The sequence below is a fragment of the Allobosea sp. GW823-FHT01F03 genome, assembly GCF_058798075.1.
In genome coordinates, this window is record NZ_CM179505.1 from 2,489,419 (window position 1) to 2,599,619 (window position 110,201).

Here is a 110,201-nt window from a genome sequence, read left to right on the forward strand (position 1 = left end):
CCGGTGCAGATGCTCAACCTGATCCGCCTGCATGAGCGAGCGCAGTATCCCGACGAGCGGGAGGCGAGCGGTACCGACGCCTTCGCAGCCTATGGCCGGATCAGCGCGCCGGTGCTGGCCGGGCTCGGCGGCCGCATCCTCTGGCGCGGCGATTTCGAACAGGCGCTGATCGGTCCGGACGGCCAGCGCTGGGATGTCTGCTTTATCGCGGAATATCCGAGCGTCGAGGCGTTCGCCGCCTTGTTCCGCGATCCGACCTATCGCAAGGCGATGGCGCATCGGCAGGCGGCCGTGCGTGATTGTCGGCTGCTGCGCTTCGGCGCGGCCGAGGCCGGGGCGGGCTTCGCCGGGTAGGCGACGCACCGGGGCACGACCGAGGCCATCAACGAATTAGTCGGCATTCTCCACGATAACGCCTCGGGCAAGCGCGGAGCCCGAGGGACTGTCATGAAGATCGCGATCGTCGGCACCGGCTTCGTCGCCGACTACTATATGACCACCCTCGCCAATCATCCCGGGCTGGTGCTCGCCGGCGCCTGGGATCGCGATGCCGCGCGGCTCCGGGCGTTCTGCGCCTTCCACGGCGTTTCCGCCTATGCCGATCTGGAGGCGCTGCTCGGCGACCCCGCGGTCGGGATCGTCGTTAATCTGACGACGCCGGAAAGCCATTACGAGATTTCCAGCCGCGCGCTCGCCGCCGGCAAGCATGTCTATGGCGAAAAGCCGTTGGCGATGGATTTCGCCCAGGCGCAGGAACTGGTCGCGCTGGCGCGGCAGCGCCGCCTGACGCTCGCTGCCGCACCGGCCAACGGGCTCAGCGATGCGCATCGGCTGGTGGCGCAGGTCCTGGGCGACGGCAGAATCGGCAGGCCACGCCTGGTCTATGCGGCGATGGAGGACGGGCCGGTCTTTCGCGACAAATGGGCGAGCTGGCGCTCGCGCTCCGGAGCGGTCTGGCCGGGGCTGCACGAATTCGAGGTCGGCTGCGCGCTCGAGCATGCCGGTTACGCCCTGTCCTGGCTGGTCTCGCTGTTCGGTCCGGTCGAGAGCGTCACCGCCTTCGCGGCGCTGACCTTCCCGGACAAGGGGCCCGGTACGGAAGCGCTTGCGCTGGCGCCGGACTTTTCCGTCGGCTGCCTGCAGTTCCGCTCGGGCGTGGTGGCTCGGCTGAGCTCCGGCCTGGCGGCACCGCGCGATCGCTCCTTGCAGGTCTTCGGCGATGGCGGCTCGCTCACCGTGCGCGACCTCTGGGACAATTGCTCGGCCGTGCATCTGGAGGAGGTCGGCGCGCCGCGCCCACTGCTCGGCCGTGTCCTCGGCCAGATCGAGGCCCGGCTCGGCAGCGCGCTGCCCTGGAAGCCGACGCCGGGCCGGCGCCTTGCCTATCCTGCCGCGAGCAAGCGGACGCTGCCGGCTTTCCCCTCGCAGATCGATTTCGCAGGCGGGATCGCGGCCCAGGCCGAAGCGATCGCGGCGGGGCGGGAGCCGGTCTTCTCCGGGGGGCTGGCATTGCACATCACCGAGCTGGCGCTGGCGCTGAACGGAGCGCGCGCGCTGCCGCAGCCCTATCTCATGCGAAGCTCGTTCTAGCGCGCCGCGGTGGCCGGAGGCTGCGCCAGGACCGCTTCGATCATGCCCAGCACGGCGGCGCTTTCGGCGAGCGGCATGGTTTCGCAGCTCGTCGCGCCGGCCCGGATCGCGGCCATCACGGCCTGCGCCTGGAACTGCAAGCCATTGCCGGGGAAGGGGAAGCTTTCACGCCGCACGCCCGGCAGAGGGAGTCGGGCGAGCAGCTTGCGGAGGAGGGCGGGGCCCTCTCGTTCGGGCCATGGCGTAGCAAGGGCGCCGGATGCGAAATGCGTCAGGCGCTGGGCCTTGAGGAAAGGCGCCTCGATCCGCAGCGCGCCGTCGCTGCCTTCGACCAGCAGCAGATTGGCGCCGTCGCGGTCGAAGCCGCAGGAGAGCTCGGCCGTCGCCCCGGGATAGTGCAGGACGAACTCGCTGCGCAGGTCGACGCCGCTCGCCGCGGCGCGCCAGCGCCCTTCGACGCGTTCCGGCCGGCCGAGCAGATGCAGGGCGATAGAGAGCGGGTAGACGCCGAGATCGAGCGCGGCGCCGCCACCCAATGCGGGCTCGAAGAAGCGGCTGCCGGGCTCCTGCGGATGGACATAGGAGAGATCGGCGCGCAGTCGCCGGATCTCGCCGATCCGGCCGGTGGCAAGCCGGCTCCGCAACGCCGTGACGGCCGGCAGGAAGCGGCTCCACAGTGCCTCCATGGCGAAGACGCCGCGTGCCGCGGCCGCTGCCGCGATCGCCTCGGCATCGGCGCAGGTGAGGGCGAGCGGCTTCTCGATCAGCACCGGCTTGCCGGCGGCGATGGCGGCGAGCGCCTGGGGCGCGTGCAGATGGTTCGGCGTCGCGATGTAGACCGCCTCGAGCGCGGGATCGGCGAGGAAGGCTTCGAGGTCGTCATGGGCCGCGCCGCCGCCGAAGCGGCTGGCGAAGCTCCTGGCCTTGTCGAGCCGGCGCGAATGGACCGCGCCGATGCGGGCGCCGGGGACCAAGGCGAGATCGGCGGCGAAGAGCGCGGCGATCGCGCCCGTGCCGATGATGCCCCAGGTGAAGGGGGAGGCCGGCGACACTGCCCGGTCCATGCTGCCTCGTGCTCCCATGGGGCAGGCCAGGGGCGTCGCTGCCGACCGGCGACGCCGCGGGCCCCGGGGGAGCGGCGATCGGCCGGTTTTCGGCTACAGGCTCTTAAGGTTGCGTGTCCATAGTCGGGGCGGCCGCGCAGGGCGGCCGGACGAGCCCGGTCGGCGGGTTCGCATGGCGGGAGCGGCATGACGGTCGGCGTGAGCGAGACAGGGAGCGGCCTTGCCGCCGGGGCGCATGGCGTCCCGGTCGACGGTCAGCGCCTCGCCGCGGCGCTGCTCAGCGGCTTCGGCCTTTTCGTGATGATCCTGACCTTCCAGCCCTTCGCCGGGGTGCCGGACGCGATCGAACCGGGAGGATCGACCGGCAACATCGTCAACCAGATCGGCTATGTCAGCCTCGCCATCGTCTATCTCGTGGCGATGCTGAAGCTCTGCGAACGCGGGGTCCTGGCGCAGATGGCGACGAGCAGCTGGCTCGTCGTGCTAATGGTCGCGGCCTTCTCGGCCGGGCGGGCGCTGGAACCTGATGCCGCGCTGCGCGCGCTGCTCCTGACCGGTTTCGCCATGGTGCCGGTGCTCGGCGTCCTCGTCTTGCCGCGGCATGAGCGCGATTTCGCCAGCGCGGTGGCAAATGCCGCTCTCGCCGTGCTGGTCCTGGTCTATGTGGCGCTCCTTCTGGCGCCGCAGCTCGCCATCCACGGCTCCGAGGGCGTCGAGGGCGGCCATGCCGGCGACTGGCGCGGCCATCTCACGCATAAGAATTTCGCGGCGCCGGTGTTCTCGATCCTCATCATGTTCGGCATCTATTGCTGGCGCATGGGTCTGAGGCTGCGCGGCTTCGCGATCATCGCCCTCGGCGCGATTTTTGTGCTGAACAGCGGCTCGAAGACGACGATGGGCTTCCTGCCGATCGCGATCGCTCTCGTCCTGTTCGGCCGCGCCCTCGGCCGGCCGCGGCTGATCCTGCTGGGCCATGGCGCGTTGGTGCTGCTGATCGCGGCGCTGACGGTCGGCACGGTGTTCTCGCCCGCCCTGCTGCAGCTTGCGAGCGCGCTGACCTCCGATCCGACCTTCACCGGGCGCGACGAGATCTGGCGCTTCGCCAGCGCGCATATCGGCGAGAAGCCCTGGCTCGGCCATGGCTATTTCAGCTTCTGGCAGACACCGCTGGTCACGGCGCTGGAGGAGAATTTCGAGGCACGCTGGGATATCCGCGGCATCGGCTCGGCCCATAACAGCTATCTCGACGCGATGCTGATGTTCGGGCTTCCGGGGGCGATGCTGGTGATCTTCTGCCTGATGATTCTGCCGCTGCGGAACTATCTGCGGGCGCAGCGCGACCCGGCACGGCAGAAACTCGCCGATCTCTTCGTGATGATCGTGATCTTCATGACCTATGTCGGCATGCTGGAATCGTTCTTCCTCAACCGCGCCGACCCGCTCTGGCTGCTGTTCGCGCTTGCCGTGCTCGGGCTCGAGCTCGCCAGCCGGCTACGGACCAAGAGAGTCTGAGCCGCCGGGGCGAGGGCCGGGTGGAACTCAGCGCGTCGCCGGCACGATGCTTGCTGCGTCCCTGCCACTGGCGGCTTCGGGCGGTCGGTCGCCGAGGACATAGCGCTTCACCTTGAGGAACGGCTTCTCGACACAGAGCCAGGAGAACAGCGCGAAGGCGGTCACGATCGGGGCGGACACCAGGAACAGGATCAGCCCGTCGCCATGGACGAAGTCGAACTTCGCCACCAGCGCCTGCTGAATCGGAAAGCCGTAGAGATAGATGCCGTAGGAGACGTCGAGCTTGCGCAGCAATTCGGGCAGGCGCAGCGGCAGCAGGCCGATATAGATGACGCAATAGGTCAGGAAGGGCGTGACGAGGAAGGCGAGCTCGCGCGGGGCCGACATCAGCGCGAGCGAAATCGCCAGCGCCGCGAGAAAGAGCAGCCAGTGGATCTTCAGGCGGTCGCGCCACTGGAAGTAGATGCAGCCGACGAAGAAATAGAAGACCACCACGGTCCAGTGATAGTTCGCCTCGCTGACGCCGAAGCCATAGGCGTAGGCCGCTACCGTGGCCGCCGCCGACAGGACGACGACGAAGGAGGTGAAGAGCCTGCGACTCCTGACGATGCCGAAGCCGATCATCAGCGCCATCAGGATGTAGCAGTAGAATTCTGGCTTCAGCGTCCAGAGGTTCTGGTTGACCGTGTTCGGCAGCGGGTTGGTCTCGAAGACACCGGGCAGCTCGAAGCGGATACGGCCGACGATGTTGCCGAAATATTCGAGGAAGCGGATGTCGCGGAAATAGTCCGCCAGCAGGAAGGTCGTGAAGATCGGCCCGAGCACCAGGGCCGACAGCGTCACCTCGACGAACAGCGCCGGGATGATCCGGATGAAGCGCAGCGTGATGAAGGGCTTGACCGCGCCGGTGCGCAGGGCGCTGCCGGTGACGAGAAAGCCGCTGAGCGCGAAGAAGGCCGGCACCAGGCTGAGCCGGAACAGGCCCTGCAGCCCTTCCCAGTCCTGGCTCGTATCGGCCCCTGCGACCCAGCCCGAATGCACGGCGAGGATCAGGATGGAGAGGGCGAGCCGCAAGGCATTGAAGCCGGGGCCCTCGCCATTGTTCGCCCTGAGGATGTCCCCGGCGCTGGGCGCGGATCGATAGAAGCTTGGCATGCGCGTCCTGAGCATTTCTGACGGCAGCCCGGGCGGCCAGGCCAGTGTCAGGGTGATGCTCTTGCGCTGATCGCCTTTCAATCGACGAGCGAATTTAACCTTACTGCGGCCGCTCCGAATCGCCCGGCCCGCTGAGTGCGAACCCGTGGCGCGCGAGCAAGGGCCGTTGCGCCGTCGCTTGCGAGAGCATTGCGGCCGGGGCCGCCGCCGGCAAACCGGGTGCGGGTGTGCTCCACCCGCCGCCGGGCTTCAGCCCATGGTCGCCTTCACCGTCTCGACCAGCTGCTTCATCGTGAAGGGCTTGGGCAGGAAGTGGAATTCCTCGCCCTCGGGCAGGTTCTTGCGGAAGGCTTCCTCGGCGTAGCCGGAGACGAAGACGACCTTCGTATCGGGATTGCGCTGGCGCAGTTCGCCGAGCAGGGTCGGGCCGTCCATTTCCGGCATGACGACGTCGGAGATGACGAGGTCGATCTTGCCTTCGTGGCGCAGGAAGATGTCGAGCGCCTCGACGCCGGAGGCCGCCTCGTGGACGGTGTAGCCGCGCGAGACGAGCATGCGGGCGTTGAGCGCACGCACGGCGTCCTCGTCCTCGACCAGGAGGATGACGCCGGCGCCGGTGTGGTCGGCGGCGACGCGCTTGGGCGCTTCCTTCGCCGCCGCCTCGATGGCGAGGTCCTCTTCGCTGGGAATGTAGCGCGGCAGGAAGATCTTGAAGTTCGTGCCGCGGCCGAGGACGGAATCGCAGAAGACGAAGCCGCCGGTCTGCTTGACGATGCCGTAGACCATCGACAGGCCGAGGCCGGTGCCCTTGCCGACCTCCTTGGTGGTGAAGAAGGGCTCGAAGATCTTCTCCAGATGCTCCTGCGCGATGCCGGAGCCGCTATCCTCGACCTCGAGCAGCACATAATCGGCGGCCGGAAGGGCGGCGTGGCCGAGGCCGACGATCTCTTCGGCCGCGACATTGCGGGTCCGTACCTGCAGCTTGCCGCCATCCTGCATGGCGTCGCGCGCATTGACCGCGAGGTTGACCACGACCTGTTCGAGCTGGCCGAGATCGGCCTTCACCGGCCAGAGATCGCGGCCCTGGCGGACATCGAGCGTGATCTTGTCGGCGACGACGCGCTTCAGCATCAGCGAGAGGTCGGAGAGCACGTCGCCGAGCGCCAGCACCTGCGGGCGCAGTGTCTGTCGGCGCGAGAAGGCGAGCAGCTGCCGGACCAGCGCGGCGGCCCGGTAGGCATTCTGCTTGATCTGCATGATGTCCGGGAAGGACGGATCGGTCGGCTTGTGGCTGGCGAGCAGGAACTCCGAGGCGTTGATGATGACCTGCAGCACGTTGTTGAAATCGTGCGCGATGCCGCCGGCGAGCTGGCCGACCGCCTGCATCTTGCCGGCCTGGTCCATATTGTCCTTGAGCTTGCGCTCGGCGGTCGTCTCCAGCGCATAGACGATGGCGCGCTCGCCATCGCTGTCCTCGGTCGCCGGCACGGGCGAGAGATAGAGCCTGGCCGAGCGGCCCTCTTCGCCGGCGAGCGTGAGGTCGAGCGGGGCGATCTCGCCCTTGCCGGCGAGCGCCGCCTCGAAGGCTTCGCCGAGCGCGCCGTTGCCGTTGACGAGTTCCTGGATCGTCGTCGGCTGGCCGCCGCCGGGCGTCAGGCGCGTGAAGGCGGCGTTCGAGCGCAGGATCGCGCCCGTCCGGTCGACCGTGGCGATCGCCATCGGGGTCGCGTGGAAGAAGCGGGCGAAACGTGCCTCCGCATCGCTGCTTGCATCGGCGCCGGCCTCGCCCGCGGCGCGGTTCAGGACCAGAGTGCGCGAGGCGCCGGCACGACCGTCCTGGCCGAAGGCGACCTGGTGATGCAGCCTGACCGGCAGTGACTGGCCGTTGCGGCGGCGCAGATCGACGTCGAGCACCTCGATCCGGACATCGCCGGGCTGGCCGCGAATCGCCTGGATCAGGGCGACGGCGCTGGGCGAGGCGATATCCTCCAGATGCAAGCCCCCGGAGCCGAAACGGGCGAGGTCGTAGTCGAGCCAGCCCGAGAGCGTGGCGTTGAGATAGGGCACCTCGCCATCGGCGTTCATCGAGAGGAAGCCGGCCGGCGCGTGGTCGAGATAGTCGATGGCGTGCTGCAGCTCCTGGAAGGCATTCTCCTGGCGCTCGCGCTCCGGCGTCACGTCGGACACCGTCCACAGCGAGGCGGGCCGGCCGGCGCGGCTGATCGGCGTGACGCGGACGCGATACCAGCCGACCGCGCCGCGCTCGTTCAGGGCGGGCTCGAGCCGGATCTCCTCGGAGAGGCGACGCCCGGCGCGCGCCGCGGTGGCGAGCCGGTAGATCGCCTCCGAAACCTCGGCGCGGCCCTTGAACAGCCGCTCGACGGGCGCGATCTCGCTGGCGTTGCGGGCGCCGGCCAGCGTCAGATAGGTTTCGTTGGCATAGACGATGCGGTCGTCGCTCTCGGTGACGACGACGCCGTCCTCGGCCCCGTCGACGATGATCTTGGTCAAGTCGTTGCGGGCGGCCCGGCCGGAGAATTGCAGCAGCCCGATCGCGAAGGCGAAGAGGCAGAACACGCCGACCACGGAAAGCAAGGCGAGCAGGCCGAGGATCAGCGGCTGGGCCCATTCATTGGCGATGAAGCCGAGCGCGATCGCGGCGCCGACGAGCAGTCCGGCAACCAAGAGGACGATGCCGACATGGCCCGGCCTGTCGGATCGATCGATCGCGGTCGTTGCCGTGCTTGCGGTCATTGCGGCAGATCCGTTTCCTTGTGGTCCGCCCGCTCCCGGCGGGCAGCGGGCGCGGCGATCCTGCGATCGCGCGCCAGCCCGCGAGTTAGGCGCGGCGGCGCTTCAGGCGCAAGACGTAACCGACGACTTCGGCCACCGCCTGGTAGTGTTCGACAGGAATTTCTTCGTCGATCTCGACAGTGGCATAGAGCGCCCGGGCCAGAGGCGGGTTTTCGACGATCGGAATTTCGTGCGCGCCGGCGACCTCGCGGATCTTCAGCGCAATGGCGTCGACGCCCTTGGCGAGGCAGACCGGGGCGCCCTGGCCGTTCTCATATTGCAGCGCGACCGCGAAATGGGTCGGGTTGGTGATGATCACAGTCGCCTTGGGCACCTGCGCCATCATGCGCGAGCGGGCGCGCTGGGCCCGGAGCTGGCGCAGCTTGGCCTTCACCTCGGGATTGCCTTCGGTGTTCTTGTATTCGTCCTTGAGCTCCTGCTTGGTCATGCGCTGGCGCTGGTACCAGGAGAAGCGCTGATAGCCGAAATCGCCGATGGCGATGATGGCGAAGATGGCGAGCACCCCGGCCATCAGCTTGATGGTCAGGACCAGCACGGCCGGCAGCAGCGCGCGCACATCCATCTGCGCGAAGGCCTGGAGGTGGTCGCGCTCGCCCCAGAGCACCATCCAGACCCCGACGCCGACCAGCATGATCTTGGCGAGGCCCTTGGCGAAGTTGACCCAGGCCTCCTTGCCGAAGATCCGTTTCAGGCCGGCCATGGGCGAGATCCGGTTGAATTTCGGCATCAGCGGCTCGGTGGTCCAGAGCGGCTTGTGCTGGATCAGGGCGCCGGCCAGCGCCGCGACGAGGATGAAACCCAGCGGCAGGGCGAGCGCGGTGAAGCCGGTCATCACGCCCTTGGCGGTGACCTGGAAGATGGCGTCGCCGCCGGAGGGCACCTGATGTGCGTTCATCAGGAAGGCGCGCAATTGCAGCGTCGCCTCGCGCGCAGCCGAGCCGGCCGCGATGAGCAAGGCGAGGGTGAAGCCGCAGAGCACGAAGAAGGTGCCGATCTCCTGCGAGCGCGGGACATCGCCCTTCTCGACCGCCTGATCGAGCTTTCGCTGCGTCGGCTCCTCTGTGCGGTCGTCCTTGTCTGGTTCGTCGGCCATGCCCCCTCCGCTCAGAGGCCGGTGAGCTGGCGCAGGAAGGCGCCGAGATCTTCGAGGAAGACGCCCATCATCACCCCGATCGCCGCCAGCAGCACCAGCATGCCGCCGAGGATCGAGGCCGGGATCGCCAGGAAGAAGACCTGCATCTGCGGCATCAGCCGCGCGAGGACGCCGAGACCGAGATTGAACAGCAGTCCGAAGGCGATGAACGGCGCCGAGATCTGCACCGCCAGCGCGAAGCCCCTCGCCATCGCCTTGACCGCCAGGCCGAGCAGGTCGCCGACATCGGGAAAGCCGCCGGGCGGCAGCAACTGGTAGCTCTCATGGATCGCGACCAGCGCGACATGGTGCAGGTCCGAGGCGAGGATCAGCGTGATGCCGAGCATCGAAAGCAGATTGCCGATCGAAGGGTTCTGCATGCCGCCGCTCGGATCGACGGTCATGGCGAAGCCGAGGCCCATGGTCTGGGCGACGATCAGGCCGGCGGTCTGCAGTGCTCCCATGAGCAGGCGGACGCAGGAGCCGAGCGCGAGTCCGATCAGGATCTCGCTGATCAGGAGCCCGCCGAGCCCGGCCGGATCGCTCGGCACGGTGATCGTGCCGCGTGCCATCGGCAACATCACGAGGGCGACGAAAAAGGCGAGGGAGAGCCGGGCCCGCGAGAGGATGAAGCGCTCGCCGATGCCGGGCATCAACATGACCAGAGTGCCGACGCGCGCAAAGACCAACACGAACAGGGCGCTGATCTCGGGCAGGATGGCGATCTGCATCGGCAGCCCAGGGTTTCCGCGCCAGCGACTGCGCCCATCGGTCTTCCGCCCCGGAATGGGGCGGCCGGGCGCGAGAATCACTCGCCCGTGGCGATTCGGACGGCGACCCTGCCCATATAGCCCGCCAGCGCGTCGCCCATGAACGGCAAAAACAGCAGCAGCGCGCCGAAGACTGCGAGGATCTTCGGGACGTAGACCAGGGTCTGTTCCTGGATCTGGGTCAGGGCCTGGAACAGCGAGACCACGAGGCCGACGCCCAGTGCGATCAGCATCAGCGGCGCGCCGGCCTTGAGGAAGACGACGATGCCGTCGCGGGCGACGTCGAGGATGGCTCCGGAGGTCATGGTGCGGTTTCCGACAAGAGCTGTTTCATTTTTGACCGGGGCGCCCGCAATGACAGGCGCGGTTCCAGGAGAATCCGGCCGGTCAGACCGGCATCCGCATGATTTCCTCATAGGCGGCGATGACCCGGTCGCGCACCGCGACCAGTGTCTCGATCGCCGCCTCGCTCTCGGCGACGGCGGTGACGACATCGACGATGTCGGAGCGGCCGGCGGCGACGCTGGCGGTCTGGACATCGGCGGCGCGTGCGCTCTGGGCGGTCGTCTCGAGCGCCTTGCCGAGCAGCGAGGAGAAGTCCGGCATGCCGGCGGCGCCGGCCGTGCCGACGCTGGCGGGCTTCTTCAGCAATCCGCCCGCGCCGATGCCCTGCATCGAGGCGTAGGCGCCGGCGGCGAAACTGGAGGTGGTCATGGCTGGCGTTCCGCTTCGGCTTTGAGGGGCTAGGCGCGCAGGATGTCGATGGTGCGCTGGAGCATCCGGCGCGTCGACGAGATCACGTTGAGGTTGGCCTCGTAGCTGCGCTGGGCCTCGCGCATGTCCATGCTCTCGATCAGCGAGTTGACGTTCGGCAGCTTGACCTGCCCGGTGGCGTCGGCGGCCGGGTGGCCGGGGTCGAGCTTGGTGCGGAAGGCGCCGCGGTCGCGCGCGACCCGGCCGAGTTCGACCACCTGGGCGTCGAGCTCGCGGTCGAGCCGGCCCTGGAAGGTGACGATCTTGCGGCGATAGGGGTCGACCCCGGCGCGATCCGGTGTCGAATCGGCGTTGGCGAGGTTCTCGGCGATGACGCGCATGCGCCCGGCCTGGCCACGCAGGCCGGAAGCTGCCACCGCGATGCTCTTGAGCAGATCCATAGTGCTTCTCCTCAGCGGCCCAATTCTTCGCGGCCCAATTGCTAGCGCCCCTTGCCGATGGCGATCTTCATCAGCCCGAGCCCCTTGCTGTAGAGCGAGGCGGCGAGCTGATAATCGGACTGGTTCTGGGCGACCTTCAGCATCTCGTCCTCGAGATTGACGCTGTTGCCGCTCGGCGTGGTCTCGAAGCGCTTGGGGTCGCGCGGGCCGAAGCCGTTGCTGTTTCCGGCCGGGCCGAGATGGAGCGGCGAGGTCTGCGCCAGCACGACGCTGCCGCCGGCGGGCGAGGGGGCCTTGAGGTCGTGCGGCTTGAAGCGCGGCGTGTCGGCATTGGAGACGTTCTCGGCGAGCAGCTTCTGGCGGCTCTGGTGCCAGTGCATGCGCGTCTTGAGGGCGCCCATCAGGTTCAGGCCGTTGTTCGACATGGCTCCGATCTCCGGCCCCGGGACGCGCCGCATCAGCGCGGAACTGGGAAATTATTGCCGGGTGCATGGTTAACGTCCCGTTAAGATCGGCAATTGGTGACAATCCGGTTAACCATCCGGTAACCATGTCTCCCGAATTCGCGGGCCTTGTGGTATAGGCTGCGGGTTCATCCGCGAGCAGCCTTTAAAAGCAAGGCTGCGCGTGGCTGTCGCGTCGCTTCATGAGGCAAACCTTGCAGACTTTGTTTGGCTTCGAACTCTCGACCGGCCTGCGCTGGATTATCGCCTTCGCGATCGTGCTCGTGCTGGTGGCCCTTTTCGCCTTCATCCTGCGGCGGATCAGCGGTGGACGGCTCAGGTTCAAGGGCCAGGCCAGCGGCAGGACCCGCCAGCCGCGGCTCGGCGTGGTCGACATCCACGACCTCGACAGGCAGCGCCAGCTCGTGCTGGTGCGGCGCGACAATGTCGAGCATCTCGTGATGATCGGCGGGGCCTCCGACGTCGTCATCGAAACCAATATCATGCGCAGCGGGGCGCGGGTCGCGCCGCCGCTGCCGAGCGAGGGGATGTCCGAGCGTCCGCTGGCGCTCGAGCCGCTGGTGCCGCCCGAATTGCCCTTGCGCCCCGAGACTGCCGAAGAGCCGCGCCGTGCGCCGCCATTGGCCGAGCCGGCGCCGATGCCCATCCCCATGATGCCCGAGCCTCCCGCACCAGCGCCTGCGATGCCGGCGCCGCCTCCGCGCCAGCAGCCTTTGCCGCCGCCGCCGCGCCCGACCGCTCAGCCGCTGCCTCCGATCCCGCCGGTGCGCCCTGCGCCGCAACCCGTGGTGCCGCCGGTTGCAGCCGCCGCGGTGGTGGCCTCGGCCGCGGTCGCCCAGAGTGCGCGCGAAGCCGCCGCGGCTGGTCAGGCCGAGCTCGGCGATATGGCCCGCCAGCTCGAGGAGGCACTGAAGCGCCCGTTCTCCGCCGTCCGCCCGTCCGCGGCCGGAGCGCGTTCCGAGGTCGAGCCCTCCCAGCCGGCCGTCCCTCCGGTCGTGCCGGTTCCGCCGGCCGCCAAGATCGCTCCGCCTGCGCCGGTCAGCGAGCCGAAGCCGCCGCTGCCGACTCCGGGCATCCCGGCCTCGTCGCGCCCGGTCCTCGACATGGAGGCCGAGCTGGAAATGGCGCTGGGGCTGAAGCCCGGTCCGGCGCGCCCGGCAGAGGCGCCGATGGTCGTTCCGCCCGTCGTCGCCGCGCCGGAGCGTAAACCGCAGCCCGCCGCCAGCGCCGGGCCTGCGGAGACCGAGCCGGCCAGGGCGGAGACGCCCCGTTCCTCGGCCGAGCCCCCGCCCGCGGCCAAGCCGGAAACGCAGGCCCAATCGCCCGAGGCGGCGCCGCCGGTCTTGCCGGCTGCGCCTGCCGCGGAGTCGAAGCCGGCCGAGGCGAAGCCTTCGGAGGCCAAGGCCGTCGAAGCCAAGGTCGCCGAGGTCAAGCCCGCTGACGTCAAACCCGCCGAGCCCAAACCCGCCGAGCCCAAACCTGCTGAGGCCAAGCTTGCTGAGGCCAAGCCCGTCGAGGCCAAGCCTGTCGAGCCGAAGCCTTCTAAGGCCGTGCCTGCGGAGACCGTGACCGAGGTCGCCAAGGTCGAGCAGCCGGCGCCCGAAGCAGCCAAGCCGGCCGAGCCGAAGCCGGAGGAGACCGATCCGTTCTCCGTCGATGCGATCGAGGCGGAATTCGCGCGCCTGCTCGGGCGCGATCCGAAGCCGAAGGGCTGAGCGGCCCGGCCGGCCCGGCGCCGGCCAGACGGCAGGGGATGAAGGGGCGAAAGCGCTTCGCAGCCCCCCGGCGCATGCACTAGCGTTTTTCCGGCCCGCGCCTTGATTCGGGCAGGGAAGGCGCATGGGCGAGACATATTCCAAGAGATCGGGGATGAGGCAGCGGGCGGGCATGGCCGCGCTCGTCTCGCTGCCGCTCTGCCTGGCGCTGTTCGGCTTGTGGCTGCCCGCCCCGGCACTGGCGCAGACGCTCTCGCTGGATCTCGGTCAGGGGGGTGGCGTCACCGAGCGGGCGCTTCAGTTGATCGCGGTGATCACGGTGCTCTCGCTGGCGCCGTCGATCCTGATCATGGTGACCTCGTTCACGCGCATCGCGGTGGTGCTGTCGCTGCTGCGCTCGGCGATCGGCACGCAGACGGCGCCGCCCAATGCGGTGATCATCGGGCTCGCACTGTTCCTGACCGGCTTCGTGATGACGCCGACGCTGAAGGAGGCCTATCGCGTTGCCGGGGCGCCGCTGATCGCCGGGCAGATCCAGCCGCAGGAAGCCTTCAACCGCGGCATCGTGCCGTTTCGCGACTTCATGCTGAAACATGTCCGCGAGAAGGATCTGACCCTGTTCCTGGAGATGTCGCGCGAGCCGCGGCCGGAGCGGGCCGAGGACATCCAGATCCAGGTGCTGGTGCCGGCTTTCATGATCTCGGAGCTCAGGCGCGCCTTCGAGATCGGCTTCCTGCTGTTCGTGCCCTTCCTGATCATCGACCTCGTGGTCGCCTCGGTGCTGATGTCGGTCGGCATGATGATGCTGCCGCCGGTGACGGTGGCGCTGCCCTTCAAGCTGATCTTCTTCGTGCTGGTCGATGGCTGGGGACTGGTCGCCGGCTCGCTGGTGAAGAGCTATGGGAGTTGATCGGTTCGGCCGCGCGCTTTTTCGGTTTGCGCCCGAACCACGCCGTCGTTCCAGGGCGAGCCGGAATGACGGTGCGGTGGTGTTTCAGTGGCGTGCGCGTTCAGCCCTGGCCGGGGCGGGGCGGCGGCGGCGCGTCTGCGTTGTCGGCCTGGGGCTTGTCGCGGACCGCGCTGGAAAATGCCGGATAGCGTTTGCGATAGGCCTTCAGGAAATCCTGCATCGTGTCGGAGCCGGCGGCAGAGCGCGCGACCTCGCGGATGTCGGCCGCGCTGGCGCGGCTCGCCCCGGTGACGAAGGCGAACAGCCGGGCGTCGGGGCTTTGGGCCATCTTGCCGGCGAATTTGGTGCGCAGGCGGTCGAGCGATAGCGCCTCGTCGGACATGGCATAGGCGATGGCGGCGCGCATCGCGTCGCCGCGTTCGCCGTCGCCGAGTGGGGCCTCGCCGCGCCAGCTTTCGCCGAGGATGCGTTCCAGCGCCTCGCCGGCCTCGCGCCAGCGGCGGCCGTTCCACAGGATGTCGGCGTGCAGCCGGTCGACCTCCGGCCCGCTCTCGCCTTCCAGCAGGTCGAGCGCCTGGTCGGTGCGCGAGAGATCGGAGAGCGCCTTGGCCTCGAGCAGCAGGCGGGCGCGCTTGACGTCGCCGGGCAGCTCGGCGAGGCGGGTCGAAACCAGGGCCTGCAGCGCCTCCGCCGGCCTGCGGTTCATCAGCCGGATCATGGCGAGGCGGGCAGCGACGGTGGATCGCGCGGCGCCGTTCAGGCGCTTCTCCATCTGGTAGTGCAGGATGTCGCCGGCCTGATCGAGCAGGTCGAGTTCGACCAGCCTGTCGGCGAGCAGCCGGGTGATCTCGTCGCCGCGCCGGCCGACCGGCAGGAATTCCTTGAAGTCGTAGAACAGCGCCAGCGCCTCGAGGCGTGGCAGCTTCTCGATGTCGGGATCGCTGAACAGCGCCTCGAAGCGCTGGGCGGTCTCGTCGTGCAGCAGGCGGGTCGCGGGATGGTCGGGGAAGTTCTCGTTCGCCCTCCGGGCGACCTGGAAGGCGTCGCGCCAGCGCTGCTGCTGGGCATAGATGCGCCCGAGTTCGGCCAGGGCCTCGATCTCGATCTCGCCGCCGCGCCAGATCGCCGAGACGGTCTCCAGCCGGGCCGCCGCCTCGTCGACCGAGAGCTCCGGCCGCTTCTCGGCGCGGGCGAGCCTGACGGCGCGCAATTGCGCCTCGGCGGCGACCGGCCGGCTGACGGCCTCGAAAAGCGCACGATAGCCGTTGAGCGCCGCTTCCGGTCGCCCGCTGGCGTCGTCGAGCATGGCCTGCAGCAGTGCGAGGTCCTCGGCCGGGACCAGGCTCGCCGACAGCTCGGCGAGATGGGCGATCTGGCGCTCGGCCACCAGCGTGTCCTGCATGGCGAGTGCGGCGCGGGCCATGGCCGGGCGGAACTGCGCCTGCAGATCGGGCGGATAACCGTCGAGTATCGTCTCGGCCCGCCGGAAGCCGGCGAGGGCCGGAGCGTTGCGGCCGAGCCGCTGCTCGACCAGCGCCCGCCAGAGGCCGATTTCGGCCTCTTCCTTGATCGGGCCGGCGTCGAAGGCCTTCAGCGCCTCGGCATGGCGGTGCATCTGCGTGGCGATCACGCCCTTGAGGAAAAGCGCCTCGCGGTTGCCGCGCATCGCAGGGTCGTCGGCGAGAAGGGCGTTGAGCGGGCCGGCCGCCTCGGGCAGCATCTCGTTGGCGACGAGGAAACGGGCCAGGGCCAACCGGGCTTCCGACTTGCGGCCGCGCGAGGCATCGGCGACATCGCGCAGCAGCTCCTGGGTCCGCGCGCGCACATCGTCGGTGCGCAGGCTCGACCAGCGTTGCGCGTCGAGCAGCGGCGCGGCGGCGCTGTCGGTCGCCTTCTTTTCCGGCTCGTTCGGCTTGTCGGCATCGAGGCTGACGACGAGGCCGCCATTGCGAGCGATCTCCACGGCGTCCGTGCCGGCCCTGACCATGACGTCGTCCGCCAGCGCGCTGACGGCGATGCCATGGGCGGTCTGGGGCAGGCCGAACTCGACGAAACGATATGGCTTGGAGACGGCACGGGTCGGGCCGAGCGCGGTCGCGACCGCCATTGGCGCGCCGCCGTCACGATTCTCGAGCCAGTGCACGCCGGTCATGCCGGGAACCGGGACGGCAACCACGATCTGGCCGCGCTCATCGGTTTCGCGCCGCGGCGCCAGAGCCGAGGCCGGCTTGCCGAGCTTTTCGCCGAAGGAGAGCGACCAGCTCGCGCCGTCATCGGAAAGGCGTGTGATCTGCTGGCTGCGGGTACGCAGGCGCAGCACGGTGACCTTGGCCTCCCGAGTCACGGTGACGTCGCGGATCAAGGCGGGCAGCAGGCCTTTCAGCCGGTCGGGATCGAGCGTGTCGCGAGTGTCGAAGACGAGCGTCACCAGTCCGGGCTCGGCGAAGGCAGCGGCGCCGGTGGGGCGGGAAAAGCGGAAATCGAGGCGGCCACCATCGCCATTGGCGACGGCGCTGACGATAATGTCCCTCGGGGCCGGGTCGACCGCAGCCGGAGCCGCGACTGGCGCAGGGACTGCAGGGGCAGCGGGTGCCGCCAGCGGGGTCGCGGGAGTGGCGGCCGCACTCGCGGGCGCTGCCTTCGGTTGCACGGCCGCTGCCTGCGGCGGCGCGGCCGGCTGCGAACCGCGGGCGGCAGTGCCGGCCTCCAGGGCCGACAGCGTCAGTGCCGTCGCCGCTGCCGGGTGGGCGAGATCGACGGTCCAGCCATGGTCCTCGCGAAAGCTGCGCAGCTCGCGTTCCTTGGGAACGCTGAAGACGAGCTCGGTGCCGCCGCCTTCGTTCCCGGAGCTTTCCAGGGTGAAGCCCGCCGGCAGCAGCGAACGGATCTTCCCTGCCTCGAGCTGCAGCGGCTGGTCGAAGGCGAGCGTCAGCTGGCCATTGTCGAGCCGGGGGGTCAGTTGCGCCTCGGCAGGCGCGTTGAACATCAGCCGGTCGAGCGTCGGCAGGCGCACGCTGCGGAAGCCGAGCGGCTTCGGCTCCGGCGCCGGGGCGCGGGCGGTATCGCGTGCCCGCGACTCGGCGAGGCGGAGGCGCTTGGTCAGCTCGGCGAGGACTTCGGGCGGCAGGCCCGGCAATTGCCCGACCCAGTTCTCGGGCAGGAGGTCGATGAAGGCGCGGTCGCCCGCTTCGAGCAGGTTTGCGCGATAGGTCTTGGCGAGTGCGAAGCGCAGGCCCCGGCCATCCGGATCGACCCGCGCCAGCGAGACATAGGCCGGGAGTTCCCTGGAAATACGGCTGGGGTCGACCTTCACCGGTTGGCTGAAGCCGACGACCAGCACGCCGTTGGAGACGCGCGCCCGGGTCGTGATCGGCTCGTCGAAGGTGAAGGCGAGGCGACCGAAGCCGGCCTGCATCGCCTCGCCACGCAGTTCGGCATTGGCGGCCAGGGCCGACTGGCTCTGGCCGAGCGCAAGGCTCATCGCCGCCAGACCGATGCCGAAGCTCAGGGACCGCAGGATACGCAAGACTGCCACTCAACCCCAACGCGACCAGACGGGCATGGAAACAACGCTCCACCCCGGGGGCGACGCTAGCCCGTCAAGGATAACGGGCGGTTAAGGGGCGCCGGCAAGGGATGCGCGGGGAGGGCGGTGGATCCTTACAATGCGCAGGCATCGTCGCCCGACCCGGTTTCCCGAACCGTCGGCTGGCTGATCAGGTCTTGGCGAGCGGTGCTCCGGCAATCAGATCCAGAGCTTCGCCATATTCCCGGCGAAGGCGGGCTTGTGCCGTCTGCGGCAGTTTCGAGAGGCGGACCTCGTCGCTCTGGTCCCTGACATCCGCTTCCATCACGAGGCGCGCAAGCGGATTGGCCGTCGCGCGTTCGACATAGGCGAGATACTCCTCCTCTTCGGCGCGCATGAGCGAGGCGATCGCCTCGACCGTCTTCACCGAATAGCCCTCATCGGCCAGTCGTCCGAGTGTCCAATCGGTGCTCCTGACGACGTCGTGCAGAGCGGCGATCACGGCCAGTTGCTCGTGTCCTGCGAAGAGAAAGCCCGCCATGACCCGCATTGGGTGGGCGATGGAAGGCATGCCCGTCCTGTCCTGCTGACCAGAGTGCGCCTCGGCCGCGATCTCGATAGCTCGATTGACTGCTCTCATCCCTCTTCTCCTGCGCATGTTGCCAAGGCAACGGCGGAGAACGCGACGCGAATTGTGCCGGTATCTTCGGCTAAGCTAAGCGTCCTCATGGGTCGGCGAGGTCTGGGCAGTGTGTCGGAAAAATCCGAGAAGCGCAAATCAAGCGGCTCGGCTCGGCTCATCGGCCGTTACGCCACGGCCTCTTGCAGGGCACGGGGCTGCGACCGCCGCCGGCGCCCCAGCCGCCGGTCGTCGTCAGGGCGTGCTCTCGTATTTCCGCGAGGTGTAGTCGCGCGCGCTGCGGGCCAGATGCCTTGCCAGCGCCCGTACCGCCGGTGGCAGGTTCCGGCCTTTCCGCACGCAGATCTTGACGCAGGCCCGCTGTAGATTGCGCCCCTGGATCGGGATGCCGATCAGGCGCCCCTCGGCGACGTCGCGCTGGATCGAGAAACTGGTCACGACGCTGGCGCCCATGCCGGCCCGGGCGAAGCAACGCAACGACTCGATCGAGTTCGTGACCAGCGCCGGCTTCAGCTCGATGCCGGTCGCCGCGGCGACGTCGTCGACGAGGCGCCTGATGCCGAAGGTCCGGTCGGGCAAGGCCAGACGCAGCGCGCCGATCTCGGCGATGGTCGCCGAGCAGCGCGTTGCGAAGGCATCACCGGGGCGGACGGCCACGACCAGCGGGTCGGCGATTTCCGCCAGCGAGGCGACACTGCGATGCAGCGTCGGGTTGAACGCCACCACCAGGTCGGCCTCGTCATGCAGGAGGCGCTGCACGAGCTGGTCCGAGCTTGCGATCATCACCTCGAAGCCCACCGAAGGATGCGCTTCGGAAAAACGCGCCAAAGCGGGATAGAAGAAATCGTCGATCGCGCCCTCGACGGTCCAGGCCCGGACATGGCCACGCTTGATGCCCTGCAGCTCCTCGATGGTCGAACGGGCCCGCTGGACGCAGTTCAGGACGGTGCGCGCCGTTTCCAGCACCGCGGCGCCGGCCGTGGTCAGGCGCATGCCGCGCGCCCGGCGTTCGAAAAGGGCTGCGCTGTATTCCTCCTCGAGGCCGGCGATCTGGCGGCTGACCGCCGACGGGGCGACACGCAGCGCGTCAGCCGCTTCACGGACCGAGCCATGATCGGCGACGGCGGCGAAGTATCTGTATCGGGTGAGGGACATTGGAGGGAGCCTTGCGGCCCGACCACCAGCCGCTCCGAAGGCTAGAGCAGCGTTGCCGGGTCGGCAACGCTCGTTCTGCGATTCCGATCTGGCTGAGCGCTCGGCCGGTCTCTTAAAAAAATGCCAGAGCGTGACGAGGAGCCGATCCGATGTATTCGACCCAATCCAGTCAAGACGGCAGCTACCGGTTCATTCCGGCGGTGTTCCAGTATTCCGGCGGCGTCGTGGCCGAGCCGGGCTTCCGGATCGAGAGGGCGCGCCTGTCCGCGCCGCTTCCGCTGGAGCAGGGCCTGGCGGCGATCGAAGCCCATCTGAAGCGGATCGGCCGGCCGCTGACGGCGTTCTGCTCCTGCGAGCTGCGCTCGCCCGAGCCGTTCTCCGAGGCGGGCTTTGCGGCGCTGAACAAGGTGTATGCCTCGCGGCTCGAGCAGTGGGGCCTGCTTCAGGGCAAGGTCAACCCGGTCGCGCGGACCAATATCTGCCCGGAGCTGGGCAAGCCCGAGACGGTCTCGCTGCACGCCTTCAGCTATACCGTTCCCGACGCCGCGGCGCGCCCGAGCTTCATCGTGGCCGGTAGCGGCGAGGCCCCGGAGGGCGCCGCCAGCTATGCCGAGGGCACGATCCGGCTCGGCGATGTCTCGCCCGAGGGCGTCAGGGCCAAGGCGGAATGGGTGATGGGCGAGATGGAGCGGCGCCTCGCCGGACTCGGCCGGACATGGCGGGACGCCATGACGGTCAACGTCTACACGGCGCAGGACATCCATCCGTTGCTGGCGGACGTGCTGGCCCCGGTCACGGGGAACGGCGCCGATCTGGTCTGGCATTTCTCGCGGCCGCCGGTGGCGGTGCTCGATTACGAGATGGATGTGCGCGGCCTGTCGCGAGAGATCGTGATCGATACGCAGCTCTGAAGGCCTGTCCGGGTCTCACGCGTTGCCGGAACGGGAACGCATGAGACGCGGATGCATCCTCGCAGATGGGTGGCGTCGGCGCCGCCGCGGGATCGACATGGCCAGACCGGCCTCGGCGAGGCCGCGAGGCGCTTTTTTTGTGAGTTTCTGCCCGGAGGAAATCGATGCTGCTTGATCGACGTGCGCTTCTTCTCGCAGGGCTGGCCCTGCCGAGTCTCGCCAGGGCGCAAAGCGCCTGGAAACCGACCCGGCCGGTGCGGCTCATCCTGCCGTTCACTGCCGGCACGGCGATGGACCCGGTCGCTCGTCTGGTCCAGGAGAGCCTCAAGAACGCGTTGGGTCAGAGCGTGGTGATCGAGAACATCGCCGGCGCTGCGACCGTCATCGCCGGCGCTGAGACGCTGAAATCCGCGGCCGACGGCCACACCATGCTGATGATCGCCAACAGCTTCGCGGCGAACATCACGCTGCGGACACGCACGGCGGACTGGCAGCGTGCCTTCGCCCCGCTGGTCCAGGCGACGGTGGTGCCGCATGTGCTGACGGTCGCTCCCTCGCTGAAGGTCGACTGGCAGGGCTTCCTGGCGCGCCTGCGCGATGCCGGCGCCGGAGCGAGCTATGGCTCGCCGGGAATCGGCACCTCGCCCCATCTCGGCGCCGAGCATTTCCTGCGCCTCGCCGGGGGCAAGGCCGTCCACGTCCCCTATAACGGCACGGCGCAGCTTTTCGTCGACCTCTATGCCGGCCGGATCGACTTCGCGCTCAGCAACCTGCCGGACGTCGTCCAGCCGATCGCGGAGGGCAAGCTCACAGCGCTCGCCGTCACCGCCGACAAGCGCGTGCCCGAGTTGCCGGATGTCCCGACCTTCGCGGAGCTCGGCTTGCCGGATCTTCTCTCGGATAGCTGGTTCGGCGTCGTGGTGCGCCGCGACACGCCGGCGCCGGCGCGCGAGGCACTTGAGCGCGCCTGGCTCGCCGCGCTCGCGCGGCCGGAGGTCAAGGAGCGGCTGCAGGCCCTGAGCTTCACCGTGCTGGCACGGCCCGGTGCCGAGTTCGAGGCCGTGATCGACCGCTATGTCACGACCTATGCGACGATCATCAAGGAGAACGGCATCACGGTTCAGCAATAGGCGGCGCGGCCGCCCGGGACGCGGGCGCTCAGCGGCGCCGGGCGGGCTCGATCGCCGGCAATTCGTTCCCGGCCGGTCCCGCGGGCGCCGCCGCAGCGGTCCGCTCGGCGCCGGCGGCGCGGCCGCGCAGGGAGAGCGCGACGGTCAGGCGCTCCGCCGCTTCCGGCGACATCGCGGCGAGCACATCGGACATCTTGCGCGGGTTCATCTGCTGGACGACCGGGACCATCACGTCGAGCGACAGCCGGTCGAAGACGCGGGCGGCGTCCTTGGGCTTCATCGTCTCGTACATGATCACCAGGTTCTTGATCGCCTGGCTCTCCTCGCCGTCCTTCTTCTTCGGCCCCTCGACCTTCTCCTCGAGCGTCTTCAGGTCCTCGACCCGGCCGCCCAGCTTCTTCTCGGCGTTGTCGAGCAGCTTCTCGCGCATGTCGAGCTCGCGCATGCGCGCCTCGATCTCCTCGCGGCGCTTGCTGAGGCGTTCGAGCAGGGCCCGCTCGGAGGCCGAGACGGGCTGTGCCGTCCCGTTCATCAGCCCGGCCTTGTTGCTGGGGTTGGCAGTGGCGGCGGCGTCGCGCCTCGCCTGCTCCTCGGGCGACAGCTTGGGCTCGGGCGGGTCGATGGTGCCGGTGACCATGGGGTCGAGGAAAGTGTCGGGCGCATGGGCGCGGGCGATGATCTTGGCCAGGCCCCAGACTTCCTTCTCGGCCGCGGGCTTGTCCGCCACGGCCTGCTGGCTCGCGGATGTCGGGCCGGGCGAGGGCTCCGCCGTCCAGGCGAGCAGCTTCAGCGCCAGGAGGCCCATGGCGCCGAGGATGACCGCTGGAATCAGGCGGGGCGACTGGATCACGCAGCCTGGCCCTCGAGTCGGCGCGCGGCGCGGGCGCGGATCGCGGCAGCGGCATCGGCGGCGCTCGCCATGCGCGAGACGGTCGGCGTCTCGGCGGGCTGCGGCTCGGCCTTGGGCGCGACCAGGGTGGCGGCGCCGACGATCTGGCCGATGCGGTCCATCACGCTCTGCCCGGCTTCGATCTGGGCGGCGAGGTCGGCGGCATAGCGCTCGGCCGTGCGCAGGCGCTCGGCCAGAGTGCGGTCGCAGTCGCCGAGAGTCAGCTTCAGCCCGGCAATGGCGCGCTCGGCGGTGTCGGTGGCGGCGATCAGCGCGCCGATGGTCTGTCGCATCGAGCTTTCATCGGCCTTCAGGCGTTCGATTCGCTTGGCGAGGACATAGCAGGTGATGATGGTGGCGACGAGCAGGCAGGCGACCAGCGCATCGGCGATCAAGGTGAGGGTCATGTCGGCTGGCTCCCGGCTCAGGCTGTCGGGGTGAGATGGCTGGTGTCGAAGGCTGCCATGGTGGTCTTGGAGCGCCGCAAGGGGCTGACGACCTGGACGGCGATCTTGTCGTCGACGCGGCCGATCCGGCCCTCGCTGACGATGAACTCGCCGCAGCGCAGCGAGGCGACCGCTTCGGGGCGGGCGTCGAACATCAGCGTGTCGCCGATCTCGAGCTTCATCACCCGCTTCAGCGGCATCGTGCATTCGTGCAGCACGCATTTGACCGCGACATCCGCCTGCCAGACTTCGGTGGCGAGATGGTTCTCCCAGATCGCGTCACGCCCGAGCTTCTCGCCCATGAAGCTTTCGAGCAGCAATTCGCGGATCGGCTCGATGGTGGCATAGGGCAGCAGCACATGCAGCGAACCGCCACGCCCCTCCATGTCGAAGCGCAGCTCGACGCGGATCGCGGCGTTGGCCGGGCGCGAGATCGAGACGAAGCGCGGATTCGACTCGATGCGGTCGACCTTGAAGGTCACCGGCGAGAGCGGGCGGAAAGCGGCTTCGGCATCGCCGAGCACCACGCCGATCACCCGCCGCAGCAGGTTCATCTCGATCGAGGTGAAGGGCCTGCCGTCGACGCGGGCCGCGGGCTGGCCGCGCTTGCCGCCCAGCATGGTGTCGAGAACCGAATAGGTGAGGGCGGATTCGATGGTGACGAGGCCGAAATTATCCCATTCCTCGGCCTTGAAGACGGCGAGCATCGCCGGCAGCGAGATCGAGTTGATGTAGTCGCCGAAGCGGACCGAGCGGATGCCTTCCAGCGTCACCTCGACATTGTCGCTGAACAGGTTGCGCAGGCTGGTCGAGAGCAGCCGGACCAGACGCTCGAAGATGATCTCGAGCATCGGCAGGCGTTCATAGGTGACCGAGCCGGAATCGACGATCGCCTGAATGCCGTTGCGGCCGCCCTTGCCGTCTTCTCCGATGGAGAAGCCGAGCATGGTGTCGATCTCGTCCTGAGTCATCAGGCGGTCGATATGGGCTTCCGCCTCGCTCTCGTCGGGAGCGATGTCGGGCATGGCCGCCCATTCCGCCGCCATGCCTTCCGGCGTCAGCGGAGCGTTTTCTTTGGCGGAGGCTTCGAGGTCGAGATCGTCGGTGGCCATGGACGGTGGTCGCCTTGCGGGATTCTTGCGCGGGATCGGGCTATTGGATCAGCAGTTCCTTGAAGAGCACTGCGTCGATCTTGGCCGGGTGGACCGTGACATTGACGCGTCGCAGCAGCTCTTCCTTGAGCCGGTACATGCCGGCCGAGCCTTCGAGGTCCGCGGGCCTGAGCTCGCGCATGAAGACCTGGAAGGCATCCTCGACCCGCGGCAGCAGCGGCTTGATCTGCTCCGACATCTTGGCGTCGGCGATCTCGAGCACGACCTTGATCTTGATGATCGGCTGACGGTCCTGCTGGCCGCCGGCCGAGATGCCGATCATCATGTCCTTCATCTCGACGAAGGTGACGGGCTTCTTGGCGGTAGCGGCGGCCTCGGCCGCCGCGAGCTGCTCGGCGGACGGCTTCTTCAGGAAGAAGAACCAGCCACCGCCTCCGAGCGCGAGCAGGGCGACCGCGGCGACGATCATGACGAGCTTCTTCTTGCCGGGCTTCGGCGCGGCATTCGTGCCGGCTTCGCCCTCCTCATCGCCCTTTTTCGGCTTCTTCGACATTGCGGCCCGCCTGCTTGGAAGGTGGCGCGCGCAGCCGCCGATCCCTTCAGGTGAACCTGACGAATTACGGTTAATACCTCGTTAAGACAGGCAAAATCTGCCGGGTCGTTTCTGCCGCACGGGCCGGTTCATGCCGCCGTCGGGGTCGTCGTCGATTTTCAATTATTCGTTTTATATCAGTATCTTGATTGAGATTAACCATGTTGGCACGGCGGTTGCTGACCTCTTGGCTGCGATTGCCGCGCTGGGGAGCGTCGAGGCGATCGCGGGAAAGATCGGGAGCAGGGGCCGTGGAAAACGCGCTTCTCGTCGGCCTGTCGCGCCAGATGGCTCTGGCGCGGGAGCTCGATGTCATCGCCAACAACGTGGCGAATGTCGGAACGAACGGCTTCAAGGCCCGTTCGGCGCGCTTTGCCGAGTTCATCTCGCCCGGCGCCCGCGCGGACACTTTCCCGTCTGCGGATCGCCGCCTCTCCTATGTGATCGACCGTGGCTCGCCGATCGATCTTTCCACCGGCGCGCTTGAGCGTACCGGAAACCCGCTCGACATCGCGCTCCAGGCCGACAACTACCTCGTCGTGCAGACGCCGCAGGGCGAGCGCTACACCCGCGCCGGCTCGCTCGACATCAATGCCCGCGGCCAGCTCGTCACCCAGTCCGGCCAGCCGGTGCTCGGCGATGGCGGCCCGATCGTGTTCGGCGAAAGCGAGAGCAATCCGCGCATCGCCGCCGACGGCACCGTCTCCTCCGACCAGGGCCAGCGCGGCAAGATCCGCCAGGTCCGCTTCGACAATCCCCGCGCCCTGCAGAGCGAAGGCGACAACCTGTTCTCGTCGACCGCCGCGGCCCAGGCGGCCGGTCCGCAGGCCCGGCTCGAGACCGGCGCCTTCGAGCGTTCCAACGTCAAGGCGGTGGCCGAGATGACCCGCCTCGTCGAGGTCCAGCGCGCCTATCAGAACATGTCGGCCCTGCTCGCCAAGACCGACGAGCTGCGCGGCAAGGCGATCTCGCGCCTCGCCGACCAGCAAGCCTGACGCGGAACGGAGACAAGCCCATGCGCGCCCTTCACACCGCCGCCACCGGCATGATGGCCCAGGAACTCAACGTCCAGGTCATCTCCAACAACATCGCGAACGTGCGCACCACCGGCTACAAGCGCCAGCGCGTGCACTTCCAGGACCTGCTCTACGAGCACCAGCGGCGTGCCGGCTCGGCGACCTCCGAGCAGAACACCATGGTTCCCGCAGGGATCTCGATCGGCTCGGGCGTCAAGACGGTCTCGACCGGCCGGGTGATGACCCAGGGCAACATGACACCGACCGATAAGCAGTTCGACGTCGCGCTCCGTGGCGAGGGCTTCTTCCGCATCCGCCTGCCGGACGGGCGTACCGCCTATTCGCGCGACGGCTCCTTTGATCTCGACGCCCAGGGCCAGCTCGTCACGCGCGACGGCTACCAGGTCGAGCCCGGCATCACCGTCCCGAACAATGCGACCAGCGTCAGCATCAACGCACAGGGCACCGTCGAGGCGACGATGCCCGGCCAGACGGCGCCTCAGCAGCTCGGCCAGATCCAGCTCGCCCGCTTCATCAACAAGGTCGGTCTGGAATCGCTCGGCGACAACCTGTTCATCGAGACGGCGGGCTCCGGCCCGGCGATCGACGGCGTCGGCGGCGGCGAGGGCTTCGGCACCTTGCAGCAGAACTATCTCGAGGAAGGCAATGTCCAGGCGGTCACCGAGCTGTCCTCGCTGATCGCGGCGCAGCGCGCCTATGAAATGAACTCCAAGGTGATCTCGGCGGCGGACCAGATGATGCAGTCCACCACCCAGATCATCCGCTAGAGCCAGGGAGAGACGCCATGATGCGCTCCATTCTGCTTCTCGCCGCGTTTGGCCTCGCAGCGGATGCGGCCCGGGCCGAGCCCGCCGCGCCGGTCGCAGCCCAGGTTCCTGCTACCGCTCCCGCCGGCGCCCCGCAGGCGGCCACCGGCAAGCCGCGTCTGCGGCCCGATCTGACCCTGAGCCGCGACATCGTCAGCTTCGGCGACCTGATTGCCGGGCTGTCGCCGCAGGATGGTGCCCTGCCGGCCTTCCGCGCCCCGGCGCTGGGCGAAACCGGTACGATCCAGGTCGGCCGGATCGTCGAGGCGGCGCTGAAGAACGGCATCCTGCGCGAGGCGCTCGACCTCGACAGCCAGGGCCTCGCCCAGGTCGTGGTGACGCGGGCGGCGCGCCGGATCACCGGGCAGGACATCGAGTCGGCGGTGAAGACGGCCCTGCTCGAGCGCTTCGGCTTCGATGCGCGCGCCTTCGCCCTGGTCTTCGACGGCGGTGCCCCTTCGGTCGCGGTCGAGCCGGAACTGCCCGGCGAGATGGTGGCGCTCGACCTGACCTATGACGCCCGTTCGCGGCGTGTGATCGGTCGTCTCGCCGTGCCCGGCAGCGCCGCGACCCGGCTGAAGCCGGTGCGGGTCTCCGGGCTCCTGGTCGAGACTGTGGACGTCGTGGTGCCGCTGCGCCCGATCGCGCGCGGCGAGACGCTGACCGCCGGCGACGTCATGGTCGAGCGGCGTCCGCGCGATCCCGGCACGAACGACCAGCTCAGCGAGATGCGGGCGGCGATCGGCAAGGTCGCGAGGCGCTCGCTGCTCGCCGGCGTCGCGCTGCGCGGCGGCGACGTCCAGCGCGAGGAGATCGTCGGCCGCGGCGAGATGGTGACGCTGGTCTACGAGGCGCGCGGCGTGCTGATCAGCATGCGCGCCCGGGCCAACGAGGCCGGCGCGATGGGCGATGTCATCGCCGTCACCAACCTCAATTCCAAGCGGGTGCTGCAGGGGACCGTCAGCGGGCCCGGCCGCATCAATGTCAGCCCTCCCGGCGGCGGCCATGTCGCTGCGGCGCGCTGAACCCAGGTTTTCAAAGTGCGGATCGAGATCATGACCCGAAGCAACCCGATCGCCGTCCCCGCCGTTCTCGGCCTCGCCTTGCTGCTCGGCGCCTGCGGCGCCGCCGACCGACTCGCCAATGTCGGCCAGGCCCCGGCGCTCTCGCCGATCGAGGACCCGACGGCGACCAAGGGCTACAAGCCCGTGCAGATGCCGATGCCGGCGATGGAGCATGCCTCCTACGCGCCGAACTCGCTCTGGCGCACCGGCTCGCGCGCCTTCTTCAAGGACCAGCGCGCGCGGCTCGTCGGCGACCTCGTCACGGTCAAGGTCAAGGTTACGGACCGGGCTCAGCTCGACAACACCACCAAGCGCAGCCGCAAGAACGGCGAGGATTTCGGCGCGGCCCGGATCATGGGCTTCGAGAACAAGCTCGATCGCTTCCTGCCCAATGGCTCGAGCGCCGGCGAGCTTCTCAAGCTCGATTCCGAGGGCTCGAGCGAAGGCTCGGGCTCGGTGCGCCGGGCCGAGCAGCTCGCCACCAATGTCGCCGCCGTCGTCACCCAGACCCTGCCGAACGGCAATCTGGTGATCGAGGGCAAGCAGGAGATCCGGGTCAATTTCGAGGTGCGCGAGCTGATCGTCGCCGGCGTGATCCGGCCCGAGGACATCGAATCCGACAACACCATCGAGTCGGCCAAGATCGCCCAGGCCCGCATCGCCTATGGCGGCCGCGGCCAGATCACCGATGTGCAGCAGCCGCGTTACGGCCAGCAGGTGATGGACATCCTGCTGCCCTTCTGAGGACGGCCCCCGAACCACCGAGCCGGCCATCCGAGAAAGGGACGCCGAAGCCACGATCATCGCAGACACCCGGTGCGACCAGGCGACGCTCCCCACGTCCACGCCCCGCCCCGGGCCGGCGGTCTCTCCCGAGGCCGCCGAACCTCCCGGCCGCCAGCCACGCTCCCCAAGCCAACCGGCTGGCGGTCAGAAGCCCCGCGCCCTCCCGCGCGGGGCTTTTCTCCCGCTCGATCACGTCTCCCGCTCGATCACGCTGTCCTTCGGCGGAACGCGTGCCGGAGCGGAGAATAGGGTCCCTCCAACGGTTTACGGAGCGTTTTGGCACGCCGTGTCGTCGCCGCATTCTCGCAGCAGGCTCTCGGGCAGACGATGATTTGAGGCCGAGGCCCGCCCCCGGTGTGGACACCGCCGCTTCCCTCAAGCCCGAGGCGGCAAGCAAAAGGCCCCGCAGTCGCCCGCGAGGCCTTCTGAGATCGTCATGTCCCTGCCGCGGCTCAATCGTCGCGGAAGACGCGTTCGTTGCGCTCGTGGCGTTCCTGGGCTTCGAGCGAGAGCGTCGCGATCGGGCGTGCTTCGAGCCGCTTCAAGGAGATCGGTTCGCCGGTATCTTCGCAAAAGCCATAGGTGCCTTCGTCGATGCGGGCGATGGCGGATTCAATCTTGGAGATCAGCTTGCGCTGACGGTCGCGGGCGCGCAGCTCGATGGCGCGATCGGTTTCCGAGGAGGCGCGGTCGGCGATGTCCGGATGGTTCTCGCTCTCGCTCTGCAAGGTGACCAAGGTCTCCTTGGCTTCCTTGAGGATCTCATCCTTCCAGGCCTGCAGTTTGCCGCGGAAATATTCGCGCTGCCGCTCGTTCATGAACGGCTCGGTCTCGGAAGGTTTGTAGTCGGGATCGAGGGTGGTCTGCTTCGACATGGGCAGGCTTTCTCAATTCACGCTGCTCGACGCCCCCCTCCGGCATTGCCGTCGGGCCGCCGATTTGGCGCCCTTATAACGATTGGTCTCCTTCGTAACAATCGGCTTTCGCAGAGCCGTGATTTACCCTGCAAGTAACCGTAAATTCAGCGAAATCGGTTGATCGCGGCGACAATGTCGGCCTCGACCAGCCGCGCTATCCCCAGCCTGTAGTGGCTGTGGTCGAAATAGTTGTCCGGCTCGCGATTCTCCGGCCGGTCGATCCGCCAGTCGATCAGGGCGGTGCGCGGGCGGCTCGCCGCAAGCCCGGCGAAAGCGTCGCGGCAGGCTGAATCGGCGGCTGCATCGGCACTGCCCGGCACCGGCAGGGCGCTGACGAAATTCGGCGGGCGCAGCAGCACGACCGGCGCGTCGGGCGCCTGGCGGGCGAGCAGGGCGCGCAGCGCGTCGGCGGCGGGGAAGGGGCCGGTCGCATTGCCGCCGCCGGACTGGATCGGCTCCAGCAGCCGGGCGCGGCGGGCCGGATCATTGTGGAAGCCCTGGACCTCGTAGCCTTCCTCATAGTTCCAGAAGCCGTCCGGGCGGGCACGCTGCGGTGCCTTGGCTGTCTGGTAGCGCAGCCTGCGCGGGATTTCCTCGATCACGTCGAAGCGCATCAGCCCGGCGAGATAGGCGGCGGGCGAGCGCTCGAACAGCCAGAAGGGGAAGGGTTTCTCGACCGGTAGGCTGGCATCGGGCGTGCACCATCGGACATCGATGCCGATCACCAGCGCCCTGGCCGGCTCCTTGCGATGGCGCAGGAACCAGTCGAGCAGCACGAGGGATTCGCGCGGGCCGGTGGCAGGGGCGATCAGCGAGACGAAGGCGATGCCGGTCTGCTGCTTCAGCGCTTCCGGCGAGACGAGCTGGATATGGGAGTTGCCGAAGATCGCGCCCGAGAATTGCGGATCGCGGCCGCGGCTGGCGGCGGCGGTGCGTGGGCCCTGCGGGCTGACGCCGGGTTTCAGCTTGAGGGGCGAGCGGCCGCTGTCATAGGGATCGACCAGGAAGGCGAACGCCAGCAGCGCCAGAGCGAGCCCGGCCGCGGCCAGCGCGAAGGTCGCGGCAAAGCCGCGCCAGCGCGTCTCAGAACTGGAAGTAGATGAACTCATAATTGGCGTCGTCGCCGATCTTGAACAGCACCAGCACGAAGAGGACCGCGGCCGCGACGGCGAGCCAGCGGGCCGGGGGCAACTTCCAGGACAGCGCCCAGGCGGTCGGCCCGATGATCGCCACCGCGGCGGCCGGCAGCAGGGCCCGCCATTTGAAGCCGCCGCCCCACGGGCCGAAGCCGAACAGTCCCTTGTAGATGGCGAGGGCCGCGTCGAAGGAGGTGGCGCGGAACAGCACCCAGCAGAGCGCGACGAAGAGGAAGGTCAGCACCCAGCCGAGGAGATCGGGCATCGACAGCCCGGCGCGGCGCCAGAGCACGCCGACGGCCAGCGCGACGCCATGGGCGGCGCCCCAGGCAACGAAATTCAGTCCGGCACCGTGCCAGAGCCCGCCGAGCGCCATGGTGGCGAACAGGGCCCAGAGCTGCAGCGGCAGGCCATGGCGCGAACCGCCGAGCGGAATGTAGAGATAGTCGCGTAGGAAACGCGACAGCGTCATGTGCCAGCGGCGCCAGAAATCCTGCAGGCTGACGGCGCGATAGGGCGTGTCGAAATTCTGCGGCAGCACGATGCCGAAGAGCAGCGCCAGGCCGAGCGCCATGTCGGTATAGCCGGAGAAGTCGAAATAGATCTGGAAGGTGAAGGCGAGGGTCGCCTGCCAGGCTTCACCGAGGGCGATCGCCTTGCCCTGCGCCGCGGCGGCGAAGACCGGATTGGCGTATTCCGCCAGCGGGTCGCCGAGCAGGACCTTCTTGGCGAGGCCGATGGTGAGCAGGATCAGGCCGCGGGCGATGCGCTCGGCCGCGTCGGAGCGCAGATAGGGGCGCTCGTCGAACTGGTGCATGATCTCGCGCCAGCGCACCAGCGGCCCGGCCAGCACCTGCGGGAAGAAGGCGATGTAGAGGGCATAGCGCACCAGATCATAGCGCGGCGCCTCGCCGCGGCGCAGATCGGTCAGATACATCACATGGTGGAAGGTGAAGAAGGAGATGCCGAGCGGCAGGGCCAGATCGAGCTTCGGCGCCGGCAATCCCGGAATCATGCCAGCCAGATCGGCGAAGAAGTTGAAGTATTTGAACACCGCCAGCACGGCGAGGTTCGCGACGATGGCGAGCGTGATCAGCGCGCCGGCCTTGGTCTTCTGGAAGGCTTCGGCGATCAGCCAGTTGAGCAGGATCGAGAAGCCGAGCAGCGGCACGAAGCGCCAGTCCCAATAGCCGTAGAAGGCGAAGGACAGCCCGGCCAGCAAGGGCAGCCGCCAGGCCGGCGCGAAACGCTCGACCAGCCAGTGCAGGGCGAGGGCCAGCGGCAGGAAGCCGAGCAGGAAGATGAAGGAGTTGAACAGCATCGGGCGGGCGAGGGCGGCAGGAGAGGGCCGCCTTAGACGATTATCGCCGCGCTGTCATGGTCGGGGGCGAAGGCAGGTTGCCGCTGTTCGGACCTTGCTTGCGTTCCTACCTGCGCTAGCTGGGTGTCGATCGACCGGGAATCCCTCATCCCTCATCCTGAGGAGTGCTCCGCAGGAGCACGTCTCGAAGGATGCTCCAGTTGGCTCCGGAGCTCCCTGAAGCGTCCTTCGAGACGCCGCTACGCGGCTCCTCAGGACGAGGGCTGAGAAACGTCCAGACGCCGCTCAGATATTGTCGCCGCGCAGGGCCTCGCAGACCGCGTCCGTCACCTCTCTCGTCGTCGCCTTGCCACCGAGATCGGGCGTGTGCAGGGCCGGGTCGGCGGTGACGCGCTCGACGGCGCGCATCAGCCGGGCCGCCGCGGCCTTTTCGCCGAGATGTTCGAGCATCATCGCGCCGGTCCAGAAGGTCGCGACCGGGTTGGCGATGCCCTTGCCGGTGATGTCGAAGGCGGAACCGTGGATCGGCTCGAACATGGAGGGCGTCCTGCGCTCCGGATTGAGATTCGCGGTCGGCGCGATGCCGAGCGAGCCGGCCAGCGCCGCGGCGAGGTCGGAGAGGATATCGGCATGGAGATTGGTCGCGACGATGGTGTCGAGCGTCTCCGGCTTCAGCGTCATGCGCATGGTCATCGCGTCGACCAGCATCTTGTCCCAGATCACATCCGGAAACTCGCGCGCGACTTCGGCGGCGATCTCGTCCCACATCACCATGCCGTGGCGCTGGGCGTTCGACTTGGTGACGACGGTCAGGAGCTTGCGCGGCCGCGCGCGGGCGATCCCGAAGGCGTAGCGGATGATGCGCGTGACGCCGGCGCGGGTGAACATCGAGACATCGGTCGCGACTTCCTCGGGCAGGCCCTTGTGCACGCGGCCACCGACACCGGAATACTCACCTTCCGAGTTCTCGCGCACGATCACCCAGTCGAGCTCCGGGCCGGAGACATGGCGCAGCGGGCTGACGATGCCGGGCAGGATCCGGGTCGGGCGGACATTCGCGTATTGGTCGAGCGGCTGGCAGATGGCGAGCCTGAGGCCCCAGAGCGTCAGATGATCGGGAATGTCGGGGGCGCCGACCGCGCCGAAATAGATCGCGTCGAAGGCACGCAGCTGGTCGGCGCCATCGGCCGGCATCATCACGCCATGCTTGCGATAGTAATCGGAGCCCCAGTCGAAGGAGCGGACATCGAGGCTGAAGCCGCCATCGCGTTCGGCACAGACCTCCAGGGCCTGGAGCCCGGCGGCGATGACCTCGGGGCCGATGCCGTCCCCTCCAATGGCGGCGATCCTGTGCGTGCGCATGCTCTTCGTCCGATGCTCTGGTGCTGCTGTGGTGAGGAGGCGGCGCCGGATGCGGGCGCCGCCCTGGTGGTTACTGTGCCGTCACGCCGGCATTGCGAATGACCGGCACCCATTTCTCGATTTCGCTGCGGACGAGCTCGCCGAGTGCGGCCGGGGTCTGGCCGGCCTCGTCCGGCAGTTCGGCGCCGAGATCGAGGAAGCGCTTGCGCGTGGTCGGGTCGTTGAGGGCGGCGCGGGCAGCGGCGTTCAACCGGTCGACGATCTCCTTCGGCGTGCCCTTGGGGGCGAACATCGCGTTCCAGCCGGTGGCCTGGAATTGCGGCAGGCCCTGTTCGGCGGCGGTCGGCACGTCGGGGATGACGGCGAGCCGGTCCTTGACCGCGACGACGAGGCCCTTGCCCTCCTTCGCCTGCACGGTGGGAACGATGGCGACCGTCTGGTCGCAGACATAATCGACCTGGCCGCCGAGCAGCGCGTTCAGCGCCGGGCCCGAGCCGCGGAAGGGGACATGCGAGGGCTTGGTGCCGAGCAGCGAGTCGAGGAAGAGGCAGGTCAGATGCGAGGTCGAGCCGACGCCGCCGGAGCCGTAATTCAGCTTCGCGGCGTTCTCCTTGAGATAGGCGACGAACTCGCGGAAATCCTTGACCGGCAGGTCCTTCTTGGCAACCACCAGCATCGGCGTCGAGGCCGAGTTCATGATCGGCTCGAAATCGGTGCGCGGATCATAAGCGAGCCTGGGATAGAGCCCGACGCTCGCAGCCTGCGTGCCGAGATTGCCCATCAGCAGCGTGTAGCCGTCGGGCGTCGCCTTGGCGACGCGGGTCGCGCCGGTGGTGCCGCCGGCGCCGGCGACGTTCTCGACGACGATCGACTGACCGAGCGTGCGGCTCATATGGTCCGCCATCATCCGGGCGACGATGTCGGTGGTGCCGCCGGCCGCGAAGGGCACGACCATGGTGATCGAGCGCGTGGGATAGCCGGGCTGGGCCAGCGCCGGCATCGTCGCCGCGAGCCCGAGTGTCAGTGCGAGCAGCATTCGCTTCATTGCTTTTCCTCCCTGTGCCGGCGCCGTTCGCCGGCGCCTCGACTGCCCTTCCATTTGTGTTCCATGGAAGTTTGCATGCGTTCAGCGTTTCCGGTCAGGGTCGCCTTGTCAAGCTTCCATTCTTGCTTCCATGCAAGCGATCGGCCATGCTCGGACGGTGTTGGAGGTGGCCATGGCCGAGCTTGCGCGGGCGGAAATTGCGGGGGGCGGGGCCAGACGCGGCTCGCTGGTCGACGAGGCCTATGCCGCGCTGAAGCAGGCGATCCGCGACACCGTCTTCGCCCCGGGCTATCAGGGCTCGGAGCAGGAGATCGCGGTGCGGCTCGGGATGAGCCGGACCCCGGTGCACGAGGCGATCATCCGCCTGCAGGAGGACGGGCTGGTGCGGGTGCTGCCGAAGCGCGGCGTGCTGATCTGCCCGCTGGCCCCGCAGGACATCCGCGAGATCTACGAGGTCGTCATCGCGGTCGAGTCGATGGCGGCGGAGCTGCTGACGGCGCTGCCGGACCAGGATCGCGCGGCGGTGGCCGACGAGCTCGAGGCCGCGACGGCGGCGATGGAGCAGGCACTGGCGGCGGAGGATCTCGCCGGCTGGGCCGAGGCCGACGAACTGTTCCACCGCCTGCTGGTCGAGCGCTGCGGCAATGGCCGCCTGCGCCGCATCGCCCAGACGGTGACGGACCAGGCCCATCGCGCCCGCATGCTGACCCTGAGGCTGCGGGCCCGGCCGGTCGGCTCGGCACAGGCGCATCGGCTGATCGGCGAGGCGGTGAGGGCCGGCGACGCCGAGGCGGCGCATCGGCTCGCCCGTGCTCACCGCGTTGCGGCGCGCGACGAGCTCGTCCCCCTGATCGAGCATATCGGTCTGCGCCAGCTCTGAGCCGCGCCCGGTGCGGCTGCAGGAGCGTCATGCGCCTGCGGGCTGCTTAAGCAGCCGCAGATCGAGATGGAGACGCTGGAGGAGCGCGCACGGCCGGCGGGGCAGGGCGCCGCGGCTGGGCAGTGGCTCCTCGGGCTTGAGGGCCGAGGAGCCTTGTCGTCAGCGCAAGACGTTCGGGGGCAGCGGCGGTTCCGCGCCGAGCAGTGTGATCGTCACCCGTCGGTTCGGCGCGATGTAGGGATTGTCGGGGAAGACCGGCTCGGTGTCGGCGCGCCCCGTCACGGAAGCGAAGCGGTCGTTCGGGATTCCGGCACCCGACAGGATCCTGCGCACGGCGAGTGCGCGCCCGGCGGTGAGGCTCCAGGAATCGACGGCCCGCGCCGAGCCCGGGCGCGCGACGGCGGTGTGGCCCGTGACGGACAATTGGTTGGGCAGCCGGCGCAGGGTGGGTGCGAGCACCTCGAGCACGCGACGGGTGCGGTCATAGGGCTCGACCGAGCCCTCGGGGAACATGGAGCGACCCTCCTCGTCCACGAGGGAGACGTTCAAGCCCTCCTTGGTCGGCTCGATCACGATGTTGCGCGACAGCTCGGCCATTTCGGGCATGCTCTGGAGCGTTTGCCGGAGGCTGGCCGCGGCGCTGTGCTGCGCCTGCGCGCCGGCGGCCGGGCGGGTGACCTGACGGTCGCTGGCGCGGCCTGAGCTCGCCCGGCGCGCTCCGTCTTCCTGCCCGGTGACGCCGCTCGCCGTTTCGCGGGGCGCCGACGACTTGTTGCCTGACTTGTCCAGGGCGGTGCCCATCAGGATGCCGCCAGCGCCACTGGTGCTGGCGCTCACAGCCCCCGGCGCGAAGTATTCCGCCAGGCCGATCTTCTGCTCCTGCGTCGTCATGCTGATCAGCCACATCAGCAGAAAGAACGCCATCATCGCTGTCACGAAATCCGCATAGGCGATCTTCCAGGCCCCGCCATGGTGCGCATGGGCGGCCTTCTTGACCTTCTTGATGATGATCGTCTGGGCGGGCTTGGCCATCGAGTCCCTGCTGGAGATTGGGTCAGGCGTTGGCGGGCAGATCGGCGGTTGCCGCTTCCACTTCGCTGAAGGTCGGGCGGACGTCGCTCATCAGAGCCTTGCGGGCAAATTCTACCGCCATCACCGGCGGCTGGCCGCTGATATGGGCGAGGAGGCCCGCCTTGAGCGAAAGGTAGTACTTGGATTCCGCCTCGAAGATGCTCTTGAGCGATTGCGCCATGGGCCCGAAGAAGCCGTAGGCGACGAAGACGCCGAAGAAGGTGCCTACGAGCGCGCCGCCGATCAGATGCCCCAGCACCTCCGGCGGCTCGCTGATCGACCCCATCGTCTTGATCACGCCGAGCACGGCGGCGACGATGCCGAGCGCTGGTGTTCCGTCGGCGATCGACTGCATGGCCGCAACAAGACGCTCCTGCTCCTGATGGTGCGTCTCCAGTTCCTCGTCCATGAGAGCGTCTATCTCGTGGACGTTGTCGGCGCCCATCGTCAACATGCGCATGTAGTCGCAGACAAACTCGACCGCATGATGGTTCTCTGCAAAGGTCGGAAAGGCATTGAAAAGCGCCGACTCGCTCGGATCTTCAATGTGCTGCTCGACCGCGAGCATGCCCTTCTGCTTTACAAGCCTGTACAGGGAATACTGCATCGCCAGCAGTTCGACATACGCCTCCCGATTGTACTTGGGGCCCTTCACGAGCGTACCAAGCATGGTGGGGACGGACTTGAGCACCGGCCCGGTGTTGCCGATGATGAAGGCACCCATCGCTGCACCGAGGATGATAACAAACTCGAACGGCTGCCAAAGGACGAGGAGCTTGCCGCCCATCGCCGCATACCCGCCGAAGACGCAGGCAAAGACGATGATTGTGCCGATGATCAGCCGCATGAATCTGCTACCCTGCGCCGCAGCAGGTGCAGCCCGCGCTAGTTCACTACTTGTCTGACGAAGTGACCGATCAAGGTTAAGGGCGAGTTTACAGGCATTGGCCGAGGGCTTTCTAAGCGTCGTCCTCCGGCCGTGGTTTGGGGTGGCAGGGCAGGCCTGGGGGCGAAGACCGGGGGCGATGAGCCTTCGCCAGTCCCGGTGATCGGCGCCGGCGCGTTTGGGCTCGGAGACAAACTGGACGCGCCGCGGTGACGGAAGGCGCGCGTCGATGACAAGCTCTCTGCATCTTGAGAGCGAGTGCCGGTTGGCGCTCATCTACGCCCCCTTTCAATCAATCGATTGATTGAAAGGGGGCGTGGTCCTATGCTCTCGCCATGGCACGCGTTTCCATCATCGAGGATGTCGAGGGCACGCGGCAGGCGCTGATCCGCGCGGGGCTCGACCTGTTCGGCCGCAACGGCTTCGACGCGACCTCGACGCGCGAGATCGCGCAGGCGGCCGGCGTCAACAGCGCCGGTATCGCCTATCATTTCGGCGGCAAGGACGGGCTGAGGCAGGCCTGTGCCGAGGCGATCATCGCCCGGATGCAGGGCGTGCTGACGGGCGGCTCGCCTGCCGTCTCGATGGCGCCCGACGTGACCGATCGCGACGCCGCGACCGAGCAGCTGCTCGCCCTGATCGGCCGGGTCGTCAGCTTCCTGACGACGGTGCCGGAGAGCGAAGTCGTCGCCCGCTTCGTCATGCGCGAGATGCTGACGCCGAGCCCTGCTTTCGAGGCTCTCTATGGCGGGTTGTTCGAGCCGGTGCATCGCCGGGTCTGCCAGGTCTGGGCGGCGGCGACCGGCATGGAGCCGGAGGCGCCGGAGACGAAGCTCGCGGTCTTCGCGGCGATCGGCCAGGTCTTCTATTTCCGCATCGCGCGGCCGGCGGTGACGCGGCGGCTCGACTGGGACGGGATCGGTGCCGAGGAGGCGCGCCTGATCGGCGAGGCGATCCGGCGCTCGGTGCGCGCCAGCATTCTCGCCTGCAGGGGAGAGGCCTCATGATCCTCGGCTTCATCTGCTCCTTCGCCCTGGCCGCTTCGCTCGGCATCTGCGCCCCGCCGACCACGCGGGTCGCGGGCTATGTCGAGGGCGAATATGTCCGCCTCGGGCCGATCGATGTCGCGCGGATCGAGAGCGTCGCGGTCCGCCGCGGCGAGCGGGTGACTCCGGGCGCCGTCGTCGCGGAACTGCAGAAGGACGATGCGCAGAACGTCGTCGCCGAAAGCGAGGCGCGGCTGGTGCAGGTGCGCGCCCAGCTCGCCAATCTGCTCAGCGGCAAGCGCCCGGAGGAGATCGCGGTGATCGAGGCCAATGCGGCCTCGGCCCAGGCCCAGCATCGCGAGGCCGAGCGGGCGCTGGAACGCCGGCAGGATTTGTTCCGGCGCGGGGTCTCGACCCAGGCCGATCTCGACCAGGCGCAGACGGCGCGCGACGTCGCGGCGGCCAGCGTCCGGCAGAGCGCCGCCAATCTCGCCGTGGCCCGGCTGGCGGCGCGCGAGGAGGAGATCAGGGCGGCGCAGAACCAGGTCGCGCAGGCGCAGGCCGCGCTCGACCAGGCGAAATGGCGGCTGTCGCAGCGCCGGCTCACCGCGCCTGCCCCCGGCATCGTCACCGATATCGTGCGTCATCCCGGCGAGCTCGCCGGGCCGACCGCGCCGGTGCTGACCATGCTGCCGGACGGGGCGGTGAAGCTGATGCTCTATGTGCCGGAGGCGCTGCTCTCCGGCACGGTGGTCGGCACAAGGCTCGAAGTGCACTGCAATGGCTGCCCGCCGGGTCTCGCCGCCACCGTCTCCTATGTCTCGCAGGAGCCGGAATTCACCCCGCCGGTGATCTACTCCGCCGATACCCGGCAAAAGCTGGTCTATCTCGTCGAGGCGCGGCCGGAAGGCGGGCCGGCGGCGAAGCTGCAGCCCGGCCAGATCGTCGACGTCGTCATGCAGGCCCGGCGATGAACATCGAGAACGCCATCGCGGTCCGCGGGCTGACCAAGTGCTTCGGCACGCGGACCGTGGTCGACAATGTCGACCTCACCGTGCGCCAGGGCGAGATCGTCGGCTTCCTCGGTCCGAACGGCTCCGGCAAGACCACGACGATCCGGCTGATCTGCGGGCTGCTGACGCCGGATGCCGGCGAGGGCACGGTGCTCGGCTTCGACGTCCGCAGCCAGAGTGCGCAGATCAAGCTCAATGTCGGCTACATGACCCAGAGGTTCTCGTTCTACGAGGACCTGACGATCGAGGAGAATCTCGCCTTCGTCGCCCGGCTCTACGGGCTCAAGCCCGTCGGGGCGGCCGTGGCGAGGACGCTCGACGGTCTCGGCCTGACCTCGCGCAAGGACCAGCTCGCCGGCACGCTCTCGGGGGGCTGGAAGCAGCGTCTCGCGCTCGCCGCCTGCATCATGCACGAGCCGAAGCTGCTCTTGCTCGACGAGCCGACCGCGGGCGTCGATCCAAAGGCGCGGCGCGAGTTCTGGGACGAGATCCACCGCCTCGCCGGCGAGGGGCTGACCGTGCTGGTCTCGACCCATTACATGGACGAGGCCGAGCGCTGCCACCGCATCGGCTACATCGCCTATGGCCGCATGCTGGCGACGGGCACGGTCGAGGAGGTGGTGCAGGGCTCCGGCCTCTCGACCTATGTCGTCCATGGCGTGCTGAAGCCGGCCGAGATCGCGGCACTCGCTCAGGCGGACGGCGTCGAGCAGGTCGCGCCCTTCGGCGCGACGCTGCATGTCGTCGGTACCGACAGGGGCAGGCTGGAGGCGGCGCTGGCGCCCTTGAGGCAGCGTCCGGGCCTTCGCATCGAGCCCGGCGAGACCAGCCTGGAGGATGTCTTCATCCAGTTCATGGCGAGGGCCCAGGCCGGAGGGCAGGCGGCATGAGCGCCTTCGCGCTGTCCGCGGGGCGGCTCGGCGCCATCCTCGCCAAGGAATTCGTGCAGATGCGGCGCGACCGCATCACCTTCGCGATGATGCTGGTGGTGCCGATCATCCAGCTCCTGCTCTTCGGCTACGCGATCAACAACGATCCCAAGGGCTTGCCGGCGGCGGTCCTGGCGCTGGGCCAGGATCGCTATACCCGCTCGGTGGTCGCGGCGCTGGAGGTCTCCGGCTATTACCGTTTCGCCAAGCGGCCCGAGAGCGCGGCCGAGGCGGAGAGCCTGATGGCGCGCGGCGCGATCTCCTTCCTCGTCACCATTCCCAGCGATTTCGGCATGCGGGTCGAGCGCGGTGACGAGCCGCGCATCCTGGTCGAGGCCGATGCGACCGACCCCGCCGCATCGAGCAATGCGGTCGGGGCGCTGCAGACCATTGCCGGACGGGCGCTGACCCGCGAGCTCGGCACCGAGGACCAGGCCCGGCAGCAGAGCGAGAGCGCACTCTCCTTCGTCGTGCACCGGCGCTACAATCCCGAGGGCATCACCCAGTACAACATCGTGCCCGGCCTGCTCGGCGTCATCCTGCAGATGACCATGGTGATGATGACGGCGATGGCGCTGACCCGCGAGATCGAGCGCGGCACCATGGAGAACCTGCTCGCCATGCCGGCGACGCCTGGCGAGATCATGCTCGGCAAGGTCTTGCCCTATCTCGCCGTCGGCAGCGTCCAGGTCGCGGTCGTGCTCTCGGCGGCGAAGCTGCTTTTCGGCGTGCCCTTCCTCGGCAGCCTCACCTTGCTGCTCGCCTGCGTCACGATCTTCGTGCTGGCGCTGGTCCTGCTCGGCTACACGATCTCGACCCTGGCGCGCACGCAGCTCCAGGCGATGCAATTGACCTTCTTCTTCTTCCTGCCCTCGCTGCTGCTTTCCGGCTTCATGTTTCCATTCGCCGGCATGCCGCTCTGGGCGCAGTGGCTCGGCGAGATCTTCCCGCTGACGCATTTCCTGCGGGTCGTGCGCGCGATCATGCTGAAAGGTGCCGATCTCGGCGACATCGGCACCGAGGTGTTCTGGCTGACCGCCTTCGTGCCGCTCTATGCGGGGATCGCCCTGATGCGGTTCCGGAGCACGCTGGACTGACGGAGGGCGGCTCTCCCGGGAAATCGTAACTTGCAAAAAGATAGTAACTGAGATAGCGGGCTTGGTCATGCAGCCTGGGCTCGCTCCGCTCACCGAATGCCCCTGTGCCCGCGCCGTCGCGACCGTCGGCGAGTGGTGGAGCATACTGATCCTGTGCGATGCACTGCAGGGGCTGACCCGCTTCGACGAGTTCGAGCGCAGCCGCGGTATCGCGCCGAACATGCTGGCGCGCCGGCTGAAGCATCTCGTCGAGAGCGGATTGTTCGAACGGCGGCTCTATAATGAGCGGCCGAAGCGCTACGAATACATCCTGACCGAGAAGGGGCGGGACTTCTTCCCGGTCGTCGCCGCGCTGATCGGCTATGCCAACCGGCATCTTGCGCCCGAGGGCGCCTCACTGCAGCTGGCCGAGCGCGGAAGCGAAGAGCCGATCATCCCGGTCACCGTCGCTGCCGCGACCTTGCAACCCATCACCGTCGACAGCGTCACGGTCATCGCCGGTCCGCAGGCCAGCACTGGCATGCGCGAGCGCCTTGCCTTCGTCGCAGCGCGCGAAGCAGCCACCCGAACCAAACCGAGCTAGGAGCTTTCTATGCGTCGCATCGTCGTCACCGGACTGGGCGTCGTCTCGCCCCTGGGCTGCGGCACCGAACTCGCCTGGCGGCGCCTGCTCGCGGGCCGCTCCGGCCTGCGCCGCCTGCCGGATGCGGTGGCCGAGACCCTTCCGGCCAAGGTTGCGGGTCTCGTGCCCGGCAAGGCCGAGGACAATGAGGGCGGTTTCGATGCCGATGTCGCGATCGCGCCCAAGGACCAGCGCAAGATGGACCGTTTCATCCAGTTCGCGCTGGTCGCCGCCAAGGAGGCGCTGGCGCAGGCCGGCTGGCAGCCGCAGAGCGAGCCCGAGCGCGAGCGCACCGCGACCGTGATCGCTTCCGGCGTCGGCGGCTTTCCGGCGATCGCCGAGGCGGTGCGGACCACCGACCAGCGCGGCGTGCGCCGGCTCTCGCCCTTCACCGTGCCGTCCTTCCTGGTCAATCTCGCCGCCGGACATGTTTCGATCGATCACGGCTTCAAGGGGCCGATCGGTGCACCGGTCACGGCCTGCGCCGCGGGTGTGCAGGCGATCGGTGATGCGGCGCGGATGATCCGGGCCGGCGAGGCCGATATCGCGCTCTGCGGCGGCAGCGAGGCCTGCGTCGATCTCGTCGCGCTCGGCGGCTTTGCCGCGGCGCGGGCGCTCTCCACCGGTTTCAACGACGAGCCGGAGAAGGCGTCACGTCCTTTCGACCGCGACCGCGACGGCTTCGTCATGGGCGAGGGGGCCGGGATCCTGGTGATCGAGGCTCTGGAGCATGCGCAGGCGCGCGGTGCGACGATCCTCGCCGAGCTGACCGGCTATGGCACCAGCGCCGACGCCTATCACATCACCTCCGGCCCCGAGGACGGCTCGGGAGCGCGCCGGGCGATGGAAACGGCATTGAAGCAGGCAGGCTTGAAGCCCGGCGATGTCGGCCATCTCAACGCCCATTCGACCTCGACGCCGGTCGGCGATCGCGGCGAGCTCGCCGCGATCAAGTCGGTGTTCGGCGACGGGGGCGGCATCGCGATCAGCGCGACCAAGTCTGCCACCGGCCATCTGCTCGGCGCGGCCGGCGGGCTCGAAGCGATCTTCACCGTCCTTGCATTGCGCGACCAGATCGTGCCGCCGACGCTCAATCTGGACAATCCGGACGAGGAGGCGGCCGGGCTCGACCTCGTTGCAAAGCTCGCCCGGCCGCATGCGATGGAGCACGCCATCTCGAACGGCTTCGGCTTCGGCGGCGTCAACGCCAGCGTGGCGTTCCGGCGCTGGAGCTGACGGCTTTCCGCGCCCTCAGGCGAATTCGCGCAGCAGCAGCTTGTAATTGCGCAGCCGCAGCTCGGGATCGTCGAGGAAATCCTGGATCATGAACTCGTCGGCGCCGGTCAGCGCCGCCATGTGACGCAGCCTCCCGGCAACGCGCTCCGGCGTGCCGACGATGAAGGTCGGCCAGTCGGCATCATCGGCCGGAACCATCCCGTCCATGATCGCCATCGCTTCGTCGAGCTCCGGCAGGCGCTCGAGCATGATCCGCTCGGGCTTGCGCCGCTGGCGGAAGACGGCGCGAACCGGCATGGCGAGGCGCTCGGCCTCCTCCTGCGTTTCGCCGATGATGGCGCGCACGGCGATGAAGGCCTGCGGCGCGGCGATGCCGGCGGCGTGGCGCGAAGGCCGGAAGGCCGACTGATAGGCCGCGAAGGAGTGCGGCGCCTGCTCCGGCTGGTGGAAGGCGCTGCAGGCGAGGCCGAGGCCGAGCTCGGCGGCGCGGCGCGCACTGCCTTCGCTGACCGCGAGGATCCAGGGCAGGGGGCCGGCAGGCTCGTCGCGCATGATGCCGATTGCATGGAAGGGCGAGGTTTCCGGTAGGTCGTTGCCGAGCCAGCCGATCAGCTCCTCGACATTCGCCGCATGGTCGTCCGGGATCTCGGCGTCACGCAGCCGCTTCAGCGCGCGGTCGGCGAGGGGGCCGGCGGTGGCGCGGCCGATGCCGACATCGATGCGGCCGGGGAAGAGCGCGCCGAGCGTCCGCAGTGCCTCGGCGACCTTGTAGGGGCTGTAATGGTTGAGCAGCACGCCGCCGACGCCGATGCGGATCCGCGAGGTCGCGCCGGCGAGCGCGGCGGCGAAGACCTCCGGGGCCGGGTTGGCCTCGAAGGCGACGTCGTGATGCTCGACGATCCAGTAGCGGGCGAAACCGAGGCGCTCGACCTCCTTCGCCATGGCGATCGCGGTGCGCAGGGCGCCGCCGGAGGTCTGGCCCTTGGGCACGACGAGAGGATCGAGGAGCGAGAGCTTCATGGTGGCGATATCCGCTGGCCGGAGCGCCGCCGAAAAGGCGGCGCTCCCTTGCCTTGTCAGTTGAGCTTGAAGGCGGAGGGGGCGACGAGGCTCGCCTTGATGTCGATCGCCTTGGCCTTGGGCAGCATGCCGGCCTCGATCATGAAGGCCTGATCCGCCGTGAGATTGGCGATGTCGGCCTCGGTCATCGCCGGGGTGAAGTCGTAGAGCGGCAGCTGGGCGCGGGCGTCCTCGATCGTGATCTTCTGCTCCTTGGCGGCGATCGCCAGCGCCTCCTCCGGGTTCTTCGCCATGAAATCGAGCGCCTTGTGATGGGCGGCGAAATAGGCGGCGACCAGATCGGGGTGCTTCTCCAGGAAGGCGGCATTGGCGCCGATCACCGTGGTCGGCTTGATCAGGCCCTCGCCGCTGGTCAGAGCGCGGCCGCCGGCCTTCTCGACCTGGGTGACATTGGCGCCGGCGAGCGTCGCGACGTCGACCTGGCCGGCAAGCAGCGCGGCGCGCGCGGCCGGCAGATCCATGTTGATGTACTCGACATCGCTGAGCTTCAGATTCTGCGAGGCGAGCGCAGCGACGAGGAGCTGGTTCAGCACCGTGCCCTTGGGGCCGGCGATCTTCTTGCCCTTGAGGTCGGCGAGCTTCGCCGGGCCGTCGGCGCGGGTCATCAGGAAATAGGCCTTTGGCGAGCGCGCATAGGCGGCGACGACCTTGAGCGGCACGCCGTTCGCGGCAGCGAGGATGGCGGAGGTGCCGCCGAGCACGCTGGCGATGTCGATCTCGCCAGCGGCGATGGCCTGGGTCTGCTGCGCGCCGGAGGTGATGACGGGGTTCTCGACCTTGATGCCCTTCGCCGCGAAGGCCTCGTCGAGGAAGCCCTTCTCGCGCATCACGATGGAGGGAACGTTGAAGGGCGCGGTGACATAGGTGATGCGCACCGTTTTGGGCTTCTCGGCCGTTTGCGCCTGGGCATGAGCGGCGGGCAGCAGCAGCGCGAGCGCGAGGCCGAGACAGGCGAGGGGCTTCTTCATGGTGGTCTCCTTGGACAGAAAATTCAGGCCGCGGCAGGCGTCGGCGTCGTCATCAGCCGGGAAAGGATCGCCCGGCGATGGAGGTTGACGTCGGGGTCGGTCGGGTCGCGCGGATAGGGCAGGGCGATCGCCTCGCGGCCGACGATGCGGCCGGCCTGCATCTCCAGCGCACGCTCGCCGAGCAGCACGGCTTCCTCGACGTCGTGGGTGACGAAGACGATGGTCGGGCGCCGTCGCTGCCAGATCGAGACGAGCTCGTTCTGCATGGTCCGGCGGGTGAAGGCGTCGAGCGCCGCGAAGGGCTCGTCGAGTAGCAAAAGGTCGGGCTCCTGGACGAGGGCGCGCGCGATCGCGACGCGCTGGGCCATGCCGCCGGAAAGCTGCGCCGGCATCGCGCCGGCAAAGGCCGAGAGGCCGACGAGTTCGATCGCGGCGGCGCAACGCTCGGCGGCGACGGGGCGCAGCACCCGGCCGCGCAGGCCGAAGCCGACATTGGCGGAAACATCGAGCCAGGGCATCAGCCTGGCCTCCTGAAAGACGATGGCGGTGCGCAGCCTGCCGCCGTCGCCGCGTCGGATCTCGCCCTCGCTCGGCTTTTCGAGGCCGGCGAGGATGCGCAGCAATGTGGTCTTGCCGCAGCCGCTGCGGCCGACCAGCGTCGTGAACGAGCCGGCGGGGAAGGAAAGGTCGATATCGGCGAGGGCCGTGACCTCCTCCGCGCCGACGCGGTAGCGCCGGCCGATGCCGAAAAGCTCAAGCACGGGCCATCTCCAGGTCGCCGGAGAGCCAGGGCGCGCTGCGGCGGATGGCGAGGCGCAGCAGATGGTCTGCGGTGAGGCCGAGCACGCCGATGACGAGGATGCCGGCGAGCACGATGTCGGTGCGGGCGAGGTTCTCGGCGTCGACGATCATGTAGCCGAGCCCGGCCGAGGAGGCGATCAGCTCGGCGCCGACCAGCGCGCGCCAGCTATAGCCGAGGCCGATCCGGAGGCCGACGACGATCGCCGGCAGGGCCGAGGGCAGGACGATGCGCAGCATGATCTCCGGCCGCGAGAAGCCGCAAACCGTGCCGACATCGATCAGCTTGCGGTCGACGGAATCGAAGCCGCCGCGCACGCCGAGGAAGATCGGGAAGAAGCAGGAGAGGATGATGATCCCGACCTTCTGCGTCTCGCCGATACCGAGCCAGAGCATCAGCAGCGGCATCAGCGCCAGCGGCGGAATCTGGCGCAGGAATTCGAGCAGCGGCTCGAAGAGCGCCCGCAGCCTGAGGCTCAGCACGAAGAGCAAGGCGAGCGGCACGGCGAAGGCGATGGCGAGGAGATAGCCGAGCGCGACGCGCCTCAGGCTGACGAGCGTGTGGCGCAGGAGTTCGCCCGAGGCGATCAACTCGGCAATCGTCTCCGCGACCGTGCCGGGCCCGGGCAGCAGGAAGGCGCTGACCCAGCCGAGACGGCTGGCGAGCCACCACAAAGCGAGCGTGGCGGCGAAGACGATGATGGTCGTGAAACGGGGCAATGTTTGCTGGCGTCAAATTTCGGATGCGCCACGCTCAATAAGCCTATGGATGAAATGCGCAAGTCTGCTGCAGTGCCGCAGCAAGCTTGCGCTCTACATCAGAAATATTCTAATTTAATACTTGGGTCGTGTCTTCCGGTGAGCAGTGGTCGCGCAGGGGTTATCCTGCGCGAGCCGGATCACAGCGGAATATTGTCGTGTTTGCGCCAGGGGCGTTCGAGGCTCTTGGTGCGGAGCATGGCCAGCGCCCGGGCGATGCGGCGGCGGGTCGAGTGCGGCATGATCACCTCGTCGACATAGCCGCGCTCGGCCGCGACGAACGGGCTCATGAAGCGGTCCTCATATTCCTTTGTCTGGCGCGCGATCGTCTCGGCGTCGCCGCCCCGGAAGATGATCTCGACCGCGCCCTTGGCGCCCATCACCGCGATCTGGGCGCTCGGCCAGGCATAGTTGACGTCGGCGCCGATATGCTTCGAGGCCATCACGTCATAGGCGCCGCCAAAGGCTTTCCGCGTGATCACCGTGACCAGCGGCACGGTGCATTCCGAATAGGCGAAAAGCAGCTTGGCGCCGTGCTTGATCAGCCCGCCATATTCCTGCGCCGTGCCCGGCAGGAAGCCGGGCACGTCGACGAAGGTGACGATCGGGATCTCGAAGGCGTCGCAATAGCGCACGAAGCGCGCCGCCTTGCGCGAGGCATCGGCATCGAGCACCCCGGCCAGCACCATCGGCTGGTTGGCGACGACCCCGACGGTCCGGCCCTCGATCCGCCCGAAGCCGGTGACGATGTTCTTCGCATAGGCCTCCTGGATCTCGAAGAAATCGCCCTCGTCGAGCGTCTTCAGGATCAGTTCCTTGATGTCGTAGGGCTTGTTCGGATTGTCCGGCACCAGCGTGTCGAGGCTGGTGTCGACCCGGTCCGGCACGTCGAAGGACGGCCATTCCGGCACGCCCGCCGTATTGTTGGCCGGCAGGAAGTCGATCAGCCGGCGCACCTGCAGCAGCGCCTCGACATCGTTCTCGAAGGAGCCGTCGGCCACCGAGGATTTGGAGGTGTGGACCCTGGCGCCGCCGAGCTCTTCGGCGGTCACCGTCTCGTTGGTGACGGTCTTCACCACCTCCGGCCCGGTGACGAACATGTAGGAGGTGTCGCGGACCATGAAGATGAAATCGGTCATCGCCGGCGAATAGACGTCGCCGCCGGCGCAGGGCCCCATGATCACCGAGATCTGCGGGATCACGCCGGACGCCTGGACGTTGCGCTTGAAGACCTCGCCATAGCCGCCGAGCGCCGCGACGCCCTCCTGGATGCGGGCGCCGCCGGCGTCGAAGATGCCGACGATGGGCGCGCGCATCTTCAGCGCCATGTCCTGGATCTTGATGATCTTCTGGGCATGGGTCTCGGAGAGCGAGCCGCCGAAGACGGTGAAATCCTTGGAGAAGACGAAGACGGTGCGGCCATTGACCGTGCCCCAGCCGGTGACGACGCCGTCGCCGGGGATCTTCTCGGCCTTGTCCATGCCGAAATCGACCGCCCGGTGCTGCACGAACATGTCGAACTCCTCGAAGGAGTCCTTGTCGAGCAGCAGCTCGATCCGCTCGCGCGCCGTCAGCTTGCCGCGCCCATGCTGCGCCGCAATCCGCCGCTCGCCACCACCGAGCCGAGCACCCGCGCGACGCGATTCGAGCTGTTCGAGAATGTCCTTCATGGCGAAGCCCCGCAGCCGACTGACGATCTCTCACCGGCTTAAGCGGCGCGGGACGGGCTGTCCATCGGATGCCGGCGGCGCAAACGTTCTTCGATCACGCCGAAACGTCATTGCGAAGGCGCGCTTCGCTGCGGTCGGATGACGGTGCAGATTGGTCGAAAAGGCTACGCGTCACGCGGCCGGCTGCATCGCCTCCGGAGCGTTTTCGAGCGAATCGGCCGCGGTTCGCGTGAAGAAGGCACGATAAATCAAAGAGATGGCGCATTCCGGCGTTTCAGGGAAACGCGGAAATGCGCTAGCCCTGCATCAGCAGCAGCACGGCCGCGTCGTACTCCTTGCGCCGTAGTACCCGGCGTTCGGCCGCTTCCTCGTCCTGGCCCCAGATCCCGATCTGATAGTCCTCGTCGAGATGGGCGGCGGCCCAGGCCGCCTCGGCGTCGATCAGCCCCTCGGCAAGGACGAGCGTCAGGATGGTCGACCCCGTCAGGGTCATGACGTTGTGGGCGCCGGCGAGGGCGATCGGGGCGGGGATCGCCGCGACGCGTTTTTCCACCGCGTCGAGCACGGTCTGCGGCTGCTCGGCGAAGACCACGCCCTGCGCCATGACGAAGCGGCCGCCGATCCGCGCCTCCAATGCGGCGATCAGCGGGTTCCAGATCTGGTCCTGGCGCTCCACCAGTTCGCGCGGCTCGCCGGCGCGATAGCAGAGCGCGTCGCTGCCGGCATAGCGGACGATCTCGGCGCGGACCGCCTCGTGCTGGTCGGCGACGCCGTCGAGCGCCGAGTTGACCAGCCGGGTCATCGGCATCCGGGCGGGGTCGATCTCCCCCTCCTGCGCCTGCCATTCGGCGGCCAGCGCCTGCGCGACGGCGTGCGAGGCGACCGCCAGCGGCTTGCGGGCCGGGGTGCGGGCGGTGCGGCCGTCGAGCGCGACTTGGAAGAGGCCGTCGCGCTCCAGCGCTTCGGCCTTCTCGTAGAAGCGCTTAGGCAGCGGGTTGCGCATCGCCTGCTGGGCGGCGGCGACGGGGTCGGGTTGGCGCTGGCCGGGGGAGCCGAAGCGCGCGAGGAAATCATCGGTCGACATGGCTGCGTCCATAGCGCATCCGAGACCCCGCGCGAAACGGCTTCGTGCCGGTGCGCGCTGTCTCCGAGCGTTGACCCTTGCCGGGCAGGGGGCTAAACGCCTTCTCCCCGGACGCCATTCGCGTCCGCGAGGCGCGCGAGAGGGCATCATGTTGGAGAGTGCGGGAACCCGGTGAGGTTTCGCTGAGGCGAGACCTGATCCAGCGCCGGGTGAGAGATCCAGACCACAGGGTCGGCTTTCGCCGCGGCGCTTGTCATGGTTCCATGCACAGGCTTTTCCATCATGAACGTTTCGCGGGACGAGCAGCGCGTGCTGCACGTGCTGGCCCGTGGCGGGCAGATCCGCCATTTTCGCGGCGAGAACCGCCGTATCCATCATGTCGAATGCTTCACCCATGAAGGTCATCTTCTGAGTGATTGCACGCTCGCCATCTTCGCTGGCCTCAAGCGCAAGCGGCTGATCGAGTCGCGGCAGGGCGCGCCCTACCGCATCTCCCGGCTCGGACGGCTCGCCGTCCGCAGCCAGGCCGACAACAGGTGACGACAGGCGGGAGGGCGCAGGCCCTCCCGCCATGCCGGCCGCGCTCGTCAGCGTTTCAGGCGGCCTGGCGGATGCGCTGGAGGAAGGTGCGGACCTGGCTGTCGAGCTGCGCCGCCTGCTCTGCGAGCTTCTCGGCGGCGTCGGAGACGCAACCGGCCGCCGACCCGGCTTCATTGGCGACGCCGATGACGCGGTGGATGGTGTCCGAGGCCATCTCGGCATCCTGCGCCGTGCTGCCGATATTCTCGGCGATGCCGGCGGTGGCCTGGTCCTGCTGGGCGATGGCGGCGGCGACCGAGGCCGAGACGTCGTTCAGCGAATTGATCGAGCCGCCCATCACCTCGATCGCCTGCACGGCTTCGGAGCCGGATTCGTGGATGGCGGCGATCCGTTTCTGGATGTCGGCCGTCGCCTGCGAGGTCTGGCTGGCAAGCGCCTTGACCTCCTGCGCCACGACGGCGAAGCCCTGCCCCTGGACGCCGAAGCGGGCCGCCTCGATCGAGGCGTTGAGGGCCAGGAGGTTGGTGCGCTCGGCAATGGTCGAGATCAGCTGGACGATCTGGCCGATATCCTCCGCCTTCCGCGAGAGATGCTGGACCGTGCTCAGCACGTTGTGGGCGCTGCTGGTGGTGAATTCGACGACCCGGCTCGTGGCGCCGACCTGCTCGCGCAGCTCGCCGATCGCGCTGGCGAGCCCGTTCGTGGCGATGGTGGCGGCGGTGACGGCCGTGGCGGCCTGGTCGGAGGAGGTGGCTGCGGCCAGCGCGCCTTCCTGGACCCGGCGCGCGCCTTCGGACATCTGCGAGGCGGCCCTGCGCAGCGGCTCGACCGAGGCGAAGACCTCGCCTGCTATGCCGGCCACCTCCACTTCGAGATCGTCGGCGATTTCCAGCACCAGCGCCTGCCGCTCCAGCGCCGCCTGCAGCGTGGTCCTGGCGAGATCGCGCTCGGCCTGCTCGGCGACGAGGCGCGCGGCATTTGCACGCTCGCTTTGCGCTTCGGCGTTGATGAAGGCGGCCCGCAGGGTGATCACGACCCAGCTCAGAGCGCTGTTCTGCACGACCACGATGACGGCATGGAGCAGCACGCGGCGGCCGTCGCTGCCGCCGGGAAAGACACCTTCCGGATAGACCAGGTTCAGGCCGGCATGATGCGCCGCGATCGCGACCGCGGTGGTGACGAAGATGCGCCAGTCAAGCCAGCCCGCGGTGATGGCGAGCGCGGCGAAGAAGCTCATATGGATGTCGGGCTGATAGGGATGCCCCGCCGTGACGTAGACCAGCAGCATGACCTGGCCGACCAGTGCGAGGGAGCTGACCTGGCGGGTCAGCCAATCCGGCCCGCGCAGCTGCCAGAGAATGGTCGGAACCGCTGCGAGGGCGAGGGCGGCGAGCGTGAGACTCGCGCCCGGCAGTTCGAAGCCCTGGACGCAGGCCGCCACCAGAACGAATTGGAGCCAGAGCAGGGTGGTGAGCAGAAGGCCGAAGCGCCGGCGAAACTGATCAACCAGATTCATGGCCTGCTCCCTGAGACCGCGCCGACGTCCATGCAGAGTTTCGCCAGGCTGGCGTCGAGCACGAGCCAGGCGCCGGCGGCGTAGAGCTTGCCGGCATAATCCGCGGTCTCGGCTGTGCTGACGGCGACCGGCCGGCTGGAACTGAGCGCCAGGATCGCGCCGCCGGAAGCGGCGATGGCGGCGATCATCCGGGATTCGCCGGAGCCGGGCGGGAACAGGGCCACCACCGGCCGTCCTTCGACCGGCTGACCGGCCAGGAGCAGGAGCGCCAGCGCCATCAGCGGACCGACAGTGAGGCCGAAGAGCAACTCGCGCATCGTGCTCCCCCAGACCGGTGAGCCGGCGTCGGCAGACGCCGCTGGCCGAGAAGCGCGTTTGGTCGCCGCAAGGCTATGCCGGACTCTAGACTGTAATGGTTGAGTAATCCTTGCCACCACGCCGGCCCCTCGCGCATCGCCCGGGCCGCGAGCGGCTACCGGCAGGCATAGGCCAGCGGCAGGCCTGGGCCGCCGGCAAGAATTTTCGCCGCAAGGCGGGGGAGGCGGGAACTTCGGGCTCGCCGGTGCGTCCTTGGGACATTACAATCTCTTCATGATCGCGCCATCGTGGCGTGAGGGGCGCTCGGCCAGGCTGCGGCCATCGTCTGCCGGCTTCGAGACCCGAGACAGCGAACCGTCGTCAGTCAACGAAAACGGAGAGCTTTTCATGAAACGCCTAGCCCTCATCGCCGCATCCGGCGCCGCTATTCTGGCGACCGGCCTGGCGGTCGCGCAGCCGCAGCCGATCCCCCTGGCGCAAGCAGGGCAGAGCGCGCAGCATGGCGGCAGCGGCGGCGAGAAGGCCGATCGCAGCGACCGCCGCGAGGAGATGCGCGAGCGGCGCGCCGAACGGATGACGGCGCAGCTGAACGAGCGTCTCGCCAAGCTTCGCACCGATCTGAAGCTGAAGCCCGAGCAGGTCGCCGCCTTCGAGAAGATCGAGGCGCTGATCAAGCGCAATGCCGAGCAGCGCCGCGAACGCATGTCCCAGATGCGTGATCAGCGCGAGAACTTCCGTCATGCCGACATCATGGAACGGCTCGACATGATGGCGACGCGGCAGGCAGAGCGCGCCATCCGCTCGAAGGAAATGGCCGATGCGGTGCGCCCGCTCTGGACGACGCTGTCGGACGAGCAGAAGACCGTCACCCGCCGCGCCATGCGCGAAATCATGGCCGAGGGCCGCGGCCGGATGATGGAGATGCACCGGCGCATGCGCGGCAATGACGACGACCGTCGTGACGACCGCGGCTCGCGCCGCTGGCGCGACCGCGACCATGATCACGACCGGGATCGCGACGACGACATGTGAGCAGACGGCAAAGCCGGCTGCGAAAGATCATCGGCACGGCCGGGCGTGAGCCCGGCCGTTGTCATTGTTGCGTATCATGCGGCAGGCTATAGCCGGCGGGCTTGGCAGGGGCAGGCCGGTGCGCTTCATCCAGACCTTCGAACTCTATTCCTTTCTCGATTCCGTCGTCAGTCTCGGCGTCGCCTTCGTACTCGGGGTGCTGATCGGCGCCGAGCGGCAGTATCGCCAGCGCACGGCGGGCTTGCGCACGACGGTGCTGGTCGCGGTCGGCTCGGCCGCCTTTGTCGATCTCGCCATGGCGATGGGCGGCACCTCGGACGCGATCCGGGTCATCGCCAACGTGATCACCGGCATCGGTTTCCTCGGTGCCGGCGTGATCATGAAGGAGGGCCTGAACGTCCGCGGCCTCAACACCGCCGCGACGCTCTGGTGCGCCTCGGCCGTCGGCGCCTGCGCGGGCGCCGACATGGTCGCCGAGGCGGTGCTGGTCACCGTCCTGGTGCTCGCCGGCAACACGCTGCTGCGCCCGCTCGTCAATGCGATCAACCGGATTCCGCTGGACGAGAAGGCCCTCGAGGCGACCTATGAGGTGGTGTTGACCTCGAGCGGTGCGGCACTGCCGACGGTGCGCGATGCCCTGGTCGAGCATCTCGACAACGCGAAGTATCCGGCGAGCGATGTCCGGACGGTCGAGCGGGGCGACGACATGGTCGAGATCACCGCCGTCCTGATCAGCACCGCTGTCGACCGGCGGGAGCTGGACCAAGTCGTCGATCGGCTCGGGCGCATTCCCGGCGTGAAGCACGCGACCTGGGAAAGCAGCACCGCGGACTGACCGGCGGTGTCCGGCTGGCGTCGGGGCTCGCATCGGATAGAACCTGTTACGCTGGCCCTGCCGCTCGCGAATCACGGGCAGCCATCCCGCCGGCTCCCGTCGGCTGGGTCCCGGAAGAAGAGGAGAGCGCGGTGTATCGCTATCTGAGATTGAAGTCCCTCGTGCTTCTGGGGGCGCTGCTGGCCGGTTTCGTCGCGCCGCTGCCGCTGGTCGCGACCGCGCAGGCCCAGGTGTCCGGCACCTCGCGCCAGAGCGCCAATCGTGGGCATGTGAACCGGCCGCAACACCGTCCTCATACGCGCCCGCATCACCGGCCGGTCGCTCGTCCGCATCCCCATCATCGGCCGCGCCATGGTGTCCGGCATCATCCGCGGCACAATGTCGTCGTGGTGCATCCGCATCGGCGCTGGAACCGTGGCGGCGCGATCGCGGCCGGCGCCGCGATCGGCTTCATCGCCGGCGCCGCAGCCACCTCCTGGGCCGGTTCGCCGCCGCGCTCTGGCTATTGCTGGTACTATACCAACCGGGCACGCACGCACGGCTTCTGGGATTGGTGCCCGCGCTGAGCAGGATTGGCGAGGCGCCGGGCGGTGAAAGACCGCCTGGCGCCCTGCATGAACGGGCTGAGGCCTTGCACCTGCGGCGATTGACTTGCCCGGGGCCGGCCCTACCTTGCCGCGGGTCGGTGGCGTCGAGGATATCATGCGTTTGCGAGCGGTTGCGTTGGTGCTCGTCGGGGCGCTTTCTCCCGGCCTGGCGCAGGCGCAGCAGGATCCGTATTTCGCGCGGGCGCAGGCGGTCTTCCTTGGGCTGAAGCCCGATACGCGTCTCTGGTTCCAGCTGGTTTTGACCAGTGCCGGGCACTGGCCCGCCGTTCCCAATATCGGCTATTCGCGCCGCCTCTTCGAAGCGACCAGGCAGTTCCAGCTCTCGCGGGGCGAGGCGCCGACCGGCGTCCTGACGCGCGCCCAGGTCGAGCGCATCCTGCAGGCGGGCACTGCGGTCCTGAATGGCTGGCGGCTGCGCTGGGTGCCGCACCCGACCCGCGGCCGGCAGCTCTGGGTGCCGATGGGGCTCGAGCTCGAGGCCAAGCGAACCGATGCCGGCGTCGAGTTGCGCGAGCCCGGCAACCGCTTCCGCCTGAAGTTCAACTATTACGGCTCGCTGGATGTCGAAAACGCCTATGCGGTGACGCTGCGGGAGATGCTCGGCAGTGGCGACAAGATCAACTTCAAGACCCTGAAGCGCGATTTCTTTGTCATCACCGGTAATCAGGGGCGCTATAGCCGCTATGTCCGCTACCATGCCGACGGCCGCGGCATCCTCGGCTTCGACATGTCATGGTCGGAGGATGATGCGCCGGTCTATGGCAGCCGGCTGGTGACGGTGATTTCCGGCTCGCTCTGGGCGACGATGACCGGCGCGCCCTTTCCCGAGACCAGTCGGGTCCGCTTTCCCTGGGAACCCGGTGCACCCGAGAGCGCCGGCGCTTCCAGGCAGCCGCCGCCGACCACGACACCTTCGACCACCATACCCCCGGCGCCGCGGGCTGCGGCCGCGCCGGAGGAGCCGCCGAAGCCCAAATCCTCCTCCGGCTCGGGCTTCTTCGTCTCGAAGGCCGGACATGTCGTCACCAACGCCCATGTCGTGCAGGATTGCAGCGCGATCAGCGTGCGGCCGGACGGGGCCGTCGGCGTGCCTGCCCAGGTGCTGGCGCGCGACGTGATCAACGATCTGGCGGTCCTCAAGATCGCCGGCCCGGCGGAGCGCACGCTGCCGGTCCGGCCGAGCGTGCGGCTGGGCGAGGGCATCGCCGCCTTCGGCTTCCCGCACAGCGATCTCCTCGCCACGGCTGGCAATTTCACGCTCGGCAATGTCACGGCACTGGCGGGGCTGAAGGATGACAGCCGCTACCTCCAGATCTCGGCTCCGGTCCAGCCCGGCAATTCCGGCGGGCCGCTGCTCGACGGTGCTGGCAATGTCGTCGGCGTGGTCTCGGCCAAGCTCGACGCGATCAAGATGGCCTCCGAGCGCGGCGACCTGCCGCAGAACATCAATTTCGCGGTTAAGGCGTCGCTCGCCGCGAGCTTCCTCGATGCCAACCAGATCGCCTACGAGACCGGCGCGCCCGGCGAAAAGCTCGACCCGGCCGATCTCGCGGAGCGGGCGAAGAAGGCGAGCGCCTTCATCTCCTGCCGGTGAGGGGGAGGGCTGGTCCGCCAACGAAAAGGCGGCTCCAAGACGTCGCCCTTCTTGGGTCTATCCAGAAGCTTGCGATCTGCGGCTGACAGGTGGCGCGAGCGGCAGCGGGGGCGATCAATGCCGCGCGGCTTGCGCGCCCTGCATCTCCACCCTGAACCCCACCAGCTGCCGGAACAGCGGCACGATCCTGAAATCCTCGTCGAAACCCCAGCCGGCCCGTGGCGCCTGCTTCCGGCTTTCCAGAAGCCCCAGCCATGTCAGAGGGCGCAGGACCCGCGACACCATGGCGAACTCCGGAAGGTCCTGCGTCGGAACCTCGAGCAAGGTCTCCATCACCGTGCAGGACTCCGTCAGTGTCCCGGCGCTCGACCATTCATGCGCGGTCACCGACAGGCTCCAGAGAATCACGCCCATATGGTGCTGCGGCCAGAACTCGATCGGGTTCCGGTCGAAGTCCTGCAGGTTCATCTTCCAGAAGACCGCCTCGAACAGCGCTGCGAGCAAGGCAGGAGCCGCTTCAGGGGCGAGCATGGCCTTGCCCGCCCTGCTCGCCCTCAGGATCCCCGAACGCTTCCGCAGCAGGCCCGCAGCCTGCAAGGCGATCCGGGTGAAAAGGACGCCATAGGCGTCGTGCTCGTTGATGACCTTGCTCGTCGCGAGGATGTCGGCCTTGTCGTATCCCGGCCATTCCGTCTGGTCGAAGACAGGCCGGACATCGACGCGCTTCAGGGCTCCGGCGGGCGTCAGGACGAGGCCGCCTTTCTCCACGGCAAGCCCCAGCAAAAGGCGTGCGGCCTGGACCATGGGGGCAAGAAGAGCCGCCTCGGCCGGGACGTCGTGGGGCGTGAGGCGGAGCGCTCGCGGGACCCTGCCGGGCGGCTCCAGGAGCGCCTTGAGGGAGGTTGGCTCGAGATGAGCCCAGGCGGGAGGAATAGCAGTCACGCAGGGAGCCTAGGCGGGCCGGAGCAAAGGCTCAACAGCCCGGCCAAGAAAGCTCCGAAAAGCGTGCGCGAGAGTGCCGCAAGGCCATCGCGGCCGGACCGCCCGGGTCGCGGCCGTGCCCGCAAACGAAAAGGGCGGCTCCGAAGAACCGCCCTTTCCTGATTCCGGTTTTCGATTCTCGCCAGAGGCTTGCGCCCGCCGGCTGAGAGATCGGATCAGCGCGAGTAGAACTCGATGACCAGGTTCGGCTCCATCTGCACCGCATAGGGCACGTCCGACAGGGTCGGGGTGCGGGTGAAGGAGGCGGAGAACTTGTTGTGGTCGGCGTCGATGTAGTCAGGCACGTCGCGCTCGGCGAGGGCGGCCGACTCGATGACGATGGCGAGCTGGCGCGAGCTCTCCTTGACCGCGATCACGTCGCCCGGCTTGACCTGGTAGGACGCGATGTTGACGCGCTTGCCGTTCACGGTGATGTGGCCGTGATTGATGAACTGGCGAGCGGCGAAGACGGTCGGGACGAACTTGGCGCGGTAGATCACCGCGTCGAGACGGCGCTCGAGCAGGCCGATCAGGTTCTCGCCCGAATCGCCCTTCAGGCGGGTCGCCTCGGCGTAGTAGCGGCGGAACTGCTTCTCGGAGATCGAGCCGTAATAGCCCTTCAGCTTCTGCTTGGCGCGCAGCTGCGTGCCGAAGTCGGAAGGCTTGCCCTTGCGGCGCTGGCCGTGCTGGCCGGGGCCGTATTCGCGGCGGTTGACCGGGGACTTCGGGCGGCCCCAGATGTTCTGACCGAGGCGGCGGTCAATCTTGTACTTCGCCTCATGGCGCTTCGACATGTCGCGTGTCCTCTTGGTTCGCGATTTTGAGGACCGCGCCCTCCTTCTCCCCGTTTCCGGGGCGACAGATCCGGCTTCCAAAGGGAGCGGATCACGGGTGCGGAAAAAGCCACGCGGCCCCGTGAGGAGCCGCGCGACGCCGGTGCCTATGCGGGAATTGCCGGCGAAAGTCAATGCGCCGGCGCGATATCGGCATGGCCGTGGCCAGGCATGGGCGCCTGCGCGCTCCAGCTCAGGCCGGCATCGCCTCGATCTCGACCCGCGCCAGGCCGAAGCCGGCCAGCGCGATCCGGGCCGGCCCGCTCAGCCGGGTGCCGGCGGTGAAGACGGCGCAGGCCTCGCCGGCGTCGCGCCAGTCGCCGGCCGGGCCGAGCAGTTGCGTGACGCGCCGCGCGACGGCGGGGGCGGGGTCGATCCACTCCACCGGCCAGGGTGCGAGGCGGCGATAGCGGGCCAGCAGCAGCGGGTAATGCGTGCAGGCGAGCGCCACCACATCGGTGCGCCTGCCGTCGCGCGCGACGAAGCAGGGGGCGATCTCGGCCAGCACGTCGCTGTCGCCGATCGTCTCGCCCTTCAGGGCCGCCTCGGCGAGGCCGGCAAGCCGGGTCGCGCCGACCAGCGTCACCTCGCAGCCGCCGGCATAATGCTCGATCAGCCCGCGTGTGTAGTCGCGCGCCACGGTTCCCGGCGTCGCCAGAACCGAGACGAGGCCGCTGCGGCTGCGCGCGGCGGCCGGCTTCACCGCCGGAACGGTGCCGACGAAGGGGATGGAGAAACGGGCCCGCAGCGCCGGGAGCACCAGCGTAGAGGCCGTGTTGCAGGCGATGACGACGAGGTCGGGATGGAAGCGCGCGACCAGCCGCTCCATCACCGCGAGCACGCGGGCGATCAGCGCCGCCTCGCTCAGCCTTCCATAGGGAAAGGCGGCGTCGTCGGCGGCGTAGACGATGTCGGCATCGGGGCGGCTGGCGACGACTTCGCTCAGCACGGTCAGGCCGCCGAGACCGGAATCGAACAGGAGGATGGTCGGGCGGCGTTGCGGCATCACCGCGCTGCGATGGCAGTTTCCGGCGAGGAGATCGACTTGCATGGGGTTGGTACCGACCGGGGTCCGCAAAGCCCGATTGGGGCCCTGGTCCGTTAAGGGAGGATGAATGTGGCGTGAGCGCGCTGGGGATAATTTAGTTGACTTTGTCCATTAAAACTCATTTCTCGGAAGCAGGAGGCCATCATGCCAGCCATCGCTCCTCATGCCGTCGATGCGATCCGCCGCTTCAATCGTTTTCACACCCGCTGGGTCGGGGCATTGGGCGGTGATCTCCATGGCTCCGGCTTCGGCCTGACGGAGGCGCGGGTGCTCTACGAGCTGGCGCAGCGCGACGGCTGGCGCGCCGGCGAGCTGGCCCGCGAGCTCGGCCTCGATCCCGCCTATCTCTCGCGGCTGCTGAAGCGTTTCGTGACGCTGGGCTGGCTCGCGCGTGAAAAGGCGGAAGGCGACGCGCGGGCGCTGAAATTGCAGCTGACGGAGGCCGGGCAGGCCGCATTCCGGCCGCTGGACAAGGCTTCATGCGAGCAGGCGAGTGCGATCCTGTCTCGGCTCGATCCGGCCGGGCAGGCGGCGCTCGTGGGCGCACTCGACCTGGCGCAGGGGCTGCTCTCCGGGGACAGCGCGGCACGGCGCATGGTGACGATCCGCGAGCACCGGCCCGGCGATATCGGCTGGGTGATCTCGGCCCATGGCCGGCTCTATGCGCAGGATTATGGCTGGGACATCAGCTTCGAGGCGCTGGTCGCCGAGATCGCCGCGAAATTCCTGCGCGAATTCCAGCCTGGACGGGAGCGCTGCTTCATCGCCGAGCTGGACGGCGCGCCGGTCGGCTCGGCCTTCGCGGTGCGCGAAAGCGAGGAGGTCGCGAAGCTGCGGCTGGTGCTGGTCGAGAAGCGCGCGCAGGGCCTCGGCCTCGGCAAGAAGCTGGTGCGCGAGGCGGTCGGTTTCGCCCGCGCCGCCGGCTATCGCCGGATGATGCTGTGGACCAACGACATCCTGCATGCGGCGCGGGCGATCTATCTCGCCGAGGGTTTTCGGTTGGTGGCCGAGGAGAAGCATCATTCCTTCGGGCAGAATCTGGTTGGGCAGAACTGGGAGCTCGACCTCTAGCTCTTTGTTTTATCGCATTTTCTTCACGCGAGCCGGCGTCCAATTCGCTCGAAAATGCTCCAGTTCCCTCGGCTAGGTTCAGGCCTTGAGCCGCGCCACCGCTGCCGCCGCCATGCGTCCCGCCAGCGTCGCGCCGCCGGCCGTCATGGCGCCGCCCCCCGTAGTCGCCTCGCCGGCGAGCCAGAGGCGCCCGGCGATCGGCTCCGCCAGGATGTCGCGGGCGCCGGCATGGCCGGGCAGGCAGACCGAATAGGAGCCGCGCGCGAAAGGATCGGTCCACCAGGCCGGGAAGGAGACCGGCCCGGCAGCCTTGCGGAACTCCGGCCCGATCATGTTGGCGAGCAGGTCGACGACATGGGCGCGGGCGGCCTCCGGCCCGGAATGCGAGAGCTCGCGGGCATAGTCGCCGCCGCAGAAGCCGACAACCAGGTCCTGATCGCCGGGGAACAGGTCGAAGTTCATCAGCCGGCCATTGGCACCGGCCTCGAAATAGCTGGTGCCGGGCGCGATGCCGAAGCGGTTGCCGTCGACCTTGAGCGCGATCTTGGTCAGAGCGCCCATGCCGATGCCGGAAAGCGCGCCCTGTGTGCGGGCTGGCAGTGCCGGGGTGAAGCGGATCGCGCCGGCCTTGAGCACGCCGACCGGCACGGTGACGATGCAGGCGCGGGCGTTGAGCGTGCCTGAAGCCGTGGTGATCGCGACGCCGGGACCGTCCCAGCGGATCGCGGTGACGGTCTGGTTCAGGCGGATGTCGAGCCCGGCGCCATAGCGCGCCACCAGATTGCCGTAGCCGCTCGGCACGACATAGTCCTCGCCGGCCCAGAGGCGCTGATAGTCGCGGGCCGAGATCCGGGATGCTTCCTCGCCGATCGAGAGCAGCAGGCCGGAGGAGGCGATCGGCGCGAGGTCGGGACCGAGATCGCCCAGCAATTCGGCGATCGACTGGTCGCGCGTCTTGAGGTCCGCGGTTTCGAGCCGGCGGTCGATCTGTCCGAAGGCGCCGCGGCGGCGCTGGCGATCGCCCTGCGACATCGGCTGACCGTTCTGGAAGAGCTGGAAGCCGCCGCCCCAGCTTTCATTCGGCGTGGCGATGCCGAGTTCCTGGGCGATGGTGGTCCAGGGGTTGCGCTCGGCCCAGTGGATGAACATCGCGCCGGCGTCATAGGAAGGTCCGAGCGAGGAATCGGTGAAGGTGCGCCCGCCCAGGCGATCGCGGCCCTCGAGCACGATCACGGCGCGCCCCGCCGCCTGCAATTGCCGGGCGGCGGCGATGCCGGCCGCGCCGGCGCCGATGACCACGACGTCATGGTCACGAGCCTGTGCCCGACCGGAACCGGCCGAGGCCGCGGCCATGGCCGCAGAGCCCAGCAGCAGTTTCCGGCGGTCGAGCATGGCGTGAGCTTCCCTCCGCATCTTGCACTGCATCATGCCACCCGAAGCCGAGGCTGCAAGGCGCAAAGCGCGATGCCCGGTGCCGGTGCGTTCACGAGATGGGGAGGCGGTGCGCCAGGCTCAAGGCGTGGGCCCGAACGCAGGTTCGGCGCCGGTGCGAGATGCGCGCAAGGCGACCCTCCCCGGGGGGGCTGTCCGAGCACTGGCTCCGCGGTGGGCGTCTCCGCCTGCCTTCCGGAAACAGGGATATCGATCTGGCTGCAGATTAGAATTATAATAAATACGTAGTTCTTCCCAGTAAAGAGAATCATTTGACAGTCAAAAGTGATTTTCCTATTCGCTGATGCTGAAATTAAGGCAGGGTCCTTAGTTTAAAACGATTGCAAACTATCAAATGACTTCACTTCGGAAGTCTTCGGCTAGGACGGGATTGGGGCTATGGGCGATTACTCCGGTGGGCTGCGACATGGCGTGGCGCTTGGGGCTTTGGTGCTGGCGATGGCGGCGCCGGCGGCAGCGCAGCAACAGCGGCAGGCGGAACGCAGCGTCGGCGAGCCGGCCGTGACGCTCGACGCGATCGTCGTGCAGGGCGAGGCGGCGACGGCGGCCCCGTTGGTCGCTGGCCCGACGACGACGACGACGACACGTGCGGAGCTCGACCGGGCGCAGGTCCAGAGCATCCAGGAGTTGTCGCAGCGGCTGGAGGCCGGCATCACCTTCAACCGCAACAATGGTTCGGTGAACATTCGCGGCCTCGACGGCGCCCGCGTGCTGACGACGGTCGATGGCATCCGTCAGCCCTTCATCCAGGACAACCGCATCGACCGCAGTATCGGTACGGCCTTCGACTTCGATTCGCTGTCGACGCTTGATCTGTTGCGCGGCGGAAGCGGTGCCAGCACGCTCGGCTCGGGCGCCCTCGGCGGCGCGCTCGCGGTGCGCACGCTCGATCCTGAGGACCTCATCCGGCCCGGCAAGACCTTCGGGGGGCTCGCCAAGACGGGCTTTGACACGACCGACAAGGCCTGGTTCGGTAGCGGCGCCGTCGCTGGCCGGTTCAAGGATACCTGGCTGATGATCCAGGGCGGGCTGCGCCGCGGGCACGAAACAGAAAACCGCGGGAACAATCCGAGCATCGGCGCGACCCGCACCGAGCCGAACCCGGTCGACTTCAACCAGTACAGCTTCCTCGCCAAGCTGCATCAGTATGTGAACGAGGTGCACCGTTTCGGGCTGACCGGCGAGATCTTCAAGCGCTCCGACGAGATCCAGACGCGCACCAGTGCCGTCTCGCTCACCGGCAATTATCGCCCGGGTCGACACGCGACCCAGGAGGATGTCGAGCGCAAGCGCGTCTCGCTGACCTATGACTACAAGCTGCCGGGCGGCCTCATCGACGAGGCCCATGCCAATCTCTACTGGCAGGGCGTGACGCGGAACTCGATCCTCAATGCCTACCGCTTCACCAGCGTGATCGGGCCCTATGCCCGCAACAACGAGGTCGAGGAAAAGGCCTTCGGCTTCAACGGGCACCTGATCAAGAGCTTCATCACCGGCCCGGTGTCGCATCGGCTCCTGCTCGGTACGGAGCTGAGGTCATCGACGCTCGATCAGTATTCGGCCGGCCTGGACAGCTGCCGCAGGCCCTATACGGGCGCCTTCACCGCCTGCAACAACCTGCACAGCAACCAGTCCGACACGCCTCGCGTCGAGGGCAAGCTGGTTGCCTTCTATGCGCATCACCAGTTCGGTTTCCTCAACGACACGCTGCGCCTGACGCCCGGCGTCCGCTTCGACTGGTATGAGGAGGCTCCGAAGGCGACGGCGAGCTATATCGGCAGCGCAGCCTATAGCGGCAGAATGCCGGCCAGTTCGAGCGACGACGCCTGGTCGCCGCGCATCCGCCTCGAATACGATATCCTCAAGAATGCGCCCTATGTGAAGGATGTGACGCTGTTCGCGCAGTGGTCGAAGGGCTTCCGCGCTCCGACTGCCAGCGAGCTCTACGCGACCTTCGGCGCCGTCGGTACCTATCTTCGCACCGGCAATCCCGACCTGCGGCCGGAGACCAGCAACGGCATCGATGTCGGCGTCCGCTTCGGCGACAAGGCCCTCGGCGGCACGCTGACCTATTTCCACACCGATTATCGCAATTTCATCGAGCAGACGCAGATCGCCGCGCCCGGCGGGCTCTACCCGCAGGGCGGCATCACCGCCTATCAGAACGTCGCGCGGGCCCAGATCTCCGGCTTCGAGGCCAATATGCAATATGCCTTCGCGCCGAACTGGCTGGTGCGCGGCTCGTTCTCCTATGTCCAGGGCAAGAACAAGGACAACAATACGCATCTCAACTCGATCCCGCCGGTGCAGGGCATCGTCGCGGTCGCCTATGGCACGGATAACTGGGGGGCGGAGGTGTCGGCCAAATTGGCCGGGGCGCGCAAGGATGTCGCGGCTACGACCGGTACCTCGCAGGGCTTCCAGGCGCCGGGCTACGCGATCTTCAACGCCTCGGCCTGGTGGCGGCCGATGCCGCAGATCGCCGATCTCGAATTGCAGGTCGGCGTCTACAACATCTTCGACCGCAAGTACTGGGACGCGGTCAATGTGCCGACCGGCGTGCTCGCCCAGGCGCGCGACTATTACAGCGAGCCCGGCCGTACCGTGAAGGCGACGCTGAAATACCAGTTCTGAGCGCCGGCGCGCCTTGAACAGAAAGAGGCCGGCGTCCTTGACGCCGGCCTCTTTCTGTTTGTGAACCTGCCCTATCGCATCGGACCGAAAAGTGGACTCCGCTTTTCGGAAAACTCCGATGCGATAACACTGAGATAGATCACCGTGATCGCGTCCGAACGGACGCGCGGTGATCTAGCCGCGCAGCGGCTTCAGCGCGCCAGCCCATTTGCCGAGCTCGGTGAGCAGGTCGGCGGCGCTCTTGCGGTGCAGGTCGTTGGCGGCGAAGACCCCGTCCTTGATCGACTGGCCGACCATCGGAACCGTGACGGCTTCCATGATCGGCATCATCTTCAGGGTGGTGACGATCTGCTTGGTCAGCTGGACGGCGCGCAGCCCGCCGGAAACGCCGCCATAGCTGACGAAGGCGCAGGGCTTGTAGGTCCACTCGCCATAGACATAGTTCAGCGCATTCACGAGGGCTGGCGTCGGGCCGAAATTATATTCCGGCGTGACGAAGACATAGGCGTCCGCGGCCTCGACGCTGGCGCTCCAGCGCCTGGTGTGCTCGTGGATGTAGTCGCGCATGACGGGGTGCTTCGGCTCGTCATAGACCGGCAGCGCGAAGTCGGCGAGGTCGACGAGATGGGCATCGAAGCCGGGATGGGCCTGCGCGACCCCGTGAAACCAGTTGGCGACCGCCGGGCCGACGCGGCCGGGGCGGGTGCTGGCGATGATGGTGTGCAGCCGAAGCGTCATGCGGTTCTCCTGGAGCTGGGGCAGCAAAAGCCGCCATGCCGGGAGCGAGCTTAGCCTGTGCGGCATGCTCTCGGAACCGGGCCGTCACCCCGGGCTTGCCCCGGCATTCATCGTGGAGCTCGGCGCCCTAGGACGGATCCCGAAGCGGCGCCGCTTCGCGGCTTGTTCGGGATGACGAGCGCGTTTGCGGAGAATAGGCAGGCTCGCGCCGCTACGCCGCAGGCTCCTCGGGGCGTCGCCGGCGCGGGCCTTCCGTCAGGGACTTGAAGACGCCGCGCAGCGTGCGGGCTTCCTGCTCGGTCATTGCGAGGCGGTGCAGAATGTCGCGCAGATTGGCGCTCATGATCGCCTTCTTGCCCGGCGGGAAGAAGCCGCACTGGTCGAGCTCGGCCTCGACATAGTCGAACATCGAGAGCACCGTCGCCCGTGTCGCCGGCGGGGAGGGGTTGTTCTCGCGGAAGCTCGGCTCGCCGCCCGATGTCTTGAGCCATTCATAGCCGCAGAGCAGCACCGCCTGGGCGAGGTTGAGCGAGGCGAAGGCCGGGTTGACCGGGAAGGTCAGGATCGCGTCGGCGAAGCTGATCTCCTCATTGGTCAGGCCGATGCGCTCGCGCCCGAACAGGATGCCGACGCGCTCGCCGCCGCCGATCCGCTCGCCAAGGCCGGGCATCGCCTCGGCCGGGGTGTAAACCCGCTTCATCTGGCCGCGCTCGCGCGCCGTCGTCGCCAGCACATGGTTGAGATCGGCGATGGCCGAGGCGGTGTCCGGATAGAGCCTGGCATTGTCGAGGATATGGGTCGCGCCCGAGGCGGCCGAGGTCGCGCCCTTTTTCAGCCCGCCGCCGGTCGGCCAGCCGTCGCGCGGCGCGACGAGCCGCATCTCGGAGAGGCCGAAATTCGCCATGGCGCGGGCGCACATGCCGATATTCTCGGCGAGCTGGGGCTCGACCAGGATGACGATGGGAGCCTGCCCCGTGACGGGAGGGCGGGTGCGGTCGGTACCGGAGCCGGTCATGCGCGGAGTTTCCTGAAGCGGGCGCAGCTTTGCGCCTGCGGCCCGCGCGCCGTCAACCGGTCAGAGGGCATCGGGGAGCCGGAAATCACCGGCGTTTCCCCTGTTTTCTGCGCGCCCGTCGCTGTCCGGCGACTCAGCCGGCGGCCTGCTCCACCGCCCGCATCACCCGCAGCGTGTTGCCGGAGGCGAGCTTGGCGAGGTTCGCTTCCGACCAGCCGCGGCGCAGCAGTTCGGCGATCACGTTCGGGAAGGTCGAGACGTCTTCGAGCCCCTCGGGCACGGCGCCGCCGAAGAAGTCCGAGCCGATGCCGACATGGTCATGGCCGATGCGCTGCGCGAGATAGTCGAGATGGTCGCAATATTCGGCGAGCGTCGCCTTGGGGCGCGGACCGGACTTCCTGACGATCTCGGCCTCCGCCGCCTTGTAGTCGAGCCCGTCCGGCGTCTTGCCGTACTGGTCCTTGGCCGGCCGGTGCCAGTCGCGCGAGGCCTGGCTGATGAAGTCCGGCACGAAGGTCGCCATCACCACGCCGCCATTGCCGGCGACGCGGTCGAGCACGTCGTCGGGCACGTTGCGCGGGTGGTCGCAGAGCGAGAAGGCGTTGGAGTGCGACCAGACCACCGGCGCTGTGGTGACGTCGAGCACGTCATGCATCGCCTTCGGCGCGACATGGGCGAGGTCGATGACCATGCCGAGCCGGTTCATCCGGCCGATCACCGCCTTGCCGAAGGCCGAAAGCCCGTTATGGCGCGGCGCGTCGGTGGCTGAGTCGCACCAGTCATGCGTGCCGTTGTGGCAGAGCGTCATCAGGCGGACGCCGAGCCCGTGATAGGCGTCGAGCGCGTCGAGCTCGCCGTCGAGCGCCGAGCCGTTCTCGATCGTCATGAATAGGGCGATCCTGCCCTCGGCCTTGGCGGCGGCGACGTCGTCGGCGGCGAGGCCGGGCCGGAAGACGTCGGCATGGCGGGCGGTGACCGCGCGCATCAGCGCGATCTGCGCCAGGGCGAAGCCGGCCGGGTTCTTCTGGTTCGGCGGGACATAGGCCGCGAAGAACTGGCCGGCGAGCCGGCCGGCGCGCATCCGGGGAATGTCGGTATCTGTTTCGGGGTGGACCCGGCCGAGATCATAGGCGGCGACATCGCCCTTGGCCGCGGCGTCAAGCCGCAGGACATAGGGCATGTCGTTATGCCCGTCGATCAGGGCGACATGCTCCAGGAGCGTGAGCGCCCGCGCCTGCGCGGCGTCGGTGATGGGGGGCGAGGCGAGGGCCATGGCTTACCTTCGAAGGCAGGAATCGCGAGGCCCGATGGTGGCAGGAGCCGACCTGCTGCGCGAGTGCGAAAACCGTCTGGCCGCCATCGGTTTCGCGAGGTTTTCGCGCGCTATGCGGTTTCGAGCGTTTCGTATGCCCCAACCATGGTCGTATTTTTCCGTGAAGGGTGCGCAATTATCTTGCGAAAGAAGCTTGCAGGGCGGCAATTTCGTCCGGCAATTGCATATGCAAAGAGGCGCAGATTGCTTTTGACAGAAATGTGGCGCGGGTGGATTGTCGGCGGCGCAGACCGTTGCTAGCTCTGCGTCGCAATCGCATCCCGCATGCGTCGACGTCATGTCGACTCACAAGAACGGGCTGATTCGAGGGGACAGGCGTCGTCAATGGAAGTCTTCGTCCAGCAGCTCATCAATGGGCTGACCCTGGGGTCGATCTACGGCCTCATCGCCATCGGCTACACGATGGTCTTCGGCATCATCGGCATGGTGAATTTCGCCCATGGCGACGTCTTCATGCTCTCGGCTTTCATCGCGCTGATCTTCTTCATGCTGATCTCGGCCTGGCTCGGAGCCGGGCTGATCGTGCTGTCGCTGTTCTTCGTGCTGATCCTGGCGATGTTCTTCACCTCGCTGTGGAACTGGACGATCGAGCGGGTCGCCTACCGGCCGCTGCGCGGCTCGTTCCGCCTCGCGCCGCTGATCTCGGCGATCGGCATGTCGATCTTCCTGATGAACTTCGTCCAGGTCGTGCAGGGGCCGCGCAACAAGCCGACGCCGCCGATGCTGAACAAGTCGATCCTGCTGATCGACAGCGCGACCTACCCGGTCTCGATCTCCTACAAGCAGATCATCATCATCGTCTCGACGGTCGTGCTGCTGGCCGCCTTCTGGTTCATCGTGCAGAAGACCTCGCTCGGCCGGGCCCAGCGGGCCTGCGAGCAGGACCGCAAGATGGCGTCCCTGCTCGGCATCGACGTCGACCGCACGATCTCGATCACCTTCGTGATGGGCGCCGCGCTCGCAGCCGTCGCCGGCGTGATGTACCTCGTGCTCTACGGCGTGGTCTCCTTCCATGACGGCTTCGTGCCCGGCGTGAAGGCCTTCACTGCGGCGGTGCTCGGCGGCATCGGCTCGCTGCCCGGCGCCGTGCTTGGCGGGCTGCTGATCGGGCTGATCGAGGTGATGTGGTCGGCCTATTTCACCATCGACTACAAGGACGTCGCGGCCTTCTGCATCCTGGCGGTGGTGCTCGTGTTCATGCCTTCCGGCATCCTCGGCCGGCCCGAAGTCGAGAAGGTCTGACCCGATGGCCATCGACGCAACGACGCCGGCCAAGCGCCAGGCCGACATGATGGCGGCCCTGAAGGAAGCAGCCTTCGCCGGCCTGATCACCCTCGGCCTGTGCATCCCGATCATTTCCTGGGGCACGCGCCAGAACATCGAGAACCAGCTCGTCCTCGATCCGCGCTGGGACACGGTCGCCTGGGCGGTGGCGATCGTCTTTGTCGGGCGCTTCCTGATGGCGCTGCGCAAGCAGACGCGCGATCCGAACAAGCCGGCTGTCCGGCTCCTGCCGCATGGCACGATCGGCTTCTTCCAGCGCCATTCCGGCCTGTTCTCGCTGTTCGGCCTCGGCTTCCTGATCGTCTTCCCGATCATCGCGATCACGCTCGCGGGCTGGGGCGGAGCGCTGAAATGGATCGACAATTTCGGCGTCCAGATCCTGATCTACGTGATGCTCGGCTGGGGGCTGAACATCGTCGTCGGCCTCGCCGGCCTGCTCGATCTCGGCTATGTCGCCTTCTACGCGGTCGGCGCCTATTCCTACGCGCTGCTGGCCAAGAATTTCGGCTTGTCCTTCTGGATCCTGCTGCCGCTCTCGGGGATCCTGGCCGCCTTCTGGGGCATGCTGCTCGGCTTCCCCGTCCTGCGCCTGCGCGGCGACTATCTCGCCATCGTCACGCTCGCCTTCGGCGAGATCATCCGCCTCGTCCTGGTCAACTGGACGGATTTCTCGAACGGCTATGCCGGCATCTCCGGCATTCCGCGGCCGACCTTCTTCGGCATCCCGTTCACCGCGGCGGATAACGGCTTCGCCGCTGTGTTCGGGCTGGAGTTCACACCGCTCTACCGGACGATCTTCCTCTATTACGTCATCCTCTGCCTGGCGCTGCTCACCGCCTTCGTCAGCCTGAGGCTCCGGCGCCTGCCGGTCGGGCGCGCCTGGGAGGCGCTGCGCGAGGACGAGATCGCCTGCCGCTCGCTCGGCATCAACACCACCAACACCAAGCTGACGGCGTTCTCGCTCGGAGCGATGTTCGGCGGCTTCGCCGGCTCGTTCTTCGCGGCGCGGCAGGGCTTCATCTCACCTGAATCCTTCGTCTTCATGGAATCGGCGATCATCCTCGCCATCGTCGTGCTCGGCGGCATGGGCTCGCTCTGGGGCTGCGCCATCGCGGCGATCGCGATGATCGGCGGCACCGAGCTTTTGCGCGAACTCGACTTCCTGAAGCAGGTCTTCGGCAATGATTTCGACCCGACCAAGTACCGGATGCTGATCTTCGGCTTCGCCATGGTGGTGATCATGATCTGGAAGCCGCGCGGGCTGATCTCGACCCGCGAGCCTTCGGCCTTCCTCAAGGAGAAGAAGGCGATCTCGGCCGACATGGTCCAGGAAGGGCACGGCTGATGAGCGATGCGATCACCCTGCTCAAGGTCGAGCATCTGACGATGCGCTTCGGCGGTCTGACCGCCGTGAACGATCTCTCCTTCGAGGCACGCACCGGCGAGATCACCGCGCTGATCGGGCCCAACGGCGCCGGCAAGACCACGGTGTTCAACTGCATCACCGGCTTCTACAAGCCGACCGAGGGGCGGATGGCGCTGATCCATCCGCTGCCGGACACCGACCAGCTGATCGCCGACACGACCCAGCGCGGCGTCTCCTCGATCAACCGGGCCTCCGTCCATCTGCTCGAGCGGATGCCGGATTTCCGCATCGCCTGGGAAGCGAAGATCGGCCGGACCTTCCAGAACATCCGCCTGTTCAGCGGCATGACGGTGCTCGAGAATCTCCTGGTCGCGCAGCACAACCCGCTGATGATCGCCTCGGGGTTCACCTTTCTCGGGGTGCTCGGCGCCCGCAGCTACAAGGTGCGGGAAAAGCAGGCGATCGAGAAGGCCAAGTTCTGGCTGGAGAAGATCAACCTGATCCATCGGGCCGACGACCCGGCCGGTGATCTGCCCTATGGCGATCAGCGCCGGCTCGAGATCGCCCGCGCGATGTGCACCGACCCGGTGCTGCTTTGCCTCGACGAGCCGGCCGCCGGCCTCAACCCGCGCGAGAGCCTCGAACTCAACACCCTGCTCCTGTCGATCCGCAAGGATCTCGGCACGGCGCTGCTGCTGATCGAACACGACATGTCGGTGGTGATGGAAATTTCGGACCATGTCGTGGTGCTCGACTACGGCACCAAGATCGCCGACGGGACGCCGAAGGAGATTCAGGCGGACCCGAAGGTCATCGCCGCCTATCTCGGCGTCGACGACGAAGAGGTCGCGGCCGTGGAAGCGGAGGTCGGCCTATGAGCGAGGCACAGCCGCTGCTGCGCGTTCGCGGCGTCAAGACCTTCTACGGCAAGATCATCGCGCTGAAAGGGGTCGATATCGACGTCAACCAGGGCGAGATCGTCACGATGATCGGTGCCAACGGTGCCGGCAAGTCGACGCTGATGATGACGATCTTCGGCAATCCGCAGGCCCGTGAAGGCACCGTCACCTATGACGGACGCGACATCACGCGGATGCCGAGCCACGAGATCGCCCGCATCGGCATCGCCCAGTCGCCGGAAGGGCGCCGGATCTTCCCGCGCATGACCGTGCTGGAGAACCTGCAGATGGGCGCGGCCGTCGCGGGGCTGCAGTATTTCGACGAAGACCTCGAGAAGATGTGCACGCTCTTTCCGCGGGTGAAGGAGCGGCTGCAGCAGCGCGGGGGCACCCTGTCCGGCGGCGAGCAGCAGATGGTGGCGATCGCGCGCGCGCTGATGGCGCGGCCGAAGCTGCTCCTGCTCGATGAGCCTTCGCTCGGTCTCGCGCCGCTGATCGTCAAGCAGATCTTCGAGGCGATCGCCGAGCTCAACCGCAGCCAGGGGCTGACCGTCTTCCTGGTCGAGCAGAACGCCTTCCATGCGCTGAAGCTCGCCCATCGCGGCTATGTCATGGTCAACGGCCTGATCACCATGAGCGGTTCGGGCAAGGAGCTCCTCGCCAATCCGCAGGTGCGTGCCGCCTATCTCGAAGGCGGGCGGCATTGAAGGCGTCGGTTCGGAGCGGCGCAGGCCGGATGGGAGCACGGTGATGCAGGGCATCCTCTACGAAGAGCCGACGATCTGGCTGTTCCTTCTCGTCACGGTGGTGATCGGCGGCTGGGCCGCCTGGATGACGGGCCGGGCGGTGGCGATCACCTGGCGGCCCTTCCTGCAGCTCGTCGCCTATACGCTGGTGCTTGGCCTGGTCATCCGCTTCATCCATTTCGCCCTGTTCGAGGCGACCTTGCTGACCCTCCACTACTACCTGGTCGACACGCTGGTGCTGTTCGCCTTCGGCCTGGCGGGCTGGCGTTACAACCGCACGCGGCAGATGACGACCCAGTATCGCTGGCTCTACGAGCGCACCGGCCCTTTCACCTGGAAGGCCCGGGAAAGCGCCTGAAAGGGGCGAAAAGCACCACGAAAGTTCACGTCCTTGCCGCGTGACAGCATCCTGAAAAAGCGCAAGACTGCGCTCCACGGTGGCACCACGCGCCGAGACGGGCCGGCTCCTGGCCGACCCGTTCAATGAAAGACAGGGGAGTCACGAGACATGAAGAAACTGCTCTTGGGCGGAATCGCCCTTGGCGCGGTCCTCGCCTTTTCCGGCGTGGCGAATGCACAGATCAAGCTCGGCGTCGGCGGCCCGCTGACCGGCCCGAACGCGGCCTTCGGGGCGCAGCTCAAGAACGGCGCCGAGCAGGCGGTGGAGGACATCAACGCGGCCGGCGGCGTGCTCGGCCAGAAGATCACGATCACGCTCGGCGACGACGTCTCGGATCCGAAGCAGGGCGTCTCGGTCGCCAACAAGTTCGTCGGCGACGGCGTGAAATGGGTGCTCGGCCACTTCAATTCCGGCGTCACCATGCCGGCATCGGAAGTCTATGCCGAGAACGGCATCCTGATGATCAGCCCGTCGGCGACCAACCCGAAGATCACCGAGCGCGGTCTGTGGAACGTCTTCCGCACCTGCGGACGTGACGACCAGCAGGGCGGCGTCGCGGCCGAGTACATCGCCAAGACCCTGAAGGGCAAGAAGATCGCGATCGTCCACGACAAGACGACCTATGGCCAGGGCCTCGCCGACGAGACCCGCAAGGGCCTGACCAAGGCGGGCGTCAAGGACGTGCTCTATGAAGGCGTCAACGCCGGCGAGAAGGACTTCTCGGCGCTGATCTCGAAGCTGAAGTCGACGGGCGCGGACTATCTCTACTGGGGCGGCCTGCACACCGAGGGCGGCCTGATCGTGCGCCAGATGCGCGACCAGGGCCTCAAGACCGTGCTGATCTCGGGCGACGGCATCACCACCGACGAGTTCGCCACGATCGGCGGGCCGGGCGTCGAGGGCACGCTGATGACCTTCCCGCCGGATCCGCAGAAGCGTCCGGAGGCGGCCGCCGTCCTGAAGAAGTTCGAGGCCCGCAAGTTCAAGCCGGAAGCCTACACCCTGTACAGCTATGCCGCGGTGCAGATCATGGCCGAAGGCGCCAAGCGCGCGAACTCGATCGATCCGAAGAAGATCGCTGCGGCCCTGCAGGGCGGCGCGCCGGTCGACACGGTGATCGGCAAGCTCGGCTTCGACAAGAAGGGCGACATCACCCGCCCGGACTACACGATCTACACCTGGAAGAAGGGCGCCGACGGCAAGATCACCTATGTCGAGAACTGATCTCGGCGGCTGATCTTTCTCAGGCCTGAAACGAGCCCGCTCCGGAGCGATCCGGGGCGGGTTTTCGTTGACGGGTATCGGCCCATCTTCGCAACAGGTGACCCATCGCGCCGGCTTCGTACCGCCCGTCAGGACACGGTGCGAGCCTGCCGAGCCGGGGGGGATTCCGCACCGAGGCCAAGGCCATGCTAAACTGGCAGTGGGTCGGTCGCCTTGCCCGTCTCCGAATTTGGACAGGCCAACCGATGCGACGCGTCCCGGAACGCGGAACAGGACGGGAGGGTCGAGCGATGCGTGTCGGATGGACTGAACTTGCCGCCGCCGCTGGTCTGCTGGTGCTGACGGCGAGCGCCGGCCAGGCCCAGACTGCCGAGATGAGCTTCTTCGTGACGAGCGCCGGCTCCGGCAAGGGAGCCGATCTCGGTGGGCTCGCCGGCGCCGATGCGATCTGCCAGCGTCTCGCCCAGGCGGTCGGCGCCGGCGGCAAGACCTGGCGGGCCTATCTCTCGACGCAGGCGGCGGACGGGGCGGCGGCGGTGAATGCGCGCGACCGGATCGGCGCCGGACCCTGGCGCAACGCCAAGGGGGCGGTGATCGCGAGCAGCCTCGCCGAGCTGCATGGCGCCGCGGCGAACCTCACCAAGCAGACCGCGCTCACTGAGAAGGGCGAGATCGTCAATGGCCGCGGCGACACGCCCAACCAGCACGACATCCTGACGGGCTCGCAAGCCGACGGCACGGCCTTCGGCCCGGGCGAGGACCGGACCTGTGGCAACTATACCAGGAGCGGAACCGAGGGCGTCGTGATGCTCGGCCACCATGACCGCTCGGGACTGGACGATTCGGCGGCCGCGAAATCCTGGAACATGTCGCATCTGTCGCGCGGCTGCAGCCAGGATGCTCTGAGGAGCACTGGTGGAGCCGGACTGCTCTACTGCTTCGCCGCGAACTGACGTGATCCGCGGCACACGGCCGAAGTGCGATGCGAGGGGCCGTATGCAGGGCACGAGCCCGACCCGAAATGGATCGGGGCGGGATCGTGCTGGCGTCCGTCAGTGCCGCAGGACGCTGAGGCTGCGCATGAAGCCGGCGAAGCGCAGCAGCCCGTCCGGCCAGGGGCCGTGGCCGGATTCCGCGTTGAGATGCCCGCTCTCGCCGGCATCGACGAATTCGGAGCCCCAGGCTTCGGCCAGCGCCTTCGCTTCCTCGGGCGTGCAGTAGCTGTCATTGGTGCTGGCGATCAGCACCGAGCGGAAGGGCAGGGGCTCGCGCCGGTGCTCGATGAAGTCGGCGCCCATGCCCGGGATGGAGCGCTTGGCCCGCTCGGCGGCCGGAGCGACCAGGAAAGCTCCGGCGACCTCTCCCGGCTTCAGGTGCTCGGCCGCATGCGCGACGGCGCTGACCCCGCAGGAATGGGCGACGAGGACGACCGGCTTGGTCGCGGCGCGCACCGCCGCGACGATGCGGTTCGCCCAGGCGTCGCGGGCCGGCTTGTACCAGTCCTCCTGCTCGACGAGGCGGGCGCTGGAGAGCTTGGCGACCCAGCGGCTCTGCCAATGGTCCGGCCCGGAGCCGGACCAGCCGGGGATGATGAGGATGTCGGCGTCGGAGGTCTTCATGGCCGCTAGATAGCCATGAAGACGCCGATGTCCATAGACGCAGCCCTCAAGCCTCGCCGAACACGCGGCGGAAGATCGTGTCGACGTGCTTGAAGTGGTAGCCCTCGTCGAACATCGCCTCGAGTTCGGCAACCGAGAGCCGCGAGGTCACGTCCTTGTCGGCCTTGAGATTGGTGAGGAAGTCCTCGCCATGCTCCCAGGTGCGCATCGCATTGCGCTGGACCAGGCTGTAGCTCTCCTCGCGGCTGGCGCCGGCCTGGGTCAGAGCGAGCAGGACGCGCTGCGAATTGTGCAGGCCGCCGAGCCGGTCGAGGTTCTTCCTCATGTTCTGCGGATAGATCAGCAGCTTGTCGACGACGCCGGTCAGGCGGGCGAGCGCGAAATCGAGCGTCACCGTGGCGTCGGGGCCGATCATGCGCTCGACCGAGGAGTGCGAGATGTCGCGCTCATGCCAGAGAGCGACGTTCTCCAGCGCCGGGGTGACCATGCCGCGCACCAGCCGGGCGAGGCCGGTCAGGTTCTCGGTCAGCACCGGGTTGCGCTTGTGCGGCATCGCCGAGGAGCCCTTCTGGCCCGGCGAGAAATACTCCTCGGCCTCGTAGACCTCGGTGCGCTGGAGATGGCGGATCTCGGTCGCGAGGCGCTCGACGCAGGAGGCGACGACGCCGAGCGTGGCGAAGAACATGGCGTGGCGGTCGCGCGGGATCACCTGGGTCGAGACCGGCTCGACGGTCAGCCCCATCTTGGCCGCGACATGCTCCTCGACCCGCGGGTCGATATTGGCGAAGGTGCCGACGGCGCCGGAGATGGCGCCGGTCGCGATCTCGGCCTTCGCGGCGACGAGGCGGGCGCGGCAACGGTCGAACTCGGCATAGGCCTGGGCGAGCTTCAGGCCGAAGGTCACCGGCTCGGCATGGATGCCGTGCGAGCGGCCGATGGTCGGGGTCAGCTTGTGCTCGAAGGCGCGGCGCTTGATGGCGGCGAGCAGCGCGTCGACATCGGCGATCAGGATGTCGGCGGCGCGGGCGAGCTGCACGGCGAGCGTGGTGTCGAGCACGTCCGAGGAGGTCATGCCCTGGTGGACGAAGCGGGCTTCGGGGCCGACGATCTCGGCGAGATGCGTCAGGAAGGCGATGACGTCATGCTTGGTGACGCGCTCGATCTCGTCGATGCGGGCGACATCGAAGACGGCGTCCCTGGCCTTGGCCCAGATCGTCGCCGCGGCCTCCTTGGGAACGACGCCGAGCTCGGCGAGTTTATCGGTGGCGTGGGCCTCGATCTCGAACCAGATGCGGAAGCGCGCCTGCGGCTCCCAGATCGCGACCATTTCGGGGCGGGAATAGCGGGGGATCATCGGCGGGCTCGCAACTGGACAGAGGGTTCCTTTCGCGCTCGCTAGCACGTGCGGGCCGTGGACGGAAATGCCGGGGCCGCTGCTGACAGCTTCGGACCATCGCCTTGCCTAGCGTCCGCGCCGGCTGGGGGGCGGTGCTCTTCCTCCCGAGAGCGCCGGCAGACCCAAAGGAGGAGAATGCAGATGTCCTATGTCGATGGTTTCGTCGCGGCCGTGCCGGCCGCCAATCGCGAGGCCTATGCCGAGCATGCCCGCAAGGCTGCGCCGCTGTTCAGGGAATATGGCGCGACGAAGGTCGCCGAGTACTGGGGCGACGATGTCCCGCGCGGCAAGCAGACCGATTTCTTCCGCGCCGTCGAGGCCAAGGAGGACGAGGTCGTCGTCTTCTCCTGGGTGGAATGGCCGAGCAAGGCGGCGCGCGATGCCGGCTGGGAGAAGATCATGGCCGATCCGCGCATGCAGCCCGGCGCCAATCCGATGCCTTTCGACGGCAAGCGCCTGATCTATGGCGGCTTCGCGCAGATCGAACTTTGAACGTTCGATGTTTGGGAGGCTGACGGGAGCAGCGCGGCCTCATCCTGAGGAGGCCGCGTCAGCGGCCGTCTCGAAGGGGGGGCAGTTGGTTCTGGAGCCTCCTGAAGCATCCTTTGAGACGCCATTCCTCTGGGGAATGGCTCCTCAGGATGTGAGGGTGCCGAAGAAACCTAGACCCAGTCGCCGCGCGCCGCTTCGGCCGCCTTGCGGATCGCGGCGATGTTGCCGGCATAGGCCGAGGGGCCGCCCTTGAACACGGCCGAGCCGGCGACCAGCACATTGGCGCCGGCCTTCGCCGCGAGCGGTGCCGTCTCTGGCGTCGCGCCGCCGTCGATCTCGAGCGCGATCGGCCGTTCGCCGATCAGGGCGCGGACCCGCGCGATCTTGTCGACCACCGAATGGATGAAGCTCTGGCCGCCGAAGCCGGGATTCACCGTCATCAAGAGGATGAGATCGAGGTCGTCGAGCAGGGGCTCGATGGCGCTCGCCGGGGTGCCGGGATTGAGCACGATGCCGGCCTGCTTGCCCTGCGCCTTGATCGCCTGGATCGTGCGATGCGGATGCGGCCCCGCTTCGACATGGAAGGAGATCAGGTCGGCACCGGCCTTGGCGAAGGCCTCGATGTAAGGATCGACCGGGGCGATCATCAAATGGACGTCGAAGAACTTCTTCGTATGCGGCCGGATCGCCTTCAGCACATCGGGGCCAAAGGTGATGTTGGGCACGAAATGCCCGTCCATCACGTCGCAATGAATCCAGTCGGCGCCGGCTTCGTCGATGGCGCGGACTTCCTCGCCGAGCTTGGCGAAGTCGGCGGAGAGGATGGAGGGGGCGATGCGGATCGGGTTTTTCATGCGCGGCGTTTAGCCTGTTTCGCGCTTGTGCGGAACCTCCACTTCGTCATCCCGGGGCAGGCCGCGAGCCTGAGCCCGGAACCCATGAACATGACGCATAGGATGGAAGCGCGGCAATCGCAGCGCCCTTCATTGGAAAGCCTGTGTTCATGGATTCCGGGCTCTTCGCTGCGCGAAGCCCCGGAAAGACGGGGAGAACCCTCACGCGCGCTTCAGCGGAAACGACAGGCGCCGGTCGGCTTCGGCGATCTCGACCGTGGCCTGCGCGAAAGCCGGCCGCAGCTTCAGCCGCTCGAACCAGCGCGACAGGCCGTCGAAGGGGGCGAGCGAGGGGCCGCCCAGGCGAAGCGAGAACAGCACGCCCATGAACAGGGCGATGTCGGCGACAGAAACGGCGTCGCCGAAGAATTCACGGCCGGCGAGCCGGTCCTCGAGTACGGCATAGTGCTTTTCCAGCGCCTGTTCGGCGATCAGCGCGTCGGCCTCCTGGGCAAGTCGCCGGATCTGGTCGGTGTTCGGTGGGCTGGTGCGGTGCATCAGCGGCTTCAACGCCTGCAGCATGATCTCGTCGGCATAGAGCTCGTCGAGCCGGCAGCGGGCCCGGGCGCCGGGACAAAGCGGAAAGAGTGGCGGCTCGGGGTAAGCGTCTTCGAGGTATTCGAGGATCACCGTCGAATCGTAGAGCACGATCCCGTCGTCGTTCAGCACCGGGACCTGCTGCTTGGGGTTGATGGCGACGACTTCGGGATGCTTGGGGTCGTAGCCGGTGGTCTGGTTGAACGGCACCATGATCCGCTCGAACGGCAAGGCCTTCTCGCGCAATGCGATCTCGATCTTGCGCGAAAACAGGCTCAGCGGCCCCGAATAGAGGGTGATCATGGTCGTCGCTCCAGGTTTTCTTGGAGCGACTTTCTCATTACTTCCGGTCAGGCGGAGTCAGCAGGGGTCTCGCGCCGCCTGATCCGCGCCGCGATGCCGCGCAGCAGCCAGGGCAGCAGATAGATCGGGAACTGGGCGACGGCGAAGAAGAGATAGGTCGTCGGCGGCACGCCGGCGCCGAGCGCGGCGACCAGCAGCCCCATATTGCGCTGTCCGGTACCGTAGCCGATCATGAAGCGTTCCGAGACGGGAAAGCGCCAGAGCAGCAGACAGGCGCTGGCGAGGCCGACCGCCGAAACCAGGAAGGCGACTGCGGCGAAGAGAGCGACCTGGCCCGGCCGGGCAAGGGCGGCGTCGGTCACGCCATCCATCGCGGCGATGGCGAAGATGAAATACATCAGCACGCCGAAGCCATCGAGATTGGGCTTCAGCTCGCGGATGCGCGCGGCGCCGAGCCAGCGCCTGATCGCTGCGGCGACCACGATGCCGCCGCCGATGAACAGGACGAGCCGGAAGGTCAATGCCAGCCGGTCGAGCGGCACGGCGGCACCGGCCAGCCAGTCGACCAGGAACGGCGCGACCAGCGGGCTGACGATGGTCGTGACGATGACGCCGGCGATGATCAGCGAGGGCTCGAAGCCATAGAGGATGGCGACCGCGGGCGAGGACATGATCGGCGGCGCGGAGCCGAGCAGGGCGATGCCGAGCAGCAGGCCGGGGTCGAGCGCCTCACGCCCGATCAGAAGCAGGGCGGCGCCGATCAGCAAGGCGGGCGCTGCCATCAGCCAGAGACAGGTTGCGACAAGCTTCGCCGGCCGGCGCACCAGCCCGGCGATCACGGCGAAATCGGCCCGCATGAAGACGACCGTGGTGAAGCAGAAGATCGTGATCGGCAGCAGCGGACGCGCCGCGGCGGAAAATTGCGGCAGGGCCAGGCCGAGCAGGATCGAGAGGGCAAAGCCCTGTGTGCCGTAGCGGCCGAGAAGGGCGAGGGCGGAAGCAAAAACGGAGAGCATCGATAGCCGGGACAGCAGGAAGGTGGGGCACACTGGCCGATCCGCGCGCCTGCGTCATCTCGTGGGCGCGCATCGCTGCCTTGCGCGAGGCAGAAAATTGCAGGCTTTGTCGGTAGTTCTCGGAAAAAATAAGCTCTTTCTCCGGGATGGCGCAAAATTTGCGAAAGTTCGCGGCAATCTGCGCAAAATTGCGCACGCCGGCTGACAGCGCCGGTTCGGGCGCTATTGTGGGCGGCTGGGAAGGGCTGGCGGAGTTGGCGCGATGCGCACGGATACTATCGTTCTCGGGGCAGGAATCGTCGGGATTGCGGTCGCGCTGCATCTGCAGAAGGCAGGCCGTTCGGTGCTGCTGGTCGATCGCGGCCAGCCCGGCGGCGAGACCAGCTACGGCAATGCCGGCCTGATCCAGCGCGAGGGCGTCTACCCTTATGGCTTCCCGCATGATTTCGGGGCGCTGATCCGCTATGCGATGAACAACACCATCGACGCGCATTACCACTGGAACGCGATGCCCAAGCTCGCGCCCTTCCTGTGGTCCTACTGGATGCATTCGCGGGCGTCGCAGCACGAGGCCATCGCCCACAAATACGCGACCCTGATCGAGCATTGCGTCAGCGAGCACGATGCGCTGGCGCAGGAAGCCGGCGCGACCGATCTCCTGCGCCGCAAGGGCTGGATGAAGGTCTTCCGCACGGTGCGCGAGCAGGAGACGCGGCTGGCCGAGGCGGCGCGCTGGAAGCGCGATTACGGTCTGAACCATCGCGCTCTCGATGCGGCCGCGCTGCGCGCCGAGGAGCCGCATCTCGACCAGAGCCTGATCGGCGGCCTGCAATGGACCGACCCGGTGACGGTGATCGATCCGCTCGGTCTCTCCAAGGCCTATGTCGCGCTGTTCGAGACGCTCGGTGGCCGGGTCGCGCAGGGCGATGCCGGCACGCTCAGCCAGAATGGCGAGCTCTGGAGCGTGACGCTGGCCGATGGCGGCAAGGCCGAGGCGCGCGACGCGGTGGTGGCGCTCGGGCCCTGGGCCGACGTGCTGACCAACCGGCTGGGCTATCGCCTGCCGCTCGCGGTGAAGCGCGGCTATCACATGCATTACAAGCCGCTCGGCAACGCCGTGCTCAACCATCCGGTGCTCGATACCGAGCGCGGCTATTTCCTGGCGCCGATGCGCCAGGGAGTCCGGCTGACCACCGGCGCCGAATTCGCCAACCGCGATGCGCCGAAGACGCCGGTGCAGCTCGCCCGGGCCGAACCGATCGCCAAGACGCTGTTCCCGCTCGGCGAGCGGCTCGATCCCGAGCCCTGGATGGGCTGCCGACCCTGCACACCGGACATGATGCCGATCATCGGGCCGGCGCCGAAGCACCGGAATCTCTGGTTCTCCTTCGGCCACGCCCATCACGGGCTGACGCTTGCCGCCGTCACCGGCCGGATGATCGCCGAGATGGTGACGGGTCAGAAGGTCTTCGTCGACCCGACGCCCTTCGCGCCGGCACGGTTCGGGTAGCAGGTCGGTCTTTCAAGGACCTCATCCTGAGGAGCGGCCGAAGGCTGCGTCTCGAAGGATGATCCAGATGCCTCCTGAAGCCTCCTTCGAGGCGCCATTCCCTCGGGAATGGCTCCTCAGGATGAGGGCAATGGGGACGCCGTTCAGCCTCAGCCGACCGCTACCGCGCGCTGCCTGCGCAGCAGGAACAGCACGAAGAGCGTCGCTGTGACATACATGACCAGGCTGTAGATGCCCGGCACGACGGCGGCTGCGGGGTTCTTCAGCACGTTGAGCGCGATATAGATCGCCAGGGCCGCATTATGGATGCCGATCTCCATCGAGATCGCCACGGCCTGGCTGCGCGGCAGGCGCAAGGCGAGCGGCGCCAGATAGCCCGAGAACATGCTGAGCAGGTTGAAGGCGAGGCAGGCGCTGCCGACCGCGACGAGGCTCGGCAGCAGAGCCTTGCGCTCCATGTAGATCGCGATGGCGATCAGTGCCGCCAGCACCAGGATCGCGAACAGCTTGATCGGCTTCTCGGCCCGCAGGGCGAAACGCTCGGCCCGGGCGCGCACCAGCATGCCGAGCGCCACCGGGATCAGGATGATGGCGCCGACCTCGATGACCTTGCGATGCGGCGGCGGGACATATTGTTCCGTTCCCAGGAAAAAGCCGAGCGAGAGGTCGAGCACGATCGGCAGTGTCACCAGGCAAAGCAGGCTGTTGACCGCGGTCAGGGTGATGTTGAGGGCGACATCGCCGCGCGCGAGATGGCTGTAGATGTTGGCGGTGGCGCCGCCCGGTGCCGCAGCGAGCAGCATCAGTCCGACCGCATGATCGGGCGAGAGCCTGAGCGCAATGGCGATCGCGAGCGCGCCGAGCGGAAGCAGGACGACCTGCAGCGCCAGGCCCGAGCCGACGGCCAGCGGATAGCGCGCGACACGACGGAAATCGTCGAGGGTCAGGCTCAGTCCAAGGCCGAACATGATGATGCCGATAGAAAGCGGCAAAAGCAGATCCGTCAGGATCGAAGCCTGCATAATACGTTCCCCCCTTTCGGCGTTTGGCGCCTTGAGGTCACGCTACAATGTAAAATCGAAATTACGCCATAGATCAATTGTTCCGTTTCGCTCAAACTACACGGCAAGGTGGCGCCAGGCGGAGGCCCGAAGCGTTACGAAATCCTTAATTCTTGTCCGCGAGCTGGAAACCATGGGCGAGCGGGTCGCGATCGTCGATGAAGATGGTGTTGTAGCCGGTCATCCTCGCCCAGCCTTCGATCGAGGGAATGATCGCATCATGCGGGCCGACCTTGGCGGCCGCCTCGACCCGGCCGCGGAACAGCGTGCCGATGATGCTCTCATGCACGAAGTCGTCGCCGACCTTGAGCCGTCCCTTCGCCGCCCATTGCGCCATGCGCGAGGAGGTGCCGGTGCCGCAGGGCGAGCGGTCGAGCGCCTTGTCGCCGTAGAACACGGCATTGCGGGCATGGGCATCCGGCTTGGTCGGCGCACCCGTCCAGAGGATGTGGCTGAGGCCGTTGATCGCCGGGTTCTCCGGATGGACGAACTGGTATTTGGCGTTGAGCGCGGCGCGCAGCTTCGGGCTCCAGCGCAAGAGGTCGGACGGATTGACCTCGGCGATGTCGCGGATCGCCGCCTGCGGGTCGACGATCGCGTAGAAATTGCCGCCATAGGCGACGTCGACCGTGACCTCGCCGAGACCGTCGACCTCGGCGCTCAGCCCGGTCGCGTGCAGATAGGAGGCGATATTGGTGATGCGGACGCTGTCGACATAGGGGCCGTTCTGGACATAGGTCGCGGTGACCAGCCCGGCGGGCGTGTCGATCTTCAGGACGCCTGGCGTCTTCGGCGTCACCAGCCCGCGCTCGAGCGCCATGGTGACGGTGCCGATCGTGCCATGGCCGCACATCGGCAGGCAGCCGGAGGTCTCGATGAACAGGAAGGCGATGTCGGCGTCGGGGCGCGTCGGCGGATAGAGGATTGCGCCGGACATCATGTCGTGGCCGCGCGGCTCGAACATCAGCCCGGTGCGGATCCAGTCGAACTCGGCGAGGAAATGCGCCCGCTTCTCGACCATGTTGGCACCTTCGAGCCGCGGGCCGCCGCCGGCGACGAGCCGCACCGGATTGCCGCAGGTGTGGCCGTCGACGCAGAAGAAGGTGTGGGTCGCCATGGCTGATCCTCAGAACGAAACACAGGCCGGGCGCAGGATGGTGCCGACCGATTGCTGCTGGAAGCGGGTCTTGTAGGCCTGGGCGACGGCGGCGAGCCGGGCGCGGCCTTCCGGTTCGTCCTTCAGCGCGATGAGCAGGAGCTTGCTCGGCTCGCGGATCAGGGCGCCGCTGGCGGTGTCGCGGTACTGTCCGCTGGCGTCGAGGATGGTCAGCCCGTCCGGAAAGCGCGGCGTCACCTCCTCATCGATAAAGCGGCGGAAGGCGGTTTCGCTGACGCCGAGACGGTCGCCGACCTTGCGGCCGAAGAGCAGCTCGGCGGTGAGCATCGCCTCCTGGCCGGGGCTGCAGGTCTGGGGAGGCAGGCTGGTGCAGCCGGCCAGGATGATCGCGGCGAGGTTGGGAAAGGCGAGTCGGCTCATGGTCTTGCGACCTGCGGTTCGCGTATCGATTCAGTCGCTTGATCCGTTGATTCAACCGGTGCGCGCCGGAACCGAAACCCGGCCGGCTTGCGCGCCATGCAGAGCTTGCCGCGGCCCGGCCAGCCATTGATGAGGATGATCGGACCGCCGCTTGCCATTATCGTTCAGAAGCGCTGCGGGCTGAAATGGCCAAGATCGATCGCCGGCTCCCGGTCGGCGATGAGATCGGCGATCAGGCCTGCCGTCGCGGTCGACTGGGTCATGCCGTAATGGCCGTGGCCGAAGGCGTAGAGCACGTTGCGGTTGCGGCTCGCCCTTCCGATGACCGGCAGCGAATCCGGCAGCGAGGGCCGAAAGCCCATCCAGAGCTGGCCGCTGTCGAAGGCGGGCAGCCCGTCGACCAGCGTTGCGGCCTTGTCGTAGAGCGCCCTGGTGCGGGCATGGTTCGGGGCGGCTTGCAGGCCGCCGAACTCGACGGCGCCACCGATGCGCAGGCCGCTTTCGAGTGGGGTCATGACGAAGCCGTCATCCTTGAAGCCGATCGGCCGGCTGGTCAGCCCGGTGACGCCGGGAAAGCTGACATTATAGCCGCGCTCGGTCTCGAGCGGGATGTTGTCGCCCATCGCGGCGGCCAGCGGCTTCGACCAGGCACCGGCGGCGACGACGACGCGATCGACCACGCGCTGCCAGCCTTCGGGTCCGATCAAAGCAGGGCGCTCACCCTGGGAGATGTTGCTGATCTCGGCCTTCTCGAAGGTTGCGCCGCGGGCGAGCGCGGCCTCGTAGAGCGCCAGGGTCAGGCTTAGCGGGTCGCTGATATGGGCGGCGTCGGGGTGGAAGGAGGCGCCGGCGAAGCGGTCCTTCAGGGCCGGCTCCATCTGGCGCAGCTCCTGCGGCGCCAGCATGTCGACCGCGATGCCGGCGGCGCGCTGGCGCCGGGCGAGGGCTTCGAGATCGGCGGTGTCGCGCGCATCGCGATAGGCGTAGAGCGCGCCGCGGCGGTGGATGTGCCCGCCGAGCCCGGCCTTCTCGGCGCGCGCCAGCCAGGCCGGCAGCGCCAGCTGCTGCAGGGCGACGAGGCCGGTGATCGAGCGCTCATAGGCGGCCGGGCGCGCCGCGAGCAGGAAACGCGCCAGCCAGGGCAGCAATTGCGGGAGATAGCCGAGGCGGATCGCCAGTGGCCCGAGCGGATCGAGCAGGAAGCCCGGCACCTTGCGCAGCATGCCCGGGCTGGCGATCGGCAGGATGTCGGTATGGGCGATGATGCCGGCATTGCCGCACGAGGGGCCGAAGGCCGGCCCCTCCCTGTCGAGGATCAGGACCTCGTGGCCTTCGTCCAGCAAGGCATGGGCGGTAGCCACGCCGACAATGCCCGCTCCGACGATCGCGACCTTCATGCGGCAGCGAGCTGCTTGAGGGCTGACGGCTGTTTGACCTCGATCTCGATGAAGGCGATCGGGTGGGGCGAGCCGTTCATGACGTCGTGCTGGATGCCGGCCTGGCGCATATAGGACTGGCCCTGGACCAGCGGCACGTCGGTCGCGTTCTGCCCGTCATGGATGCGCAGCGTGCCGTCGACCAGCATGATCACGAAATAGGGCCAGCCATGGCTGTGCCAGCCGGTGACGGCACCGGGCTCGAAGTCCCAGCGCGTGATCCGGATCGCTTCGTCATCCTGTTGCACCGTGGCGACGGCAGGGATGGTGCAGGTGAAAGCCATGTCTCCTCCAATTCGACTGGCAGGCCTTGTCGCCCTCGCGCGCCGGCCGGCGCATGCGGTTCGACCGCCTGAAGTTGGCCCAGCGGCACGAAGGCGTCGAGATCGCGGGGCGGGGGCCGGCAATGCGCCGGGCGCCGTCGGTCTTGCTCGGCGATCTTCCTTGCGCGCGGGCGGCTTTCGGCGGCAGATAGCCGCCGATCACCCTTTCGACAGGATTTCGAGGCTTGATATATCAATGAGGCGAGCAGCGTCAAACCTCGGTTTCCGGCGGGCTGGAGCGTCGATGTGAACCGGTCCGGCGTCGTTGCGGCGGATGGCGGGGAGGCGGCGGAGCGCTCGGCTCCGGAAAGCCTCGCCGACCTCGCCTATCGCCGTCTCGAAGAGGCGATCGTGACGCTGTCGCTGCGCCCCGGCGCGATCCTGAACGAGGCGCAGATGATCGCTCTCGTCGATCTCGGGCGCACGCCGGTCCGCGAGGCGCTGATCCGCTTGGCGCACCAGGGGCTGGTCGAGATCCTGCCGCGCAAGGGCATCGCGATCACCGATATCGACGCCATCGACGTGATGGCGGCTCTCGATGCGCGCGAGGTGCTCGAGCGCCTGATCGTGTCAGAGGCGGCGCGCCGTGCCGGGCCGGGCGAGCGCATCGCTATCCTGAGCAAGGCCAAGGCGATGCGGCGGGCGGCGGAAGGCGGCGACGTCGACGCCTATATGCGGCTCGACAAGGAGTTCGATGCGCTGATCGCCGCGGCGGCGCGCAGCCCCTATGCGGCGCGGGCGGCCGAGCCGCTGCAGGCGCTGCTCCGCCGGGCCTGGTATTTTTTCGAGAGGCAGGACGATCTGGTGCCGGCGGCGGGGCACCATGTCGCTCTGGCGCAGGCGCTGGCATCCGGGCGGCCCGAGGCGGCGCTGGAGGCCTGCGACGCGCTGATGCGCCATCTGCGTGCCGGCCTGCTGGCGACCCTGGGGAGGGATTGAGGTCGCGCCGGCAGGGTTGCGGACTCTGATATATTTATATCCGGGGGGCGCTTCTCCGGTGCTCGCCAGCGTCGAACTGGTAATGGCCCGGCAAAGTCCGTAAATGTGCGACATGAACGCTTCTTCGCCAGATACGGGCCGATGATCAAAACTCTTGAGGCGGCGCTTGCCGCCGCCGTGCCCGAAGCGGCGGCCTTTCGCGATGCGATGGCCGAGGTCGCGAGTGCTGCCCATCTCGTCACCACCACCGGCCCGTCCGGACGGGCCGGGATGACGGCGACCGCGATTGCCTCGGTATCCGATGCGCCGCCGACCCTGCTCGCCTGCATCGAGGCCGGCAGCCGCACGCTCGCGGCGATCGAGGCGAGCGGCTTCTTCTGCGTCAACACGTTGTCGGCGCTCGATTACGAGCTTGCCGGGGTCTTCTCCGGTCGCGCCGGCATTTCGGGCGAGGCCCGTTTTGATCGGGGCGAATGGACGGTGCTGGCGACCGGCGCCCCGGTGCTGAAGAGCGCGCTCGTTTCCTTCGACTGCCGGCTGGTCGCGGTCCACCCGGTCGCGACGCACAAGATCCTGATTGGCGAGGTCGTGGCGCTCGGAGGCGGCGGCGCCGGCGAGGGGCTGGTCTATCGCAAGCGCCGCTTCGGCGGCTTCTGAAGGTCTGCCGCTGATTCCTTGAGTCCTCATCCTTCGAGACCGCCCTGCGGGCCTCCTCGGGATGAGGACTCGGTTTTCGTGTCGGGCGTCCTCGGTTTCAGCCCTTCGCCTTCTCCACCTCGATCTCGGCGATGACGCTCGCCGCCTCCTTGAAGGCGTGGTTGGCGGCGGGGACGCCGGCATAGACGGCGGCCTGGATCAGCAGCTCCTTGATGTCCTCCTGCGTCAGCCCGTTGTTGAAGGCGGCGCGGACATGCAGGCGGAACTCGCCCCAGGCGCCGAGCGCGACCGTGATCGAAAGCACGATCAGCGAGCGCTCGCGGCGGGAGAGGCCGGGGCGGTTCCAGATGTCGTTCCAGGCGGTGCGGGTGATGAACGCCTGGAAATCCCGGTTGAAATCGGTGATTCCGGCGGTGGCCCGGTCGACATGGGCGTCGCCGAGCACGGCGCGGCGGGTCTTCAGGCCGTTCTCGTAGCGGGTCTTGTCGTCCATGGTTCAGCCTTTCAGGAAGTCGGTCACCGCCCGGCCGAAGGCTTCGGGCTGCTCGAGATTGGAGAGATGGGCGGCGGCGAGCTCGATGCGCTGCGCACCGGGGATAGCATCGGCGATTTCGTCGCCGGCCGCGGGCGGCGTCGCCGGGTCGCGCTGACCGATGACCACCAGCACGGGATTGCGGACGGCGCGGATCGTCTCGCGCTGGTCCATGTCGCGGATCGCGCCGCAGCAATTGGCGTAGCCGAGCGGCGGGGTGGTCGCGAGCATTTCGCTGACCTTGGCGACGGTCTCCTTGGCGGTTTCGCGGAACTCCGGCGTGAACCAGCGCTCCAGCGTCGGCTGCACCAGCACGCTCATGCCCTGCGTGCGGACGGTGCGGATGCGGCTGTCCCAGAGTTCGGGCGGGCCCATATGGGCGGCGGTGTTGGCGAGCACGACGCGCCCGAGCCGGTCGCCATGATGCGTCGCCAGCCACTGGCCGACCATGCCGCCCTTGGAGAGGCCGCACCAATGCGCCTTGTCGATGCCGAGCGCATCGAGGATGGCGAGAGCGTCATCGGCGAGCATGGCGATGGAATAGGGCTTGTCCGGCGCCGTAGAGAGGCCGTGCCCGCGGCTGTCATAGCGCACGACGCGGAAATGCTGCGACCATTCCGGGGTCTGCGGATCCCACATCGAAAGATTGGTGCCGAGCGAATTGGAGAGCAGCAGTACGGGCGCGCTCTCGTCGCCATCGATCCTGATATGGAAGTCCTCGCCCCTGACCTTCAGCATCGGCATCGGCGTTCCTCTCCTAGGGAGTTGCGGTGCTAATCGCACCATCTTTGGCAATCGAAAGCCGCTTGCCGGCGAGACCGGCCTGGAGCGCGGCGGGAAGCTTCAGGGCAGGGGGTGTCGGCCAGCCCATCTCGCGGGCGACGACGAGGCCGAGCAGCAGGATCGCATCCGGCTCGGCGATCAGGATCGCGGCCGGCGCCTTGCCGGCATGGACGAGCTCGAGCAGTACGGCCGAGGCGGAGGAGGAGCCGATCGTACCGGGCAGGGCCAGCACCATGCCGGCGACGCTCTGGCCGCGCTGCGGGTGGCGGGCGTCGATGATCTCGCCGCTGCGCGGATCGACGCCGCCCCAGAAGCTGATCGGGGCGGTCAGGGCGAGGCAGGGGGCGTCGACCGCCTCGCCCGGCAGGAGGATCTCTGCGCTCACGCCCATGTTCGTCAGGCCCATGTTCTCGGCTCCCTGACGAGCCGGCCAGCGACGGCGCTCTCGACGCATTCGGCGAGCGAGCCATAGGTCACGGCATAGCCGGTATTGCCGGGCGCATAATGGGCGAACTTGCCGGAATTGGTCATCAGCACCCCGCCCTTCAGCGCGGGCAGGATCGGCGTCACCACCACGCAGGTGTCGACGACGAAGACGACCCCCGCCTGTTCGAGGGCGTGGCGGCGGCCCTGTTCCTCCAGCGGCTTCAGGACATGACGGCCGGTATTGGCATAGAGCGGCCGTGCCAGCTTCCGCCCGGCGAGGCGCCGTTCGAGCGCGTCGATCTCGGCGAGCGAGAGATGCGGCGAACCGATCGCGACCGCGTCGACCTGGTCGCTCGTGCCGGATGTCGAAAGCCGCGCCAGCTCGGCCGCGATGCGCTCCGGGGTGACGGTCACGACGCGCTCCGGTGCCTGGCCGCCGAGTGCGGTCGAGAGGTCAGGCGCTTCCGGCGTCATGCCGGCGACATGGAAGAGGCCGACGCCCCCGGCCGAGGCCGCCGCGGCGCCGAGGGCCTTCAGTCTGTCCTCGTCGGGAAGTCCCTGCAGCCCATCGATCACCGCGATCTCGCTGCCGGCCTCGCGGCCGAGCAGGGCGCCGAGCACGGGGTAGAACACTTCGGCGCTGCGCAGGGCCTGCGACAGGCTGGAGAGGTCGAGGACCAGCGTCGCGCGCCGGTTCTCCGGCCGGTGCAGGCCGTAATCGGGCGCGCGGCCGGCAACGGCGCAGGCGATGTCGAGGAAATCGCCATAGCGGTTGGTGCGGGCGCCGAGCACCGAATTGCAGAAGACCACGGCATTGGATTCGCCCCAGGCGACGTCCGTGCCCTGACTCGGCCGATGCCCGGCCTGATAGGGCGCGCAGGTCCAGCTCGGCTCGCAGCCCATCGCCTCATAGGCACGCATCATCCGAGCCGCCATCGCATGCTGGGCCGGCGGCAGGCGGGTCGCGACGCAGCCATGCGGGGTCAGCGCGCCGACATTGAGGGTGGCGCGCACCGCGACGCTTGCGCCGCCCGCGACCAGCTTTTCGGCGAAGAGCGTGCCGGAATCGCCATGGTAGAGCGCGCCGTCGATATGGGCGGAAGCGACGGGGATCAGCCTGGGCGCGCCCATCAGCCGGGCCGCCTCGGCGACGATGCGCACCGCCATCGCGGCGCCGTCGCCTTTGGCGCCGGCGGCGATCTCGCGCTCCTGCGGCGAGAGCTCAGCCATTGCCGCTCATATATTCCCGCTCCTCCTCATAGAGCACCAGGACACGGTCGATGATGGCGTCGGTGGCGCCGCGATAGGTCGTGGGATCGAAGAGGTCGTCCAGCGCCTCGGGCGAAAGCCTGCCGGCGAGCGCCGGGTGATCGGCGAGGACGTCCTTGAGATGGCGGCCGCTGGCGATGCAGTCGCGGCTGGCCTCCTCGAGAAGATGATAGGCTTCGCCGCGGCCGATGGTCTGCGCGAGCGCGAGCGAGACGCGTTCGGCCATGACGAGCCCGTTGGTGAGATCGAGATTGTACTGCATCTGCTCGGGGAAGACCTGGAGCCCCTCGATCAGCGTGACGGCCTGGTTCAGGGCCGCGCCGGCAATCAGGAAGAGTTCGCGCAATGTCAGCCATTCCGCATGCCAGCCGCCCATGGCGCGCTCATGCTCCTGCGGCATCGCGGCGAGCATGGTCGAGACCAGGCCGGGCGCGCGCTTGGCGGCTGAAAGGATCAGCGTGCACAGCACCGGGTTGCGCTTGTGCGGCATCGCCGAGGAGCCGCCCTTGCCGGGTGCTTCCGGCTCGGCGAGCTCGCCGATCTCGGTCTGCGCCATCAGGGCGATATCCCCGGCCATCTTGCCGAGATGGCCGAGAAGCAGGCCGAGTTCGGTCGCGATCCGGGCGGGACGCCGGCGCTCGCTGTGCCAGGGCACGCGGACGGCGCCGATCGAGGGCATGATGCGGGCGAAGGCTTCCGAGACCGCGTCGGCCTTGTCGCCGAGCGCGGCGAGGCTGCCGGCGGCGCCGCCGAGCTGATGCGCCGACTGGCCCCAGATCATGAAGTCGTCGTGGAAGGCGACGACCGGACCCAGCCAGTTGGCGGCCTTGAGCCCGAAGGCGATCGGCACCGCATGCTGCAGGAAGGTGCGGCCGATCATCGGCGTGCGGCGATGCTCGCGGACGAGCCCGGCGAGTGCGTGGGCGAGACGGGCCGAGCGCTCCAGCAGCAGTTCCCAGGCCGCGCGATATTGCTGGGCCTGGCCGGAATCGATCACGTCCTGGCTGGTGGCGCCGAAATGCACCCATTTCGCGGCTTCCGGATCGGTCGCGGCGACGCGCGCGGTCAGTGCCTTGACCAGCGGGATCGCCGGATTGCCGGCGAGCGTCGCGGCCCTGCCGATGGCGGGGATGTCGTAGAGCCCGGCCTCGCAGACTCTGGCTATCGCCTCGGCCGCGGCGGCGGGAATGACGCCGGTCTCGGCCTGCGCCTTGGCGAGCGCCGCCTCGAAGTCGAGCATGCCCTGCAGGCTCGCCTGGTCTTCGAACAGGGCAGCGAATTCGTGATCGGCGAAAAGCTCGCCATGAAGTCCGGCGAGCTCAGCCATGCCCGGATGGGCCTTCGTGCGGAGCAGTCGGTGCAACCCACATCCCAGCTTCGTCCTCTTGTGCGCGCCGGTGCTTTCCGGCCATGGATGAGAGCGTGCCGATTTTACGCGGAACCATCACCGTCATCCTGGGCGCCCAAAGGGCGTCCCGGGATCCATCATAGGGTTCGGTGCCTCATGATGGATTCCGGATCTGCGCGGCTTTGCCGCTTGTCCGGGGCGACAGTCTGATTTCGCGTGAAATCCGCATGCTACAGGGGAACTTGGATAGACCCGAGGCGAGGGCGGCCGCAACCTGTCGGGCGTCGGTCGGGCCGTGAGGGATGGGAGTGACGCCATGGCGATGACCATGAACGGAGAAGCGCTGCTGCCGGCCGCCAAGGCGGTGGTCTGGGCCAAGCTCAACGACCCGGAAGTGCTGAAGGCCGCCATTCCCGGCTGCGAGCAGCTCACCAAGGACGACGACACGCATTTCTCGGCGGTGGTCAAGGTCAAGCTCGGCCCGGTCAAGGCGACCTTCAAGGGCAAGGTCGAATTGCAGGATCTCGACCCGCCGAACGGCTACCGCATCGCCGGCGAAGGCGAGGGCGGCATCGCCGGCTTCGCCAAGGGCGGCGCCAGGGTCACGCTGGAGGATGCCGAGGGCGGCCAGACGCTGCTGCGTTACGAGGTCGAGGCGCAGGTCGGCGGCAAGCTGATGCAGCTCGGCTCGCGCCTGATCGATTCGGTCTCGAAGAAGCTGGCCGACGAGTTCTTCGCCAATTTCGCCAAGGCGGTGAGCGAAGGCTGAGGGGACGTGCTCCCGACATTCCCCGTCATTCCGCTTCGCTCCAGCGGGAATGACGCGGGACGCGGTTCGAGTCGAATGGCGAGGACGCCTCAGGAAGCCTTGCGCAGGGCCGCCAGCGCCTCGCTGACCGTGGCCTCGGCGGCGCCGACCTGCTGGGCGATGTCGGCGGCGGCGGCATTGGCCCGGCCGAGTGCCTTCTCGGTGGTCTCCAGGCTGTCATTGACGCGATTGGCGCTGCCGATCGCCTCGTCGGAGCTGCTGGCGACCTCGGCGGCATCGCGCGAGATGCCGGTGGTGACGTAGCTCTGCTGGGCGACCGCCTCCGAGATCGCCTCGGAATCGGCCTTGATCTCGCCGATCGTCATGCCGATCGAGGCGGCCCGCTCGCTGCAGGCCGCGGCACTGGCGGTGAGCTCTGCGATCTGGCTGGAGATGTCCTGCGTCGCGCTCGCGGTCTGGGTCGCTAGGGTCTTGACCTCGGCGGCGACCACCGCGAATCCGCGCCCGGATTCGCCGGCGCGCGCGGCCTCGATCGTGGCGTTGAGCGCCAGCAGGTTGGTCTGCGCGGCGATGTCGGCGATCATGCCGACGACGGTGCCGATATTGCCGGTGACCTCGCGCAGCCTGGCGATCGCCTCGTTCATCGCGCCGGCATCGGCGACGGCGCGATTGGCGATGTCGAGGCTCTGGCGGGCGCGCTGGCCGATCTCGGCGATGTTGAGCGCCATCTCCTCGGAAGCCGCGGCGGTCTGCATCGCCTTCTCGCGGACCAGCATCGAGGTCCTGGCGACCGAGCCGACCTGGTCCTTGATGAAGCTGCTCGCCCCGGCGGTCTCGCTGGCGGTCGCCATGAATTGTTCGACGGCGCCGCTGATCCTGGTGTCGAGCTGGCCGATGCGGGAGGTCAGCGTGGCGGCGACCTCGTCGAGCGTCACGCCGCGACGCCGCGCCTCCGCGGCCTCGAATTCGCGGTCCAGCGACATGGCCGTGTTGACGTCATAGGTCAGCACCCGCTCGATGATGAAGAGATCGCGCGGGATGTCGTGCCGCGAGAAGACGAGCCGCGTCCGGCTCTCCTCCAGGAAGATCCGGAACAGGGTGAAGGCGATCGAGGTGCGGGCGCGGGCCCCGACGCCGGCACGGCGCTCGAGCACGGTGAGCTGCTCGAGCGAATCGCAATAGCGCTGGTCGAAATCGGCGTCGAAGAGCAGGCGGAAATGGTCGGCTTCGGCGGCGTAGAGTTCCGCCGCCATGGGCGCGACACCGTCTTGCAGGCGCGGATGGATCGCAAAGGCCCGCGCGAAGTCGTCCTCGACGACTTTGGCGATGACCCGCTCGACGATGGCGCGATAGCGGCGCAGCCGCAGCCGCTGCGCCTCGTCATAGCCGATCGCGCCCAGCCGACGCTGGACATGGTCGAGAAGCGTGGCCAATCGCACAACCCATGATGGCGACGATCTCAAGTCGTCGTTCAACGGGCGATACTGCACGGCGGAGGTTAAGAAAGCGCAAAAGGCGCGGCTTGTGCCGGATTGGCCCGGCGAAAGCTGCCCCTGTTCGCAAACGGCGTCAAAACGCCGCGAAAACGGCGTTCTCGATCGGTGGCCTCCCGCTTGACCGCGGAAAATCCCGAGTCCACATTCAATTTGAAGTTGTTCCAAGAAAAATCCGTTTCCGGGGCAAGCGCGCCGGGGACGTGCATGGTCCGGCGGTCGAGCTGTCTTCCGCCGGGCTGCTAAAACAGGCTTTCGGAGGGAGTGCCCCATGGCCAATGTGACCATGACGGTGAACGGCAAGACCGTCACCGCGAATGTCGATCCGCGCACCCTCCTGGTGCAGTTCCTACGCGAAAATCTCCGGCTCACCGGTACGCATGTCGGCTGCGACACCAGCCAGTGCGGCGCCTGCGTCGTGCATCTCGACGGCAAGGCCGTGAAGTCCTGCACCACGCTTGCGCTCGCCTGCGAGGGGGCCTCGGTCACGACCATCGAAGGGCTGGCCAATGGCGGCGCGCTGCATCCGATGCAGGAGGCCTTCCGCGAGCATCACGGCCTGCAATGCGGCTTCTGCACGCCCGGCATGATCATGTCGGCGGTCGACATGGTGAACCGCCGTGGCAACGCGCTCGACGAGAAGACGATCCGCGAGGATCTCGACGGCAATATCTGCCGCTGCACCGGCTATCACAACATCGTCAAGGCGGTCGCCGCCGGCGCCGAGGCGATGGGCAAGGGCGCGGCCCCGGCCCGCCAGGCCGCCGAATAGCGCTTTCCGGAAGGCCGCCTCCGGCAGGACCGGCGCGGCCTTCTTCCGATGCGATCCCGAAACATGCTGAGCGCGCCCGCCAAGAGGCGCCATGCCAGGAGGAATCCATGTCCGCCACCGGAATCGGCGCTCCCGTCCGCCGCAAGGAAGACCATCGCTTCATCACCGGCCAGGGCCGCTATACCGACGACATCAACCGGCCGGGCCAGGCGCATGCCTATTTCCTGCGCTCGCCGCACGCGCATGCGACGCTGAAGAAGATCGACACCAAGGCTGCGGCGGCGATGCCTGGCGTGCTCGGCATCTTCACTGGCGACGACCTCGCCGCCGACAAGATCGGCGGGCTGATCTGCGGCTGGATGATCCACAACAAGGACGGCTCGCCGATGAAGGCCGGGCCGCATCCGGCCCTGGCGCAGGGCAAGGTCCGCTATGTCGGCGACCATGTCGCGGTCGTCGTCGCCGAGACGCTGGCGCAGGCGCGCGATGCGGCTGAGGCGATCGACGTCGATTACGGCGTGCTGCCGGCGGTGGTCGACACCGCGACGGCCGCGCAGACGAAAACACAAGTTCATGCCGAGGCGCCGGGCAATACGGTGTTCAACTGGCATCTCGGCAACAAGGATGAGACCGAGAAGGCCTTCAAGGCCGCCAAGCATGTGACGAAGCTCGATCTCGTCAACAACCGGCTGGTGCCGAACGCGATGGAGCCGCGCGCCGCGGTCGGCGATTACGACCAGGGCGAGGGAGCGTTCACGCTCTATACGACGAGCCAGAACCCGCATGTGGCGAGGCTCGTGCTCTCGGCCTTCATCGGCATCGCGCCGGAGAACAAGCTCAGGGTGATCGCGCCGGATGTCGGCGGCGGCTTCGGCTCGAAGATCTTCATCTATGCCGAGGAGACGGTTTGCGTCTGGGCGGCGAAGAAGGTCGGCCGCCCCGTGAAATGGACCTCGGACCGCACCGAGGCCTTCCTTTCCGACGCGCATGGCCGCGATCACGTCACCCATGCCGAGCTCGCCACCGACGCCGAGGGCAAGATCCTGGCGATGAGGGTGCACACCACCGCCAATCTCGGCGCCTATCTTTCGACCTTCTCCTCCTCGGTGCCGACCTATCTCTACGCACCGCTGCTCTCGGGCCAGTACGACATCCCGGCGATCTATTGCGAGGTCGACGCCGTCTATACCAACACCGCCCCGGTCGACGCCTATCGCGGCGCCGGGCGGCCGGAGGCGACCTTCGTGGTCGAGCGCCTGATCGAGGTCACGGCGCGCCAGCTCGGCAAGGACCCGGCCAAGTTCCGGATGCAGAACTACATCAAGAAGTTCCCGCATCAGACGCCGGTGATCATGATGTACGACACCGGCAATTACGGCGCCTCGATGAAGAAGGCGCTGGAGCTGATCGACTATAAGGGCTTCGCCAAGCGCAAGCGCGATTCCGGCCGCAACGGCAAGCTGCGCGGCCTCGGCTTCTCCTCCTATATCGAGGCCTGCGGCATCGCGCCTTCGGCGGCGGTCGGCTCGCTCGGCGCCGGCGTCGGCCTTTGGGAATCGGCAGAGGTCCGGGTCAACCCGATCGGTACCGTCGAGGTGCTGACCGGCTCGCACAGCCATGGCCAGGGCCATGAGACGACCTTCGCCCAGCTCGTCTCCGACCGGCTCGGCGTGCCGCTCGAAAACGTTTCGATCGTCCATGGCGACACCGACAAGGTGCAGATGGGCATGGGCACCTATGGCTCGCGTTCGGGCGCCGTCGGCATGTCGGCGATCGCCAAGGCGCTCGACAAGGTCATCGCCAAGGGCAAGAAGGTCGCCGCCTATGTGCTGGAGGCCGACGAGGCCGATATCGACTTCAAGGACGGCAATTTCCTGGTCAAGGGCACCGACCGGAAGCTCGATTTCGGCTCCTGCGCCCTGCAGGCCTATGTCGCCCACAAGTTCAACGGCCAGGATCTCGAGCCGGGGCTGAAGGAAGGGGCGTTCTACGACCCGACCAATTTCACCTTCCCGGCCGGCGTCCATATTTGTGAGCTCGAGATCGATCCCGATACCGGCGTGACCCGGATCGAGCGCTGGGCCGCGGTCGACGATTTCGGCAACGTCATCAACCCGATGATCGTCGAAGGCCAGGTCCATGGCGGCATCGCCCAAGGCGTCGGTCAGGCGCTGCTCGAAGGCGCCCGCTACAATGCCGACGGCCAGCTCGTGACCGCGAGCTTCATGGACTACTGCATGCCGCGGGCCGACGATTTGCCGTCCTTCCAGGTCGGCATGACGGTGACGCCATGCCCGTCGAACCCGCTCGGCATCAAGGGCTGCGGCGAAGCGGGCGCGATCGCCTCGCCGCCCGCCGTGATCAACGCCATCACCGACGCGCTCGGCCATGAGGACATCGCCATGCCGGCGTCGCCGCAGGCGGTCTGGCGCGCGGCGCAGAAGACGATTGCGAGGATGGCGGCGGAGTAAGCCGCGTCATCCCGGACAAGCCGCGAAGCGGCGCAGCTCCGGGATCCATCGTAGAGCGCTGCGCCTTACGATGGATCCCGGCGTTCCGCTTCGCTCCAGCCGGGATGACGGAGAGAATTCGGAAAGGGAACAGTCGATGTACGCTTTCACCTATCACCGCCCGACCAGCGCAAGGCAGGCCGCCGGCCTGCTCGCCAAGAAGGAAGATGCCAAGCTGCTCGCCGGCGGGCACACTTTGCTGCCGACGATGAAGCAGCGTCTGGCCTCGCCGGCTGCGCTGGTCGATCTCTCCTCCTGCGCCGATCTCAAGGGCATCGCCCGCAAGGGCCGCAATCTCGTGATCGGCGCGATGACCACCCATGCCGAGGTCGCGGCCTCGCCGGAGGTGCAGGAAGCGATCCCGGCGCTGGCCTTCCTCGCCAGCCATATCGGCGATCCGCATGTGCGCCATCGCGGCACGATCGGCGGCTCGGTCGCCAATAACGATCCGGCGGCCGATTATCCGGCGGCGCTGCTGGCGCTCGGCGCCACGATCGTCACCAATCAGCGCAAGCTTAGCGCGGCCGAGTTCTTCACCGGGCTTTACGAGACGGCGCTGGAGGAGGGCGAGATCATCACCAAGGTCTCGTTCCCGCTGGCCTCTAAGGCCGGCTACGCGAAGTTCCGCAACCCGGCCTCGCGCTATGCGCTGGTCGGCGTCTTCGTCGCCAAGCGCGGCAGCGAGGTCGCGGTCGCGGTCACCGGGGCGGGCGAGGGCGGCGTCTTCCGCTGGCCGGAGGCGGAAGCCGCGCTGAAGGCGCGTTTCGCGCCGAAGTCGCTGGACGGGCTGAAGCACTCCGCCAAGGGCATTAATGCCGACATGCATGCCGATGCCGAGTACCGCGCCCATCTGATCGGCGTGATGGCGAAGCAGGCGGTGGCGCAGGCGACCGGGAAGGGCTGAGCGGCCAGCCGCTCCCTTCTCCCCTTGCGGGAGAAGGTGGCCCGAAGGGCCGGATGAGGGGTCGATCAGGTCTTGAGGGCTCTGGGGAATGCTGCGCGGCACCTGTGGCCAGCGTCGCGCGACCCCTCACCCCAACCCTCTCCCGCAGGGGGAGAGGGGGCAGGTCGTGGATCGCCTTTCGGGCAGCTTCTCTTCAATAAAAGAACCGCTCCTCGACGATCTTGCCGTCCTTGACGGTGTAGAGCCCGACCTCGTGCATCTTGCGGCGCTCGCCGCTCTCATTGACGGTGACGTCGAAATAGAAGGTCACGGCGAACTGTTCGCCGTTGAGATAGGGCCCTTCGGTGGTGAACTCGTGCAGTTCGTGATTGGCGACCCACCATTCGCCCTTCTGCCTGACGGCGTCCTTGCCGCGGCAGACCTCCATCGGGCCGGGCATGTTCTCGTAGCTGACGATCTCGTCGGCATTGTAGGCGCTCGCGGCCTCGTCGTGCCGGCCATCCTTGAGCAGGGCGACGAAGTCGGTGGCGAGCTCGGCTGTGCTGGTCATGGTCTTATCCTCCGCCCGCGATCCTGCCGAGCTTCGGGTCAGAAGCTGTCAGCAGGATGACCTTGCGTGAGGGGCTAATGCAGATCGCGCGTGTAGACGAATTTCGGCATGCTCCAGTTGAAGCGCAGCGCCATGATCCGCAGCACCAGCCCGACGGCCATGGCGAGGATGGTGACGAGGTCGTGCGGCAGCTCCACCCTGAGGCCGCCGACATAGATCAGCCCGGTGACGACCGAGACCGTCGCATAGAGTTCGCTGCGGAAGAGCAGGGGGATGTCGGCGCAGAGCATGTCGCGCAGCACGCCGCCGACGCAACCGGTGATCAGCCCGGCCGTGATCACGATGATGAAGGGCTGTTGCATCTCCAGCGCGACATTGCAGCCGATCACGGTGAAGAGCACGAGCCCGACCGCGTCGAGCAGCAGGAAGACCTTGCGCAGCCGGTACATGAAGCGGGCGATGAAGATGGTGAACAGGGCCGCTGCCGCGGTGATCAGCAGGTAATGCGGATGCTTGACCCAGCTCAGCGGGTAATGCCCGAGCAGCATGTCGCGAACCGAGCCGCCGCCGAGCGCCGTGATGCTGCCGAGCATGCAGACGCCGACCCAGTCCATGCTGCGGCGGCCGGCCGCCAATGCAGCCGACATGGCTTCGACGATGATCGCGACGATGTACATTGCGCCGAGCACGCCGGAATCTCCGCTCGCTATCAACCGGACCTGTTAGGGACTAAGGAAAGCCACAGGTCAAACCGGTCTTGCGGGGCTGGCGACGCTTCGACATCTTCCAGGACCGGGACCTCATGACGCCTGCCATGCCGACCTCGATCGACGAAACCCTCGCGCTGCTGCAATCCCAGGGCTATGTCGCCGACCGCGCGCTCGCGACGGTGCTGTTCCTGGCGCTCAGGATGAAGCGCCCGCTGCTGCTCGAAGGCGAGGCCGGCACCGGCAAGACCGAGATCGCCAAGGTTCTGGCTGCCGGACTCGGGCGCCGGCTGATCCGGCTGCAATGCTATGAGGGGCTCGATCTCGCCTCGGCCGTCTACGAGTGGAACTATGCCGGGCAGATGATGGCGATCCGCCTCGCCGAGGCCGGTGGCATCGCGGGCGATCGCGAGCGGCTGGAGAGCGACCTGTTCTCCGAGCGCTATCTGGTCAAGCGTCCGCTCCTGCAGGCGCTGGAGCCGCAGCAGGGCGGGGCGCCGATCCTGCTGATCGACGAGCTCGATCGCACCGACGAGGCCTTCGAAGCCTTCCTTCTGGAAGTGCTGGCCGATGCGCAGGTGACGATCCCCGAGCTCGGTACGGTCAAGGCCGCCGAGCCGCCGATCGTGATCCTGACCTCGAACCGCACGCGCGAGATCCATGACGCGCTGAAGCGGCGCTGCCTCTACCATTGGGTCGGCTATCCAGACGCGGCCCGCGAACTCGCCATCCTGAAGGCCAAGGCTCCGGCGGCGCCGGTCAAGCTGGCGAAGCAGGTGGTTTCCTTCGTGCAGGCGATCCGCAAGGAGGAATTGTTCAAGGCGCCGGGTGTCGCCGAGACGCTGGACTGGGCGAGCGCCCTCGTCGAGCTCGATGCGGTGGCGCTCGACCCGGCGATCGTCTCCGACACGCTCGGCGCGCTGCTGAAGTACCAGGACGACATCCAGGCGATGCAGGGCTCGAAGGTCGGCGAACTGCTCGACCAGGCCAAGCAGGCGGCGCGGGGGTAGTGCATCCTCATGGTCGGCCTTGCGCCGACCATCCACGTCTTCCCTGCATCCGCGCCGCCAGACGTGGATGCTCGGGACAAGCCCGAGCATGACGGAGTGAGCGATGAACGACGACATCAAGGCGATCGAGGCCGCGACGCAGACCTATCTCGACGGGCTCTATGAGGGCGATGTCGAAAAGCTCGCCTTGGTCTTCCACCCGACCAGCGCGCTGACCCAGTCGCTCGACGGCGAACTCAAGGTCGTGCCGCGCGAAAACTGGTTCGAGGCGGTGCGGGGCCGCAAATCGCCGAAGGCGGCGGGGCTCGAGCGCGGCGACCATGTGCTGGCGATCGACCTCGTCGGGCCGTCAATGGCGCTGGTCAAGGTCAAGTGCCAGATGCCGCCGCGCTATTTCACCGACCTGCTCTCCTTCCTCAAGGTCGACGGCAAATGGGTCGTGGCGCAGAAGGTGTTCATGACCGAGACGGGGACGTGACGACGACGTCCGGAATGAGAGGCGCGGGGAACCCCTCTCCCGGATGGGAGAGGGGCAGGGGTGAGGGACCGCCCTTTCACCATCAGGCCCCAGCGTTGCCGGCACGCCTTCTGCGGAAACGGCAGGCCCTCATCCGGCGCTCCGCGCCACCTTCTCCCATCCGGGAGAAGGAAGAGAGCGTCGCGCGCTTCATCGGCGGTGCAAGACGTGGATGCTCGCCACAAGGGCGAGCATGACGGTGGAGATATGACCGGAAAGCTGCCCGAGAATATCGCCTATTTCGCCCGTGCCCTACGGATCGCCGGTCTGCGCGTCGGGCCGGGCGCGGTGGTCGAGGCGGTCGAGGCGCTGGCGGATGGCGCGCTCGGCGGCCGCGAGGACGTCTACTGGGCGCTGCATGCGATCTTCGTGAAGAAGCACGAGGATTCAGCGGTCTATGACCAGGCTTTCAGGCTGTTCTGGCGCCGGCGCGGGCTGATCGAGAAATTGATGGCGCAGATGTCGCCGGTAACGCCCCGGGTCGATGCGCCGCCGCAGAAGCCCGAGGCTGGAGCCTTGCGCGTCGCCGAGGCCTTCGCGCCGCCGGCGGAGGAGGAGCCACCGCCGGTCGAGCTGACGGAATTGTCGGCGCGGCTGACGGTGTCGGAACGCGAGACCCTGAAATCGCGCGACTTCGCCCAGATGAGCGCCGCCGAGATCGCAAAAGCGCGCCAGCTCATCGCGGAATTGCGCCTGCCCGACGATGCCGTGCCGACGCGGCGCTTCCAGGCGGCGCATGCCGGGGCGCGGATCGATCCGCGCCGTACTTTCCGCCGCTCGCTGAGGGGCGGCGGCGCTTCGATCGATCTCGCCTTCCGCGAACGGGCGCAGGTGCATCCGCCCTTGGTGGCGCTGGTCGACATCTCCGGCTCGATGGCCGAATACTCGCGGATCTTCCTGCATTTCCTGCACGCCATCACCGAGCAGCGCCGACGCGTGCATTCCTTCGTCTTCGGCACGCGCCTGACCAATGTCACCCGCAGCCTGCGCGCCCGCGATCCCGACGAGGCGCTGGCGCTGGCCGGCAGGGCAGCGCCGGACTGGGAGGGCGGCACCCGCATCGCCTCGGCCTTGCATGCCTTCAACCGGACCTGGTCCCGCCGGGTGCTGTCCGGCGGCGCCGTCGTCCTGCTGTTCACCGACGGGCTGGAGCGTCATCTCGACGACGAACTCGGCTTCGAGATGGACCGGCTGCAGCGCTCCTGCCGCCAGCTGGTGTGGCTCAACCCGCTCCTGCGCTATGATGCCTTCGAGGCGCGGGCGAGCGGCATCAGGGCGATGCTGCCGCATGTCGATTCGTTCCGGCCGATCCATAATCTCGCGGCGATGGCCGATCTTTGCGCCGCGCTTTCGCCCGATGCACGGCAGGCAGGCGATCCGCGCCAGTGGTTGAAGAGGGCGGGTTGAGGCATGATGTCTTCCAAACCAGCCCTCATCCTGAGGAGCGATCGCAGATCGCGTCTCGAAGGATGTTCCAGAGTATACTGGAGCCATCCTTTGCAACGCCGTTGCGCGGCTGCTCTGCGCGATGGCTGAGAGGGAGGCGAAAGCCATGATCAGCACCGACACCGACATCCTCGCCACCGCCGAGGCCTGGGCCAACGCCGGGCGCGGCGTCGCGCTCGCCACCGTGATCGAGACCTGGGGCTCGGCCCCGCGGCCGGTCGGCTCGCATCTCGTCATCGACGGGGAAGGGAATTTCCTCGGCTCGGTCTCGGGCGGCTGCGTCGAGGGCGCCGTCGTCGAGGAGGCCGGCGAGGTGATCGCGCAGGGCAGGGCGCGTACGCTCGAATTCGGTGTCGCCGACGAGGCTGCCTGGAAGGTCGGGCTTTCCTGCGGCGGTCGGATCAAAGTCTATGTAGAGCCGGTCCGCGGCAAGGAAACGAACTGATGGCCTCCTGGGAAACCCTCGTCGCCTTCGCGACGCTGACCTTGCTGGTGGCTTACTTCCCCGGCCCGGCGCTGCTCTACACGGCGGCGCAGACCATCGCCCATGGCCGCAAGGCCGGGCTGATGGCGATGCTCGGCATCCATCTCGGCTGCTATGTCCATGTCTTCGCCGCGGCCTTCGGCCTGTCGGCGGTGTTCAAGCATGTGCCCGAGCTCTATTTCGCGGTGAAGATCGCCGGCGCGCTCTATCTGGTCTGGCTCGGCATCGGCATGATCCGTTCCAAGCTCGGCTCGTCCGAGGAGCGCCCGGTCGCGCCGCCGAAGACGGTGAAGCGGGCGCTGGTCGATTCCTTCATCGTCGAGATCCTGAACCCCAAGGTCGCGCTGTTCTTCATCGCGCTCCTGCCGCAGTTCGTCGATCCCTCGGCTTCGCTGCCGGTCTGGGCGCAGTTCCTGATCCTCGGCACGATCGTCAACTTCTCCTTCTCCTCGGCCGATCTCGTCACCGTGTTCGGCGCTACCCTGGTGATGAAGACGATGAAGGCGAGCCGCGCCGGTTTCGGCATCGGGCGCTGGCTCGGCGGCGGCATGATGATCGGGCTCGGGGTCAAGCTCGCGGTGGACAAGGGCTAGGCCATGGAACTGTCGCTGCTTTCGGCGCTCAATGCCGAGCGTGCGGCGCGCCGCGCCGCGGTGCTGGTCACCGATATCGGTACGGGTGCGCAAAGACTGGTCAAGGCGGCGGAGCTGCAGCAGGACCCGCTCGCCGAGCTGATCGACAGGCAGTTGCGCACCGGCAAGAGCGGTTCGGTCGAGGTCGACGGCAAGGCCCATTTCCTGACGGTGCAGGCGCCGCCGCCGCGCCTGATCGTCACCGGCGCGGTGCATATCTCGCAGGCCATGGCGCCGATGGCGAAGCTGCTCGATCTCGACGTCACCGTCATCGATCCGCGTACCGCTTTTGCGACACCGGAGCGCTTTCCCGAGGTGACGCTGCTGCCGGAGTGGCCGGACGAGGTGCTCAAGCGCCAGCCGCTCGACGCCTACACGGCGTTCGTCGCGCTGACGCATGACCCGAAGATCGACGATCCCGGGCTCGTCGCGGCGCTGAACTCGGACTGCTTCTATATCGGCGCGCTCGGCAGCCGGAAGACACATGGCCGGCGCCTGGAGCGCCTGGCGGCAGCGGGCTTCGGCGAGGCGCAGACGGCGCGCATCCACGCCCCGATCGGGCTCGACATCGGCGCGGTCTCGCCGGCCGAGATCGCGCTCGCGATCCTCGGCGAGATCGTCGCCACCCTGCGCGGCCCGCGCCGCAAGCCTGCAACAGAGCCTGTATGAGTGCCCGTATGAGTGCCTGCCCATGAAGTTCGGTCCCATTCCGATCGCCGAAGCGGCGGGCAGCGTCGCGGCACACACCGTGCGTGCCGGCGACGCCATCGTCCGCAAGGGCGCGACGATCAGCGCGCAGGATGCCGAGCGGCTGGCGGCGGGCGGGCTGACCGAGATCGTCGCCGTCCAGCTCGAGCCCGGCGATATCGACGAGAACACCGCAGCCGAACAGCTGGCGCGGGCGCTGGCCGGGCGGGCGGTTGTGACCGAGGCGCCGTTCACCGGGCGGGTCAACCTGTTCGCGGCGGCGGCCGGCGTGCTGACCATCGACACCGCGCTGATCGACATGCTGAACGGCATCGATGAGGCGATCACGGTCGCGACCTTGCCGGCGCTGAAGGCGGTCGTCGCCGGCGAGATGGTCGGTACGGTGAAGATCATCCCCTATGCCGTGCAGGAGCGCCAGATCGCCGAGGCGCTCACGCGGCTCGGCAGCGCGCGGCCGATCGCGATCACCGAATACAAGCTGAAATCCGTGGCCGTGGTCTCGACCCTGCTGCCCGGCCTCAAGCCCTCGGTCGTCGACAAGACCTTGCGGGTGATGGCCGAACGCCTGGCGCCGGCGGGCGGCGAGATCGTGCTGGAGCGCCGTGTGCCGCATGAGGGCGCGCCGCTCGCCACGGCGATCCGCGAGGCCGCCGCCGGGCCGGCCGAGCTCGTCGTGGTCTTCGGCGCTTCGGCGATCACCGACCGGCGCGATGTGGTGCCGCAGGCGCTGGCCCTGGCCGGCGGGCGTATCGAGCATCTCGGCATGCCGGTCGATCCCGGCAACCTCATGCTGATCGGCGAGCTCGACGGCAAGCCGGTGATCGGCGCGCCGGGCTGCGCCCGCTCGCCGAAGGAGAACGGCTTCGACTGGGTGCTGCAGCGCTGCCTCGCCGGCCTGCCGGTGCGCCGTGCCGAGATCCAGGGCATGGGGGTCGGCGGGCTGCTGATGGAGATCATCTCGCGGCCGCAGCCGCGCGCGCCGGGCCATGCCGCGGTCGCGCCCGTCGCCGGACTGGTGCTCGCGGCCGGTCGCTCGACCCGTATGGGGGCAGACAACAAGCTGCTCCAGCAGGTGCGCGGCGAGGCGTTGGTGCGCCATGCCGTCAAGGCACAGATCGCCTCGCGGGCCGCGCCGGTCTTCGTCGTGGTCGGCCACCAGGAGGCCGAAATCCGGGCGGCACTGGAAGGGCTCGACGTCCGCTTCGTCCGCAATCCCGGTTTCGCCGACGGCCTCTCCAGCTCGCTCAAGGCCGGGCTCGCGGCGCTGCCGGCTGATGCGCAGGGCGTCGTGGTCTCGCTCGGCGACATGCCCAATGTCACGCCCGGCGTGATCGACCGGCTGGCCCAGGCCTTCGCCGACAGGCCGGACGCGGTGGCGGTGGTGCCGACGCTGCTCGGGCATCGCGGCAATCCGGTGCTGCTGTCGCGGGGGCTCTTCGCCGCGGTTGCCCGGCTGTCGGGCGACGAGGGTGCCCGGCGCCTGCTGGAGGAGGCCGGAGACGCCGTCGAGGAGGTCCCGCTCGACGACCCCGCGATCGCGATCGATGTCGACACGCCCGAAGCGCTTAAGGCCCTGACCGGTGCGCCTCTGCGCTCCTAGTTCGACGCGCAGGAGGCTCGAGCCAGCCAGGCTATCGGAGGTGTTTCGTGCGGTTTGGCAGGCGCTTCAGCGCTTCCAGTAGACTCCGAGCGTCGCATAGGCCGCATTCGGCTGGTCGCTGGTCTGCTGCGCCCCGGCGGCGAGGCGCCAGTTCAGGCCGAACAGCCTGAAACCGGTGAGGTGCAGGCCCAGTCTGAGCTTGTGATAGTCCTGCTGCCGGTAGAACTCGATCTCGGGGCCGAGATAGAGGCCGGGGGCGAGCTTCCAGCCCGGCGAAAGCCTGAGCCAGAAGCGCTGGTCCAGCGTCGCGGCATAGGCATTGGCCTGGAGCAGCAGGTTCTCCAGCGGGGTCGCCCAGAGATCGAATTGCAGCCGGCCGCCGATGCGGTCGCTGAACCGCGTGCGGGTCCTCGTCTCGCTGAAGACCGCCTCCAGCTCCGGTCCGGCCGACAGCGCCAGGAAAAGGTCGCCGATGCGCCATTCATAGCCGAGCAGCGCATGGACCTCGGTCTTGACCATGCGTCCGCGTGCCGGGCTGTGCTCGGCCGGCTCGATGCTCTCGCCCCATTTCAGCCCGAGCCGGAAGCCGCTGGCGTCGAGCCCGCCTTGCCCGAAGGCGCGCTTGAAGCCGACCGAACCGTGCAGCTTGCTGCGGTCGGTGTCGAATGAGGCGAAGATCACCATCGAGAGCGGTGTACGCTCATGCAGGGTGCTGTCGGCCGAAGTCGGAGCGGAAGCGAGGGCTGCCGTCGCAATGATGACGGACCCCCCAAGCCCTTTCGCCCGCTCGGTGACGCCCCACGCCACGCCTACGCCCCCTCGGCTCTTGAAAACGGCCGATCACGCTACGGAGAGGAAGTCTGGCAGCAGATGAAATTCTTGCAAGTTTTTGTTAACCATGACGGCGCAGCCTGATGGCATCGGCCAGCCTTCTTCTCGCAGAGGAGTGCATCGTGTCATGGCATCCAAAGATTTCATCAGCCAGCTCGCCGGCTACGGCCTGACGACGGCCAATATCCTCTACCGCCTGCCGGACCATCCGACTTTCCTGCAGAGTTACATCTGGCAGGAATACGATCTGGCGCCACGCTTTCCCGAGCTGCGTGCCTTCCTGGATTTCTGGCGGCGCGAGCTCGAGGGACCGCTGCATTCGGTGACGGTGGCGCATTCGCGCCTGATCCGCCCGGCCGAGATCGTCAGCGTCAACGGCGTGCTGACCCTGCATTGACGCCGTGCGCCGCGGCGGGGTTGTTGGCCCTGCGCCCGCCATGCTAGGGCGCAGCTCCAGCCCTTCGCCCGGCGATACAGCTTGTCCTCTCCCCTGCGCACTTCCGGCCTGCTGCATGCGCTCGCGAGCCTTCCCGGCCCGCGCATCGCAGTCGGCGACATCGTCGCGGCGCTGCGCGACCGGGCCTATGCTTTGCTCATCGTGCTGCTCGGCCTGCCGAACTGCCTGCCGATGCCGCCGCCGATCCCGCTGGTCTGCGGCCTGGTCCTGGCCTTCATCGCGATGCAGATGCTGATGGGACGCACCACGCCCTGGCTGCCGCAGCGCCTGCTCCGGCGCAGCATCGCCCAGGCCGATCTGGCGCGGGCGGTTTCACGCGCGCTGCCGCCGCTGATCCGGCTCGAGCGCTTCTCGAAGCCGCGCCTGATGATGCTGAGGGGGCCGTTCGCGCTGGCGCTGCTCGGCGTGCTGCTGCTCGTCCTGGCGCTCGGGCTGGTGGTCGCGGCGCCCTTCATCGGCCAGATTCCGCTCGGCCTCGCGGTCTGCCTGGTCGGGCTCGGGCTGGTCGAGCGTGACGGCGTGCTGATCGTCGGCGGAGCCGTGGTCGGGGCAATCGGCCTCGCGCTCTCGGCAGGCTTCGCCTATGCGCTGGTGAGCTCGATCGCCAGCCTGTTCTGAGAGCCTCGAGCGCCGCTCAGGCGGCGAGTTGCTTCTCGAAGGGCTGGTCGAGCGCCAGCAGCCGGTCGATCTCGCGGGGCGGGACGCCCTTGGAGAACAGGAAGCCCTGCAGTTCGTGGCAGCCGACCGCCTGAAGGAAGCGGTGCTGCTCCGTGGTCTCGACGCCCTCGGCACAGACGCGCAGGCCGAGCGCGCGGCCGAGATGCACGACGGAATGCACGAGAATGGCGGATTCCCCGGTCGTCTCCATGTATTCGAGGAAGGAGCGGTCGATCTTGATCTTGTCGAAGGCGAAGCGGCGCAGATAGATCAGGCTGGAATAGCCGGTGCCGAAATCGTCGAGCGCCAGGCCGATGCCATGCGCCCGCAGGTCCATCATCGCGTTCTCGGCGGCGTCGGCGTCCTCGACCACGACGCCCTCGGTCAATTCGAGTTCGAGCCGGCCAGGGTCGAAACCGGTTTCGTCGAGGATGCGGATGACGCTGGCGACGAAGTCCTTGTGGCGGAACTGGATCGGCGAGACGTTGACAGCGAGCTTGATCCCCGGCCATTTCAGCGCCTGCTCGCAGGCGCGGCGCAGCACCCATTCGCTCAGCGGCATGATCAGGCCGCGCTCCTCGGCGATGCCGATGAACTCCGAGGGCGGGATCATGCCGTGCACCGGGTGCGGCCAGCGCACCAGCGCCTCGACGCCGACGATGGTCGCGCCGTCGATCGAGACCTGAGGCTGGTAGTGCAGCAGAAGCTCGTCGCGGTTGATCGCGTTGCGCAGGTCCTCCTCGACCATGCGCTTGACCTGGAGCGCCCGGTTCATCTGCGGTTCGAAGAAGGAGTAGCGGTTCCGTCCCTCGTTCTTGGCCTGGTAGAGGGCGGTGTCGGCGAGGCGCATCAGCGTGCCACGGTCAGCGCCGTCCTGCGGGCCGTGGGCGATTCCGATGGAGCAGCCGATGGTGACGGCGACGCCGGCGATCTCGAAAGGCTCCGTGAGCGAATCGAGGATTCGCTGGCCGAGCGCAGCGCTGGCGCCGGGCTCGTTCATATGGGTCTGGATGATGCCGAACTCGTCGCCGCCGAGACGGGCGACCGTGTCGCCGACGCGCAGGATGGTGGTCAGGCGTTTCGCGACCTGCCGGATCAGCTCGTCGCCGGCATTGTGGCCATAGGTGTCGTTGACGGCCTTGAAGCGGTCGAGGTCGAGCATCAGGACTGCGAGCCCGCTCTTGGTACGGCCGAGCTGGGCGAGTTCCTGGTCGAGTCTGAGATCGAAGGTGCGGCGGTTGGGGAGGTGAGATAGCTCGTCCTGGCCGGCCAGACGCTGGATTTGCTGCTCTCGAAGGGTGATCTGGGTACCCGCATGGCGCAGGCGATGGAAAACATAGGCGAAGATCGCGATGAAGAGCAGCCCGACCCCGGCAAGGGCCCAGAAGAACTGCCGCATCATCGCGTCGCCAGGCCGGTCCGGCGTCCAGGTCAGCCATGCTCTGATGGCGCCGTCCGCCGAAACGATATCGCGGCGAGTCAAGCGGTCGGGAGGACGCTCGCCGACGATCCGCACATTCGGGACACGGTAGCGCTGGGCCAGATCTTCGAGGAGTGACGCGGTGGTGCGGCGATAGCCGACGAGATAGGCGGGACCGGCAGGGGAGGGGGTCCTCGCGCCAGCCATGCTGGCCGCTCTCAGATCAGCGATCACAACGCCCAAGGTCTCCTGGCCATCAGACCTGAGAAAGGCGTTCAGCGGTCCGCTCGTCGTGGTTGGGGTTGCATGCGTGGTCGTGGCCATGGCGCCAGGCAGTTCGGCGGCGAAATGGCGCAAGCCTTCATAGCCGGCCTGGCCGGCGGCCTGGCCGCCTTCGACGCCGGCGAGAACCTTGCCCGAGGCGGTGACGAGATAGGCGCCGTCGAAATCGAGGAAGCGGCTGGCGAATCGCGCAAAACCCCATTGCAGGGCCGGGCGCGGCAGGCTCGCATCGAAGATCGGCTGGAGCAGCCCGGCATCGGCCAGGTTTTCGAGGCGATGGCGGCGCAGCCGAACCTGGCTTTCGATCGCCGCTTCGACGCGATCATATTGTCTTTCCGCCTCGACGCGGTTCGCATTGAGCATGATCGCGACGATGACGCCCACGGCGGCCGCGCTGACGAATGCGAAGGCACAGGCCAGGGTTGCCACCGTGCTCGTCAGCATCCGAGCCGACGAATTCATGTTGGGCAAACGAGCAGAAAGCGGCAAAATGCTCCACCTGTCCGGGCGCGCAGATGATCCATCCTGACAGGCGAATCTTGCCATCCGGTTTCCAGCGATGCCGACGAAGTGCGCGAAATCGTTGTCGCGCTGCCGAGAACGGGCGTCCGGAACCGCCTGGCGGCCCGCGCTCAGCTCTCCGTCGGTTCGTAGGGTGGGCGCGGAATCGCCATATGCGCGGCGCGCAGCGCAGCCGACCAACGCTCGCGCAGATCGTGGAAATAGGGCTCGCCGGCCTCGATCCGGCGGTTGAGTTCCGGTGCTTCCGCGTCGCGGCGGAGCATGATCAGGTCGATCGGCAGGCCGACGCCGAGATTCGAGCGCATGGTCGAGTCCATCGAGATCAGACCGACCTTCAGTGCGTCATAGAGATCGGTCCTGAAGGTCACGGCGCGGTCGAGGATGGGCTTGCCGTATTTGTGCTCGCCGATCTGCAGGAAGGGCGAATCCATGCCGCATTCGATGAAGTTGCCGGCCGAGTAGATCATGAACAGCCGCATCGGCTGGCCGATGATCTGGCCGCCGAACAGCAGCGACATGTCGTATTTGACGCCGGCATCGCGCAACGCATCGCCATCGGTCTCGCGCACGCGGCGGACCGCCCGGCCGACGAGCTGGGCGGCGCGGAACATCGAGGGCGCATTCTGCAGCGTCTCCGGCTCGCCGGTCTCCGGATTCGGTACGCCCTCGTGCAGCAGGCTGACGACCGACTGGGTGAGGGAGAGGTTGCCGGCGGTGGCGAGCGTCAGGGTACGCTCGCCCGGCCAGGAGAAGACGTGGAGCTTGCGGAAGGTCGAGATGTCGTCGAGCCCGGCATTGGTGCGCGTGTCGGCGATCATCACGAGACCGTCCTGGACGAGGATGCCGGCGCAATAGGTCACGTGACGGGTCTCCGGAGCGGGGCGCGTATGGCTGGTATCAGGCGCTCATGGCGAGGACAATCACTGCCCCTGCTGGCGCGGCCGGGCGGCCTGGGCGCGGACCTCGACCAGCAGGGTCTCGCCATTGCCGCCGGTGCGGGCGCCGCGGACCGGCGCCGCGTCGGCATAGTCGAGACCGGTCGCGACGCGGATATGGGTGTCGATCGGGCAGAGCCCGTTGGCGCAGTCGAAGCCGATCCAGCCATAATCCGGCAAATATGCCTCGGCCCAGGCATGGGCCCCGCCGGCATGG

Annotated in this window: 109 protein-coding genes (2 of these 109 only partly in view); 49 read left to right on the forward strand and 60 right to left on the reverse strand. The window is 67.9% G+C overall.

Features of this window, described 5'->3' with window-relative positions; translation table 11 throughout:
* Both AC3RCC_RS11850 and AC3RCC_RS11855 read left to right on the forward strand, forming a co-directional pair.
* Positions 1-354: the 3' portion of a DUF1330 domain-containing protein gene (locus AC3RCC_RS11850; RefSeq protein ID WP_492258521.1), read on the forward strand. The gene continues 66 nt to the left of window position 1, outside the view; only the last 354 of its 420 coding nucleotides appear in the window; its start codon lies beyond the left edge, outside the window; the stop codon is at positions 352-354.
* A 93-nt stretch (positions 355-447) separates the two neighbouring features.
* Complete coding sequence (locus AC3RCC_RS11855; RefSeq protein WP_492258522.1) at positions 448-1,590, forward strand: Gfo/Idh/MocA family protein; 1,143 nt, start codon at positions 448-450, stop codon at positions 1,588-1,590.
* Here AC3RCC_RS11855 and AC3RCC_RS11860 read toward each other — a convergent pair.
* Positions 1,587-2,654, reverse strand: a complete 1,068-nt coding sequence (locus AC3RCC_RS11860; protein WP_492258523.1) for a Gfo/Idh/MocA family protein — start codon at positions 2,652-2,654, stop codon at positions 1,587-1,589. The two genes, AC3RCC_RS11855 and AC3RCC_RS11860, sit on opposite strands and share 4 nt — an antisense overlap.
* 198 nt (positions 2,655-2,852) lie before the next feature.
* Here AC3RCC_RS11860 and AC3RCC_RS11865 point away from each other — a divergent pair, with 198 nt between their 5' ends.
* Entirely contained in the window at positions 2,853-4,166 is a 1,314-nt protein-coding gene (locus AC3RCC_RS11865; RefSeq protein WP_492258524.1) for an O-antigen ligase family protein, read from the forward strand.
* A 27-nt stretch (positions 4,167-4,193) separates the two neighbouring features.
* On the opposite strand, the gene AC3RCC_RS11870 is transcribed toward AC3RCC_RS11865, so the two are convergent.
* The 8 genes from AC3RCC_RS11870 to flgB form a co-directional block, all read right to left on the reverse strand.
* Positions 4,194-5,321, reverse strand: coding sequence for an acyltransferase family protein (locus tag AC3RCC_RS11870; protein WP_492258525.1), 1,128 nt, complete (start codon positions 5,319-5,321; stop codon positions 4,194-4,196).
* A 249-nt stretch (positions 5,322-5,570) separates the two neighbouring features.
* Entirely contained in the window at positions 5,571-8,075 is a 2,505-nt protein-coding gene (gene cckA / locus AC3RCC_RS11875; RefSeq protein WP_291646757.1) for a cell cycle histidine kinase CckA, read from the reverse strand.
* 85 nt (positions 8,076-8,160) lie between these two features.
* Positions 8,161-9,228, reverse strand: coding sequence for a flagellar biosynthesis protein FlhB (gene flhB / locus AC3RCC_RS11880; RefSeq protein WP_291646755.1), 1,068 nt, complete (start codon positions 9,226-9,228; stop codon positions 8,161-8,163).
* A gap of 11 nt (positions 9,229-9,239) precedes the next feature.
* The gene (gene fliR / locus AC3RCC_RS11885) at positions 9,240-9,998 is read right to left on the reverse strand and encodes a flagellar biosynthetic protein FliR (protein WP_291634399.1); all 759 of its coding nucleotides are present in this window, start codon (positions 9,996-9,998) and stop codon (positions 9,240-9,242) included.
* 77 nt (positions 9,999-10,075) lie between these two features.
* Complete coding sequence (gene fliQ, locus AC3RCC_RS11890; RefSeq protein ID WP_291634401.1) at positions 10,076-10,342, reverse strand: flagellar biosynthesis protein FliQ; 267 nt, start codon at positions 10,340-10,342, stop codon at positions 10,076-10,078.
* 82 nt (positions 10,343-10,424) lie between these two features.
* Positions 10,425-10,751 carry a flagellar hook-basal body complex protein FliE gene (gene fliE, locus AC3RCC_RS11895; RefSeq protein WP_291634403.1) on the reverse strand — a complete coding sequence of 109 codons (327 nt, stop codon included), beginning with the start codon at positions 10,749-10,751 and terminating at the stop codon, positions 10,425-10,427.
* Positions 10,752-10,780: 29 nt separating this feature from the next.
* Positions 10,781-11,191 carry a flagellar basal body rod protein FlgC gene (flgC, locus tag AC3RCC_RS11900; protein WP_492258526.1) on the reverse strand — a complete coding sequence of 137 codons (411 nt, stop codon included), beginning with the start codon at positions 11,189-11,191 and terminating at the stop codon, positions 10,781-10,783.
* A gap of 41 nt (positions 11,192-11,232) precedes the next feature.
* On the reverse strand, positions 11,233-11,616 hold the full coding sequence (gene flgB, locus AC3RCC_RS11905; RefSeq protein ID WP_492258527.1) for a flagellar basal body rod protein FlgB: 384 nt from the start codon (positions 11,614-11,616) through the stop codon (positions 11,233-11,235).
* Between the two features lie 233 nt (positions 11,617-11,849).
* Between flgB and AC3RCC_RS11910 the strand changes: the two genes are divergently transcribed.
* Together AC3RCC_RS11910 and fliP are read left to right on the forward strand one after the other, a co-directional pair.
* On the forward strand, positions 11,850-13,370 hold the full coding sequence (locus tag AC3RCC_RS11910) for a flagellar biosynthetic protein FliO (protein WP_492258528.1): 1,521 nt from the start codon (positions 11,850-11,852) through the stop codon (positions 13,368-13,370).
* A 154-nt stretch (positions 13,371-13,524) separates the two neighbouring features.
* Entirely contained in the window at positions 13,525-14,280 is a 756-nt protein-coding gene (gene fliP / locus AC3RCC_RS11915; protein WP_465247465.1) for a flagellar type III secretion system pore protein FliP, read from the forward strand.
* Positions 14,281-14,380: 100 nt separating this feature from the next.
* Here the strand turns inward: fliP and AC3RCC_RS11920 are convergent, their stop codons facing one another.
* The 3 genes from AC3RCC_RS11920 to AC3RCC_RS11930 all read right to left on the reverse strand — a co-directional run bounded on the left by AC3RCC_RS11920 (position 14,381) and on the right by AC3RCC_RS11930 (position 19,601).
* A complete protein-coding gene (locus AC3RCC_RS11920) occupies positions 14,381-17,806 on the reverse strand; it encodes a hypothetical protein (RefSeq protein WP_492258529.1) in 3,426 nt (1,141 codons plus the stop codon).
* Positions 17,807-17,996: 190 nt separating this feature from the next.
* Positions 17,997-18,377, reverse strand: a complete 381-nt coding sequence (locus AC3RCC_RS11925; protein ID WP_492258530.1) for a GTP pyrophosphokinase — start codon at positions 18,375-18,377, stop codon at positions 17,997-17,999.
* A gap of 303 nt (positions 18,378-18,680) precedes the next feature.
* On the reverse strand, positions 18,681-19,601 hold the full coding sequence (locus AC3RCC_RS11930; RefSeq protein WP_291646741.1) for a LysR family transcriptional regulator: 921 nt from the start codon (positions 19,599-19,601) through the stop codon (positions 18,681-18,683).
* Between the two features lie 149 nt (positions 19,602-19,750).
* On the opposite strand from AC3RCC_RS11930, the gene cnbZ reads away from it, so the two are divergent.
* Both cnbZ and AC3RCC_RS11940 read left to right on the forward strand, forming a co-directional pair.
* Positions 19,751-20,512 (forward strand): 2-amino-5-chloromuconate deaminase CnbZ, encoded by a 762-nt coding sequence (gene cnbZ / locus AC3RCC_RS11935; RefSeq protein ID WP_492258531.1) that lies wholly within the window; start codon positions 19,751-19,753, stop codon positions 20,510-20,512.
* Between the two features lie 164 nt (positions 20,513-20,676).
* Positions 20,677-21,642, forward strand: coding sequence for a Bug family tripartite tricarboxylate transporter substrate binding protein (locus AC3RCC_RS11940; RefSeq protein WP_291634419.1), 966 nt, complete (start codon positions 20,677-20,679; stop codon positions 21,640-21,642).
* Positions 21,643-21,670: 28 nt separating this feature from the next.
* On the opposite strand, the gene AC3RCC_RS11945 is transcribed toward AC3RCC_RS11940, so the two are convergent.
* The 4 genes from AC3RCC_RS11945 to fliL are packed head-to-tail and all read right to left on the reverse strand — an operon-like array spanning position 21,671 to position 24,642.
* Positions 21,671-22,492, reverse strand: coding sequence for a MotE family protein (locus AC3RCC_RS11945; protein WP_492258532.1), 822 nt, complete (start codon positions 22,490-22,492; stop codon positions 21,671-21,673).
* A complete protein-coding gene (locus tag AC3RCC_RS11950) occupies positions 22,489-22,938 on the reverse strand; it encodes a DUF6468 domain-containing protein (protein ID WP_291634423.1) in 450 nt (149 codons plus the stop codon). Before AC3RCC_RS11950 ends, AC3RCC_RS11945 begins: the two co-directional genes overlap by 4 nt.
* A gap of 17 nt (positions 22,939-22,955) precedes the next feature.
* Complete coding sequence (gene fliM, locus AC3RCC_RS11955) at positions 22,956-24,089, reverse strand: flagellar motor switch protein FliM (protein ID WP_452117930.1); 1,134 nt, start codon at positions 24,087-24,089, stop codon at positions 22,956-22,958.
* 40 nt (positions 24,090-24,129) lie between these two features.
* Positions 24,130-24,642, reverse strand: coding sequence for a flagellar basal body-associated protein FliL (gene fliL / locus AC3RCC_RS11960; RefSeq protein WP_291634426.1), 513 nt, complete (start codon positions 24,640-24,642; stop codon positions 24,130-24,132).
* A 290-nt stretch (positions 24,643-24,932) separates the two neighbouring features.
* On the opposite strand from fliL, the gene flgF reads away from it, so the two are divergent.
* Genes flgF through flgH form a run of 4 tightly spaced genes read left to right on the forward strand, consistent with a single transcriptional unit; the run spans position 24,933 to position 28,332 of the window.
* Positions 24,933-25,676, forward strand: coding sequence for a flagellar basal-body rod protein FlgF (gene flgF, locus AC3RCC_RS11965; RefSeq protein WP_492258533.1), 744 nt, complete (start codon positions 24,933-24,935; stop codon positions 25,674-25,676).
* 20 nt (positions 25,677-25,696) lie between these two features.
* Positions 25,697-26,485, forward strand: coding sequence for a flagellar basal-body rod protein FlgG (gene flgG / locus AC3RCC_RS11970; protein ID WP_291646728.1), 789 nt, complete (start codon positions 25,697-25,699; stop codon positions 26,483-26,485).
* Between the two features lie 17 nt (positions 26,486-26,502).
* Complete coding sequence (flgA, locus tag AC3RCC_RS11975; protein ID WP_492258534.1) at positions 26,503-27,549, forward strand: flagellar basal body P-ring formation chaperone FlgA; 1,047 nt, start codon at positions 26,503-26,505, stop codon at positions 27,547-27,549.
* A gap of 30 nt (positions 27,550-27,579) precedes the next feature.
* On the forward strand, positions 27,580-28,332 hold the full coding sequence (flgH, locus tag AC3RCC_RS11980) for a flagellar basal body L-ring protein FlgH (RefSeq protein WP_291646724.1): 753 nt from the start codon (positions 27,580-27,582) through the stop codon (positions 28,330-28,332).
* Positions 28,333-28,826: 494 nt separating this feature from the next.
* On the opposite strand, the gene dksA is transcribed toward flgH, so the two are convergent.
* From dksA to AC3RCC_RS12005, 5 genes are all read right to left on the reverse strand, one after another.
* Positions 28,827-29,249: an RNA polymerase-binding protein DksA gene (gene dksA, locus AC3RCC_RS11985; RefSeq protein WP_291641819.1), complete on the reverse strand. Its 423-nt coding sequence runs from the start codon at positions 29,247-29,249 to the stop codon at positions 28,827-28,829.
* 146 nt (positions 29,250-29,395) lie between these two features.
* Positions 29,396-30,400 carry a hypothetical protein gene (locus tag AC3RCC_RS11990; protein WP_492258535.1) on the reverse strand — a complete coding sequence of 335 codons (1,005 nt, stop codon included), beginning with the start codon at positions 30,398-30,400 and terminating at the stop codon, positions 29,396-29,398.
* Positions 30,375-31,748 (reverse strand): MBOAT family O-acyltransferase, encoded by a 1,374-nt coding sequence (locus AC3RCC_RS11995; RefSeq protein WP_492258536.1) that lies wholly within the window; start codon positions 31,746-31,748, stop codon positions 30,375-30,377. Before AC3RCC_RS11995 ends, AC3RCC_RS11990 begins: the two co-directional genes overlap by 26 nt.
* A 285-nt stretch (positions 31,749-32,033) precedes the next feature.
* Positions 32,034-33,110, reverse strand: a complete 1,077-nt coding sequence (locus AC3RCC_RS12000; protein WP_492258537.1) for a tartrate dehydrogenase — start codon at positions 33,108-33,110, stop codon at positions 32,034-32,036.
* A 70-nt stretch (positions 33,111-33,180) separates the two neighbouring features.
* Positions 33,181-34,155, reverse strand: a complete 975-nt coding sequence (locus AC3RCC_RS12005) for a tripartite tricarboxylate transporter substrate-binding protein (protein WP_492258538.1) — start codon at positions 34,153-34,155, stop codon at positions 33,181-33,183.
* Between the two features lie 172 nt (positions 34,156-34,327).
* Between AC3RCC_RS12005 and AC3RCC_RS12010 the strand changes: the two genes are divergently transcribed.
* Positions 34,328-35,035 carry a GntR family transcriptional regulator gene (locus AC3RCC_RS12010; protein WP_291646716.1) on the forward strand — a complete coding sequence of 236 codons (708 nt, stop codon included), beginning with the start codon at positions 34,328-34,330 and terminating at the stop codon, positions 35,033-35,035.
* Between the two features lie 159 nt (positions 35,036-35,194).
* Here AC3RCC_RS12010 and AC3RCC_RS12015 read toward each other — a convergent pair whose 3' ends face one another.
* Together AC3RCC_RS12015 and motA are read right to left on the reverse strand one after the other, a co-directional pair.
* Positions 35,195-36,067 carry a flagellar motor protein MotB gene (locus tag AC3RCC_RS12015; protein WP_291641807.1) on the reverse strand — a complete coding sequence of 291 codons (873 nt, stop codon included), beginning with the start codon at positions 36,065-36,067 and terminating at the stop codon, positions 35,195-35,197.
* A gap of 22 nt (positions 36,068-36,089) precedes the next feature.
* A complete protein-coding gene (motA, locus tag AC3RCC_RS12020) occupies positions 36,090-36,953 on the reverse strand; it encodes a flagellar motor stator protein MotA (protein ID WP_291641805.1) in 864 nt (287 codons plus the stop codon).
* Between the two features lie 374 nt (positions 36,954-37,327).
* On the opposite strand from motA, the gene AC3RCC_RS12025 reads away from it, so the two are divergent.
* The 6 genes from AC3RCC_RS12025 to fabF all read left to right on the forward strand — a co-directional run bounded on the left by AC3RCC_RS12025 (position 37,328) and on the right by fabF (position 42,875).
* Positions 37,328-37,999 (forward strand): CerR family C-terminal domain-containing protein, encoded by a 672-nt coding sequence (locus AC3RCC_RS12025; protein WP_492258539.1) that lies wholly within the window; start codon positions 37,328-37,330, stop codon positions 37,997-37,999.
* Entirely contained in the window at positions 37,996-38,952 is a 957-nt protein-coding gene (locus AC3RCC_RS12030; protein ID WP_492258540.1) for an HlyD family secretion protein, read from the forward strand. The genes AC3RCC_RS12025 and AC3RCC_RS12030 overlap by 4 nt, the downstream gene beginning before the upstream one ends.
* 2 nt (positions 38,953-38,954) lie before the next feature.
* Positions 38,955-39,881, forward strand: coding sequence for an ABC transporter ATP-binding protein (locus tag AC3RCC_RS12035; protein ID WP_492258777.1), 927 nt, complete (start codon positions 38,955-38,957; stop codon positions 39,879-39,881).
* The gene (locus AC3RCC_RS12040; RefSeq protein ID WP_291641797.1) at positions 39,878-41,017 is read left to right on the forward strand and encodes an ABC transporter permease; all 1,140 of its coding nucleotides are present in this window, start codon (positions 39,878-39,880) and stop codon (positions 41,015-41,017) included. The genes AC3RCC_RS12035 and AC3RCC_RS12040 overlap by 4 nt, the downstream gene beginning before the upstream one ends.
* Positions 41,018-41,084: 67 nt before the next feature.
* Entirely contained in the window at positions 41,085-41,600 is a 516-nt protein-coding gene (locus tag AC3RCC_RS12045) for a winged helix-turn-helix transcriptional regulator (protein ID WP_492258778.1), read from the forward strand.
* 9 nt (positions 41,601-41,609) lie between these two features.
* Positions 41,610-42,875, forward strand: a complete 1,266-nt coding sequence (gene fabF, locus AC3RCC_RS12050; RefSeq protein ID WP_492258541.1) for a beta-ketoacyl-ACP synthase II — start codon at positions 41,610-41,612, stop codon at positions 42,873-42,875.
* Positions 42,876-42,890: 15 nt separating this feature from the next.
* Here the strand turns inward: fabF and AC3RCC_RS12055 are convergent, their stop codons facing one another.
* The 6 genes from AC3RCC_RS12055 to AC3RCC_RS12080 all read right to left on the reverse strand — a co-directional run bounded on the left by AC3RCC_RS12055 (position 42,891) and on the right by AC3RCC_RS12080 (position 49,234).
* Positions 42,891-43,895, reverse strand: coding sequence for an MsnO8 family LLM class oxidoreductase (locus AC3RCC_RS12055; protein WP_492258542.1), 1,005 nt, complete (start codon positions 43,893-43,895; stop codon positions 42,891-42,893).
* A gap of 56 nt (positions 43,896-43,951) precedes the next feature.
* Positions 43,952-44,923 carry an ABC transporter substrate-binding protein gene (locus AC3RCC_RS12060; RefSeq protein WP_492258543.1) on the reverse strand — a complete coding sequence of 324 codons (972 nt, stop codon included), beginning with the start codon at positions 44,921-44,923 and terminating at the stop codon, positions 43,952-43,954.
* 23 nt (positions 44,924-44,946) lie between these two features.
* Positions 44,947-45,684, reverse strand: a complete 738-nt coding sequence (locus tag AC3RCC_RS12065) for an ABC transporter ATP-binding protein (RefSeq protein ID WP_492258544.1) — start codon at positions 45,682-45,684, stop codon at positions 44,947-44,949.
* On the reverse strand, positions 45,677-46,441 hold the full coding sequence (locus AC3RCC_RS12070) for an ABC transporter permease (protein WP_492258545.1): 765 nt from the start codon (positions 46,439-46,441) through the stop codon (positions 45,677-45,679). The genes AC3RCC_RS12065 and AC3RCC_RS12070 overlap by 8 nt, the downstream gene beginning before the upstream one ends.
* A 179-nt stretch (positions 46,442-46,620) precedes the next feature.
* Positions 46,621-48,150 carry an acyl-CoA carboxylase subunit beta gene (locus AC3RCC_RS12075; protein ID WP_492258546.1) on the reverse strand — a complete coding sequence of 510 codons (1,530 nt, stop codon included), beginning with the start codon at positions 48,148-48,150 and terminating at the stop codon, positions 46,621-46,623.
* Positions 48,151-48,445: 295 nt separating this feature from the next.
* Positions 48,446-49,234 (reverse strand): ATP12 family chaperone protein, encoded by a 789-nt coding sequence (locus tag AC3RCC_RS12080; RefSeq protein WP_492258547.1) that lies wholly within the window; start codon positions 49,232-49,234, stop codon positions 48,446-48,448.
* Between the two features lie 282 nt (positions 49,235-49,516).
* Between AC3RCC_RS12080 and AC3RCC_RS12085 the strand changes: the two genes are divergently transcribed.
* Positions 49,517-49,774, forward strand: coding sequence for a YjhX family toxin (locus tag AC3RCC_RS12085; protein ID WP_291638786.1), 258 nt, complete (start codon positions 49,517-49,519; stop codon positions 49,772-49,774).
* A gap of 55 nt (positions 49,775-49,829) precedes the next feature.
* On the opposite strand, the gene AC3RCC_RS12090 is transcribed toward AC3RCC_RS12085, so the two are convergent.
* Complete coding sequence (locus tag AC3RCC_RS12090) at positions 49,830-51,290, reverse strand: methyl-accepting chemotaxis protein (RefSeq protein ID WP_492258548.1); 1,461 nt, start codon at positions 51,288-51,290, stop codon at positions 49,830-49,832.
* The gene (locus AC3RCC_RS12095) at positions 51,287-51,607 is read right to left on the reverse strand and encodes a hypothetical protein (RefSeq protein WP_291638784.1); all 321 of its coding nucleotides are present in this window, start codon (positions 51,605-51,607) and stop codon (positions 51,287-51,289) included. Before AC3RCC_RS12095 ends, AC3RCC_RS12090 begins: the two co-directional genes overlap by 4 nt.
* A 388-nt stretch (positions 51,608-51,995) precedes the next feature.
* Here AC3RCC_RS12095 and AC3RCC_RS12100 point away from each other — a divergent pair, with 388 nt between their 5' ends.
* From AC3RCC_RS12100 to AC3RCC_RS12115, 4 genes are all read left to right on the forward strand, one after another.
* A complete protein-coding gene (locus tag AC3RCC_RS12100; protein ID WP_492258549.1) occupies positions 51,996-52,640 on the forward strand; it encodes a Spy/CpxP family protein refolding chaperone in 645 nt (214 codons plus the stop codon).
* 118 nt (positions 52,641-52,758) lie between these two features.
* Positions 52,759-53,475 carry an MgtC/SapB family protein gene (locus AC3RCC_RS12105; RefSeq protein WP_291647497.1) on the forward strand — a complete coding sequence of 239 codons (717 nt, stop codon included), beginning with the start codon at positions 52,759-52,761 and terminating at the stop codon, positions 53,473-53,475.
* Between the two features lie 131 nt (positions 53,476-53,606).
* Complete coding sequence (locus AC3RCC_RS12110) at positions 53,607-54,041, forward strand: hypothetical protein (RefSeq protein ID WP_492258550.1); 435 nt, start codon at positions 53,607-53,609, stop codon at positions 54,039-54,041.
* A gap of 136 nt (positions 54,042-54,177) precedes the next feature.
* Positions 54,178-55,677: a S1C family serine protease gene (locus AC3RCC_RS12115; RefSeq protein WP_492258551.1), complete on the forward strand. Its 1,500-nt coding sequence runs from the start codon at positions 54,178-54,180 to the stop codon at positions 55,675-55,677.
* Positions 55,678-55,791: 114 nt separating this feature from the next.
* Here the strand turns inward: AC3RCC_RS12115 and AC3RCC_RS12120 are convergent, their stop codons facing one another.
* From AC3RCC_RS12120 to murI, 3 genes are all read right to left on the reverse strand, one after another.
* Positions 55,792-56,481, reverse strand: a complete 690-nt coding sequence (locus AC3RCC_RS12120; protein WP_492258552.1) for a hypothetical protein — start codon at positions 56,479-56,481, stop codon at positions 55,792-55,794.
* Positions 56,482-56,834: 353 nt separating this feature from the next.
* Positions 56,835-57,452 (reverse strand): 30S ribosomal protein S4, encoded by a 618-nt coding sequence (rpsD, locus tag AC3RCC_RS12125; protein ID WP_291638778.1) that lies wholly within the window; start codon positions 57,450-57,452, stop codon positions 56,835-56,837.
* Positions 57,453-57,684: 232 nt separating this feature from the next.
* Positions 57,685-58,542, reverse strand: a complete 858-nt coding sequence (gene murI / locus AC3RCC_RS12130; protein ID WP_492258553.1) for a glutamate racemase — start codon at positions 58,540-58,542, stop codon at positions 57,685-57,687.
* 141 nt (positions 58,543-58,683) lie between these two features.
* On the opposite strand from murI, the gene AC3RCC_RS12135 reads away from it, so the two are divergent.
* On the forward strand, positions 58,684-59,610 hold the full coding sequence (locus AC3RCC_RS12135) for a bifunctional helix-turn-helix transcriptional regulator/GNAT family N-acetyltransferase (RefSeq protein WP_492258554.1): 927 nt from the start codon (positions 58,684-58,686) through the stop codon (positions 59,608-59,610).
* Between the two features lie 78 nt (positions 59,611-59,688).
* Here AC3RCC_RS12135 and AC3RCC_RS12140 read toward each other — a convergent pair whose 3' ends face one another.
* Positions 59,689-61,002: a flavin monoamine oxidase family protein gene (locus AC3RCC_RS12140; protein ID WP_492258555.1), complete on the reverse strand. Its 1,314-nt coding sequence runs from the start codon at positions 61,000-61,002 to the stop codon at positions 59,689-59,691.
* Between the two features lie 438 nt (positions 61,003-61,440).
* Between AC3RCC_RS12140 and AC3RCC_RS12145 the strand changes: the two genes are divergently transcribed.
* Positions 61,441-63,696 (forward strand): TonB-dependent hemoglobin/transferrin/lactoferrin family receptor, encoded by a 2,256-nt coding sequence (locus AC3RCC_RS12145; RefSeq protein WP_291638774.1) that lies wholly within the window; start codon positions 61,441-61,443, stop codon positions 63,694-63,696.
* Positions 63,697-63,870: 174 nt separating this feature from the next.
* Here AC3RCC_RS12145 and AC3RCC_RS12150 read toward each other — a convergent pair whose 3' ends face one another.
* From AC3RCC_RS12150 to AC3RCC_RS12160, 3 genes are all read right to left on the reverse strand, one after another.
* A complete protein-coding gene (locus tag AC3RCC_RS12150; RefSeq protein WP_291638773.1) occupies positions 63,871-64,434 on the reverse strand; it encodes an NADPH-dependent FMN reductase in 564 nt (187 codons plus the stop codon).
* A 211-nt stretch (positions 64,435-64,645) separates the two neighbouring features.
* Positions 64,646-65,449, reverse strand: a complete 804-nt coding sequence (locus AC3RCC_RS12155; RefSeq protein WP_492258556.1) for an RNA methyltransferase — start codon at positions 65,447-65,449, stop codon at positions 64,646-64,648.
* A gap of 133 nt (positions 65,450-65,582) precedes the next feature.
* Complete coding sequence (locus tag AC3RCC_RS12160; RefSeq protein WP_492258557.1) at positions 65,583-66,722, reverse strand: dipeptidase; 1,140 nt, start codon at positions 66,720-66,722, stop codon at positions 65,583-65,585.
* 384 nt (positions 66,723-67,106) lie between these two features.
* Between AC3RCC_RS12160 and AC3RCC_RS12165 the strand changes: the two genes are divergently transcribed.
* The 7 genes from AC3RCC_RS12165 to AC3RCC_RS12195 all read left to right on the forward strand — a co-directional run bounded on the left by AC3RCC_RS12165 (position 67,107) and on the right by AC3RCC_RS12195 (position 73,654).
* Positions 67,107-68,024: a branched-chain amino acid ABC transporter permease gene (locus AC3RCC_RS12165; protein ID WP_291638770.1), complete on the forward strand. Its 918-nt coding sequence runs from the start codon at positions 67,107-67,109 to the stop codon at positions 68,022-68,024.
* 4 nt (positions 68,025-68,028) lie between these two features.
* Positions 68,029-69,411, forward strand: a complete 1,383-nt coding sequence (gene livM / locus AC3RCC_RS12170; RefSeq protein ID WP_291638769.1) for a high-affinity branched-chain amino acid ABC transporter permease LivM — start codon at positions 68,029-68,031, stop codon at positions 69,409-69,411.
* Entirely contained in the window at positions 69,411-70,310 is a 900-nt protein-coding gene (locus tag AC3RCC_RS12175) for an ABC transporter ATP-binding protein (protein ID WP_291638768.1), read from the forward strand. The genes livM and AC3RCC_RS12175 overlap by 1 nt, the downstream gene beginning before the upstream one ends.
* Positions 70,307-71,038 carry an ABC transporter ATP-binding protein gene (locus tag AC3RCC_RS12180; RefSeq protein ID WP_291638767.1) on the forward strand — a complete coding sequence of 244 codons (732 nt, stop codon included), beginning with the start codon at positions 70,307-70,309 and terminating at the stop codon, positions 71,036-71,038. The genes AC3RCC_RS12175 and AC3RCC_RS12180 overlap by 4 nt, the downstream gene beginning before the upstream one ends.
* A gap of 43 nt (positions 71,039-71,081) precedes the next feature.
* Positions 71,082-71,435 carry a DUF6867 family protein gene (locus AC3RCC_RS12185; RefSeq protein WP_291638766.1) on the forward strand — a complete coding sequence of 118 codons (354 nt, stop codon included), beginning with the start codon at positions 71,082-71,084 and terminating at the stop codon, positions 71,433-71,435.
* Positions 71,436-71,585: 150 nt separating this feature from the next.
* Positions 71,586-72,701, forward strand: a complete 1,116-nt coding sequence (locus tag AC3RCC_RS12190; protein WP_492258558.1) for a branched-chain amino acid ABC transporter substrate-binding protein — start codon at positions 71,586-71,588, stop codon at positions 72,699-72,701.
* A gap of 290 nt (positions 72,702-72,991) precedes the next feature.
* Positions 72,992-73,654 carry a hypothetical protein gene (locus AC3RCC_RS12195; RefSeq protein WP_452118944.1) on the forward strand — a complete coding sequence of 221 codons (663 nt, stop codon included), beginning with the start codon at positions 72,992-72,994 and terminating at the stop codon, positions 73,652-73,654.
* A gap of 99 nt (positions 73,655-73,753) precedes the next feature.
* Here AC3RCC_RS12195 and AC3RCC_RS12200 read toward each other — a convergent pair whose 3' ends face one another.
* Both AC3RCC_RS12200 and purB read right to left on the reverse strand, forming a co-directional pair.
* A complete protein-coding gene (locus AC3RCC_RS12200) occupies positions 73,754-74,320 on the reverse strand; it encodes an RBBP9/YdeN family alpha/beta hydrolase (RefSeq protein ID WP_492258559.1) in 567 nt (188 codons plus the stop codon).
* Positions 74,321-74,366: 46 nt separating this feature from the next.
* Positions 74,367-75,674, reverse strand: a complete 1,308-nt coding sequence (gene purB / locus AC3RCC_RS12205) for an adenylosuccinate lyase (protein ID WP_492258560.1) — start codon at positions 75,672-75,674, stop codon at positions 74,367-74,369.
* 183 nt (positions 75,675-75,857) lie between these two features.
* Between purB and AC3RCC_RS12210 the strand changes: the two genes are divergently transcribed.
* Entirely contained in the window at positions 75,858-76,208 is a 351-nt protein-coding gene (locus AC3RCC_RS12210) for a DUF1428 domain-containing protein (protein WP_291638761.1), read from the forward strand.
* A gap of 170 nt (positions 76,209-76,378) precedes the next feature.
* On the opposite strand, the gene rpe is transcribed toward AC3RCC_RS12210, so the two are convergent.
* The 3 genes from rpe to AC3RCC_RS12225 all read right to left on the reverse strand — a co-directional run bounded on the left by rpe (position 76,379) and on the right by AC3RCC_RS12225 (position 78,957).
* Positions 76,379-77,062 carry a ribulose-phosphate 3-epimerase gene (rpe, locus tag AC3RCC_RS12215; RefSeq protein WP_492258561.1) on the reverse strand — a complete coding sequence of 228 codons (684 nt, stop codon included), beginning with the start codon at positions 77,060-77,062 and terminating at the stop codon, positions 76,379-76,381.
* A gap of 201 nt (positions 77,063-77,263) precedes the next feature.
* Positions 77,264-77,941 (reverse strand): glutathione S-transferase family protein, encoded by a 678-nt coding sequence (locus tag AC3RCC_RS12220; protein ID WP_492258562.1) that lies wholly within the window; start codon positions 77,939-77,941, stop codon positions 77,264-77,266.
* Positions 77,942-77,988: 47 nt separating this feature from the next.
* A complete protein-coding gene (locus AC3RCC_RS12225; RefSeq protein ID WP_492258563.1) occupies positions 77,989-78,957 on the reverse strand; it encodes a Na+-dependent transporter in 969 nt (322 codons plus the stop codon).
* A gap of 262 nt (positions 78,958-79,219) precedes the next feature.
* On the opposite strand from AC3RCC_RS12225, the gene AC3RCC_RS12230 reads away from it, so the two are divergent.
* Positions 79,220-80,467: an NAD(P)/FAD-dependent oxidoreductase gene (locus AC3RCC_RS12230; RefSeq protein WP_291647468.1), complete on the forward strand. Its 1,248-nt coding sequence runs from the start codon at positions 79,220-79,222 to the stop codon at positions 80,465-80,467.
* Positions 80,468-80,616: 149 nt separating this feature from the next.
* On the opposite strand, the gene AC3RCC_RS12235 is transcribed toward AC3RCC_RS12230, so the two are convergent.
* The 5 genes from AC3RCC_RS12235 to AC3RCC_RS12255 form a co-directional block, all read right to left on the reverse strand.
* The gene (locus AC3RCC_RS12235; RefSeq protein ID WP_291647467.1) at positions 80,617-81,489 is read right to left on the reverse strand and encodes a bile acid:sodium symporter family protein; all 873 of its coding nucleotides are present in this window, start codon (positions 81,487-81,489) and stop codon (positions 80,617-80,619) included.
* 145 nt (positions 81,490-81,634) lie between these two features.
* Positions 81,635-82,645, reverse strand: a complete 1,011-nt coding sequence (locus AC3RCC_RS12240) for a 4-hydroxyproline epimerase (RefSeq protein ID WP_291647466.1) — start codon at positions 82,643-82,645, stop codon at positions 81,635-81,637.
* A 9-nt stretch (positions 82,646-82,654) separates the two neighbouring features.
* A complete protein-coding gene (locus tag AC3RCC_RS12245; protein ID WP_492258564.1) occupies positions 82,655-83,065 on the reverse strand; it encodes a DUF3574 domain-containing protein in 411 nt (136 codons plus the stop codon).
* 164 nt (positions 83,066-83,229) lie between these two features.
* Complete coding sequence (locus tag AC3RCC_RS12250) at positions 83,230-84,462, reverse strand: FAD-binding oxidoreductase (RefSeq protein ID WP_492258565.1); 1,233 nt, start codon at positions 84,460-84,462, stop codon at positions 83,230-83,232.
* The gene (locus tag AC3RCC_RS12255; protein WP_291638752.1) at positions 84,459-84,785 is read right to left on the reverse strand and encodes a cupin domain-containing protein; all 327 of its coding nucleotides are present in this window, start codon (positions 84,783-84,785) and stop codon (positions 84,459-84,461) included. Before AC3RCC_RS12255 ends, AC3RCC_RS12250 begins: the two co-directional genes overlap by 4 nt.
* Positions 84,786-85,070: 285 nt before the next feature.
* Here AC3RCC_RS12255 and AC3RCC_RS12260 point away from each other — a divergent pair, with 285 nt between their 5' ends.
* Together AC3RCC_RS12260 and AC3RCC_RS12265 are read left to right on the forward strand one after the other, a co-directional pair.
* Positions 85,071-85,763 carry a GntR family transcriptional regulator gene (locus AC3RCC_RS12260; RefSeq protein ID WP_492258566.1) on the forward strand — a complete coding sequence of 231 codons (693 nt, stop codon included), beginning with the start codon at positions 85,071-85,073 and terminating at the stop codon, positions 85,761-85,763.
* 141 nt (positions 85,764-85,904) lie between these two features.
* Positions 85,905-86,420: a flavin reductase gene (locus tag AC3RCC_RS12265; RefSeq protein WP_291638750.1), complete on the forward strand. Its 516-nt coding sequence runs from the start codon at positions 85,905-85,907 to the stop codon at positions 86,418-86,420.
* Positions 86,421-86,517: 97 nt separating this feature from the next.
* Here AC3RCC_RS12265 and pcaC read toward each other — a convergent pair whose 3' ends face one another.
* The 5 genes from pcaC to pcaB are packed head-to-tail and all read right to left on the reverse strand — an operon-like array spanning position 86,518 to position 90,757.
* A complete protein-coding gene (pcaC, locus tag AC3RCC_RS12270; RefSeq protein ID WP_492258567.1) occupies positions 86,518-86,913 on the reverse strand; it encodes a 4-carboxymuconolactone decarboxylase in 396 nt (131 codons plus the stop codon).
* A 3-nt stretch (positions 86,914-86,916) separates the two neighbouring features.
* Positions 86,917-87,696, reverse strand: coding sequence for a 3-oxoadipate enol-lactonase (pcaD, locus tag AC3RCC_RS12275; RefSeq protein WP_492258568.1), 780 nt, complete (start codon positions 87,694-87,696; stop codon positions 86,917-86,919).
* A gap of 13 nt (positions 87,697-87,709) precedes the next feature.
* Positions 87,710-88,141, reverse strand: coding sequence for an aconitase X swivel domain-containing protein (locus AC3RCC_RS12280; protein WP_492258569.1), 432 nt, complete (start codon positions 88,139-88,141; stop codon positions 87,710-87,712).
* Positions 88,132-89,391, reverse strand: coding sequence for an aconitase X (locus AC3RCC_RS12285; protein ID WP_492258570.1), 1,260 nt, complete (start codon positions 89,389-89,391; stop codon positions 88,132-88,134). Before AC3RCC_RS12285 ends, AC3RCC_RS12280 begins: the two co-directional genes overlap by 10 nt.
* Positions 89,384-90,757 (reverse strand): 3-carboxy-cis,cis-muconate cycloisomerase, encoded by a 1,374-nt coding sequence (gene pcaB, locus AC3RCC_RS12290; RefSeq protein ID WP_492258571.1) that lies wholly within the window; start codon positions 90,755-90,757, stop codon positions 89,384-89,386. Before pcaB ends, AC3RCC_RS12285 begins: the two co-directional genes overlap by 8 nt.
* 337 nt (positions 90,758-91,094) lie before the next feature.
* Here pcaB and AC3RCC_RS12295 point away from each other — a divergent pair, with 337 nt between their 5' ends.
* Positions 91,095-91,547 carry an SRPBCC family protein gene (locus AC3RCC_RS12295; RefSeq protein WP_291638744.1) on the forward strand — a complete coding sequence of 151 codons (453 nt, stop codon included), beginning with the start codon at positions 91,095-91,097 and terminating at the stop codon, positions 91,545-91,547.
* A gap of 89 nt (positions 91,548-91,636) precedes the next feature.
* On the opposite strand, the gene AC3RCC_RS12300 is transcribed toward AC3RCC_RS12295, so the two are convergent.
* Positions 91,637-92,980 carry a methyl-accepting chemotaxis protein gene (locus AC3RCC_RS12300; RefSeq protein ID WP_492258572.1) on the reverse strand — a complete coding sequence of 448 codons (1,344 nt, stop codon included), beginning with the start codon at positions 92,978-92,980 and terminating at the stop codon, positions 91,637-91,639.
* A 331-nt stretch (positions 92,981-93,311) separates the two neighbouring features.
* Here AC3RCC_RS12300 and AC3RCC_RS12305 point away from each other — a divergent pair, with 331 nt between their 5' ends.
* The 3 genes from AC3RCC_RS12305 (at position 93,312) to AC3RCC_RS12315 (ending at position 97,226) form a co-directional block, all read left to right on the forward strand.
* Positions 93,312-93,812, forward strand: coding sequence for a (2Fe-2S)-binding protein (locus tag AC3RCC_RS12305; RefSeq protein WP_492258573.1), 501 nt, complete (start codon positions 93,312-93,314; stop codon positions 93,810-93,812).
* A gap of 107 nt (positions 93,813-93,919) precedes the next feature.
* Positions 93,920-96,283, forward strand: coding sequence for a xanthine dehydrogenase family protein molybdopterin-binding subunit (locus AC3RCC_RS12310; protein ID WP_492258574.1), 2,364 nt, complete (start codon positions 93,920-93,922; stop codon positions 96,281-96,283).
* 136 nt (positions 96,284-96,419) lie between these two features.
* Entirely contained in the window at positions 96,420-97,226 is an 807-nt protein-coding gene (locus tag AC3RCC_RS12315; protein WP_492258575.1) for an FAD binding domain-containing protein, read from the forward strand.
* Positions 97,227-97,419: 193 nt separating this feature from the next.
* On the opposite strand, the gene AC3RCC_RS12320 is transcribed toward AC3RCC_RS12315, so the two are convergent.
* Together AC3RCC_RS12320 and AC3RCC_RS12325 are read right to left on the reverse strand one after the other, a co-directional pair.
* Positions 97,420-97,776, reverse strand: coding sequence for a SnoaL-like domain-containing protein (locus AC3RCC_RS12320; protein WP_492258576.1), 357 nt, complete (start codon positions 97,774-97,776; stop codon positions 97,420-97,422).
* A 74-nt stretch (positions 97,777-97,850) separates the two neighbouring features.
* Positions 97,851-98,453, reverse strand: a complete 603-nt coding sequence (locus tag AC3RCC_RS12325; RefSeq protein WP_492258779.1) for a trimeric intracellular cation channel family protein — start codon at positions 98,451-98,453, stop codon at positions 97,851-97,853.
* 125 nt (positions 98,454-98,578) lie between these two features.
* On the opposite strand from AC3RCC_RS12325, the gene AC3RCC_RS12330 reads away from it, so the two are divergent.
* The 7 genes from AC3RCC_RS12330 to AC3RCC_RS12360 all read left to right on the forward strand — a co-directional run bounded on the left by AC3RCC_RS12330 (position 98,579) and on the right by AC3RCC_RS12360 (position 104,880).
* Positions 98,579-99,493, forward strand: a complete 915-nt coding sequence (locus tag AC3RCC_RS12330) for an AAA family ATPase (RefSeq protein ID WP_492258577.1) — start codon at positions 98,579-98,581, stop codon at positions 99,491-99,493.
* A gap of 103 nt (positions 99,494-99,596) precedes the next feature.
* The gene (locus AC3RCC_RS12335) at positions 99,597-99,971 is read left to right on the forward strand and encodes a nuclear transport factor 2 family protein (protein ID WP_291640891.1); all 375 of its coding nucleotides are present in this window, start codon (positions 99,597-99,599) and stop codon (positions 99,969-99,971) included.
* Between the two features lie 246 nt (positions 99,972-100,217).
* On the forward strand, positions 100,218-101,417 hold the full coding sequence (locus AC3RCC_RS12340; protein ID WP_492258780.1) for a vWA domain-containing protein: 1,200 nt from the start codon (positions 100,218-100,220) through the stop codon (positions 101,415-101,417).
* A gap of 145 nt (positions 101,418-101,562) precedes the next feature.
* The gene (locus AC3RCC_RS12345; RefSeq protein ID WP_291640888.1) at positions 101,563-101,901 is read left to right on the forward strand and encodes an XdhC family protein; all 339 of its coding nucleotides are present in this window, start codon (positions 101,563-101,565) and stop codon (positions 101,899-101,901) included.
* Positions 101,901-102,533 (forward strand): LysE family translocator, encoded by a 633-nt coding sequence (locus AC3RCC_RS12350; RefSeq protein WP_291640886.1) that lies wholly within the window; start codon positions 101,901-101,903, stop codon positions 102,531-102,533. The genes AC3RCC_RS12345 and AC3RCC_RS12350 overlap by 1 nt, the downstream gene beginning before the upstream one ends.
* A 3-nt stretch (positions 102,534-102,536) precedes the next feature.
* Positions 102,537-103,241 (forward strand): XdhC family protein, encoded by a 705-nt coding sequence (locus AC3RCC_RS12355; protein WP_492258578.1) that lies wholly within the window; start codon positions 102,537-102,539, stop codon positions 103,239-103,241.
* 22 nt (positions 103,242-103,263) lie between these two features.
* Positions 103,264-104,880, forward strand: coding sequence for an NTP transferase domain-containing protein (locus AC3RCC_RS12360; RefSeq protein ID WP_492258579.1), 1,617 nt, complete (start codon positions 103,264-103,266; stop codon positions 104,878-104,880).
* Between the two features lie 66 nt (positions 104,881-104,946).
* Here AC3RCC_RS12360 and bcsS read toward each other — a convergent pair whose 3' ends face one another.
* Entirely contained in the window at positions 104,947-105,687 is a 741-nt protein-coding gene (bcsS, locus tag AC3RCC_RS12365) for a cellulose biosynthesis protein BcsS (protein ID WP_291640881.1), read from the reverse strand.
* A gap of 151 nt (positions 105,688-105,838) precedes the next feature.
* On the opposite strand from bcsS, the gene AC3RCC_RS12370 reads away from it, so the two are divergent.
* Together AC3RCC_RS12370 and AC3RCC_RS12375 are read left to right on the forward strand one after the other, a co-directional pair.
* Positions 105,839-106,108 (forward strand): usg protein, encoded by a 270-nt coding sequence (locus AC3RCC_RS12370; RefSeq protein ID WP_492258580.1) that lies wholly within the window; start codon positions 105,839-105,841, stop codon positions 106,106-106,108.
* 81 nt (positions 106,109-106,189) lie between these two features.
* Positions 106,190-106,786 carry an exopolysaccharide biosynthesis protein gene (locus AC3RCC_RS12375; protein ID WP_291640877.1) on the forward strand — a complete coding sequence of 199 codons (597 nt, stop codon included), beginning with the start codon at positions 106,190-106,192 and terminating at the stop codon, positions 106,784-106,786.
* Between the two features lie 16 nt (positions 106,787-106,802).
* On the opposite strand, the gene AC3RCC_RS12380 is transcribed toward AC3RCC_RS12375, so the two are convergent.
* The 3 genes from AC3RCC_RS12380 to AC3RCC_RS12390 form a co-directional block, all read right to left on the reverse strand.
* On the reverse strand, positions 106,803-108,971 hold the full coding sequence (locus AC3RCC_RS12380) for a putative bifunctional diguanylate cyclase/phosphodiesterase (protein ID WP_492258581.1): 2,169 nt from the start codon (positions 108,969-108,971) through the stop codon (positions 106,803-106,805).
* A 188-nt stretch (positions 108,972-109,159) separates the two neighbouring features.
* The gene (locus AC3RCC_RS12385) at positions 109,160-109,909 is read right to left on the reverse strand and encodes a proteasome-type protease (RefSeq protein WP_291647435.1); all 750 of its coding nucleotides are present in this window, start codon (positions 109,907-109,909) and stop codon (positions 109,160-109,162) included.
* A 60-nt stretch (positions 109,910-109,969) separates the two neighbouring features.
* Positions 109,970-110,201 carry the final stretch of a transglutaminase family protein gene (locus tag AC3RCC_RS12390; protein WP_492258582.1) on the reverse strand. Its footprint extends 596 nt past the window's final position, so only the last 232 of its 828 coding nucleotides appear in the window; its start codon lies off the right edge, out of view; the stop codon is at positions 109,970-109,972.

Excerpts from the sequence above, each read along its gene's own strand:
- AC3RCC_RS11855 (WP_492258522.1), top strand. The coding sequence starts at position 448 with ATGAAGATCGCGATCGTCGGCACCGGCTTCGTCGCCGACTACTATATG.
- AC3RCC_RS11860 (WP_492258523.1), bottom strand. The coding sequence starts at position 2,654 with ATGGACCGGGCAGTGTCGCCGGCCTCCCCCTTCACCTGGGGCATCATC.
- AC3RCC_RS11870 (WP_492258525.1), bottom strand. The coding sequence starts at position 5,321 with ATGCCAAGCTTCTATCGATCCGCGCCCAGCGCCGGGGACATCCTCAGG.
- cckA (WP_291646757.1), bottom strand. The coding sequence starts at position 8,075 with ATGACCGCAAGCACGGCAACGACCGCGATCGATCGATCCGACAGGCCG.
- flhB (WP_291646755.1), bottom strand. The coding sequence starts at position 9,228 with ATGGCCGACGAACCAGACAAGGACGACCGCACAGAGGAGCCGACGCAG.
- fliR (WP_291634399.1), bottom strand. The coding sequence starts at position 9,998 with ATGCAGATCGCCATCCTGCCCGAGATCAGCGCCCTGTTCGTGTTGGTC.
- fliQ (WP_291634401.1), bottom strand. The coding sequence starts at position 10,342 with ATGACCTCCGGAGCCATCCTCGACGTCGCCCGCGACGGCATCGTCGTC.
- fliE (WP_291634403.1), bottom strand. The coding sequence starts at position 10,751 with ATGACCACCTCCAGTTTCGCCGCCGGCGCCTACGCCTCGATGCAGGGC.
- flgC (WP_492258526.1), bottom strand. The coding sequence starts at position 11,191 with ATGGATCTGCTCAAGAGCATCGCGGTGGCAGCTTCCGGCCTGCGTGGC.
- flgB (WP_492258527.1), bottom strand. The coding sequence starts at position 11,616 with ATGTCGAACAACGGCCTGAACCTGATGGGCGCCCTCAAGACGCGCATG.
- fliP (WP_465247465.1), top strand. The coding sequence starts at position 13,525 with ATGAGGCAGCGGGCGGGCATGGCCGCGCTCGTCTCGCTGCCGCTCTGC.
- AC3RCC_RS11925 (WP_492258530.1), bottom strand. The coding sequence starts at position 18,377 with ATGCCTTCCATCGCCCACCCAATGCGGGTCATGGCGGGCTTTCTCTTC.
- AC3RCC_RS11930 (WP_291646741.1), bottom strand. The coding sequence starts at position 19,601 with ATGTCCCTCACCCGATACAGATACTTCGCCGCCGTCGCCGATCATGGC.
- cnbZ (WP_492258531.1), top strand. The coding sequence starts at position 19,751 with ATGTATTCGACCCAATCCAGTCAAGACGGCAGCTACCGGTTCATTCCG.
- AC3RCC_RS11940 (WP_291634419.1), top strand. The coding sequence starts at position 20,677 with ATGCTGCTTGATCGACGTGCGCTTCTTCTCGCAGGGCTGGCCCTGCCG.
- AC3RCC_RS11950 (WP_291634423.1), bottom strand. The coding sequence starts at position 22,938 with ATGACCCTCACCTTGATCGCCGATGCGCTGGTCGCCTGCCTGCTCGTC.
- fliM (WP_452117930.1), bottom strand. The coding sequence starts at position 24,089 with ATGGCCACCGACGATCTCGACCTCGAAGCCTCCGCCAAAGAAAACGCT.
- fliL (WP_291634426.1), bottom strand. The coding sequence starts at position 24,642 with ATGTCGAAGAAGCCGAAAAAGGGCGATGAGGAGGGCGAAGCCGGCACG.
- flgG (WP_291646728.1), top strand. The coding sequence starts at position 25,697 with ATGCGCGCCCTTCACACCGCCGCCACCGGCATGATGGCCCAGGAACTC.
- flgA (WP_492258534.1), top strand. The coding sequence starts at position 26,503 with ATGATGCGCTCCATTCTGCTTCTCGCCGCGTTTGGCCTCGCAGCGGAT.
- flgH (WP_291646724.1), top strand. The coding sequence starts at position 27,580 with ATGACCCGAAGCAACCCGATCGCCGTCCCCGCCGTTCTCGGCCTCGCC.
- dksA (WP_291641819.1), bottom strand. The coding sequence starts at position 29,249 with ATGTCGAAGCAGACCACCCTCGATCCCGACTACAAACCTTCCGAGACC.
- AC3RCC_RS11990 (WP_492258535.1), bottom strand. The coding sequence starts at position 30,400 with ATGAGTTCATCTACTTCCAGTTCTGAGACGCGCTGGCGCGGCTTTGCC.
- AC3RCC_RS11995 (WP_492258536.1), bottom strand. The coding sequence starts at position 31,748 with ATGCTGTTCAACTCCTTCATCTTCCTGCTCGGCTTCCTGCCGCTGGCC.
- AC3RCC_RS12000 (WP_492258537.1), bottom strand. The coding sequence starts at position 33,110 with ATGCGCACGCACAGGATCGCCGCCATTGGAGGGGACGGCATCGGCCCC.
- AC3RCC_RS12005 (WP_492258538.1), bottom strand. The coding sequence starts at position 34,155 with ATGAAGCGAATGCTGCTCGCACTGACACTCGGGCTCGCGGCGACGATG.
- AC3RCC_RS12010 (WP_291646716.1), top strand. The coding sequence starts at position 34,328 with ATGGCCGAGCTTGCGCGGGCGGAAATTGCGGGGGGCGGGGCCAGACGC.
- AC3RCC_RS12015 (WP_291641807.1), bottom strand. The coding sequence starts at position 36,067 with ATGGCCAAGCCCGCCCAGACGATCATCATCAAGAAGGTCAAGAAGGCC.
- motA (WP_291641805.1), bottom strand. The coding sequence starts at position 36,953 with ATGCGGCTGATCATCGGCACAATCATCGTCTTTGCCTGCGTCTTCGGC.
- AC3RCC_RS12025 (WP_492258539.1), top strand. The coding sequence starts at position 37,328 with ATGGCACGCGTTTCCATCATCGAGGATGTCGAGGGCACGCGGCAGGCG.
- AC3RCC_RS12030 (WP_492258540.1), top strand. The coding sequence starts at position 37,996 with ATGATCCTCGGCTTCATCTGCTCCTTCGCCCTGGCCGCTTCGCTCGGC.
- AC3RCC_RS12040 (WP_291641797.1), top strand. The coding sequence starts at position 39,878 with ATGAGCGCCTTCGCGCTGTCCGCGGGGCGGCTCGGCGCCATCCTCGCC.
- AC3RCC_RS12045 (WP_492258778.1), top strand. The coding sequence starts at position 41,085 with ATGCAGCCTGGGCTCGCTCCGCTCACCGAATGCCCCTGTGCCCGCGCC.
- fabF (WP_492258541.1), top strand. The coding sequence starts at position 41,610 with ATGCGTCGCATCGTCGTCACCGGACTGGGCGTCGTCTCGCCCCTGGGC.
- AC3RCC_RS12055 (WP_492258542.1), bottom strand. The coding sequence starts at position 43,895 with ATGAAGCTCTCGCTCCTCGATCCTCTCGTCGTGCCCAAGGGCCAGACC.
- AC3RCC_RS12060 (WP_492258543.1), bottom strand. The coding sequence starts at position 44,923 with ATGAAGAAGCCCCTCGCCTGTCTCGGCCTCGCGCTCGCGCTGCTGCTG.
- AC3RCC_RS12075 (WP_492258546.1), bottom strand. The coding sequence starts at position 48,150 with ATGAAGGACATTCTCGAACAGCTCGAATCGCGTCGCGCGGGTGCTCGG.
- AC3RCC_RS12080 (WP_492258547.1), bottom strand. The coding sequence starts at position 49,234 with ATGTCGACCGATGATTTCCTCGCGCGCTTCGGCTCCCCCGGCCAGCGC.
- AC3RCC_RS12085 (WP_291638786.1), top strand. The coding sequence starts at position 49,517 with ATGAACGTTTCGCGGGACGAGCAGCGCGTGCTGCACGTGCTGGCCCGT.
- AC3RCC_RS12090 (WP_492258548.1), bottom strand. The coding sequence starts at position 51,290 with ATGAATCTGGTTGATCAGTTTCGCCGGCGCTTCGGCCTTCTGCTCACC.
- AC3RCC_RS12095 (WP_291638784.1), bottom strand. The coding sequence starts at position 51,607 with ATGCGCGAGTTGCTCTTCGGCCTCACTGTCGGTCCGCTGATGGCGCTG.
- AC3RCC_RS12100 (WP_492258549.1), top strand. The coding sequence starts at position 51,996 with ATGAAACGCCTAGCCCTCATCGCCGCATCCGGCGCCGCTATTCTGGCG.
- AC3RCC_RS12115 (WP_492258551.1), top strand. The coding sequence starts at position 54,178 with ATGCGTTTGCGAGCGGTTGCGTTGGTGCTCGTCGGGGCGCTTTCTCCC.
- AC3RCC_RS12120 (WP_492258552.1), bottom strand. The coding sequence starts at position 56,481 with ATGGTCCAGGCCGCACGCCTTTTGCTGGGGCTTGCCGTGGAGAAAGGC.
- rpsD (WP_291638778.1), bottom strand. The coding sequence starts at position 57,452 with ATGTCGAAGCGCCATGAGGCGAAGTACAAGATTGACCGCCGCCTCGGT.
- murI (WP_492258553.1), bottom strand. The coding sequence starts at position 58,542 with ATGCAAGTCGATCTCCTCGCCGGAAACTGCCATCGCAGCGCGGTGATG.
- AC3RCC_RS12135 (WP_492258554.1), top strand. The coding sequence starts at position 58,684 with ATGCCAGCCATCGCTCCTCATGCCGTCGATGCGATCCGCCGCTTCAAT.
- AC3RCC_RS12140 (WP_492258555.1), bottom strand. The coding sequence starts at position 61,002 with ATGCTCGACCGCCGGAAACTGCTGCTGGGCTCTGCGGCCATGGCCGCG.
- AC3RCC_RS12145 (WP_291638774.1), top strand. The coding sequence starts at position 61,441 with ATGGGCGATTACTCCGGTGGGCTGCGACATGGCGTGGCGCTTGGGGCT.
- AC3RCC_RS12150 (WP_291638773.1), bottom strand. The coding sequence starts at position 64,434 with ATGACGCTTCGGCTGCACACCATCATCGCCAGCACCCGCCCCGGCCGC.
- AC3RCC_RS12155 (WP_492258556.1), bottom strand. The coding sequence starts at position 65,449 with ATGACCGGCTCCGGTACCGACCGCACCCGCCCTCCCGTCACGGGGCAG.
- AC3RCC_RS12160 (WP_492258557.1), bottom strand. The coding sequence starts at position 66,722 with ATGGCCCTCGCCTCGCCCCCCATCACCGACGCCGCGCAGGCGCGGGCG.
- AC3RCC_RS12165 (WP_291638770.1), top strand. The coding sequence starts at position 67,107 with ATGGAAGTCTTCGTCCAGCAGCTCATCAATGGGCTGACCCTGGGGTCG.
- livM (WP_291638769.1), top strand. The coding sequence starts at position 68,029 with ATGGCCATCGACGCAACGACGCCGGCCAAGCGCCAGGCCGACATGATG.
- AC3RCC_RS12175 (WP_291638768.1), top strand. The coding sequence starts at position 69,411 with ATGAGCGATGCGATCACCCTGCTCAAGGTCGAGCATCTGACGATGCGC.
- AC3RCC_RS12180 (WP_291638767.1), top strand. The coding sequence starts at position 70,307 with ATGAGCGAGGCACAGCCGCTGCTGCGCGTTCGCGGCGTCAAGACCTTC.
- AC3RCC_RS12185 (WP_291638766.1), top strand. The coding sequence starts at position 71,082 with ATGCAGGGCATCCTCTACGAAGAGCCGACGATCTGGCTGTTCCTTCTC.
- AC3RCC_RS12190 (WP_492258558.1), top strand. The coding sequence starts at position 71,586 with ATGAAGAAACTGCTCTTGGGCGGAATCGCCCTTGGCGCGGTCCTCGCC.
- AC3RCC_RS12195 (WP_452118944.1), top strand. The coding sequence starts at position 72,992 with ATGCGTGTCGGATGGACTGAACTTGCCGCCGCCGCTGGTCTGCTGGTG.
- AC3RCC_RS12200 (WP_492258559.1), bottom strand. The coding sequence starts at position 74,320 with ATGAAGACCTCCGACGCCGACATCCTCATCATCCCCGGCTGGTCCGGC.
- purB (WP_492258560.1), bottom strand. The coding sequence starts at position 75,674 with ATGATCCCCCGCTATTCCCGCCCCGAAATGGTCGCGATCTGGGAGCCG.
- AC3RCC_RS12210 (WP_291638761.1), top strand. The coding sequence starts at position 75,858 with ATGTCCTATGTCGATGGTTTCGTCGCGGCCGTGCCGGCCGCCAATCGC.
- rpe (WP_492258561.1), bottom strand. The coding sequence starts at position 77,062 with ATGAAAAACCCGATCCGCATCGCCCCCTCCATCCTCTCCGCCGACTTC.
- AC3RCC_RS12220 (WP_492258562.1), bottom strand. The coding sequence starts at position 77,941 with ATGATCACCCTCTATTCGGGGCCGCTGAGCCTGTTTTCGCGCAAGATC.
- AC3RCC_RS12225 (WP_492258563.1), bottom strand. The coding sequence starts at position 78,957 with ATGCTCTCCGTTTTTGCTTCCGCCCTCGCCCTTCTCGGCCGCTACGGC.
- AC3RCC_RS12230 (WP_291647468.1), top strand. The coding sequence starts at position 79,220 with ATGCGCACGGATACTATCGTTCTCGGGGCAGGAATCGTCGGGATTGCG.
- AC3RCC_RS12235 (WP_291647467.1), bottom strand. The coding sequence starts at position 81,489 with ATGCAGGCTTCGATCCTGACGGATCTGCTTTTGCCGCTTTCTATCGGC.
- AC3RCC_RS12240 (WP_291647466.1), bottom strand. The coding sequence starts at position 82,645 with ATGGCGACCCACACCTTCTTCTGCGTCGACGGCCACACCTGCGGCAAT.
- AC3RCC_RS12245 (WP_492258564.1), bottom strand. The coding sequence starts at position 83,065 with ATGAGCCGACTCGCCTTTCCCAACCTCGCCGCGATCATCCTGGCCGGC.
- AC3RCC_RS12250 (WP_492258565.1), bottom strand. The coding sequence starts at position 84,462 with ATGAAGGTCGCGATCGTCGGAGCGGGCATTGTCGGCGTGGCTACCGCC.
- AC3RCC_RS12255 (WP_291638752.1), bottom strand. The coding sequence starts at position 84,785 with ATGGCTTTCACCTGCACCATCCCTGCCGTCGCCACGGTGCAACAGGAT.
- AC3RCC_RS12265 (WP_291638750.1), top strand. The coding sequence starts at position 85,905 with ATGATCAAAACTCTTGAGGCGGCGCTTGCCGCCGCCGTGCCCGAAGCG.
- pcaC (WP_492258567.1), bottom strand. The coding sequence starts at position 86,913 with ATGGACGACAAGACCCGCTACGAGAACGGCCTGAAGACCCGCCGCGCC.
- pcaD (WP_492258568.1), bottom strand. The coding sequence starts at position 87,696 with ATGCCGATGCTGAAGGTCAGGGGCGAGGACTTCCATATCAGGATCGAT.
- AC3RCC_RS12280 (WP_492258569.1), bottom strand. The coding sequence starts at position 88,141 with ATGGGCCTGACGAACATGGGCGTGAGCGCAGAGATCCTCCTGCCGGGC.
- AC3RCC_RS12285 (WP_492258570.1), bottom strand. The coding sequence starts at position 89,391 with ATGGCTGAGCTCTCGCCGCAGGAGCGCGAGATCGCCGCCGGCGCCAAA.
- pcaB (WP_492258571.1), bottom strand. The coding sequence starts at position 90,757 with ATGGCTGAGCTCGCCGGACTTCATGGCGAGCTTTTCGCCGATCACGAA.
- AC3RCC_RS12295 (WP_291638744.1), top strand. The coding sequence starts at position 91,095 with ATGGCGATGACCATGAACGGAGAAGCGCTGCTGCCGGCCGCCAAGGCG.
- AC3RCC_RS12305 (WP_492258573.1), top strand. The coding sequence starts at position 93,312 with ATGGCCAATGTGACCATGACGGTGAACGGCAAGACCGTCACCGCGAAT.
- AC3RCC_RS12310 (WP_492258574.1), top strand. The coding sequence starts at position 93,920 with ATGTCCGCCACCGGAATCGGCGCTCCCGTCCGCCGCAAGGAAGACCAT.
- AC3RCC_RS12315 (WP_492258575.1), top strand. The coding sequence starts at position 96,420 with ATGTACGCTTTCACCTATCACCGCCCGACCAGCGCAAGGCAGGCCGCC.
- AC3RCC_RS12320 (WP_492258576.1), bottom strand. The coding sequence starts at position 97,776 with ATGACCAGCACAGCCGAGCTCGCCACCGACTTCGTCGCCCTGCTCAAG.
- AC3RCC_RS12325 (WP_492258779.1), bottom strand. The coding sequence starts at position 98,453 with ATGTACATCGTCGCGATCATCGTCGAAGCCATGTCGGCTGCATTGGCG.
- AC3RCC_RS12330 (WP_492258577.1), top strand. The coding sequence starts at position 98,579 with ATGACGCCTGCCATGCCGACCTCGATCGACGAAACCCTCGCGCTGCTG.
- AC3RCC_RS12335 (WP_291640891.1), top strand. The coding sequence starts at position 99,597 with ATGAACGACGACATCAAGGCGATCGAGGCCGCGACGCAGACCTATCTC.
- AC3RCC_RS12340 (WP_492258780.1), top strand. The coding sequence starts at position 100,218 with ATGACCGGAAAGCTGCCCGAGAATATCGCCTATTTCGCCCGTGCCCTA.
- AC3RCC_RS12345 (WP_291640888.1), top strand. The coding sequence starts at position 101,563 with ATGATCAGCACCGACACCGACATCCTCGCCACCGCCGAGGCCTGGGCC.
- AC3RCC_RS12350 (WP_291640886.1), top strand. The coding sequence starts at position 101,901 with ATGGCCTCCTGGGAAACCCTCGTCGCCTTCGCGACGCTGACCTTGCTG.
- AC3RCC_RS12355 (WP_492258578.1), top strand. The coding sequence starts at position 102,537 with ATGGAACTGTCGCTGCTTTCGGCGCTCAATGCCGAGCGTGCGGCGCGC.
- AC3RCC_RS12360 (WP_492258579.1), top strand. The coding sequence starts at position 103,264 with ATGAAGTTCGGTCCCATTCCGATCGCCGAAGCGGCGGGCAGCGTCGCG.
- AC3RCC_RS12370 (WP_492258580.1), top strand. The coding sequence starts at position 105,839 with ATGGCATCCAAAGATTTCATCAGCCAGCTCGCCGGCTACGGCCTGACG.
- AC3RCC_RS12380 (WP_492258581.1), bottom strand. The coding sequence starts at position 108,971 with ATGCTGACGAGCACGGTGGCAACCCTGGCCTGTGCCTTCGCATTCGTC.